General features: G+C 64.4%; 81 protein-coding genes and 3 pseudogenes. 26 read left to right on the top strand and 58 right to left on the bottom strand.

What is annotated here, in order from left to right; genetic code table 11:
- Positions 1–517: 517 nt before the first annotated feature.
- Together AWB78_RS27110 and AWB78_RS27105 are read left to right on the top strand one after the other, a co-directional pair.
- Positions 518–2,494 carry a zinc ribbon domain-containing protein gene (locus AWB78_RS27110; protein ID WP_062609047.1) on the top strand — a complete coding sequence of 659 codons (1,977 nt, stop codon included), beginning with the start codon at positions 518–520 and terminating at the stop codon, positions 2,492–2,494.
- 208 nt (positions 2,495–2,702) lie between these two features.
- Positions 2,703–3,845, top strand: a complete 1,143-nt coding sequence (locus tag AWB78_RS27105) for a TAXI family TRAP transporter solute-binding subunit (RefSeq protein WP_082883432.1) — start codon at positions 2,703–2,705, stop codon at positions 3,843–3,845.
- A gap of 10 nt (positions 3,846–3,855) precedes the next feature.
- On the opposite strand, the gene pdxR is transcribed toward AWB78_RS27105, so the two are convergent.
- The 3 genes from pdxR to AWB78_RS27090 form a co-directional block, all read right to left on the bottom strand.
- Positions 3,856–5,307: a MocR-like pyridoxine biosynthesis transcription factor PdxR gene (pdxR, locus tag AWB78_RS27100; RefSeq protein WP_062609046.1), complete on the bottom strand. Its 1,452-nt coding sequence runs from the start codon at positions 5,305–5,307 to the stop codon at positions 3,856–3,858.
- 161 nt (positions 5,308–5,468) lie between these two features.
- Positions 5,469–5,732 carry a helix-turn-helix domain-containing protein gene (locus AWB78_RS27095; RefSeq protein WP_062609045.1) on the bottom strand — a complete coding sequence of 88 codons (264 nt, stop codon included), beginning with the start codon at positions 5,730–5,732 and terminating at the stop codon, positions 5,469–5,471.
- On the bottom strand, positions 5,729–7,180 hold the full coding sequence (locus tag AWB78_RS27090) for an aminotransferase-like domain-containing protein (protein WP_062609059.1): 1,452 nt from the start codon (positions 7,178–7,180) through the stop codon (positions 5,729–5,731). Before AWB78_RS27090 ends, AWB78_RS27095 begins: the two co-directional genes overlap by 4 nt.
- Before the next feature lie 150 nt (positions 7,181–7,330).
- On the opposite strand from AWB78_RS27090, the gene AWB78_RS27085 reads away from it, so the two are divergent.
- Positions 7,331–9,640, top strand: coding sequence for an FdhF/YdeP family oxidoreductase (locus AWB78_RS27085; protein ID WP_096031851.1), 2,310 nt, complete (start codon positions 7,331–7,333; stop codon positions 9,638–9,640).
- On the opposite strand, the gene AWB78_RS27080 is transcribed toward AWB78_RS27085, so the two are convergent.
- From AWB78_RS27080 to AWB78_RS27065, 4 genes are all read right to left on the bottom strand, one after another.
- Positions 9,537–10,010, bottom strand: a complete 474-nt coding sequence (locus tag AWB78_RS27080; RefSeq protein WP_157697628.1) for a hypothetical protein — start codon at positions 10,008–10,010, stop codon at positions 9,537–9,539. The genes AWB78_RS27085 and AWB78_RS27080 overlap by 104 nt on opposite strands.
- Positions 10,011–10,094: 84 nt before the next feature.
- Positions 10,095–12,833 carry an MGH1-like glycoside hydrolase domain-containing protein gene (locus AWB78_RS27075; protein WP_062609042.1) on the bottom strand — a complete coding sequence of 913 codons (2,739 nt, stop codon included), beginning with the start codon at positions 12,831–12,833 and terminating at the stop codon, positions 10,095–10,097.
- 84 nt (positions 12,834–12,917) lie between these two features.
- Positions 12,918–14,849, bottom strand: coding sequence for an amylo-alpha-1,6-glucosidase (locus AWB78_RS27070; protein ID WP_062609041.1), 1,932 nt, complete (start codon positions 14,847–14,849; stop codon positions 12,918–12,920).
- Positions 14,846–15,322 (bottom strand): nuclear transport factor 2 family protein, encoded by a 477-nt coding sequence (locus tag AWB78_RS27065; RefSeq protein ID WP_062609040.1) that lies wholly within the window; start codon positions 15,320–15,322, stop codon positions 14,846–14,848. Before AWB78_RS27065 ends, AWB78_RS27070 begins: the two co-directional genes overlap by 4 nt.
- A 175-nt stretch (positions 15,323–15,497) precedes the next feature.
- Here AWB78_RS27065 and AWB78_RS27060 point away from each other — a divergent pair, with 175 nt between their 5' ends.
- Entirely contained in the window at positions 15,498–15,842 is a 345-nt protein-coding gene (locus AWB78_RS27060; RefSeq protein WP_062609039.1) for a zinc ribbon domain-containing protein YjdM, read from the top strand.
- A 1,215-nt stretch (positions 15,843–17,057) separates the two neighbouring features.
- Here AWB78_RS27060 and AWB78_RS27055 read toward each other — a convergent pair.
- From AWB78_RS27055 to AWB78_RS27040, 4 genes are all read right to left on the bottom strand, one after another.
- Positions 17,058–18,338: a DUF445 domain-containing protein gene (locus AWB78_RS27055; RefSeq protein WP_062609038.1), complete on the bottom strand. Its 1,281-nt coding sequence runs from the start codon at positions 18,336–18,338 to the stop codon at positions 17,058–17,060.
- A gap of 10 nt (positions 18,339–18,348) precedes the next feature.
- Positions 18,349–18,768 (bottom strand): ACT domain-containing protein, encoded by a 420-nt coding sequence (locus AWB78_RS27050; protein WP_062609037.1) that lies wholly within the window; start codon positions 18,766–18,768, stop codon positions 18,349–18,351.
- Positions 18,758–24,580, bottom strand: coding sequence for an excinuclease ABC subunit UvrA (gene uvrA / locus AWB78_RS27045; RefSeq protein WP_062609036.1), 5,823 nt, complete (start codon positions 24,578–24,580; stop codon positions 18,758–18,760). The genes AWB78_RS27050 and uvrA overlap by 11 nt, the downstream gene beginning before the upstream one ends.
- Positions 24,581–24,758: 178 nt before the next feature.
- The gene (locus tag AWB78_RS27040) at positions 24,759–25,649 is read right to left on the bottom strand and encodes an alpha/beta fold hydrolase (RefSeq protein ID WP_062609035.1); all 891 of its coding nucleotides are present in this window, start codon (positions 25,647–25,649) and stop codon (positions 24,759–24,761) included.
- A 136-nt stretch (positions 25,650–25,785) separates the two neighbouring features.
- Here AWB78_RS27040 and AWB78_RS27035 point away from each other — a divergent pair.
- A pseudogene (locus AWB78_RS27035) lies at positions 25,786–26,123 on the top strand (isocitrate/isopropylmalate family dehydrogenase); the annotation flags it as partial.
- A 14-nt stretch (positions 26,124–26,137) separates the two neighbouring features.
- Here the strand turns inward: AWB78_RS27035 and AWB78_RS27030 are convergent.
- A complete protein-coding gene (locus AWB78_RS27030; protein ID WP_062609033.1) occupies positions 26,138–27,265 on the bottom strand; it encodes a succinylglutamate desuccinylase/aspartoacylase family protein in 1,128 nt (375 codons plus the stop codon).
- A 10-nt stretch (positions 27,266–27,275) separates the two neighbouring features.
- Positions 27,276–28,046, bottom strand: a complete 771-nt coding sequence (locus AWB78_RS27025) for a transporter substrate-binding domain-containing protein (RefSeq protein WP_062609032.1) — start codon at positions 28,044–28,046, stop codon at positions 27,276–27,278.
- 114 nt (positions 28,047–28,160) lie between these two features.
- Here AWB78_RS27025 and AWB78_RS27020 point away from each other — a divergent pair, with 114 nt between their 5' ends.
- Positions 28,161–29,084: a LysR family transcriptional regulator gene (locus tag AWB78_RS27020; RefSeq protein ID WP_062609031.1), complete on the top strand. Its 924-nt coding sequence runs from the start codon at positions 28,161–28,163 to the stop codon at positions 29,082–29,084.
- Here the strand turns inward: AWB78_RS27020 and AWB78_RS27015 are convergent.
- The 15 genes from AWB78_RS27015 to AWB78_RS26945 all read right to left on the bottom strand — a co-directional run bounded on the left by AWB78_RS27015 (position 29,069) and on the right by AWB78_RS26945 (position 42,784).
- Positions 29,069–29,572: a DUF6496 domain-containing protein gene (locus tag AWB78_RS27015; RefSeq protein ID WP_062609030.1), complete on the bottom strand. Its 504-nt coding sequence runs from the start codon at positions 29,570–29,572 to the stop codon at positions 29,069–29,071. The two genes, AWB78_RS27020 and AWB78_RS27015, sit on opposite strands and share 16 nt — an antisense overlap.
- A gap of 73 nt (positions 29,573–29,645) precedes the next feature.
- Positions 29,646–31,490: a TadE/TadG family type IV pilus assembly protein gene (locus tag AWB78_RS27010; protein ID WP_062609029.1), complete on the bottom strand. Its 1,845-nt coding sequence runs from the start codon at positions 31,488–31,490 to the stop codon at positions 29,646–29,648.
- A complete protein-coding gene (locus AWB78_RS27005) occupies positions 31,466–32,173 on the bottom strand; it encodes a TadE/TadG family type IV pilus assembly protein (protein WP_062609028.1) in 708 nt (235 codons plus the stop codon). The genes AWB78_RS27010 and AWB78_RS27005 overlap by 25 nt, the downstream gene beginning before the upstream one ends.
- Complete coding sequence (locus AWB78_RS27000) at positions 32,170–32,664, bottom strand: TadE/TadG family type IV pilus assembly protein (protein ID WP_062609027.1); 495 nt, start codon at positions 32,662–32,664, stop codon at positions 32,170–32,172. Before AWB78_RS27000 ends, AWB78_RS27005 begins: the two co-directional genes overlap by 4 nt.
- Entirely contained in the window at positions 32,661–33,557 is an 897-nt protein-coding gene (locus tag AWB78_RS26995) for a tetratricopeptide repeat protein (RefSeq protein ID WP_062609026.1), read from the bottom strand. Before AWB78_RS26995 ends, AWB78_RS27000 begins: the two co-directional genes overlap by 4 nt.
- The gene (locus AWB78_RS26990; protein ID WP_062609025.1) at positions 33,554–34,522 is read right to left on the bottom strand and encodes a type II secretion system F family protein; all 969 of its coding nucleotides are present in this window, start codon (positions 34,520–34,522) and stop codon (positions 33,554–33,556) included. Before AWB78_RS26990 ends, AWB78_RS26995 begins: the two co-directional genes overlap by 4 nt.
- Complete coding sequence (locus AWB78_RS26985) at positions 34,519–35,493, bottom strand: type II secretion system F family protein (RefSeq protein ID WP_062609024.1); 975 nt, start codon at positions 35,491–35,493, stop codon at positions 34,519–34,521. The genes AWB78_RS26990 and AWB78_RS26985 overlap by 4 nt, the downstream gene beginning before the upstream one ends.
- On the bottom strand, positions 35,490–36,899 hold the full coding sequence (locus AWB78_RS26980) for a TadA family conjugal transfer-associated ATPase (RefSeq protein WP_062609023.1): 1,410 nt from the start codon (positions 36,897–36,899) through the stop codon (positions 35,490–35,492). The genes AWB78_RS26985 and AWB78_RS26980 overlap by 4 nt, the downstream gene beginning before the upstream one ends.
- Positions 36,899–38,119: a CpaE/TadZ family protein gene (locus AWB78_RS26975; protein ID WP_062609022.1), complete on the bottom strand. Its 1,221-nt coding sequence runs from the start codon at positions 38,117–38,119 to the stop codon at positions 36,899–36,901. The genes AWB78_RS26980 and AWB78_RS26975 overlap by 1 nt, the downstream gene beginning before the upstream one ends.
- A gap of 19 nt (positions 38,120–38,138) precedes the next feature.
- Positions 38,139–38,531: a CpaD family pilus assembly lipoprotein gene (locus AWB78_RS26970; RefSeq protein WP_062609021.1), complete on the bottom strand. Its 393-nt coding sequence runs from the start codon at positions 38,529–38,531 to the stop codon at positions 38,139–38,141.
- Positions 38,532–38,541: 10 nt separating this feature from the next.
- On the bottom strand, positions 38,542–40,005 hold the full coding sequence (locus tag AWB78_RS26965) for a type II and III secretion system protein family protein (protein WP_082883433.1): 1,464 nt from the start codon (positions 40,003–40,005) through the stop codon (positions 38,542–38,544).
- Between the two features lie 167 nt (positions 40,006–40,172).
- Positions 40,173–41,126: a Flp pilus assembly protein CpaB gene (cpaB, locus tag AWB78_RS26960; RefSeq protein WP_062609020.1), complete on the bottom strand. Its 954-nt coding sequence runs from the start codon at positions 41,124–41,126 to the stop codon at positions 40,173–40,175.
- 12 nt (positions 41,127–41,138) lie between these two features.
- Entirely contained in the window at positions 41,139–41,648 is a 510-nt protein-coding gene (locus AWB78_RS26955) for an A24 family peptidase (protein WP_062609019.1), read from the bottom strand.
- 36 nt (positions 41,649–41,684) lie between these two features.
- Positions 41,685–41,876: a Flp family type IVb pilin gene (locus tag AWB78_RS43865; protein WP_074173542.1), complete on the bottom strand. Its 192-nt coding sequence runs from the start codon at positions 41,874–41,876 to the stop codon at positions 41,685–41,687.
- A 476-nt stretch (positions 41,877–42,352) separates the two neighbouring features.
- A complete protein-coding gene (locus AWB78_RS26945; protein ID WP_062609017.1) occupies positions 42,353–42,784 on the bottom strand; it encodes a low affinity iron permease family protein in 432 nt (143 codons plus the stop codon).
- A 58-nt stretch (positions 42,785–42,842) separates the two neighbouring features.
- Between AWB78_RS26945 and AWB78_RS26940 the strand changes: the two genes are divergently transcribed.
- Entirely contained in the window at positions 42,843–43,415 is a 573-nt protein-coding gene (locus tag AWB78_RS26940; protein WP_096031850.1) for a DNA-3-methyladenine glycosylase, read from the top strand.
- Here AWB78_RS26940 and AWB78_RS26935 read toward each other — a convergent pair.
- From AWB78_RS26935 to AWB78_RS26920, 4 genes are read right to left on the bottom strand one after another with little or no spacing between them, the layout of a single operon-like run.
- Positions 43,412–44,617 (bottom strand): ABC transporter substrate-binding protein, encoded by a 1,206-nt coding sequence (locus AWB78_RS26935; protein ID WP_062609016.1) that lies wholly within the window; start codon positions 44,615–44,617, stop codon positions 43,412–43,414. The two genes, AWB78_RS26940 and AWB78_RS26935, sit on opposite strands and share 4 nt — an antisense overlap.
- A gap of 27 nt (positions 44,618–44,644) precedes the next feature.
- The gene (locus AWB78_RS26930; protein ID WP_062609015.1) at positions 44,645–45,352 is read right to left on the bottom strand and encodes an ABC transporter ATP-binding protein; all 708 of its coding nucleotides are present in this window, start codon (positions 45,350–45,352) and stop codon (positions 44,645–44,647) included.
- Positions 45,349–46,134: an ABC transporter ATP-binding protein gene (locus tag AWB78_RS26925; RefSeq protein ID WP_062609014.1), complete on the bottom strand. Its 786-nt coding sequence runs from the start codon at positions 46,132–46,134 to the stop codon at positions 45,349–45,351. The genes AWB78_RS26930 and AWB78_RS26925 overlap by 4 nt, the downstream gene beginning before the upstream one ends.
- Positions 46,131–48,011, bottom strand: a complete 1,881-nt coding sequence (locus AWB78_RS26920; protein ID WP_062609056.1) for an ABC transporter permease — start codon at positions 48,009–48,011, stop codon at positions 46,131–46,133. Before AWB78_RS26920 ends, AWB78_RS26925 begins: the two co-directional genes overlap by 4 nt.
- A gap of 325 nt (positions 48,012–48,336) precedes the next feature.
- Between AWB78_RS26920 and AWB78_RS26915 the strand changes: the two genes are divergently transcribed.
- From AWB78_RS26915 to AWB78_RS26900, 4 genes are all read left to right on the top strand, one after another.
- A complete protein-coding gene (locus AWB78_RS26915) occupies positions 48,337–48,525 on the top strand; it encodes a hypothetical protein (RefSeq protein ID WP_062609013.1) in 189 nt (62 codons plus the stop codon).
- A gap of 259 nt (positions 48,526–48,784) precedes the next feature.
- Positions 48,785–48,979, top strand: coding sequence for a hypothetical protein (locus tag AWB78_RS26910; protein ID WP_062609012.1), 195 nt, complete (start codon positions 48,785–48,787; stop codon positions 48,977–48,979).
- Between the two features lie 145 nt (positions 48,980–49,124).
- The gene (locus AWB78_RS26905) at positions 49,125–50,459 is read left to right on the top strand and encodes a glutamine synthetase family protein (protein ID WP_062609011.1); all 1,335 of its coding nucleotides are present in this window, start codon (positions 49,125–49,127) and stop codon (positions 50,457–50,459) included.
- A gap of 17 nt (positions 50,460–50,476) precedes the next feature.
- A complete protein-coding gene (locus tag AWB78_RS26900) occupies positions 50,477–51,853 on the top strand; it encodes an aspartate aminotransferase family protein (protein ID WP_062609055.1) in 1,377 nt (458 codons plus the stop codon).
- Here the strand turns inward: AWB78_RS26900 and AWB78_RS26895 are convergent.
- Both AWB78_RS26895 and AWB78_RS26890 read right to left on the bottom strand, forming a co-directional pair.
- On the bottom strand, positions 51,837–52,733 hold the full coding sequence (locus AWB78_RS26895; protein WP_062609010.1) for a LysR substrate-binding domain-containing protein: 897 nt from the start codon (positions 52,731–52,733) through the stop codon (positions 51,837–51,839). The genes AWB78_RS26900 and AWB78_RS26895 overlap by 17 nt on opposite strands.
- Before the next feature lie 67 nt (positions 52,734–52,800).
- The gene (locus AWB78_RS26890; protein WP_062609054.1) at positions 52,801–53,754 is read right to left on the bottom strand and encodes a 2-hydroxyacid dehydrogenase; all 954 of its coding nucleotides are present in this window, start codon (positions 53,752–53,754) and stop codon (positions 52,801–52,803) included.
- 329 nt (positions 53,755–54,083) lie between these two features.
- Here AWB78_RS26890 and AWB78_RS26885 point away from each other — a divergent pair, with 329 nt between their 5' ends.
- Positions 54,084–55,466, top strand: a complete 1,383-nt coding sequence (locus tag AWB78_RS26885; RefSeq protein WP_062609009.1) for an MFS transporter — start codon at positions 54,084–54,086, stop codon at positions 55,464–55,466.
- A gap of 49 nt (positions 55,467–55,515) precedes the next feature.
- Here AWB78_RS26885 and AWB78_RS26880 read toward each other — a convergent pair whose 3' ends face one another.
- Positions 55,516–56,151 carry a TetR/AcrR family transcriptional regulator gene (locus AWB78_RS26880; RefSeq protein WP_062609008.1) on the bottom strand — a complete coding sequence of 212 codons (636 nt, stop codon included), beginning with the start codon at positions 56,149–56,151 and terminating at the stop codon, positions 55,516–55,518.
- Positions 56,152–56,317: 166 nt separating this feature from the next.
- On the opposite strand from AWB78_RS26880, the gene AWB78_RS26875 reads away from it, so the two are divergent.
- The 4 genes from AWB78_RS26875 (at position 56,318) to folE (ending at position 58,215) form a co-directional block, all read left to right on the top strand.
- Entirely contained in the window at positions 56,318–56,749 is a 432-nt protein-coding gene (locus AWB78_RS26875) for a YybH family protein (protein ID WP_062609007.1), read from the top strand.
- A gap of 14 nt (positions 56,750–56,763) precedes the next feature.
- On the top strand, positions 56,764–57,207 hold the full coding sequence (locus AWB78_RS26870; RefSeq protein WP_062609006.1) for a VOC family protein: 444 nt from the start codon (positions 56,764–56,766) through the stop codon (positions 57,205–57,207).
- A gap of 71 nt (positions 57,208–57,278) precedes the next feature.
- A complete protein-coding gene (locus AWB78_RS26865; RefSeq protein WP_062609005.1) occupies positions 57,279–57,482 on the top strand; it encodes a hypothetical protein in 204 nt (67 codons plus the stop codon).
- A gap of 82 nt (positions 57,483–57,564) precedes the next feature.
- Entirely contained in the window at positions 57,565–58,215 is a 651-nt protein-coding gene (gene folE, locus AWB78_RS26860) for a GTP cyclohydrolase I FolE (RefSeq protein WP_062609004.1), read from the top strand.
- 62 nt (positions 58,216–58,277) lie between these two features.
- Here folE and epsC read toward each other — a convergent pair whose 3' ends face one another.
- Entirely contained in the window at positions 58,278–59,204 is a 927-nt protein-coding gene (epsC, locus tag AWB78_RS26855) for a serine O-acetyltransferase EpsC (protein ID WP_062609053.1), read from the bottom strand.
- Positions 59,205–59,405: 201 nt separating this feature from the next.
- On the bottom strand, positions 59,406–59,639 hold the full coding sequence (locus tag AWB78_RS26850) for a hypothetical protein (protein WP_062609003.1): 234 nt from the start codon (positions 59,637–59,639) through the stop codon (positions 59,406–59,408).
- Positions 59,640–59,917: 278 nt separating this feature from the next.
- On the opposite strand from AWB78_RS26850, the gene AWB78_RS26845 reads away from it, so the two are divergent.
- Positions 59,918–60,526, top strand: a complete 609-nt coding sequence (locus tag AWB78_RS26845; RefSeq protein ID WP_062609002.1) for a DUF3005 domain-containing protein — start codon at positions 59,918–59,920, stop codon at positions 60,524–60,526.
- Between the two features lie 93 nt (positions 60,527–60,619).
- On the opposite strand, the gene AWB78_RS47745 is transcribed toward AWB78_RS26845, so the two are convergent.
- Positions 60,620–60,772, bottom strand: coding sequence for a hypothetical protein (locus AWB78_RS47745; protein WP_198399356.1), 153 nt, complete (start codon positions 60,770–60,772; stop codon positions 60,620–60,622).
- Positions 60,773–60,953: 181 nt separating this feature from the next.
- On the opposite strand from AWB78_RS47745, the gene AWB78_RS26840 reads away from it, so the two are divergent.
- Complete coding sequence (locus AWB78_RS26840) at positions 60,954–61,409, top strand: hypothetical protein (RefSeq protein WP_062609052.1); 456 nt, start codon at positions 60,954–60,956, stop codon at positions 61,407–61,409.
- Positions 61,410–61,529: 120 nt separating this feature from the next.
- Positions 61,530–61,955, top strand: a complete 426-nt coding sequence (locus AWB78_RS26835) for a GNAT family N-acetyltransferase (RefSeq protein ID WP_062609001.1) — start codon at positions 61,530–61,532, stop codon at positions 61,953–61,955.
- Here AWB78_RS26835 and AWB78_RS26830 read toward each other — a convergent pair.
- The 3 genes from AWB78_RS26830 to AWB78_RS26820 all read right to left on the bottom strand — a co-directional run bounded on the left by AWB78_RS26830 (position 61,952) and on the right by AWB78_RS26820 (position 66,335).
- Positions 61,952–62,890, bottom strand: a complete 939-nt coding sequence (locus AWB78_RS26830; RefSeq protein ID WP_062609000.1) for an SMP-30/gluconolactonase/LRE family protein — start codon at positions 62,888–62,890, stop codon at positions 61,952–61,954. The genes AWB78_RS26835 and AWB78_RS26830 overlap by 4 nt on opposite strands.
- 111 nt (positions 62,891–63,001) lie before the next feature.
- Entirely contained in the window at positions 63,002–64,579 is a 1,578-nt protein-coding gene (locus tag AWB78_RS26825) for an aldehyde dehydrogenase (NADP(+)) (protein WP_062608999.1), read from the bottom strand.
- 226 nt (positions 64,580–64,805) lie between these two features.
- On the bottom strand, positions 64,806–66,335 hold the full coding sequence (locus tag AWB78_RS26820) for an MFS transporter (RefSeq protein ID WP_062608998.1): 1,530 nt from the start codon (positions 66,333–66,335) through the stop codon (positions 64,806–64,808).
- Between the two features lie 251 nt (positions 66,336–66,586).
- Here AWB78_RS26820 and AWB78_RS26815 point away from each other — a divergent pair, with 251 nt between their 5' ends.
- The 4 genes from AWB78_RS26815 (at position 66,587) to AWB78_RS26795 (ending at position 71,093) form a co-directional block, all read left to right on the top strand.
- A complete protein-coding gene (locus AWB78_RS26815) occupies positions 66,587–67,048 on the top strand; it encodes a universal stress protein (protein WP_062608997.1) in 462 nt (153 codons plus the stop codon).
- Positions 67,049–67,167: 119 nt separating this feature from the next.
- Positions 67,168–67,887, top strand: coding sequence for a helix-turn-helix domain-containing protein (locus tag AWB78_RS26810; RefSeq protein WP_074173540.1), 720 nt, complete (start codon positions 67,168–67,170; stop codon positions 67,885–67,887).
- 164 nt (positions 67,888–68,051) lie between these two features.
- Positions 68,052–69,359: an SUMF1/EgtB/PvdO family nonheme iron enzyme gene (locus AWB78_RS26805; protein WP_062608995.1), complete on the top strand. Its 1,308-nt coding sequence runs from the start codon at positions 68,052–68,054 to the stop codon at positions 69,357–69,359.
- 546 nt (positions 69,360–69,905) lie between these two features.
- A complete protein-coding gene (locus tag AWB78_RS26795; protein ID WP_062608993.1) occupies positions 69,906–71,093 on the top strand; it encodes a GGDEF domain-containing protein in 1,188 nt (395 codons plus the stop codon).
- Between the two features lie 166 nt (positions 71,094–71,259).
- Here the strand turns inward: AWB78_RS26795 and AWB78_RS26790 are convergent, their stop codons facing one another.
- The 14 genes from AWB78_RS26790 to AWB78_RS26725 form a co-directional block, all read right to left on the bottom strand.
- Positions 71,260–72,279 carry a 2-dehydropantoate 2-reductase gene (locus AWB78_RS26790; RefSeq protein WP_062608992.1) on the bottom strand — a complete coding sequence of 340 codons (1,020 nt, stop codon included), beginning with the start codon at positions 72,277–72,279 and terminating at the stop codon, positions 71,260–71,262.
- A gap of 112 nt (positions 72,280–72,391) precedes the next feature.
- Positions 72,392–73,789, bottom strand: a complete 1,398-nt coding sequence (locus AWB78_RS26785; RefSeq protein WP_062608991.1) for an NAD(P)(+) transhydrogenase (Re/Si-specific) subunit beta — start codon at positions 73,787–73,789, stop codon at positions 72,392–72,394.
- A gap of 10 nt (positions 73,790–73,799) precedes the next feature.
- Positions 73,800–75,359, bottom strand: coding sequence for a Re/Si-specific NAD(P)(+) transhydrogenase subunit alpha (locus tag AWB78_RS26780; protein WP_062608990.1), 1,560 nt, complete (start codon positions 75,357–75,359; stop codon positions 73,800–73,802).
- Positions 75,360–75,434: 75 nt separating this feature from the next.
- Positions 75,435–76,244 carry a fumarylacetoacetate hydrolase family protein gene (locus AWB78_RS26775; RefSeq protein ID WP_062609051.1) on the bottom strand — a complete coding sequence of 270 codons (810 nt, stop codon included), beginning with the start codon at positions 76,242–76,244 and terminating at the stop codon, positions 75,435–75,437.
- A gap of 279 nt (positions 76,245–76,523) precedes the next feature.
- Positions 76,524–76,955, bottom strand: a complete 432-nt coding sequence (locus AWB78_RS26770) for a PAS domain-containing protein (RefSeq protein WP_062608989.1) — start codon at positions 76,953–76,955, stop codon at positions 76,524–76,526.
- Between the two features lie 165 nt (positions 76,956–77,120).
- On the bottom strand, positions 77,121–78,374 hold the full coding sequence (gene frc / locus AWB78_RS26765) for a formyl-CoA transferase (RefSeq protein WP_062608988.1): 1,254 nt from the start codon (positions 78,372–78,374) through the stop codon (positions 77,121–77,123).
- A 28-nt stretch (positions 78,375–78,402) separates the two neighbouring features.
- Positions 78,403–80,145: an oxalyl-CoA decarboxylase gene (gene oxc, locus AWB78_RS26760; RefSeq protein WP_062608987.1), complete on the bottom strand. Its 1,743-nt coding sequence runs from the start codon at positions 80,143–80,145 to the stop codon at positions 78,403–78,405.
- Between the two features lie 251 nt (positions 80,146–80,396).
- Complete coding sequence (locus AWB78_RS26755; protein WP_062609050.1) at positions 80,397–81,128, bottom strand: GntR family transcriptional regulator; 732 nt, start codon at positions 81,126–81,128, stop codon at positions 80,397–80,399.
- A gap of 486 nt (positions 81,129–81,614) precedes the next feature.
- Positions 81,615–82,967 (bottom strand): oxalate/formate MFS antiporter, encoded by a 1,353-nt coding sequence (gene oxlT, locus AWB78_RS26750; RefSeq protein WP_062608986.1) that lies wholly within the window; start codon positions 82,965–82,967, stop codon positions 81,615–81,617.
- A 776-nt stretch (positions 82,968–83,743) separates the two neighbouring features.
- Positions 83,744–85,141: a GntP family permease gene (locus AWB78_RS26745; protein WP_062608985.1), complete on the bottom strand. Its 1,398-nt coding sequence runs from the start codon at positions 85,139–85,141 to the stop codon at positions 83,744–83,746.
- Positions 85,142–85,428: 287 nt separating this feature from the next.
- Complete coding sequence (locus tag AWB78_RS26740; protein ID WP_062608984.1) at positions 85,429–85,920, bottom strand: flavodoxin family protein; 492 nt, start codon at positions 85,918–85,920, stop codon at positions 85,429–85,431.
- Between the two features lie 22 nt (positions 85,921–85,942).
- Entirely contained in the window at positions 85,943–87,079 is a 1,137-nt protein-coding gene (locus AWB78_RS26735) for a branched-chain amino acid ABC transporter substrate-binding protein (RefSeq protein WP_062608983.1), read from the bottom strand.
- 250 nt (positions 87,080–87,329) lie between these two features.
- Positions 87,330–89,537, bottom strand: a complete 2,208-nt coding sequence (locus tag AWB78_RS26730) for a TonB-dependent receptor (protein ID WP_062608982.1) — start codon at positions 89,535–89,537, stop codon at positions 87,330–87,332.
- A 240-nt stretch (positions 89,538–89,777) separates the two neighbouring features.
- The gene (locus tag AWB78_RS26725) at positions 89,778–90,992 is read right to left on the bottom strand and encodes a PepSY-associated TM helix domain-containing protein (RefSeq protein ID WP_062608981.1); all 1,215 of its coding nucleotides are present in this window, start codon (positions 90,990–90,992) and stop codon (positions 89,778–89,780) included.
- Between the two features lie 318 nt (positions 90,993–91,310).
- On the opposite strand from AWB78_RS26725, the gene AWB78_RS26720 reads away from it, so the two are divergent.
- Complete coding sequence (locus tag AWB78_RS26720; protein WP_198399355.1) at positions 91,311–92,237, top strand: sterol desaturase family protein; 927 nt, start codon at positions 91,311–91,313, stop codon at positions 92,235–92,237.
- A gap of 62 nt (positions 92,238–92,299) precedes the next feature.
- Here the strand turns inward: AWB78_RS26720 and AWB78_RS26715 are convergent, their stop codons facing one another.
- Together AWB78_RS26715 and AWB78_RS26710 are read right to left on the bottom strand one after the other, a co-directional pair.
- The gene (locus tag AWB78_RS26715; RefSeq protein ID WP_096031849.1) at positions 92,300–93,907 is read right to left on the bottom strand and encodes an MFS transporter; all 1,608 of its coding nucleotides are present in this window, start codon (positions 93,905–93,907) and stop codon (positions 92,300–92,302) included.
- Between the two features lie 49 nt (positions 93,908–93,956).
- Positions 93,957–94,301 (bottom strand): annotated as a pseudogene (locus tag AWB78_RS26710) (diaminopropionate ammonia-lyase); the annotation flags it as partial.
- A 149-nt stretch (positions 94,302–94,450) separates the two neighbouring features.
- Between AWB78_RS26710 and AWB78_RS26705 the strand changes: the two are divergent.
- Both AWB78_RS26705 and AWB78_RS26700 read left to right on the top strand, forming a co-directional pair.
- Positions 94,451–94,930, top strand: coding sequence for an Lrp/AsnC family transcriptional regulator (locus tag AWB78_RS26705; RefSeq protein ID WP_062608978.1), 480 nt, complete (start codon positions 94,451–94,453; stop codon positions 94,928–94,930).
- Positions 94,931–94,944: 14 nt separating this feature from the next.
- On the top strand, positions 94,945–95,922 hold the full coding sequence (locus AWB78_RS26700) for a GlxA family transcriptional regulator (protein WP_062609048.1): 978 nt from the start codon (positions 94,945–94,947) through the stop codon (positions 95,920–95,922).
- Positions 95,923–95,950: 28 nt separating this feature from the next.
- On the opposite strand, the pseudogene AWB78_RS26695 reads toward AWB78_RS26700, so the two are convergent.
- Positions 95,951–96,199, bottom strand: a pseudogene (locus AWB78_RS26695) (S-(hydroxymethyl)glutathione dehydrogenase); the annotation flags it as partial.

Genomic DNA, 96,199 nt, shown 5'->3' with positions numbered 1-96,199 from the left:
AGCCCTGTAACCAGCCTGCATCGTCTATCCTCCGGATCCATTGCATCTTAACAGTGCCGCTTCCCACCACCCAGCACCGCCGGGAAGTTATTTCTCACTCGTTCCTAAGGATTGGCGGTTCAAAACCGCCGGCGCCATCCCAAAATGTCAGAAATAATCGTGAGCGAGAGAAGCGAGGCGCCCCGCGCGAGCCGGTCCGGCCCTGCATGCGCATCGATCCGACGCTTTCACATTCCACTTCAGGGCCATGCGCCGGACCTAGCCGTCCCGGCGCCTGCGAGGCACGGCGAAACGCACTGGTGCGGCCCCGGAGTAGGTGCGAAAGGCAGTTGACGTCCGATAACGGTTGAACCATAGTCGGAATGTCGTTTCCCGCCATGGCGCATGGCGCGCGGGAAACAATACGAAGGATTGCTGCCGCACGGCCGCGTCCCTGGATACAGGCGCGGCGACCGGCGCGCATTGGCGGCCACGCGAATCTGGCAACCTCACGCACATGTCCTTCGAGGGCTCCAGCATGACCACGCGTCTGACGTTTCCGGCATCCATGTTCTCCGTCGTCTGCCAGCGGTGCGGCAGCACGGTGCGCAAAAACGCCGATAGCTGCCCCAATTGCGGCGCCGACCGCAACGCGGCGTTCGGACAGAAGCGCGAAGCCGCCGCGGGCAAGCCGCGCGCGAACGTGTTCGAAGAGGCGGCTTCGGCGCCGCTCGCATCGGCTGCGGCGTCCGCCTCGGCCTCTACCTCCGGTGCGTCGATGGGCGCGCGCGCGAAGCCATCCGAGCGCGTCGAGCCGGACATGCGCTCGCGCTGGACCGAGCGCGCGAGCGAGCGCATCGCCCAGAAAGCCGCCGAATATCGCGCGCGCCGCGCCGAGGAAGCCGCGCGCAACGCCTACGCCGAATCCAGCAACGATTCCGACGCCCTGCCCGGCTCCGAGCGCTGGAACCAGAAGAAGACGATCATCGCGGGCGCGTGCGGGCTCGTGCTGCTGCTCGGCGCGGTGTTCTATTACCAGCTCGGCGATTCCGACGGCAGCGGCTCCCCGTCCGCCGATCACAGCGTCTCCGGCGTGATCGATTCGAAGGTCGGCGCGCTCGTGCGCGGCGCGATCGATACGCAGGGCACGCCCGCCGCGCCGGCCGTTGCCGAGCGGCGCGCTCCCGCCGACACGCGTGCGCTCGCTTCCGGCGATGCGCTGCAAGGCGTGCGCGTCGCGCTGGATCAGCACGACCTCGCCACCGCCCGCGCGCGTCTCAAGATGCTTCCCGCGCAGCAGCAGGCGCGCGCGGAGTATGAAGCCCTCAAGGACGAGCTCGTCAAGCGTGAAGCGCAGCGCGAGGCCGCGCTGCAGCTCGCGCGCGCCTGCGAGCGGACCTCCGCGTGGGCATGCGTGCAGCAGAACGCGGGCGAGGCGCTCGCGCTCGACGGCAGCAACCTCGAATCTCAGGCCATGCTCGAACGCGTGATCTCGCACGCGGGCTGGCTCGCGCCGACGGCATCGGCGGCGCTCGCTAAGAAAGTGCCGGGCACGGCGTCGCCTGCGGCAGACACGGCAAGCATTGCCCCGAGGCCGGGCGCCGCCGCGGCCGCGCCGCTTTCGGCCCAGGCAAACGTTGCAGCGCCTGCACCCGCCGCGATGCAGTCCAACGTCCTGGCGCAGAAGCCCGCCATCGAGCGGCGCCCGGCGCAGCGCAGCGCCACCGCCGCGCGTGAGACGGACGACGACGACTCTTACGCATCCCGCGCAGAGAAGATCGCGCGTGGCCAGGCCGCGACGAATGCGCTCACCGCGTCGATGATGCAGCCCGCCGCGCCTAACGTCGCCACGACGATGACCGCGCCCACCGCGCCCGCCGCGCGCGCGACCACGCAGGCCGCGGCGCCATCGTCGCCGCAGCCGGCGGCGAAAGCCAACGCGGCGCCGGTCACGCCGGCGGCTCGCGCGCCGTACTATCTCGGCGACGAAGCATCGCAGCCCGCAGCCACGCCGCGCGTCGCGAATCCGCGCGCGCCCTACTATCTCGGCGACGAGCAGCCGCAGCAGGCCGCTCGCCCCGCCAACCCGCGCGCTCCCGCTCCGTATTACCTCGGCGAAGACCCGCCGCAGCCGTCGGCACAGCCGGCGCCGGGGACGCGGGCCGCCGTGCCACGCCCGCCGCAGCCCGCGAACCAGAGCAGCTCGCTGCCGCCGTCCACCGCGACGATGCAGGCGGCCGTGCCGCGACCGCCCACGGCCAGCGCGCAACCGGTCGCGCAGACCGCCACCGCGCAGCGCCTCCCGCCGGTCGTCGGCCAGCCCGTCGCGCAGACGAACACCGTGCCGCGCCCGCCCGCGGCCAGCGCACAGGCCGCCGCCGCGACGGCGTCGCCTCAGTTCGGCACGATGCCGGCGGGCTCGCGTATGGACTCCGACAAATCCGAAGAGCTCGAGCGCGCCATCAAGCAATATGGCTGGAGCAGCGGCCAGCCGGCGCCGAAGCCGTCGCGCTGAAGAACACGCAAAAGAACGACGTAAAAAAGCAGCACGCAAATATCAGAACACGCAGAGACAACGACGACGAACGGCAAGCACACGCCACGCTTTCACGCGTAGCGCCGAATGTGAGTGACCGGCATGACCGAATTGCGCGCGCCGCGGACCGATAACCACGTCGCGCGAGTTTCAAAAGCACCCGTCCAACTCCGACTAAGGGTCAATCATGTTCACCACGAAACACATGCGCAACGCCGCACGGGGCGCGCTGGCACTTCTCGCCATCGCGGGGCTGATCGGCGCCGGATCGAGCTTCGCCGCCGATCCGATTCCCTACAAGATCACCACGGGCCAGGAACGCGGCACGTATATCCAGATCGGCCAGGATCTGTCGAAGTACGTGGCCGAGCCGGCTGGCATCGATCTGGAAGTGCTGCCGTCGAAGGGCTCGGCGGAGAACGTGCAACGCATGCGCTACGAGCCCGGCGTGAAGTTCGCGCTGGTGCAGTCGGACGTGTATCAGGCCTACATGGACATGGCGACCTCGGGCAACGCCGACGCCGGCAAGATCATCAAGCCGCTGCGGCTCATCATGCCGCTCTACGACGAGGAAATTTATTTCGTCACGCGCGCGGATTCGCCGATGAAGTTCATCCACGAGATCAAGGGCAAGAACATCAGCGTCGGGCCGATCGGCAGCGGCACGGCGCAGTCGGCGGAGACGCTGTATCGGCTGATGTTCGGCGAGCCGATCGCCGATGCCAGCGAGCAGCACCTCAACAACGAAGATTCGCTCGCGCGGCTGATCGTCGGGAAGATCGACGTGGCGGTGATCGTCGCGGGCCAGCCCGCCAAGCTCTTTCAGGACATGAATCCCGAGTTGCTGAAGCAGATCAAGCTGCTGCGCCTCGATTCGAGCGCGCCCGAAACCGCGCGCGCGAAACAGACCTACTTCCCCGCGACGATCCGCACGGCGAGCTATCCGAACTGGATTCAGGAAGATACGCCGACGCTCACCGTGAAGGCCTTCCTCGTGACCTACGACTACGGCTTGCGCGGCACGGTGGGCGCGCTGTCGAAATTCGCCGATTCGCTGTGCACGAACTTCGACACGCTGCAGGCGCAGGGCCATCCGAAGTGGAAGCAGGTGCATCTCGAACTGCCGCCGCTCACGAAGGGCTGGAAATACTATCCGCCGATGGAAAAGCACTTGCGCGCGTGCATCGCGCAGCGCACGGCGGCGGCCGAGCAGGCGCAGAATCCGGCCCGCAAGGTCGCGGTGCGCGGCGAGCAGGATGCGACCACGCAGAAGCCGAAGAAGGCGGCCTGCACGCCGCAGGAAAAGCTGCTGCTGCTGTGCGATCAGTGATGGCGCGAAGCTAGCGGACGAGCGTCGGCATGAGCGCGGCGAGACGCGTCATGCCGCGCTCGATCGCCGCGACGCCCGTGCCGCCGTAGCCGAACAGCATGCCCTGCTGCGCCGGCTCGCCCGCGTGGAACGGGCGAATTCCATACAGCCCGACCGATACCGCGCGCGCCGCCGCGACGACGTCATCCTCGCGCAAGGACGCGGCGAGCCGCGCGACCAGATGGATGCCCGCCGTCGCGGGCAGCGGCTCGAACCACGGCGCGAGCTCGCCTCTCAGGCGCTCGATCAAGACCGCGCGCCGTACGGCATACGCCTTGTGCATGCGGCGCAGATGCTTCGCGTATTCGCCGTCGAGCATGAACGCGCCGAGCGCCGCCTGCGTCAACAGGCAACTATGCCAGTCGCAGATTTGCTTCGCGTTCCAGAGCGGCTCCGATAGTGTCGCGGGCGGCACCACATAGCCGAGCCGCAGATCGGGAAAGAGCGTCTTCGAGAACGTGCCGACATAGGCGACGAGCCCCGCGCGGTCCAGACTCTTCAGCGATTCCACCGGACGGCCTTCGAAGCGGAATTCGCCGTCGTAGTCGTCCTCGACGACCACCGCGCCGCGCTTCGCCGCCCACTCGAGGAGTTCGACGCGGCGGTCGAGGCTCATCGGCATGCCGAGCGGAAACTGGTGCGACGGCGTCACATAGACGAGACGCGTGTTGCGCGGCAGCTTGCCGACGACGATGCCCTCGCCGTCCACCGGCACATGCGCGATGCGCGCGCCGAGCGCCGCGAACAGCGCGCGCGCGGGCGGATAGCCCGGCTCCTCGACCGCGACGACATCGCCCGGCTGGATCGTGATGCGCGCGAGCAGGTCGAGCGCCTGCTGCGCGCCTTGCGTCACGATGACGTCCTGCCAGTTGCACACGACCGCGCGGCTGAACGCGAGATAGCGCGCGATGCCGAGCCGTAGCTCCTGCTCGCCGCCCGGATCGCAATAGCCCGCGACGCCGCCGCTCGTGCGCGCCTGCGTCCGCAGCGCCTGGTTGAGGCAGCGTCGCCAGGCGTCGTAGGGAAAGAGCGTCTTGTCGGTCACGCCGCCCTTGAAGTCGCAGTCGAGCGTTTCGTGGGCGGGCGGCATCGGCATTGCCATGCGCTCGGGCATCTCGCGCCAGATGCCGATGGCGCGGGCGCGCGCGGACGTCGCCTCCGCGCGGGCGGACGGCAGCCGCGTGAGCCCTTCGGCGACGAAGGTGCCGTCGCCCGCACGCGTGCGCAGGAAGCCTTCCGCGATGAGGCGCTCGAAGACTTCGAGCGTCGTCTTGCGCGACACGCCGAGCTGCGCGGCGAGGTCGCGCGTGGAGGGAAGGCGCGCGTTCGCGGCAAGCCGCCCTTCGATGATGCCCGTGCGCAACTGGCCGTAGATCTGGCCGGTCAGGTCGCGTCGGCCGTGCAGGGTGATGTGGATATCCAAGGCGACTTCCGAAATTCAGTGGTCACCTATGATGCATCCGCATGGCGCACGTGACGATGCCAGCGGTCAAATCATCGATCGCGCGTCCGTGCCACGCGCCGAAGATTTTCATTTCGCGCGCCCACGTCTACAGGTCTGCATTGGGATGATCCGCGGCCCGTTCACGCATCCTCACCGAACACCGCCCGGCAAAGCTCCACCCCTTCCTCCGTCAACCACGCGCTTCCCGTCCCTTCCTCGCTCATCTGCATCTCGACCAGCCCGCCTTCCACGAGCCCCGTCAATTGCCGCCGCAGCGCGCTCATCGGCAAACCGGACTGTTTCGCCAGCTTCGAGAGCGACCACGCGCGCCCGGGCGTTTCCGTCCGCGCGCGCCAGAGTTGCGCCAGCACCGCGACGAGCGCGGGATCGATGTCATCGCTCATGCGCGATCTCCTCTCACATGCGTGGCCGGGCGCGCGCCGATCTCGCCGGCGAGTTCGCCGAGCCGCTGCAGCGCGGCCTCGCTCGCGGCCGTCCATGGATAACTGTAGTTGAGCCGGATGAAGTGGCTGAAGGCATTGCGGGTCGAGAACATATGGCCCGGCCCGACCGTGATGCCGCTTTCGAGCGCCGCGCGATAGAGCCGCATCGAATCGACGTTCTCCGGCAACTCCACCCACAACACATAACCGCCCTGCGGCACGGAAATCCGTGTGCCCGCAGGAAAGAAACGCTCGACCATCGCGCTCATGATGCGCGACTGCTGCCGGTACAGCTTGCGCACGCGCCGCAGATGCCGGTCGTAGCCGTCCTGGCGCAGATAATCCGCGATCGCGACCTGCGGCACGGACGGCGTCGTCAGCGTGTTGAGGAACTTGAGCTTCTCGACCTGCGCCCGATACCGCCCCGGCATCGCCCAGCCGATGCGGTACGACGCCGTCAGACTCTTCGAAAACGATGCGCAATGCAGCACGAGCCCTGTCGTGTCGAAGTTCTTGAGCGTCGACGGCCGCGCGTCGCCGTAATAAAGCTCGTGATAGACATCGTTCTCGATGACCGGAATCTCGTGCGTCGTGAGCAGTTCCATCAACTGGCGCTTGCGCTCGTCGGGCATCTGAAAACCCAGCGGATTCTGGAAATTCGGCATCACCATGCACGCCGCGATCTTTCTGCGCGCAATCACCTGCGCGAGCGCCTCGATGTCGATGCCTTCCGCCGGATGCGTCGGCACTTCGATCGCGCGCATACCGAGACGCTCGATGGCGTGCAGCATCGCGTAATAGGTCGGCGATTCGACGGCGACGGTGTCGCCCGGCTTCGCGACGGCCTGCAGGCTCAGATTGATCGCCTCGGTCGCGCCGACGGTAATGACGATCTCCTCCGGATCGACCGGCACGCCATTCTCCGCATAGCGCCGCGCGATCTGGCGGATGAGTTCGGCATTGCCGGGCGGCAGATCGTCGATGAGATTCCAGCTCGCATGCCGCCGCGCGATGGCGTTCGCGTACTGGTTGATGCGCCGCCACGGAAACGGCCCGGGATCGGGATACGGCGAGCCGAACGGCACGGCATCGTGCGCGCGGATGCTGCGCAAGGTCGACAGCACGAGCCCGCTCACATCGACCTCCGATGCCACCGCGATCGCGCGCCCCGTGCGTTTCGGCTCGGACTTCAGCGCCTCGCGCGTCGCGCGCACGAAGTAGCCGGACTGCGGCCGCGTCTCCAGCACGCCGCGGCTTTCCAGAATGGCGTAAGCGTGCAGCACCGTCTTGATGCTCACGCCGTGTTGCTGGCTGGCCTGACGCACGGACGCGATCTTCTCGCCCGGCGCGAACACGCCGCGGCGCACGGCTTCCTCGATTTCATCGGCGAGCTTTTCGTAGAGCTTCAACACGCGTGTTCCTTTCGATCGGACGTGAATCGCAGTCTATGTCAAAACGTCGCAACTGTATCCCTCCGATTTCGCATTTTCTGTGCGCCGCGCTCGATTCGGGACACAGTACGCTTCGTCTCATCGCATGTTCTATTGAAATCGAACGCCATGAAGACGCCGGAACCTCGCATCGAACCTTATACGCATCCTGCCGCGGGCTGGGGCGCGCTGAAGCAGGTCGCCATCAATCTCGTCAAGGAGAGAGTCGCGGGCGGGAACTACCGGACGCTCTTCAAGCAGAACCAGCCGAACGGCTTCGATTGCCCCGGCTGCGCGTGGCCCGACCGCGAGCACGCGTCGACGTTCGAGTTCTGCGAGAACGGCGTGAAGGCCGTCGCCGCCGAAGCGACGAGCAAGCGCGTGACGCCCGCGTTCTTCGAGGAGCACACGGTGTCGTCGCTGATGGCGCAATCGGATTACGAACTGGAGCAGCACGGCCGGCTGACCGATCCGCTCGTCTACGATGCGACGCGCGACCGCTATGTGCCGATCGAATGGGATGCGGCGTTCGAACTCATCGCGTCGCATCTGAAGAAGCTCGGCGATCCCAACCGCGCCGCGTTCTACACGTCGGGCCGCGCGAGCAACGAGGCCGCGTTTCTGTATCAGTTGTTCGTGCGCATGTACGGCACCAACAACTTCCCCGATTGCTCGAACATGTGCCACGAAGCGACGAGCCGCGGCTTGCCGCATACGGTCGGCATCGGCAAGGGCACGGTCACGCTCGATGACTTCGAGCACGCCGACACGCTGCTGCTCTTCGGCCAGAACCCGGCGACGAACCATCCGCGCATGCTCGGCGAACTGCGCGACTGCGCGAAGCGCGGCGCGACCATCGTGTCGATCAACCCGCTGAAGGAGCGCGGCCTCGAGCGCTTCGCGAGCCCGCAGCATACGCTCGACATGCTTTCGCCGAAGGGCGTGAAGATCAGCTCGGTGTTCATCCGCCCGAAGGTCGGCGGCGACTTCGCGCTCATCAAGGGCGTCGCGAAGCGCGTGATCGAGCTCGACGACGAAGCCCGCACGAACGGCGGCGCGCGCGTGATCGACGTCGATTTCATCGCGGAGCATACGGTCGGCTTCGACGCATTCGCCGACGACCTGCGCGCCGAAAGCTGGGACGCGATCATCGCGGAATCCGGCGTGGAAATGGACGACCTCCTCGAGCTCGCCGACATCTACGCACAGGGCCGCGCGGTCATCGCGACGTGGGGCATGGGTCTCACGCAGCACAAGAACTCCGTGCCGACCGTGCAACTGCTCTCGAACCTGATGATGATGCGCGGCAATATCGGCCGGCGCGGCGCGGGCCTATGCCCCGTCCGCGGCCATTCGAACGTGCAGGGCGACCGCACGGTGGGCATCGAGGAAAAGCCGACGCAGGCGTTTCTCGACAGGCTCGGGGCCGCCTACGACTTCGAGCCGCCGCGCGAGCATGGCTACGATGTCGTCGAAACCATCCACGCGATGCTCGAAGGCAAGGTGAAGGTGTTCATCGGACTGGGCGGCAATTTCTCGATCGCCACGCCCGACACGCCGCGCACCTGGGAAGCGATGCGCTCGTGCGACCTTACCGTGCACATCACGACGAAGCTCAACCGCAGCCATCTCGTTCACGGCCGCGACGCGCTCATTCTGCCGACGCTCGGCCGCACCGAGATCGACATGCAGAACGGCGTGGCGCAAGGCGTCTCCGTCGAGGATTCGATGAGCATGGTGCATATCTCGTACGGCATGAACAAGCCGGCGTCGACGAACCTGCTTTCCGAAGTGGCGATCGTGGCGCGCATGGCCCATGCGGCGCTCGGCTCCGCAAAGGTGAACTGGCTCGCGCACGCGAACGACTACGCGCTGATCCGCGACGGCATCGAGCAGGTGATCGACGGCTTCGAGCGCTACAACGAACGTCTGAAGCAACCCGGCGGCTTTCATCTGGGCGTGGCCTCGCGGGATCGCATCTGGATGACGGACAGCGGCAAGGCCCAGTTCATCGTGCACGAGATTGCATTCGATACTCCGATTCATCGCGCCCGCGCGCTGCACGGCGAACGCCTGATGACGCTGATGACGACGCGCTCGCACGATCAGTACAACACGACGATCTATGGTCTCGACGACCGTTATCGCGGCGTGTACGGGCAGCGGCACGTACTGTTCGCGAACCGCGAGGATATCGACATGCTCGGCTTCGAGCCGGGCGAGGCGGTGGACATCACGAGCGTATGGGACGACGGCGTGGAGCGCCGCGTGAACGGCTTCACGCTCGTGGAATACGACATTCCGCGCGGCTGCCTCGGCGCGTACTATCCGGAAACTAACCCGCTCGTGCCATTGTCATCGGTTGCGGATGGCGCCGGTACGCCGACGTCGAAGTCCATTCCCGTGTTGTTGAGCCGGTCCAGTCGCAGCGCCGGCTGAGCGGCATCGCGCGAAGGGTTTTGCGCCGTGCTTTCGCGCGCTGGCGAATGCGGCGTTCCAGCGCCTCCGTGCCGGTGAACCAGCGGTCGATGAGCGCGCCCAGCACAACCAGGATCGCGACGCCACCGATCCATCCGGCGGCGATGCTGTCGAATTCGCTCGTGAGGTATGCGCCGCCCAGCATGGCGGCGACGAACACGAGCATGACCAGCGCGAACGGCGGGCAATGCTCATGCTCGATGCGGGTGATGCCGCAGACGCCCCGTTGCATCTGGTAGCCGCTCAGGGAATACGTGCTGATGGAGTGACCCATTCTGTTCTCCAAACTGTTAACAATTTGCGTTTTGGCAAACTTACGCAGTTGGAGCAATCAATAACACCAGATAATTCCGAACAAATGGATTCAGCGTTTCAACGTTGACTTTTTTGAAACGCGGAATCCCGTGCCGCGCCGCTACTTCGCGCCGGCGAACTCCTGAATCTCGGCATCGGCTTCGCCCGCGAGCGGCACGACGCCGGACGGCCCCGTCGCATGCGGCTGCAGCAGCAGCGCAACCAGCCCGCTCCAGCCCGTCTGATGCGACGCGCCCACGCCGCGCCCGTTGTCGCCGTGGAAGTACTCGTGAAAGAGCACGAGGTCGCGCGAACGCGGATCGGCCTGCAGCAGCGGATACGCGGCCATCACGGGCCGCTCGCCGTTCCGGTCGAGCAGAAAGAGCGTGGTGACGCGGCGCGCGAGTTCGTCGGCGATCTGTGCGAGCGAGAACTTCTGCCCGGAGCCGGTCGGATATTCGACGCGAAAATCATCGCCGTAATAGCGATGGAATTCGTGGATCGATTCGATCAGCAGATAATTCACCGGCATCCACACCGGCCCGCGCCAGTTCGAATTGCCGCCGAAGACGCGCGAGTCCGATTCCCCCGGCAGATAACGGATGCTGAAGCTCTCGCTGTTGTGATAGAAGACGAACGGATTATCGAGATGCACCCGCGAGAGCGCGCGCACGCCGTGATCGGACAGGAACTCGGTTTCGTCGAGCATGCGCCTGAGGAGCGCCTTCATGCGATGCCCGCGCAACAGCGACAGCAGCACGCTATTGCCCTGCCCCGCGACGTTCCAGCGCGACACGAGCCGCGACAGATCGGTGCGATGTTCCAGGAACCAGTGCAGGCGCTCGCGCAGCTCCGGCAGCGAGCGATACACCTTCGGCTCCAGCACGTGCACCGCGAAAAGCGGAATCAGCCCGACGATCGAGCGGATGCGCATCGGGATGTTCGAGCCGTCCGGCAGACGCAGCTTGTCGTAGAAGAACTCGTCCTCGCTGTCCCACAGGCCGGTATCGCAGTTGTCCTCGCAGCTCACCGCTTCCGCGATATACAGGAAGTGCTCGAAGAACTTCACCGCGATATCGACGAACACCTTGTTCTCGTAAGCGAGCTCCAGCGCGATGCGCATCAGGTCGAGCGCATACGCGGCCATCCATGCGGTGCCGTCGGCCTGATCGATGTGGCCGCCCGTCGGCAGCGGCGACGAGCGATCGAAGATGCCCACGTTGTCCAGCCCGAGAAAGCCGCCCTGGAAGATGTTCTTGCCGTCGGCGTCCTTGCGGTTGACCCACCACGAGAAGTTCAGCAGCAGCTTGTGGAACACGAGCTCCAGGAAGTCGCGGTCGCCCTTGCCGGTGATCGCGCGATCGATCTTGTAGACGCGCCACGTCGCCCATGCGTGCACGGGCGGGTTGGCATCGCCGAAGGCCCATTCGTAGGCGGGCAACTGGCCGTTCGGATGCTGATAGCGGTCCTTCACGAGCAGGAGCAGCTGACGCTTCGCGAACGCCGGATCGACCAGCGCGAACGCGGCCGCATGGAACGCGAGATCCCACGACGCGTACCACGGATATTCCCACTTGTCCGGCATCGACACGATGTCGGCGTTGCAGAGGTGCCGCCAGTCCGCGTTGCGCCCGGAGCGCCGCTGCTTCGGCGGCTTCGGCTGCAGCGGATCGCCGTCGAGCCAGCGCGTCACGTCGAATTGATAGTACTGCTTCGACCACAGCATGCCCGCGAGCGCCTGACGCTGCACGAGCCGCTGATCCGCATCGGCGATGTCGTGTTGCAGCGCGCCGTAAAACTCGTCCGCTTCCGCGATGCGGCGCGCGAACAGGCCATCGGCATCGAGCGGCACGCTGTCGGGCGCGGATTCCGGCCGCCAGCGCAGATACACCACGGCCTTGCCGTGCGGCTCGACTTCGAGATGCGCGTGCGCCGCGGCGCGCGTGCCCTTGTCGCGGCGGATCGCGTCTTCGTCGCCATGCAGGATGTAATCGTTGAAGCCGTCCTTGAACGGTCCCTCGCCTTGCATGCGAAAAAGCCGCTCGACGTTGGTCTCGTTCTCGCAGAAGAGCCAGTCGACGTTGTCGGCATCGGGCGACCATGCGGTGACGACCATCGGCTCGTGGCCCGCCTGCTCCGCGAGCACGTACGTGCCTTCGCCCTCCACCGTCTCCACCTTCAGCGACGGCCTGACCGGCGTCGGCTTCCACGACCACGTGTTGCGCGCCCAGATCTGCGGCAGCACGTCGAGCGCGGCCCGCACGGCGCTGCGATTCTCGACCGTCACGCGCATGAGGATGTCGTCGGCGGTGTGCTTCGCGTATTCGACGTGCACGTCGAAGTAGCGCTCGTCGTCGAAAACGCCGGTGTCGAGCACTTCGTACTCGGGCATGTCGGCGCCGCGCCGCGCGTTTTCATCGACGAGATCGGCGTACGGAAATGCCGCATGCGGGTATTTGTAGAGCATGCGCATGTAAGAATGCGTCGGCGTGCCGTCGACGTAGAAGTACAGCTCCTTCACGTCCTCGCCGTGATTGCCTTCCTGGTTCGTCAGGCCGAAGAGCCGCTCCTTGATGATCGGATCGCAGCCGTTCCACAGCGCGAGCGAGATGCACCAGTTGAGCTTGTCGTCGCCGAAGCCGGCGAGGCCGTCCTCGCCCCAGCGGTATGCGCGGCTGCGCGCATGATCGTGCGGAAAGTATTCCCACGCGGTGCCGAACTCGCTGTAATCCTCGCGCACCGTGCCCCATTGCCGCTCGCTCAGATACGGCCCCCAGCGCTGCCAGCGCGGGCAGTCCTTCGAATGGAGCCGTGAGCCCTCGACGGTGTCGAGCTGATTGACGGGGCGCGGTTTCGGCATGGGCGTCTCCTCGTTTGCGCCTGCGAATCGGCGGGCAAGACTCATAATTTAGCGCGTTTTGATGGCAACCCGCGCACATGACGCTCACGCCGCCGCGAGCAGCTTTTCGACGCGCATCAGCTCAGCGAGCGACCACGCCTGAAACGGTGTGCCGCCGGGCGTGCAAGGCGCATCGCCATCGGCGACTTCGCTGATGTGATCGAGACCGTATCGATCGAGATGCGCGTAGAGCGGCGTCAGAAAGCGCTCGCGCGCGCCCGCCGCGCCGTGCACGCGCACCCACGCCTCGACGAACGGGCCGATCAGCCACGGCCACACGGTGCCCTGGTGATACGCGCCGTCGCGGTCAGACAGGCCGCCCGCATAGTGCGCCTTGTAGGCGGGATCGGAGGGCGCGAGCGTGCGCAGGCCGAGCGGCGTCAGCAGATGCGCCTCGACCTCCCCGACGACGCCGCGCGCGATATCGCCATCGACGAGCGGAAACGGCAGCCCGCCGACCGCGAAGATCTGGTTCGGGCGAATCGAGCGATCGATCTTGCCGGGCTCGTGATCCATGTCGACGACATCGAAGAGCGCGTGCGTATCGGGATCGACGAAGCGCGCGGCGAACGACGCCCGCGCCTGATCGCGCAAGGCATGCCAGCGCGCATCCCACGCACTCGCGATGGACAGCGCGTTGATCCACAGCGCCTGCACCTCGACCGGCTTGCCGATGCGCGGCGTGACGACCCAGTCGCCCGCCTTCGCGTCCATCCACGTGAGCTGCACGCCGGGCACGCCCGCCCGCAGCAGGCCGTCCGTATCCGCGGCGATGCCAAAGCGCGTGCCGCGCGAATAGCCGTCGAGGATCGCGTCGGCGGCGCGTTGCAGGCGGCTCGTGGTCGCGGCGTGTGCGTGGCCCGTCGCCAGATAATCGTGCACCGCGACGACGAACCACAGCGATGCATCGACCGAGTTGTATTCGGGCAGGCCGCCGCTGTCCGGGAAGCGGTTCGGCACCATGCCTTCCGAGATCGTGTCGGCCCATTCGAGCAGGATCGATTCCGCTTCCTGATTCCGTCCTGCCGCGAGCAGGAGGCCGCGCATCGAGATGAAGGTATCGCGGCCCCAGTCGGTGAACCACGGAAAGCCCGCGATGATCGTGCGTCCGACGTTGCGGTTCACGACATACGCGTCCGCCGAGCGCGCGAGCCGCGAGCCGAACGACGCGCGGCGCTCTGCCTCGCGCGTCGCCAGATGCGATGCATGCGTGAGCGCGCTGTCTTCGAACGGCTTGTCGCGGCCGGTGTGCGCGTGCAGGACCATGACGGCTTCGGCGCGTGCGAGATCGAAGATGAACACGCCGGGCGTCGCGAGGTCTTCGGTGAAATCGAGCCCGCGCTCGCGTTCGCGTGCGTAGGCGAAGTTGCGATACCAGTCGGGCGCGTGCTGGTAGGCGCCGTTCGACGTCGCGCAGATCGCGGGCAGATCGCCGTAAGGCTGCCATTGCACGCGCTCGCCTTCGAGCGTCGCATCGAAGGACAAGGCAGGATTCTCGTGATGCAGCGCGTGATAGTCGCGGCCGGAGAGGAGCGGACGTACGCGGAGTTTCGCCGGGTTCGATGCGCCTTCGATACGCCAGCGCAGCACCGTTTCGCGGCTCTGCTTCGCGACGAACACTTCCGCGACGACGACCGCACCGTCGCCGATCCGATACCGCCATGTCGGCCACGGTTCGGTGTCGAACGAAAGCAGGCTCGCCGACGAATCCGGATAGAGCACATCGGGCGCGTAGCGCTGCATCGTCAGGGGGAAATGCTCGCCGTTCACGTCGAGCCATGCTTCAATGCCGTTGACGAGCACGACGCGCCCGGCGGGCGGCTGTGTCGCGGCGAGCAGGAGGGCGTGATAGCGGCGCGTGCGCATCGTGCCGACGGTGCCGGATGCGAAGCCGCCGTACGCATCGGCTTCGAGCCATTCGTCTTCGAGGCGTGTGGCGTCGATCGGTGAATGATCGTTGTGTTCGATGCGCGTCATGGCGCCGCCTTCTCGCGGTATGCCTTGAGCGTTCTGCGCGCTTTCGTGCGGATTGCGCGTTGCATCTGCGGCGTCCAGCCGAAGAGCCAGCCGCTTGCGCCGAGCGCCTGACGGCTCCAGCGCCAGAGATCGAAGACATCGGTTTGTTCGGCGATGAAGCCATCGCGGATCGCGAAGCGCGACTCGATCCGGTTAACGACGACGTGGCCTGTTGCAGAGTACGTGTAGCGCGCGACGGCCTTCGCGCTCGCCATCTGGCCGATGGATTCGATATCGTCGTAGGTCAGCGTGAAATCGGTGGCGCGGCCGAGGAGCATGCGCCACATGTCGCCGGCTTCCCTGCCGTGCAGCACGCCGAAGGCGGGGTCCTGGAACTGGATATCGGGGGCGTAGCAGGCGGCCATTGCTTCAGCGTCGCGGTTCTGAAACGCTGTGTAGAAGCGTTCTATCAGGGCGGTGTTGGCGTTGGGCATGGATTGTGTCCGCTTCGGCGAATCGGAGGGCTGATTTTCGTGCTGCTGTCCTTACGCGCTGGATCAGCAATCATACATCCGGCCCTCCGCTCCGCCGACCCGCTGAATTGTCAGGTTCCGGACAAGGCTATACTTGATGGCTTTTACTTCCGCCGCGAGGCATCAAGGAATACGTATGAACGCACTACCTCCCTGTCCGAAATGCCAGTCGGCATTCACTTACATGGACGCAGATTTGTATATTTGCCCCGAATGCGCGCATGAATGGTCGGCGCAGTCGAGCGCCGCCGCGTCGGAACCTGCTGCGAAGGTTTTTCGCGATTCCGCCGGGAACATTCTTCAGGATGGTGACACGGTCACGGTCATCAAGGATCTCAAGCTCAAGGGCGGCGGCGGGGTTGTCAAGATGGGCACCAAGGTCAAGAATATTCGTCTGGTCGACGCCGATCATGATATCGATTGCAAGATCGATGGCTTCGGAGCGATGAGCCTTAAAACGGAATTTGTTAAGAAAGCCTGAGGTGTTGGGTTGCTCGCGCGCTGGTATTCGCCGGATCCCGTTTTCGCGTCGGTCTACTAGCACTGCCCCTGTGCGGGGCGGCAGTCACTTTCTTTGCTGCTGCTAACTTTGCGTTCGGCTTCTATGGACTTCCCGTTTTCGTGTCGGTCTATTGGCACTGCCCCTGTGCGGGGCGGCAGTCACTTTCTTTGCTGCTGCTAACTTTGCGTTCGGCTTCTATGGACTTCCCGTTTTCGTGTCGGTCTATTGGCACTGCCCCTGTGCGGGGCGGCAGTCACTTTCTTTGCTGCTGCTAACTTTGCGTTCGGCTTCTATGGACTTCCCGTTTTCGTGTCGGTCTATTGGCACTGCCCCTGTGCGGGGCGGCAGTCACTTTCTTTGCTGCTGCTAACTTTGCGTTCGGCTTCTATGGACTTCCCGTTTTCGTGTCGGTCTATTGGCACTGCCCCTGTGCGGGGCGGCAGTCACTTTCTTTGCTGCTGCTAACTTTGCGTTCGGCTTCTATGGACTTCCCGTTTTCGTGTCGGTCTATTAGCTCTGCCCCTGTGCGGGGCGGCAGTCACTTTCTTTGCTGCTGCAAAGAAAGTAACCAAAGAAACAGCTATCCTCATCCAAAGTACTTCACACCGGCCCCGGCACAGAAGCACTCTCGTGGTCCGGCAGTAGCGAGTGCCCTCACAAAACTCTCCGGGCTTGGATCGCGCACGGTCTGCCATATCGCACCGCTTAACTGACTGGTAAGGCGCCAAATAGCTCCGGCCCGCTTCGCGGCCGACCGGTCAATCAGGTCCGCGCGCGCTTCTTTGCTGATGCTTCCATCTCACGGCATCGGTGGTTCGTTGGTTTCCCTTGCATACCCAACGGCAGCGCGTAGCGCTGTGCCGGAGCTATTTGGTGCTGAACCAGCGCCCTCAAGGTTCTAGCTTGTCAGACCGTGCGCGATCCAAGCCCCGTGAGTTTTGTGAGGGCACTCGCTACTGCCGGACCACGTGCGAAGTTCTGTGCCGCGGCCGGCATGAAGTGCTTAGGCTGGGGATAGCTGTTTCTTTGGTTACTTTCTTTGCAGCAGCAAAGAAAGTGACTGCCGCCCCGCACAGGGGCAACGCTAATAGACCGACGCGAAAACGGGATCCGGCGGCAAGACCGGACGCGAAATCGGGATCCGGCGGAAAGACCGACACGAAATCGGGATCCGGCGAAAACCCCAAAATCCAATCACCCGACCGCCACACTCACCGCGTGAATCAAAATCCCCACCGCCCCACCGACCAAGGTGCCATTCACGCGAATGAACTGCAAATCCCGCCCGATATTGAGCTCGACGTCACGCACGAGCGTCGCATCGTCCCACTGCTTGACGGTAGCGGCAATATGCTTCGCGATCCCATCCCGCAACTCGGGCGCAAGCGCCTTCAACGCATCCCGCATATGCTCGTTGATCGACTCGCGTAAGTCGGGATCGCTGCCGAGGGCTTCGGCAAAGCTCCCCGCCATCCCCACGACCTTCGCGTGCAGCGCCGAATCAGCGCGCTTGATATCCGCATCGAGCCACCCGATGAACTCGTCCCACAACCCGTTCACGTAGCCGCGCAACTCCGGCCGCTCGAGCCACTCATGCTTGTGCTCGTCGATGCGCGCCTTGAACGCCGGATCGGTCTTCAGCCGCTCGACGAAGCGCTCCACCGCCGCATCGAAGGCCTTGCGGCGTTCGTGCTCCGGATCGCTGCTCACGTCGTGCAGCCACTGATTCGCGCCGCGCACGAGGCCGGCGGCGAACTTGTTGCCGAGGTCCTCGGCATTCAGTCCGACGAAACCCAGCATGCCGATGAGCTTCGGATACTCCTCGCCCGCCACCGCGACGATGCGTCCCGCAAGCATCTCCTGCACCTCGGGCTTGTCGAGCCACGCGGCCATCTGCTTCAGACCTTCGTCGAGCAGCAGTTGATGACGCCGGTCCGACGTCAGCGTCGACAGCACGCTGCCCGCCGCGCTCGCGAGATCGAACTTGTCCGCGCGACGGCGCAGCGTGTCGTAGAGCATCGACTTGACGCGCTCGTCGTCGACGAAGGACAACAACTGGCCGACCGCCGACACCGCCTTCTTGCCGAGCAGCTCGGCGTTCGCGGGCTCCGAGAGCCACATCGACAGACGGCTCGCCGGATCGAACGCGTTCACGCGCGCGACGAGCGCATCGGTGCCGAGAAAACGGTCGCGCACGAACACGGCGAGATTGTCCGCGACGCGCGCCTTGTTCGCCGGAAGGATCGCCGTGTGCGGAATCGGCACGCCGAGCGGATGGCGAAACAGCGCGACGACCGCGAACCAGTCAGCGAGCGCGCCGACCATCGCGGCTTCCGCGAACGACGACACCCACGCCCACGCGCCCGCGTCGTGCTGGCTCTTCGCGAGCGCGAACAAACCGCCCGCCGCGACGAGCAGCGCGGCGGCGAACCATTTCATTCTGTTGAGCGCTACGGCTTTGTCCTGCGTTTCCATCTTGTCGGATTCATGGTTTCGATGAGGCCGCCAGCATACCAGCACGCCTTTGCAAATCGAACAATGCGTCCATCGCGCGCCCGGCATCGTCGACGGGCACGAAGATGTGATCGTGATACGCCGCCGCGATCACATTGCAACTGATGTTCACGTCGCCGAGCGCTCGCGCGAACGCGGCCGTCAAGCCGACCGCGTTCAGATCCGAATGCACGGTCAAGGTGATCCACGCCGCGCGAAACAGCGGTTCGATGCCCGCCGCCCGCGCCGCGCCCTCTTCCATCACGACCGTCAGGCCCTCGCGCTCGCGAAACGTCGCGACGATGCCCGCGCCGCTCACCGCCGCATCGTGCGGCAGCGACGCGAACACGTAGACGCCCGGCTGCAACTCGGGCTGCATCGATGCGATCAGCGTATCGAGATCACGCAGCATTCTCGGCCTCACGCGTGCGCCCGAGCACCGGCCGCAACGCCGCGCCCGTGTGGCTGCGCGGATGCGTCGCGAGCGTATCGGGGTCCGCCGCCGCGACGATCGTGCCGCCGTTCACGCCGCCTTCCGGGCCGAGATCGAGCACCCAGTCGGCTTCGGCGATCACATCGAGATCGTGCTCGATGACGATCACGCTATGCCCGCCATCCACCAGCCGATGCAGCACGCGGATCAGCTTCGCCACATCGGCCATGTGCAGGCCGACGGTCGGCTCGTCGAGCACGTACAGCGTATGCGGCGGCTTCTGGCCGCGCCGCGTGATGTCGTCGCGCACCTTCGACAACTCCGTCACGAGCTTGATGCGCTGCGCTTCGCCGCCCGACAGCGTCGGCGATGGCTGGCCGAGCGTCAGATAACCGAGGCCGACATCGCGCAGCAGCTGCAGCGGATGCGCGATGCTCTGCATCGACGAGAAGAATTCGACGGCCTCGTCGATCTCCATCGTCAGCACTTCGCCGATGTTCTTGCCGCGCCACGTCACCGCGAGCGTCTCCGGATTGAAGCGCTGGCCGTGGCACACGTCGCACGGCACCTTCACGTCGGGCAGGAAGCTCATCGCGATGGTGCGCACGCCTTGCCCTTCGCACGCCGGACAACGTCCTTCGCCCGTGTTGAACGAGAAGCGCGACGGCGTGTAGCCGCGCGCGCGTGCTTCGAGCGTATCGGCGAAGAGCTTGCGGATGGTGTCCCACATGCCGATGTACGTCGCCGGGCACGAACGCGGCGTCTTGCCGATCGGCGTCTGATCGACTTCGAGCACGCGGTCGATGGCCTCGAAACCGGTCACGCCCGAACAGCCCTGCCATGCATGCACGACATCGAACTTCGGACGCGGCGCTTCGCGCGCGAGCACGCTGGCGCGCGATCTCGTCGCGGGCTTGCTCGTGTCGGCGGCTTGCGCGGACTTGCGCGCGCGTCGCACCGCGGGCGACGACAGCACCGAACGGCCCACGGCATCGAGCAGATTGGTCATCAGCACGTCGCGCGCGAGCGTCGACTTGCCGGAACCGGATACGCCCGTGATCGCGACGAGGCGATTCAGCGGCATCGTCGCCGTCACGTTGCGCAGGTTGTGCAGCGTCGCGCCTTCGACGGTCAGCCATTGTTCCGGCACGGCGGGCCGCTTCGCGGTCGCCGCACGCACTTCACGGCGCGGCTGCAACGGATGCACGATCGGATTCGCGAGGAACTGACCGGTCAGCGACGCCTTGTGCGCCGCGAGATCCGTCACGTTGCCCTGCGCGACCACCGTGCCGCCGCGCTTGCCCGCGCCCGGCCCGATATCGATGATGTGATCCGCGCGGCGGATCGTGTCCTCATCATGCTCGACGACGACGAGCGTGTTGCCCTTGTCGTTCAGCTTCTTCAATGCGCTCAGCAGAATGAGGTTGTCGCGCGGATGCAAACCGATGGTCGGTTCATCCAGCACGTAGCACACGCCTTGCAGATTGCTGCCGAGCTGCGCCGCCAGGCGAATGCGCTGCGCTTCGCCGCCGGAGAGCGTCGGCGCGGCGCGATCGAGACTCAGATAACCGAGCCCGACTTCTTCGAGAAACTGCAGGCGCCCTTCGATTTCGCTGACCACGTCGCGCGCGATATCGGCATCGCGTCCCGTGAGTTTCAGCGTCGAGATCCACTCGCGCGTATCGCTGACGGTCCAGCGTCCGACTTCAGTGATCGGGTAATTGCCGAACGTGACCGCGCGCGCGACATCGTTGAGACGCGTGCCTTCGCAATCCGGGCACGGCTGATCGACGATATCGTCCGGCTCCTGATCCACCGAGCCGATGCTCTGCTCGCGTCCGCGATCGTCCTGCGCGAAGAGCGTGTCGTCGAACGCGGCGCGCTGCTCGCGCGTCAGCTTCACGCCCGTGCCGACGCACGTGTTGCACCAGCCGTGCTTGCTGTTGTACGAGAACATGCGCGGATCGAGCTCGGGATAACTCGTGCCGCAGACCGGACATGCGCGCTTCGTCGAGAACACGCGCGTTTCCTCCACGCCGCGTCGATGCCCGTTGGAGAGCGCGCCATGCAGTTCGTCGAGCGGCGCGCAAAGATGCATCACGCCCTTGCCGATTTCGAGCGTTTCATCGAGCAGGCGGCGCAGCTCGGCTTCGTTGTCCGCCGATACGACGAGATCCGCGACGGGCAATTCGATCGTATGCTCGCGGAAGCGATCGAGCTTCGGCCACGGGCTGACCGGCAAGAACTCGCCGTCGACGCGCAGATGCGTATTGCCGCGCGCCTTCGCCCATTTCGCGAGATCGGTATAGACGCCCTTGCGATTCACGACGAGCGGCGCGAGCAAACCGACGTGCTGCCCCTTGAAGTCCCGCATGATCTGTGCGGCGATGGATTCGGAGCTTTGCGCCTGAACCGGCGTGCCGTCGTGGATGCAATGCTGGATGCCGAGCTTCACGTACAAGAGGCGCAGGAAGTGCCAGACTTCCGAGGTCGTCGCGACCGTGGACTTGCGCCCGCCGCGCGACAGACGCTGCTCGATCGCGACGGTCGGCGGAATGCCGTAGACGGCATCGACTTCGGGACGGCCCGCCGGCTGCACGATGGAACGCGCATACGCGTTCAGCGATTCGAGGTAACGGCGCTGGCCTTCGTGGAAGAGAATGTCGAACGCGAGCGTCGACTTGCCCGAGCCCGACACGCCTGTCACCACGTTGAACTTGTTGTGCGGGATATCGACATCGAGCGACTTGAGATTGTGCTCGCGCGCATTGACGATACGCACCACATCCTCGCCCTGCAGTGCGCGGCGCGCGCTCGCCACTTCCGCCGCGAGCTGCAAGGGCACGCCCGCGCGCTTCTCAGCCGCGCCCGGCGCCATCGCTTCTTCATACTCGATCAGCGCGCGGCCCGTATGCGACTGCTCGCACGCGGCCACATCGTCGGGCGTGCCGACGCAGACCACTTGCCCGCCGCCATCGCCGCCTTCGGGACCGAGATCGATGATCCAGTCCGCCGCGCGAATCACATCGAGATTGTGTTCGATGACGATCAGCGAATGCCCGCGCTCCAGCAACCGGCGCAATGCCTGCATCAGCTTGGCGATGTCGTCGAAGTGCAGGCCCGTGGTCGGCTCGTCGAACATGAAGAGGCGGCTTTCGCTCTTGCTCGTCTGCGACGTTTCAGCGAGGAAACCCGCGAGCTTGAGACGCTGCGCTTCGCCGCCGGACAGCGTCGGCACGGGCTGGCCGAGCTTCACGTATTCGAGGCCCACATCGACGATCGGCTGCAGCACGCGCAGCACTTCCCTGTCTTCGGCGAACAACGCGACCGCTTCGCTGACGGTCAGCTCGAGCACATCGGCGACGCTCAGCTGACGCCCGCCGCGCTCGATCTTCACCTCGAGAACTTCCGCGCGATAACGGCGTCCGTCGCAGTCCGGGCAGCGCAGATAGACATCGCTCAGGAACTGCATCTCGACGTGCTCGAAGCCCGAGCCGCCGCACGTCGGGCAGCGTCCGTCGCCCGAGTTGAAGCTGAACATGCTCGCGCTGTAACCGCGCTGCAACGCGAGCGGCGCCTTCGCATAGAGCTTGCGGATTTCATCGAATGCGCCGACATAGCTCGCCGGATTCGAGCGCGCGGTGCGGCCGATCGGCGACTGATCGACGAACACGACATCGCTCAACTGCTCCGCGCCCTTCAAATCGCGGAACGCACCGGGCGCTTCGGTCGCCTTGCCGAAGTGGCGCATCAGCGCGGGCGCGAGCACGTCCTGAATCAGCGTCGATTTGCCCGAGCCCGATACGCCCGTCACGCAGACGAGACGCTGCAACGGGATATCGACGGTGACGTCCTGAAGATTGTGATCGCTCGCGCCTTCGAGCGTGAGACGCGGCGTGTTCGCATCGACGACGCGCCGGTTCCAGTTCGACGCATGCGCGACATGCTTGCGGCCGCCGAGATAGGCGCCGGTCAGCGTGTCGGTGGTCTGGATGTCGTCGGGCGCGCCGTCGTAGACGATCTGCCCACCGCGTTCGCCCGGCCCCGGCCCCATGTCGATGAGACGATCCGCCGCGAGCATCACCGAAGGATCGTGCTCCACGACGACGAGCGTATTGCCCGCATCGCGCAGCCGATGCATCGCTTCGACGATGCGGTTGAGGTCGCGCGGATGCAAGCCGATGCTCGGCTCATCGAGCACGAAAAGCGTATTTACGAGCGACGTGCCGAGCGCGGTCGTCAGGTTGATGCGCTGCACTTCGCCGCCCGACAGCGTGCGCGATTGGCGATCGAGCGTCAGATAACCGAGGCCGACATCGCAGAGATATTTCAAACGCGTGCGCACTTCCGCGTGCAGCAGCTTGAGCGCTTCGTCGAGCAGGGTGGATGGCAGCGTCAGCGAATCGAAGAAGCGGCGGATGCGCTCGATCGGCATCAGCATCAGATCGTGCACGGTCAAGCCCGGCAGCGCTTCGAGCTGATCGCGCGTCCAGTCGACGCCTCGCGGCATGAAGCGATCTTGCGGCGACAGCACCGCATCGGCCTGTTCCTTCGTGCCGAGACGCCACAGCAGCGATTCGGTCTTGAGACGCGCGCCGTCGCAGACCGGGCACGTCGTATAGCTGCGATATTTCGACAGCAGCACGCGGATGTGCATCTTGTACGCCTTCGACTCCAGATAATCGAAGAAGCGCTGCACGCCGTACCACTGGTTCTGCCACTTGCCGGTCCAGTCGGGCGAGCCCTTGATGACCCAGTCGCGCTCCTGCTGCGTCAGATCCTTCCAGGGCACGCCGAGACGAATGCCCGCCTTCGCGCCGTAGCGTACGAGGTCGTCCTGGTTTTCTTTCCACGCGGGCGTCTGCAGCGTCTTGACCGCGCCTTCACGCAGCGTCTTTTTATCGTCGGGAATGACGAGGCCGTAATCGACGCCGATCACGCGGCCGAAGCCGCGGCATGTTTCGCACGCGCCGTAAGCGGAGTTGAAGGAAAAGAGCGCCGGCTGCGGGTCTGCGTAGCGCAAGTCGCTTTCCGGGCTATGCAGGCCCGTCGAGAAGCGCCAGATTTCCGGCTCGGCTTCTTCCGTCAGCACGTAGACGTCCACGCGCCCGGTGCCGCGCAGCAGCGCGCCTTCGATCGCCTCCAGCGCGCGCGAGCGCTCCGTGTTCTGCAAGCGGAAACGGTCCGCGACGACATCGAGCATCTGCCGTGCGCCGGATTCCGTCTGCACGTGGCGCTTCGCCTGCACGCGCGTGTAGCCGCTCGCGGATAGCCATTGCTCGACTTCCTCGTCGCTGGCGGTATCGGGCAATTCGACCGGGAACGTGATCGCGAGGTGCGGATCGTCGGCGCGCGTGCGTTCGAGCAGCTCGGCGTAGATCGTCTCGGGCGTGTCGTGGCGCACGCGGTGCGAGGTCTTCTTGTCGAAGAGTTCGGCGGCGCGCGCGTAGAACAGTTTCAGGTGATCGTTCAGTTCGGTCATCGTGCCGACGGTCGAGCGCGAGCTGCGCACCGGATTCGTCTGATCGATGGCGATGGCGGGCGGCACGCCGTCCACGCGATCGACCTGCGGGCGGTCCATCCGGTCGAGAAACTGGCGCGCGTAGGCGCTGAAGGTTTCGACATAGCGCCGCTGGCCTTCCGCGTAGAGCGTGTCGAACACGAGGCTCGACTTGCCGGAACCGGACGGCCCGGTCACGACCGTCATCTGGCCGGTGTGCAGGTCGAGGTCGAGGTTCTTCAGATTGTGCTGACGGGCGCCGCGAATGCGGATTGCGTTGTTCGATGCCAATTTTTCAACCGGTTCAATAAGTTGGACGGCTTTCTCCAAGCCGTAGGCGAGGTCGCGCGAATGTTCGGACGTACCAGCGCGACATAGCGAACAGTACTGTACACGCATACAGTGTTTGTCGCCAAACGGGTCAGGACTGTCCGCTCCGGGTGCGCAAGAGGCTCGCCTGATCCACCTGTCACTTCAAATGAGCGATGACGGCATCGGCGACGGCTTGCGGCGCCTCGCGCAGCGGAAAATGCCCCGCGCCATCGATGACGACGCGCCGATAGCCCGCCGTGAAACAGCTTTCCTGCCCTTCCGAGCTGGCCGGTTCGTCGCAGGAATCCGCGCCGCCCTGGATCATCAGCGCGGGCACGCCGATGCGTTCGATCGTCCCGAGCCGCGCATACAGTTCCGCGAGCGCCGGATCGGACGGCTGATCGCGCCTCCAGCGCCGTCGGTACGCGTTCAGCGTGATCGGCACCCAGTCGCGGTTCTCGAAGGCGCGCGCCGTCTCGGCGAATTCGGCTTCGTCGAACCAGCCGGGCGGCGACCACGTGTCCCACTGGATGCGCGCGAAGCCTTTCGGATCGGCGGCGACGGCATCCGGTCCGCCGTCGAGCGACATGAACCACTGATACCAGAAGCGCCGCGCCTGCAAGAAATCCGGCAGCTCGAATACGCCGCGCGGCTGATACGCGAGCGCAAGCGCGGCCATGCGGCGCACGCGCTCCGGAAACAGCGCCGAAATCGTGTACGCGGCGCGCGCGCCCCAGTCGTGGCCGACGACATCGAACTGCGCGATGTCGAGCGTATCGGCGAGATCGACGGCATCTTTCGCGAGCGCGACGCCCGAGCCGTCGCGCACGGTGTCATCGTGCAAGAAGCGCGTGCCGCCCGCGCCGCGCAACTCCGGCACGATGGTGCGATAGCCCGCGTCGTTGAGCCGCTGCGCGACCGGATTCCACGCGCGCGCCGCATCGGGCCAGCCGTGCAGCAGCATCACGATGGGAGCGTCGGTGGAACCGGAATCGGCGTAGGCGATATCGAGCGTCGGCGTGCGGGCGTGGCGTCCGAAGTCCAGCATGGCGAGACTCCTCGAAGGGGAACGCGGGAGGGAGGAGTCATTCTAGCGAGCAAGGGAAACGCGCGCTCGACACGGCGATCGTTGCATTATCGTTCGATCGAACCGCAGGAGGCCTGCATGAGCCGCAACGCATACCGTATCGAGGCAGCAAATCGATATTCTGTGCGCGCGCTTCGTGTTGAGCCCCGACCGCTTCGATGTGGTCGTCGCGACCCATCTCTTCGGCGATATTCTTTCGGACCTCGGTCCGGCGTGTACGGGCTCCCGGATATCGCGGGCAAGAGCATCGCCAATCCGGTCGCGATGATCTGGCCCGCCGCGATGATGCTCGACTTCCTCAGCGAGCGCGACGCGCACGATGCGATGCTCGATGCGATCGAAGCGGTGTTGAAGGACGGCCCGCGCACGGGCGATCTCGATGGGAAGGCGAGCACACAGGAAGTGGGCGAGGCTATCGCGCGAAGGCTGGAGTGATGTGTTCAGGCTTTCTAGGCCCCGATCAACACCCCACTTCTGATCGCCACCACCCCCGTCACCCGCCCCATCGGCGCCCCCGCGTGCACGAAGCGAATCGCCCGGCGCATGTAAAACACGCCGTCGTTGCTCGTCGTGACCGTCGTGACCGAATCGGTGAGCGGATCGACGATATCGAACACCGCATCGCCCGCTTTCAGCACCGCGCCCACTTTCGCCCGATACACGACGATCCCGCTCGACGGCGCCGTCAACTGCTGGCTGCCCGCGAGCGGCGTCGCGGCCTGCGCGAGCGGCGGCGCGTCTTTCATCCCGCCCTCGATCACGCCGCGCGCGATCAGATAATCGACGATGGCATCGGCATCGTGCGCGGCCGTGTCGTAATCGACATCGCGCTGTCCGCGATGCTCGATCGTCGCCGCGATGTTCGGCGCACCGAGCGGCACCTTGTCGCCGAGGCGGTCGCGGACGTCGTTCCACAAGAGCGCGTGAACTTCATCGAAGGACTGCCCGCCCGAATCCGTCGCGAGCAGCACGCCGTTCGCGCCGAGATATCGCGCGAGCGGTTCGATCGCGGGCCAACTCGCGGGACTCGTGTAGATATGCATCGTCGCTTCGAGCGAGCAATGCAGATCGAGCACGACATCGGCCTGTGAAGCCAGCGTGAGCAGCGCGAGCCGCAGCGATGCGAACTCGTTCTTCGCGCGCATTTCGCCGAGCATCTCGACCAGCGCTGCGCGCACGAGACGCGCGTTGTACGCGGCATCGTCCGGCGAAAAGCGCGCGCCCACACGCCCGATCAGCGCATCGGCAGGCGGCATCGGAAAGGCGCGGTTGAAGTTCTGGCCGCTGTTCGCCTCGAAGCGTCCGAGGAATTGCCCGAGCACGTGCTGCGAAAGTCCGATCGGATTCGCCACCGGCACGACCACGACTTCGCCGCGCAGGCGACCTTCGGTTTCGAGCGCGGCGAGGCGTTGCTTCAGGCTCCACGCGGTGAGCATCGCGGGCGTTTCGTCGGCGTGCAGCGAGGACTGGATGTAGACCTTCTCGCCGTCGCGGCCGGCGTCGCCGAAATGAAAGCTGACGAGCTCGCGCGATGTGCCGAGCGTCGTCGAAACGAGCGGTGTGCGTCGTGTTTGCATCGATGAATCCTCAGTCGCCGTACACGTCGAAATCGAAATACTTGCGCGCGATCTTCTGATACGTGCCGTCGGCGCGCATGTCGGTCACGGCCTTGTCGACCTTCGCCTTCAGCGCCGTATCGTCCCGGCGCAGGCCCATGCCGACGCCGTGATCGCCCATCGAAAGCGGTTCGCCAGCGAACGAGAAGCCCGCGCCGCGCGGCGTCTTCAGAAAGCCGTGCTCCGCTTCGACCGAGCCGAGCAGCGCGGCATCGATGCGGCCCGCGGCGAGATCGTTGAACACACCTTCCTGGCTCTGATACGCGACCACCTCGACGCCGCCCGGCTGCCAGTTCTTCATCGCATAGGTTTCGAACTGACTGCCGCTCTGCACGCCGACGCGCTTGCCGCGCAAGCCCTGCGCGCTCGCGGCGAGCGGCGCGCCCTGCTTCGCGATCAGGCGCGAGCGGAACTGAAAGAGCTTGGTGGAAAACGCGATCTGCTTCATGCGATTGTCGGTGATCGCCATCGACGACATGATTCCGTCGATCTTGCGTGCCTGCAGCGCGGGGATCATGCCCGAGAACTCGAGTTCGACCCATTGGCAGCGCATCGCGATGCGGCGGCAGATTTCATCGCCGAGATCGACGTCGAAGCCCGCGACGTGGCCATCGGGCGTCTTCACATCCATCGGCGGATAGCCTGGGTCGATGCCGAGGCGCAGGGCATCGGCGTCTTTCGCGTGAACCGGCGCGGCGGCGGCGAGCGCGGCCGCGAACAGGAAGGCGCTGAGTTTGAGCATGAACGCGGTGTCTCCGAAGTTTGGGCACCGATGGTACGGGCGCAAAACGCTCGCAAAAAGAGGCGTTTTGCTTATCATGATCACTTTTCGAGATCACCCGACTGGACGCCGATCGTGGACCTGACGCTCACGCAGCTGCGCATGTTCGTCGCCGTCGCCGATGCGGGCAGCGTGCGCGCCGCCGCGCGGCGGCTCGATGTCGCGCAAAGCGGCATCACGCAGCAGCTTCACAAGCTCGAAGCGCTGGCCGGCGGACCGCTTTTCGAGCGCGATGTGCGCGGCGCGCGCCTCACGCCCATCGGCGAGCGGCTGCGCACACGTGCCGACCTGATTCTCGGCGAATGCAGAAAGACCGAAGAGGAAATGCGCCAGCTGCGCGGCGAACTGACGGGGCGCGTCGCGCTCGGACTCGCCGCCGAAGCGACGATGCGGCTCTTTCCGGCGCTGCTCGCGAGCTATCGGGAACGCTGTGGGCGCATCGACGTGCATCTGACGAGCGCGACCTCGCGGATGCTGACATCGTGGGTGCGCGACGGCAGCCTCGATTTCGCGCTCGCGCTGATCGCGCCCGACGCCGATATCCACGACATGGACGCGACCCCGCTCTTCGATTCCGAAGTCGCGGTGATCGCGCGACGCGGTCATCCGCTCGGACGCTCGCGCGCGCTCGCCGAACTGGCGGGCGCGGAATGGGTCAGCACGCGGCAGCGCGGCGGCGGCGCAGTGAGCAACAAGCTATCGGCCCTGTTCGAACAGACGAAGCTCGCGCCGCCACGGATCGCCGCGACGACCGAAGCCGTCTTCGACACGCTGCACTGCATCGCATCGAGCGACTATCTCGGGCTGGAGCCCGCGAGTCTCGCGGATCATCCGTTCTTCCGCGATCACGTGAGCATCGTGCCGATCGCCGAGCGCGCCGCGAAAACGCCGGTCTGCCTCGTGCGCCGCGCGGGGGTGCCGCTCACGCCCGCGGCACAGGAGCTGGCGACGATGGCCGTCTCCTACGCGCGGATGCTGCCGCTTCAGCGCGACGCGTGACGCGCGTGCGAGCCCTTCGACTTGGCGGCCGCGTTCCTCCGCCGGGTTGCCCAGCCTTTCTTCGCCGCAGCGGAGCGATCCGCCGCCGAACGCCGGCTCGCGGCGGCATGCGACTGCCGCGAGAGCGACTTGTGCGAAGCGGCCTTCGTGCTTTCGCGCTTGAGCACACGGGTGGACGCGGCCGAGCGCTTCGCCTTCGACTCGGTACTCGGGCTCTTCTTCGTGCGATGCGCGGCCTTGGTGTCCTGCGCGGCCTTCTTGCGCGTCGCCTCGGACGCCGTGCCCTTCTTCGGCGCCTTCATCTTCACGCCCGAGCGCCGTGCCTCGGACAGCCCGATCGCGATAGCCTGCTTCGCCGACTTCGCTCCGTGCTTGCCCTCGCGGATGTGATCCATCTGCTCCTTCACAAACGCACCCGCCTGCGTGCTCGGGGACTTGCCTTCGCGCCTGGCCTTCGCGGCGCGATCGAGGGTTTTCTTTTCGGGCATGTCAGACCTCCTGATGAAGTGGACTTGCCTCGACGAAGCGAGCAACGTGCGTGCCCGCCGCATCCCCCAAGCCTTATTGCGTGAGGCGCAGCACGCCGAGATTGCCCGCGATCTGCTGGAATATCTGGTTGAGCGTCGAGTTGTTCGGCGCGTGATAGTAGTTGCCCGGGCTCGCGCAGGCCTGCATCGTCTCCTGCGCGTTGCCGGGGTCCGTGCCGTAGTCGCCGAAGGTGATCGAATACACGGTGATGCCCTCCTGCTTCATCGCCGAGCACACCGCGAGCTGGAACGCGTTCAGATCGCCGACGGAGCCCATCGAGCCGGGATTGTCCGCGGACGTGAGCAGGGAGCCGTCCGGGCGGCGCACGTCGAACGCTTTGAGATCCGCACGGCCGACGCCCGACAGGCCGTTGAATGCCTGCGGCGGCATGATCCCGGTCGCGCCGCCCGGATCGTTCTGACCATCCGACAGCACGATGACGACGCGCTGCAGCGCCTGCGACGTTTCGAGGCGCGGCAGGCTCGTATCGGTCGAAATCCAGCCGTTGCCCTTGCCCGCCGCGTTATCCGACCAGGGCGACTTCAGCATGCGCCAGCCCCACAGGAGACCGGTCGGGATGAGCGTCGAGCCGGCCGCCTGCATGTTCGAGATCGCATTGGTCAGCGCGGTCTTGTCCTTCGAGAGAAAGAGCGCCGGCGCGATGTTGCACGGCCCGTTGGTGCCGTAATTCGTGTTGCCGTTCTGGTCGTAGGTGGTGGTTGTCGTCGAGGACGTACCCTGTTTGACATACCACTGATCGTAGATCGCGGGCGGCGGATTGCCGGAGTACGTCGTGTTGCATGACGTCGTCACGGTGCCGCTCTTGAGGTACGTGAGCGGTGCACCCTGCGTGACGGTCGGACTGCCGGCGATCTTGCAGCTCGTCTTGCCGTTCGAGGTCGACGTCGAATACGTATAGACCGAAAAGCCGTTCTTCGGCACGTTGTAGAAGAACGGCGTGAAGCCCGGCGTCGAGGCCGGCTCGTAAGGCGCCGCGCGCAGATTGCCGCCCGCGTCGCGCGGCTCGACCGCGCAGCCGCCCCAGCCCGAGCCCTTCCAGCGCTTGTCGGTGGTCATCGACATCTGGGAATCGTTGTACTTCGTGAAGGTCGGCGTGAGCCACTGGCCGGTGGGCTGCAACGCATTCTTCAGATTGACCATCGTCGTGAACGGCACGAGGCCGATGTACGAGTCGTTGCCCGTCACCGAGAAGAGGCTGTTGACGAGGTTCTGCGCGGCCTGGCGCAGACCGTAGATCTTCGTGCCCTGCGTGTGATCCTTGCTGTTCGCGTAGTCGCTCATCGAGCCGGTGTTGTCGAGCACCATCACGAGCTCGAGCGTGCTCTTCGGCAGGCGCAGCGCCTGGTTGCTCGCGCTGACGGTCGCGGTGTCGGGCGTCGCCTGGCCGCCGCCACCGCTACCGGTGTTGCCCGTGCCGCCATCCGCCGTGTTCCTGCCGAAGATGACCGGCGCGATGAGCGGCATCGTGCCCGATGCCGCGAGCTTGATGGTCTGCCCCGTCGCGGGCGCGCCCGACACCTGCGCCGAGAAGTTCGCGTTCGGCAGGTTCAGCTGCATGTAGCCCGAGGGCATGTTCACGTCGTAATAGGCGCGTGCATCGGCCTGCCACTTCGCGAGATCGGTGGACTTCGTGGTGTCGAAGTGCGCGAGGTTGGCGCCAGCCGACAGCGTCGCGACGTCGAGCGCCATCTGCATGCGCGCCTGCGTCATCTCATAGTGAATCGCGTCGATGGCGGTGCACATCGAGCCGACCATGAGGCTCGCGCAGACCGCGAACACCATCGTGACGGCGCCCTCGTCGCCGCACAGCAGACTGCGCGCGGTGCGCGCGTTCAGACGGCCGGCGTCGTTTCGCATGGCGATCCCGATGGGTTCGTGAGAGGAAGCACCTGCCCGCTGCGCGGCCGCACGTAGACGCGCTCGTAGATGCGCGTCGCGAGCGGCGCCGCGTTCCAGAACGGCGCGGTCATCGAAAACGGCGTGTAGTTGTAGAAGACCTCGATGGCCACGGCCGAATCGCCGGCGCGGAACGGCCAGTTCGCGGGCACCACGTTCGCCGTCGTGATGGCCGAGGTCATGCCCTTCGGCTGCCACGACGGCTTCGCGGACCACAGCACCGCCGCCGTGCCCGGCGCCTGCGTCAGCAGCGTCGACGAGTTCACGAGCTTGCAATCGCAGTTCGAGGTCTTGTCGCAGATCGACGTGACGATCACGCCGCCGTGCGCCGCGAGCTGGTTCGGCGACGCAAGCTGGATCGACGCGGCCCAGATCGAGGCGAGGCTGTTCGCGTTGGTGGGCTTCGTGCCGTCGTCGATGACGTTGCTCATCTGCCCAACGGAATCGGCGAGCGTGAACGCCGTGTGCTCGACGAGACTCACGGCGCGCATGTACAGATACAGCTCGGTGAAGCCGAGCAGCACGAGCAGCATGAGCGGCACGACGATCACGAACTCGATCGTCACGGTGCCGCGCTCCGAGCGCATCAGGCGCGTGACGGCGCGCCCGAGCGCGAATCGCTTCGTTGCGTTCGCGGGCGTCATTTTTCGTTCTGCACGAGGTAGCTGCGTTGGAAGGTCATCGTCTCGATGCCGAAGAGCTTCGGAATGCCCGAAAAGGTCGGCATCGTCACGCTGATGTTGTAGAGCACGACGTCGCCGAAGCCGCCCATCGTTTCCTGGTAGTTGCCGGCGGCGATGTCGTTGTAGGTGGAGTAGGCGCGCGTCCCGATGTCGACGGTGCCGCCGATATTCCGCCAGCCGCCGAGGATGGTGTAGACGATGCGCCGCGCCTCGGCGTCGCGCGTGCCGCTCGACGGCACCACGGTGGTGAGCCCCGCGCGCGACGCCTGCTGCGCCGCGAACTGCACGGAGGCATCGACGATCATGTCGAGCGCGACCTCCACCGTGCCGAGGATCAGGATGAACACCAGCGGCGCGACGAGCGCGAACTCGATCGCCGACACGCCGCGTTCGTCGCGCGCGAGGCGCCGGAACAGGCGCTGCCGTCGCGGCGATGTCGCGCGCAGCGTCACTTCACGCTCGCCGTCTGAACCTTCGGCATCGCGACCGTCGACACGTCGACGCCCTTCGCCGGCTGCGCGCGCGTCACCGGCGCCGGCTGCCCCGCCTGCCCTTCGCGCGCGCGCTGCAGCTCGTAGTAGCGCAGGTTGTCCTGCACCGACGCCTTCGGCAGATCGCGCGAGAGAATCGCCGCGGCCGCATCCTCGTTGCCGAGCAGGCCGTAGGCGAGCGCGAGATTCTGGCGCGCCTGCGGCGGCGCGGCGGGAAAGCGCGTCACGTCGAGCAGCACGTTCGCGCCCTGACGCGGATCGCCCGCGAGCGTGAGCGACAGCCCCAGATTCACCGAAAGCATCGGATCGCCGGGATTGGCGTTCAGTGCTTCGCGCAGCAACGCCTGCGCGTGCGCGTGATCGCCCGACAGATCGAGCGCCGCGCCGAGGCCCGCGCAGGCGAGCGGATCGTTCGGCTTGAGCGTCAGCACGCGGCGATAGATGGCGATGGCGTCGGCGAAGCGGCGCTGATGAATCGCCACGCGCGCGAGGCCGATGAGCGGCGGTGTCGCCTTCGCATCGAGCTCGCTCGCGCGCCGATAGTAGACACCCGCGCGCGTGTAGTCGCCGACGCTGTACAGCGTGTTGCCGAGGCCCGTCATGCCGGGCACGGACTTCGGATCGGCCTGCACGGCCTTTTCGTACAGCGAGGTCGCGAGATCGAAGTTGCCGGATTCGAGCGCCGTGTCCGCGATGCGCAGCTCGCTCATCGTGCTCGGCGCGGAGTTGCGCAGCACGGGGCGCGTTTCGGTGACCTGACGCACGGTCGTCGTGCAGCCCGCCGCGGCGAGCACGAGCGCGATCGTGGAGACAAGGCCCGCAAAGCGTGCGGCACGTTGAATGGATGACTTCATTTCGAACTTCCCGCGATGAACGCAAGCAACTGGATAACGGCAGGCCCCGCCGCGATGGCGATGATCGCGGGGAGAATGAACAGCATCATCGGCACGACCATCTTCGGCGCGAGCTTCGCGGCCTTCTCCTCGAGCGACACGATATGCGCGACGCGCTCGGTGCGCGAAAGCGTGCGCAACGCCTGCGTGATGGGCGTGCCGTAGCGCATCGACTGCGTGAGCGTGGAGATGAGCGCGCGAATCGACGGCAGGTCGATGCGCTCGGCGAGATTGTTGAGCGCGCGCGTGCTGTCGCCGGAGAGCTTCAGCTCGTCGGCGGCGAGCGAGAACTCGTCGGAAAGCGGCGGACAGATCGTCTCGAGCTCGTTGGCCACGCGCCGGATCGACACGCCGAGACTGTTGCCCGCATTCGTGCAGATGACGAGCAGATCGAGCGCATCGGGCAGGCAGGCGGCCATCGCCTTGCGGCGGCGCGACGCCTTCAACGCGACCACGTACTCCGGCACGATCATGCCGACGATGAACACCATCAGCATCGCGATGCCGCGCCCCGCCGGATACGCGCCGATCATCGGAATGCGCGAGCCGAGCATCACGGTCGCGGCGGCGCACGCGAGCCCGCAGAAGAACTTCACCGCGAGCAGGATCGACACCGCGAGATGGCTGCGGTAGCCGCTCTTGACCATTTCCTTTTGCAGCTTGAGGCGGTACTTCGCGTCGAAGAGCGGAATCTTGTCGCCGATGCGCGCGAGACGCCGCAGCAGGCGCTCGGAGAACGGCGTGTTCTCGCCGTCGTCGGACGCCGCCGCGCTCTCGAAGCGATGCGTGGCCGCGGCCATGCGCGCGCGCTCCGCGATGCGTCCGCGCTTGCCGCCGTGCTTGTGCGCCCACCACACCGCGAGCGCGGCGAGCAGGCCGAGGAGCATCAGCAGGTTGACGAGGGTTTCGACGTTGTTCGGGTTCATCGCGAGGTATCGAGCTTCGACATCTTGCCGATCACGAACAGCCCCATGCCGATCGACACTGCGCCGAACGTGAGCAGGTTGTGCCCGGATTCGGTGGTGAACAGCACCATCAGATAGGACCGGTTGAGCGCGTACATCGACAGCATGATGAACACGGGAATGGCGGCGAGGATCTTCGTCGTGATGCGCGCCTCGCCGGTCAGCGCCCGGGTCTTCTGGCGAATCTCACGGCGCGTGCGCACGATGCCCGACAGGTTTTCCAGCGTCTCGCCGAGCTGCCCGCCGGTTTCGCGCTGCAGCAGCAGACACACGCAGAAGAACGAGAAGTCGGCGATCTCGATGCGGCGCATCGCCACCGTGAGCACTTCTTCCAGATCGAGGCCCACTTGCAGCGAGTCCGCCATCAACTGAAACTCGCTTTTCAGCGGCTCGCGGCACTCGCCTGCCGCCGAGCCGATCACCTGCGTGACCGGCACGCCCGCGCGCACGGCGCGCACGATCATGTCGATGACATCGGGAAAGCCGTCGAGGAAGCGCTTGCGAAAACGCTCGATCAGAAAGCGGTACGACTGCACGAGCGCGAAGACCGGCAGGCCGATGATCACGAGCGGCCGCGCGAAATCGGGCATCGGCATGAAGCGGTTCATCAGCACGGCGACCAGTTCGCCCGCGAGCGCCGCGATGACCACGATGCGCACGCCGTTCGCGCCCGCGACCGTGCGCAGGCGCGCGAGACGCGGCCCGGTCCAGCGCGTGAGCGCGTTGTTCTTGCGGTTGACCTGGAAGATGTCGAGATCGAGCTTGTTCGCCTGCGCCGCGTGCGCGCCCTGCGCCGCGAACGACTGCTCCATGCGCTGGCGGATGCGCGCGGGCGGACGGTCGTTGCGCATGTCCTGCACGATCACGATCATCACGCCGGCGAGCAGCACGCATGCGAACGCGGCGAAGGTGACGAGGTTGATGAGGTTCATGGCTTCATCGCGTCCAGCAGCGCATCCTCGAGACCGTAGTACGCGGCGCGCTGCGCGAACGCGGGGCGCACGGCCGCAGTCTCGAACACGCCCTTCACTTCCTCGCTGTAGGCGCTCGCGTCGTAGCGGAACGCGAAGAGATCCTGCGTGATGATGACGTCGCCTTCCATGCCGACGAGCTCGGTGATGCGCGTGACGCGCCGCATGCCGTCGCGCATCCGCTCGATCTGCACGATCAGATGCACCGCGCTCGCGATCTGGCGGCGGATCGACAGGAGCGGCAGATTGCCGTTCGCCATCATCACCATGCTTTCGAGACGCGTGATGCCGTCGCGCGGCGTGTTCGCGTGGATCGTGGTCATCGAGCCGTCGTGGCCGGTGTTCATCGCCTGCAGCACGTCGAAGGCTTCCGCGCCGCGCGTCTCGCCCAGAATGATGCGGTCCGGGCGCATCCGCAGCGCGTTGCGCACGAGATCGCGCTGCGTCACCGCGCCGAGCCCTTCCGCGTTTTCCGGCCGCGTTTCGAGACTCACGACATGCGGCTGCACGAGCTGCAGCTCGGCCGCATCCTCGATCGTCACCGTGCGCTCGCCGTGGCCGATGAAGTGCGACAGCGCGTTGAGCAGCGTCGTCTTGCCCGAGCCCGTGCCGCCCGACACGATGACGTTGAGCCGGCACGTGCTCGCGAGCTTGAGGACGGTCGCCATCGCCGCCGACATGTTGCCCTGCTGCGACATGCGGTGCAGCGTGATGTTGCGCTTCGAAAACTTGCGGATCGATATCGATGCGCCGTGGATCGCGAGCGGCGGCAGCACGACGTTCACGCGGCTGCCGTCGGCGAGACGCGCATCGACCATCGGGCTGCTTTCGTCGACGCGCCGCCCGACGCCCGCCGCGATGCGCTGCGCGACGTTGATCACATGCGCGTTGTCGCGGAACTTGCAGTTGGTCAGCTCGAGCCGCCCGTGCCGCTCGACCCAGACCTGATCGGGGCCGTTGACGAGCACGTCGGTGATGGTTTCATCGGCGAGCAGGGGCTCGATCGGGCCGAGGCCGAACATGTCGTTCAACAGCTCGCCGACGATCTGCACCTGCTCCGCGATCGTCACGTTGAGGCGCTCGCGCTCCGCGACATCGACGACGAGCGTCTCGACGGCGGGCTTCATCTGCTCGCGCGTCTTGCCGACCGCCGCCGACGGATTCATCGCGGCGAACACGCCTGCGCGAATCGTCCTGAAGAGATCGGAGCGCACGAGCGATTCGTGGCCGTCGGCGGGTTGCGAACGCGCGGGCGCGGGCGCGGAAGGCTTCTCGACGAGCGCAAGCGGCGCCGCCTCGCCCTGCGGCGGCGCGCCGTCCGCGAGTTCGGACGGCGGCGTGGCGCGCACCTGCTTTTGCCCGAACATCACGCCCTCCTCAGTTTGAACTTGCTCAGGAACGTGCGCTCGACGGCGGCATGCTGGCCCGTCAGGTCGTTGGCGATGCGCGCGATGGTCTGCATGAAGGCATTCGGATTGCGCTCGCGCGGCGCTTCGCCCAGGTTCTCCGCGGTCGCGAGCGCCTTCGGCTCGAACTGCACTTCGTGCAGCACGGTGCGGCCCACGGCGGTCATGAAATCGGCCGGCTGCACCTTGCCCGCGGTCGCGGCGTTCGGGTTGTTGAGCAGGACGGAAGTCGGCGGGTTGTTGTCGCGGTCCTCGACATAGCGCAGGAGGCGAATGGTCTCGCGCGTCGCATGCACCGAGCGGTCCGCGACGAGATACACGCGCGACGCGTGATCCAGCGCTTCGGCGGCGAGCGCGTCGCTCGGATCGCCGATATCGAGAATCACGTAATGGAAGCTGTCGCACAGCAGTTCGACCACGCGGCGCAGCGCGCCCGGCTCGAACGCCTTGGTCGAGCCGTAGTCGATATCCGCCGACAGCACGAAGAGGCGGCTGCCGTTCGCGACCAGCGTGCGCTCCACATATTGCGGATCGAGGCGATGCACGTTCTGCAGCACGTCGACGAGACCGTTGTTGCTCTGCGTGCCGAGCATGCTGTTGGCGGCGCCGCCGCACAGCTTCAGGTCGACATACGCGACGCGGCGATGCGTGTCTTCCGCGAGATAGCGCGCGAGATTGAGCGCGAGCGTCGTCACGCCGACGCCCCCGCGCGCACCCGCGAACGCGATGGTCTTGCCCGCGCGCGCCAGCGTGACCGGGCTCACCTTGCCCTCGGACACGTTGACGGTGCGCTTGAGCAGCTCGACGGTCAGCGGCTTGACGAGATAATCGCGCACGCCGATCTTGAGCAGGCTGCGAAAGAGGCCGACGTCGTTGCGCTCGCCGATCGCGACGACCTGCACCGACGGCTCGCACACTTCTGCGAGGCGGCCGAGTTCCGAGAGCGGCATCACCGACCCTTCGAGGTCCACGAGCAGAAAGAGCGGCGAACGCTCGATCTTCGACAGATGCGCGATGGCGTCGTCCATGCCGCCCATGGCGATATGCACGTGGGGCATCGCCTGCTCGAGCACGAAGCTCTTCAACACCTGCTCGGTCTTGCGGTCCGCCACGAACGCGATGAAGTCCGCGACCCGGACGCCCTGCTTGCCCTTGAAGAAACTGATCTCTGTGGTGCTCATGATGTCGGTCTGTTGGGCGCTACTTCGATTCGCGCGACGAGCTCGTGTCGAGCGGGATCACGCGGCCGGTCTCGTAGCGGCGCATCGCGCTCGCCGCCGTGGCGCCGTTGGCCGGGCCGAGCGTCTGCGGCGCGACGATGTCGGCCGGATGCGCGAGCTGCGCCGCGAGGTTCGTATAGGTTGCACAGCCCCATTGCATCGCGGGGCGGCGCCGGCCGGCGTCGGTCAGAAGCGATGCGCGGGTGAGCGCGTCGCAATCGGGCGGCACGGCGTTATGGCCGTCGTAGTCGATCACCGTGTCGTTGGGCATATTGCGCGGCGGCTGGAAGCATCCGGAAAGCCCGCACGCGAGCGCGAGCGCGAGCAGCACGGCGAGTGCCGGATAACGAGTCGAACGATGTGCGTGTTTCATGGCGTGGTGCTCAATAGACGTAGCCCGCCGCGCCCACGAGACGCGGTTCGGAAGCGGACGGCTGCGTTGTACCCGACTTGCGCTGGAAGCTGTATTCGACGTCGCTCGAAGGCGAGATCAGCGAATCGAGCGGCGAGCGCAGCTTCGAAGAATCGGTCGGCTCGACGAGATACGGCGTCACCATGATGACGAGCTCGGTCTTGTTGTTCTGATAGTTCGACGACGAGAACAGCTTGCCGAGCACCGGTATCGAGCCGATGCCGGGCACCTGCGAAACGATGTCCGTCGTGTTGCTTTGCAGGAGGCCGCCGATCGCGAAGCTCTGGCCGCTCGCGAGCTCGACCGTCGTGTCGGCGCGGCGCACGGAAAGGCCCGGCACGGTCACGCCGCCCGTCGTCACGCTCGCGGTCGTGTCGATCTGGCTCACTTCCGGGCGCACCTTCAGGCTGATGCGGCGCTCGTTCAGCACGGTCGGCGTGAAGTCGAGCTTGATGCCGAACTGCTTGAACTCCACCGAGATCGCGCCGTTGGTCTGCGACACCGGAATCGGGAACTCGCCGCCCGCGAGGAAGCTCGCCGTCTGGCCCGACATCGCCACGAGATTCGGCTCCGCGAGCACGGTGAGCAGCCCTTCCTGGTTCAGGGCGTCGATGAGCGCGCGGATGTCGGTGTTGGCCGTCTTGAAGCCGGCAAGGAACGAGAACGCGTTGTTGGCCGCGAGGTTGACCGGATAGGTCACGCCGCCGCTGCCGTTCGCGATCGGCTGATTCAGGTTCTGGATCGGACGGCCGCTGAAGAGGCCGCCGAGCCAGTTGCCGGAGGTTCCAAGCGCCTGCCAGTTGATGCCGAGCTGCTGCGTGACGTTGCGGTCCACTTCGGTGATGCGCACGCGCAATTGCACCTGCAACGGACGATCCACCGTCAGACGGTTGATCAGCGCTTCCTTGTCGGCGAGAAAGGGCGTGACGGCCTGCACGACCGCGTCGGCATCGGCGGAGCTCGGCACCTGGCCCGACACGAGCAGCGAGCCCTGAGCCGTCGTCACCTGCACGTTCAGGTTCGGAAAGCGCGCCGAGAGCATGTTGCGCACGGCCATCATGTCGCGCGCGACGATCACCGTGCGCTGCAACAGCGTCCTGTTGTTCGGCCCGAGCACATAGAGCGAGGTCGTGCCGGTCTTCTTGCCGAGCACGAATACCGTCTTCGGCGACGGCACATGCACGTCCGCGATCGACGGATCGGCGACGAACACCGAGGTGGCATCTTCCGGCAGGCGCAGCATCGTGCCCTTGCCCGCGTCGAGCGTGAGCGCGCCCTGTCCGATCTCGACGCCGGGCGCGGCGAGCGCGGTCCTGACGAGCGCCGGATTGCGCGTGCGCGCCTGCGCGATGCGAGCCGCCGACGCGACCGGGTCGTTCGACGGATTCACCGGCGCGGCCGGCTGCGCCGCCTGCACGGACCCTGCCAGCAGCATGCCCGCCCACGCGAGCGCGATCCGCGCGCTCCGTCTTTCGATGCTGCCGAAGTCCAACTGCGTTCTCATGAGATTCGATCCTGGCACTGTGCTGCCGTGACTTGATGCTGCTGTGTTCGCCGTGCTCGCCGCGTTCGTCGCTGCCCGGAGTGCCGCACGCTGCTGGTTCATCGCGCGGGCACGCTCGGCAGGGGCGGCGCGTCCGACGATGCGCCCACTTGCGCGACCGTCGAGCCGGCTTCGCTCTTGTCCGAGCCGCGATAGATCGTGACCGGGCGTGCGGGCGCCGGCGCGCGCGGCGCCGCGCCGGCCTGTGCGGGCCGCGAGCGCGGCAGATCGCGCACGGCGCGCGAAATGTCGCCGGCCCAGATCGGCGCGCGCGGCGTCGACGATGCCGCGATCGCCGCCGATGCCAGCGGGTCGCGCGTATCGGTTGCGAAGCTGCGCAGCGCGAGCGACAGCGAGCCGAGACGCGCCGCCACCGCGACGACCTCGCCCATGCGCGGCGTCACTTCGAGCGTCACCGTGCGGGCGCGCGTGACGATTTCGGTGGTGTCGCCGGTGTTCTTCGGCCGCTTGATCTCGGAGCCGACCGCGAGCACGCGCACATGCTCGACCACGGTCTCGCTCGATACGGCGAGGTCCGGCGAATCGGTGCGACGCTCCATTTGCTGCGTCAGAAGCAGGTCGACGTAATCGCCCGGCTGGATGAGGCCGGCGTTGCCGGAGACGTCGTCCACCGCGACCGACACGGCGCGCATGTCGGGCTTGAGCGTCGCGGCGAGAAAGCCCGGCGCGCTCGGCAGGATGACGTCGGCGGAGGTGAGCACCGCGCCGCTCTCGACCGGATGACGCAGCAGCGCGCCCTTGATGTCGACCGCGTTCTGCGCGCCCGAGACGATCGCATTGGGCGGCAGCTGCGAGACCGGAACCGACTTCCACGTGAGGTCTTCATCGCGCAGCAGCAGGCCTTGCGGCAATTCGGCCGCGCTCACCTGCACCTTCTCGGTGGTGACGACATGTTCCGCCGGGCGCGACGCGTTCGCCACGACGACGCGCACGATGAGCGCGATGAGCAAAGCGCCGACGAGCAGCACGGCGAACTTGATGATGTTGGACATGAGCGCGCCGTCCTATCGGGTCGCAAAGAAAGGCAGGAGCGCCGGCAGCACGATCACGAGACCGCCGCCGAGCGCGAGAGCCACGCCGTAGGGCACCCCGCGCGTGCCGGAGAACAGGGCGAGCGCCTGCATCGGCATGAATCGTTGCACCGGATTCATGTGGCGCGTCGCGAGACTGATCAGCGACACGACGGTCCCGATCACGGAAATCAGGGTTAAGGCGGGCAAGGACAACGCGAGGCCGGCCCAGAGAAAAATCACGGAGGCGAGTTTTGCATCGCCTCCGCCCAGCATCTTCGCCGCGAACAACACGGCGCAGAACACGAACACGCCAAGCGCGAGCAGCAGATGAACGATGACATCGTCGATCGGCATGCGGCGAGCCAGGGCATCGACAAAGAAAAGCGCTCCGACGGACAGCACGATTTTGGTCGGCAGGCGTCGGGAGCGCACGTCGATGACCGCGAGCCAGAGCAGCACGCAGAGCACGATCAGGCGAATGGCAAGGGACAGGAGCTGCACGATGGTCTTGTTTTTTGTGCGCGGGAAAGACCGCTATCAGCTGCCGCTGCTGCTGCTGGCCGTAGAAGTGACCTTGTTGAACATGTTCGTGAACAGGGTCGAGAAGCCGGTGCTGAACTGGCTTGCCATTGCAGCCAGCGCAACCACGACGATCCCGGCGAGGACCGCGTATTCCATCGCGCTGACACCGCGCTCATCGCGCACGAAAGCCTTCATCAGTTTGCGCATTTTTCTTTCCTTCAAGGGGTTTAGGTAGGTGTGGACCCGGCAAAAAGGATTACCGGGCACGACACATCCTAGCCAGTTCGGAAAGAAATAACTTCGCCAATTAAAGGCCGGAAATGGCCTCTTACCGGGCTTTCGAAAAGCCTGCGACGCGCCCTTTTCGGCAACGATTCGAATAACTTTAGGGAGCGGAATTTTTCTTTTTCGCGTTTGCTTGCCCGATCGCAGCGGGCGCAAAATCGGTTTGGATTTCTTTAGCGATTTTTGCGAAAAATTTTGCGGAGGTTCGCGGAACGACATCCGCAAGGATGCGGCCCGAGGGCCGGGCTGACCGCGCGAGGCCGGCTGCGCGGCGCGCAGCCGGAGCGCTGCGGCGAAGAACCCGAGCTTACCTTCCTTTGCCCGGTTTTGTCACCTAGTTTGCGCGGCCCGCAAGCAAAGTGTCCGGAGTTTCATCGCCAGATCTTTCCATGCAAGCTTTAGTCATCGCGTTTGCCGTCTTGCGGGAAAGCGGGCATTTCAATATCGCGGCTTGCCGAACGAAAGTTATCGCGCGCCTCCTGCGCGAGCTTCTCATAGCGCTTGCGAAAAACGACGAGCTCCTTCTCATCGAGCTCTTCCAGATCGAGCAGCGCGTTATGCGCCTTGTCGACCGCGCGAATGAGTTCGTCGAGCTTGATCTGCATCGCGGCGGTATCGCGGTTTTGCGTGTTCTGGATCAAAAAGACCATCAGAAACGTCACGATGGTCGTCGACGTGTTGATGACGAGCTGCCATGTATCGCTGAAGTGAAAGAGCGGCCCGGACAGGCCCCAGACGATCACGAGCAGCACCGCGATCACGAAGGTCGATGCGCGGCCCGCCATTTGCGCGAGCGCATTCGAGAACTTGAGGAACCACGAAGTTTTCATTCGGCGTCTCCTGATCGTCGGGGGTCTGTTGCCGGACGGCGCGGCTAGAATAACGCTTGTGAACAAGAAGCCCAAACCCATCGATTTCCGCGCGCCGTCCGACGAAGTCGCACAACGCCTGATCGGCGCGATCGTGACCGTCGACGGAGTCGGCGGCCGCATCGTCGAAACGGAAGCGTATGACCGCGAGGATCCCGCCTCGCACAGCTTTTCCGGTCCGACACCGCGCAACGCAGCAATGTTCGGGCCGCCCGCCCATGCCTACGTCTACCGCTCCTACGGCATTCACTGGTGCCTGAACTTCGTGTGCCGCGAAGCGGGCCACGGCGCCGGGGTGCTGATCCGCGCGATCGAGCCGCTCGTCGGCATCGACGCAATGCGCGAGCGGCGCGGGCTGGAGCCGATCAGGCTTCTATGCTCGGGGCCGGGCCGCGTCGCGCAGGCGCTCGGCGTCACGCACAGGAACAACGGCATGTCGCTGCTCGAAGCGCCGTTTCATATCGAGCCGCCGGAGGAAGATTTCGCCATCGTCCACGGACCGCGCATCGGCATCAGCAAGGCGATGGACGTGCCGTGGCGCTTCGGGCTTGCCGGCTCCAGATTCTTCAGCAAGCCCTTCCCTAAGAGTTAGTCCGCCGGGCGCAGCTTCTTCACTTCTTCGTCCGACGGCTGCACGCTCGCGCCGTCGACGTAGCGGAACGACGTCATCACGCCCTTGCCGTCCTTCAGGCCCGTCACCCCGACATACGCGCCCATCGTCGATTGATTGTCCTGCTTGCGGTACGTGATCGGGCCGAACGGCGTATCGACGGGCAGGCCCTTGAACGCGGCGGCGAGCTTGTCGGCATCGGGCGAGCCGGACTTCTTGAGGCCATTGGCGATCGACATCATCGCCGTATAGCCGACGACCGAGCCCAGGCGCGGATAGTCGTGATACTTCGCCTGATACGCGGCGACGAATTTCCTGTTCGCGGGCGTATCGATCGAATACCACGGATAGCCCGTCACGATCCAGCCGACCGGCGCTTCCTTGCCGAGCGGATCGAGATAGTCCGGCTCGCCCGTCAGCAGCGACACGACCGCGCGATCCTTGAAGAGCCCGCGCGTGTTGCCCTCGCGCACGAACTTGCCGAGGTCCGCGCTGAAGAGCACGTTGAAGATGGCGTCTGGTTTCGCGTCGGCGAGTGCCTGCGTCACGGCGCCCGCATCGATGTTGCCGAGCGGCGTCGCCTGCTCCGCGACGAATTCGACATCCGGCTGCGCGGCCTTCAGCAAGCGCTTGAACGTGGCCACCGCCGACTGCCCGTATTCATAGTTCGGATACACGAGCGCCCAGCGCTTCTTCCTGAGCTTCGCGGCTTCGGGCACGAGCATCGCGACCTGCATATACGTCGACGGGCGCAGGCGATACGTGTACTTGTTGCCGTCCTGCCAGACGATCTTGTCGGTGAGCGGCTCGGCCGCGAGAAAGAAGATGCGCCGCTGCTTCGCATAATCCGCGAGCGCGAGACCCGTGTTCGACAGATAGCCGCCGAACAAGAGCTTCACCTGCTCGCGCGTGACGAGCTCCTGCGCGACGCGAACGGTGTCGCCGGGATTGCCGTTGTCGTCGCGCGAGACGACTTCGAGCTTGTTGCCGTTGATGCCGCCCGCCGCGTTGATCTCGTCGAGCGCGAGATTCCAGCCGTTCTTGTACGGCAGGAGAAACGCAGGCTGCGCCTTGTAGCTGTTGATCTCGCCGATCTTGATGGTGTCGGCGTGCGCGGCAAACGTCAGGCTCGCCGCCGTTGCCAGAATGGTGAGGCGCATCGTCGTGCCTGCGCGGATCGTCATGTAGTCATCTCCTCTTTCGAATTCGTTTCAAACACCCAGAAACGCGCGGCGCGCGACATCGTCGCGGGCGAATGCGCTCATCGCGCCTTCATGGCGCACCTGTCCTTTCTCCAGCACATAGACGCGGTCGCTGACGAGTTCCGCGAAGTGCAGGTTCTGCTCGGACAAAAGAATCGCGAGTCCTTCGCGCTTCAGCTCGAGAATCATATCGGCCATCTGCTCGACGATCACGGGCGCGACGCCTTCCGATGGCTCGTCGAGCAATACCAGGCGCGGATTGCCCATCAGCGTGCGGGAGACCGTCAGCATTTGCTGCTCGCCGCCGCTCATGCGGCTCGCGCGGCGATTGCGCATCGCGCCGAGATTCGGGAACACGCGAAAGAGCTTGTCCGGCGTCCAGAGCGGCGCGTGCTCGCGCGGCGGCTGGCGGCCCGTGTCGAGATTCTCCATCACGGTCAGATCGCCGAACACGCGGCGATCCTCGGGAACGTAGCCCAAACCCTTTCGCGCGATGCGGTGCGGCGCCAAGCCGGCGATGTTCTCGCCCAGGAACGACACCGCGCCCGAAATGCGCGGCAAGAGGCCCATCACGGCCTTCATCGTCGTGGATTTGCCCGCGCCGTTGCGGCCCATCAGCGCGACGACTTCGCCATGCCCGACTTCGAAGCCGACATCGAAGAGGATCTGCGCGCGGCCATAAAACGCATTCAGCGCGTCGACTTTCAGCAGCGTCATGACGATGCTCCCGTGCCCAGCACCGCGCGCGGCGCAAACGATGCGCCCGTGCCGAGATACACCTCGCGCACGCGCGGATCGTTGCGGATCGTTTCGGCATCGCCTTGTGCGATGAGGCGGCCGCGTGCCAGCACGATCAGCCTGTCCGCATGAGAGAACACCACGTCCATGCTGTGCTCGGTGAACAGCACGCCGATGTTGCGCTCCTTCGCGAGACGCGCGGTGAGCGCCATCAGCGCGTTGCGTTCCTGCGGCGCCATGCCCGCGGTCGGCTCGTCCATCAACAAAAGCTTCGGACGGTTCGCAAGCGCGATCGCCAGCTCGACGCGCTTCACGTCCCCATAGGCGAGCACCGCGCAACTGCGCTGCGCGTGCCCGGCCATGCCGACGAGATCGAGCAGGGCCATCGCTTCATCTTCCTTCCATGACACAACGCGGCCGAACAGACTGTAGACGCGCCGTTCCTGCGAAAGCAACGCCATCTGGACGTTTTCGAGCACGGTCATCGAATTGAAGGTCGCGGCGATCTGAAACGTGCGGCCCACGCCGCGACGCCAGATATCGCGCGGACGCATGCCGACGATATCGTGGCCGTCTAAACGGATCGCGCCCGATGTCGGCCTCAGTTGTCCGTTGATCATGTTGAAGCACGTCGACTTGCCCGCGCCGTTCGGGCCGATGAGCGCGAGCAACTGCCCTGCTTCGAGATCGAACGTGACATCGTCGACGGCCTGCACGCCGTCGAAAGACTTCGAGAGATGCGCAATGGAAAGCAGTGTCATTGCGCCTCCCTGAAGAAGCGCTCGCGCACGAAGCCCGCGAGGCCTTGCGGAAACGCGATGACGAGTATCAGGATCGCGCCGCCGAGCAGCGCCTGCCAGTAATCGGTCTGCCGCGCGACCGTGTCCTGCAGCCACGTGAACACGCTCGCGCCGACGATCGGACCGGCGAGCGTCTGTATGCCGCCGAGCAGGACCATCACGAGGCCATCGACGGAGCGGCCCACGCTGATCGCTTCGGGCGAGATATTGCCCTTCGAGAACGCATAGAGCGAGCCCGCGAGGCCGCATACGAGCGCGGCGACGACGAACGCGGCCCACTGCACGCGCGCGACGTTCACGCCGATCGCTTCGGCGCGCAACGGGGAGTCGCGGCCCGCGCGCATCGCGAGGCCGAGCGGGGAGAACACCATGCGGCGCAACAGCCAGACGCCGAGCACGGCGAACACGAGCGTGAGGTAATAGAACGCGACGGGCGACGATAGCCACGGCGCGGGCCAGATGCCCAGTATGCCGTTGCTGCCGCCCGTGACCGCATCCCATTGAAAGACGACCGACCAGACGATCTGCGCGAACGCAAGCGTGAGCATCGCGAGATAAACGCCCGACAGGCGCACGCAGAACCAGCCGAACACGAGCGCGCCGATGCCCGCGATGAGCGGGCCGAGTACGAGCGCGGCTTCCATCGGCATCGCGAAGACCTTGAGGAACAACGCCGCGCCGTATGCGCCGAGGCCGAAGTACGCCGCATGCCCGAACGAGTGCATGCCGCCCGGTCCCATGATGAAGTGCAGGCTCGCGGCGAACAGCACCGCGATCATGATCTCGACGAAGAGCACGGGCATGTACGGAAACGCATCGGCGGCGAGCGGCGCGAGCGCAAGCGCGATCACGACGATGAGCGCGGCGAGCTTCATCTTGCGTGTCGCGGGGCGAAGGGGCTGATCGGCGGGCGCGGCGGAACGCGCGATCGCCTGCGCGCGGCCGAAGAGCCCCCACGGACGCAGCACGAGCACGACGGCCATCACGACGAACTCCGCGACGAGCGTGAACTTCGACAAGGAGAAGTCGATGCCCGCGATCGACACGTGCCCGATGCCGATGCACATCGCCTTGATTTCGGCGATCAGCAATGCCGCGACGAATGCGCCCGGAATCGAGCCCATGCCGCCGACCACGACGACGACGAACGCATTGCCGATGGTCTCCAGATCGAGCGACAGATTCGCGGACATACGCGGCACCTGCAGCGCGCCGCCCAGTCCCGCGAGCAACGCGCCGACGAAGAACACGCCGGTGAAGAGCCACGCCTGATTGACGCCGAGTGCGCCGAGCATCTCCCGGTCCGCGCTCGCCGCCCGCACGAGCGTGCCCCAGCGCGTGCGCGTGAGCGCATACCAGAGCGCGAGCAGCACGAGCGGCCCGATGACGATCAGCGCGAGATCGTACGCGGGCAGCGGATGGCCGAGCATCTGCACGGCGCCTTCGAGATGCGGCGCGCGCGGGCCGAACAGGTCTTCCGGCCCCCACAGCCAGAGCGCGGCATCGCGAATGATCAGCACGAGCGCGAACGTGGCGAGCAGATGAAAGAGTTCGGGCGCACGATAGATGCGCCTCAGCACGCTCACTTCGATCGCCGCGCCGATCGCGCCGACGAACAGCGCCGCCCCGGCAACCGACGCCCAGAAGCCCGCGACGCTTTCGCCGAAACGGCTCGTCAGGCTATACGCGACATACACGCCGAGCATGTACAGCGAGCCATGCGCGAAGTTGACGATGCGCGTGACGCCGAAGATGAGCGACAGGCCCGAGGCGACGAGAAAGAGCGCGCAGGCGTCGGCTAAGCCGTTGACGAGTTGGACGAGCAGGTTGGAGAGCATCGGGTGAAAGGGCGGCACGGGTGCGTGAGATCCGACATTATCGGTGATCCGCACGGCGCCCTTGCCGATATGCAAAAACCCCTTGCAACGCGTACGCGAGTGATGACCCATTGCAACCGTTCATCGTCGTTTCTTGATATCCGCATTTGCAATCGAATGATCGGATGCACGAAGTCAACTGGATAACTAAGACTGGCAATCAAAGATCGGATTTTACGGCTCACGTTCCTTTTAAATTGAATGCTAGACTGATTTCGATTCGTTCAGATTGCTAATTAATTGGCCGAATCAGATTCTTATTTCTTGCTTTCCAAGAGGAACAATCATGTACAAGATCAAACGCTCGGAACTCGTGAAGTCGGCTCATCCGCTGGCTGGCGGCGCGGCCAAGGTGGAGAACAGCGGCAACGTCGGAATGGGCAACATCACGATCGGCGACGTCAGCACGCAGCCGCCGAGTCAAACGAACAACACGAACACGGTCGACATCACGATCGGGATCGGTCAACTTTAAACAGAGGTAGTCCGGCACCGGTACTCTGATTCGGTGTCTTCGAGCATTTCCTGCTCCGCATGAGCGTTTTCAGGCTCTGACGCAGACTTCAGGTCACGGGGTCGCGCTCCATTAGCGCGCCCTTTCCCGTATCTCCGCTCACACCGTCTGCTCCGCGAAATCCCGTCTTGACGGCATCCGTCACTCGTATATCCTCGTCGAAGGGCAATTGTCGGCATCGGCATTGCTCTGCCAATCAACTCGCCAAACGAGTGTTATCGTGAAAGCCCAAAGCCCTCTGGCACGTCGGAGCACGCAACGCTCCTGCGCCGATCGCTGCGGCATGATTCCCGATTGCCGCTTCCTGTCGGATTCCACCATTCTGTCCTGCCGCAGCGTGCGGCGTCGTAATGCCGTTTCCGCGCGCGCGTTCATCGCCGTGCATTGCGTCGGCGCGGCTTCGCTGCTGCCGTAGCGCCTCTTCTCTCTTTTCAACGCCTGCTGACCGGTTCGCGCGCGTGCGCCTGCACGCGTGATTGCGCGCGCGTTCTTTCTTCGCGCCTTTGCGATGCGTCGCAAAGGCCGGGAAACGTGCGCCTGTTCAAAACGAGAGAACGAAAATGGAACGCATCGACGAATTCCTGCGAAAGCATCACATCACCGAGATTGAAGCAATCATTCCCGACATGGCAGGCACCGCGCGCGGCAAGATCATTCCGCGCAGCAAGTTCGAATCCGGCGAATCGATGCGCCTGCCGCAAGCCGTGATGATCCAGACCGTCACCGGCGACTATCCCGACGATGGCAGCTTCACCGGTCTCACCGATCCCGACATGGTCTGCGTGCCCGATCCCGCGACGATCCGTCTGATTCCATGGGCCGTCGATCCGACCGCGCAGGTCATCCACGATTGCGTGCATTTCGACGGCACGCCCGTCGCGATTTCGCCGCGCGGCGTGCTGCGGCAAGTGCTGCAGAAGTTCGCGGCGAAGGGCTGGCGTCCGGTCGTCGCGCCCGAGCTCGAGTTCTTTCTCGTCGATATGAACCGCGATCCGGACTTGCCGTTGCAACCGCCCGTCGGCAGAACGGGGCGCGCGGAAACGGGACGCCAGGCGTATTCGATCGATGCCGTGAACGAGTTCGATCCGCTCTTCGAAGACATCTACGCGTACTGCGAGGTGCAGGAACTCGAAGTCGACACGCTGATTCATGAAGTCGGCGCGGCGCAGATGGAGATCAATTTCATGCACGGCGATGCGCTCAATCTCGCCGACGCCGTGTTTCTCTTCAAGCGCACGGTGCGCGAAGCGGCGCTGCGTCACAAGATGTACGCGACCTTCATGGCCAAGCCGATGGAAAGCGAGCCCGGCTCGGCCATGCACGTGCATCAGAGCATCGTCGATGAAGAGACGGGGCGCAATCTCTTCACCAGCCGCGAAGGCGAACCGACCGGCCTGTTCTATAGCTATATCGCGGGCCTGCAGAAATACACGCCCGCGCTCATGCCGATCTTCGCGCCGTATATCAATTCGTATCGCAGGCTCTCGCGCTTCATGGCCGCGCCGATCAACGTGCAATGGGGCTACGACAACCGCACCGTGGGCTTTCGCGTGCCGCATTCGTCGCCGCAGGCACGGCGCATCGAGAACCGCATTCCGGGCGTGGACTGCAATCCGTATCTCGCGCTCGCGGCGACGCTGGCCGCGGGCTATCTCGGCATGACGCAGCATCTCGAACCGACCGAGCCGCTCGCGAGCGACGGCTATCGCCAGCCCTATCAGTTGCCGCGCAATCTCGATGAAGGCCTCGCGCTGATGGGCGCTTGCGAGCCGCTCGCCGACATGTTCGGCGAGAAGTTCGTGCGCGCGTATCTCGCGCTGAAGGAAACCGAATACGAAGCGTTCTTCCGCGTGATCAGTTCGTGGGAACGCAAGCATCTGCTGCTCCACGTTTGATATCGGGAGACGACGACATGAACGATCGAATCGATTCGACGGCACATTACCGCGCGCTCGATGCCGCGCATCATCTGCATCCGTTCTCCGACATGGGCGCGCTCAATCGCGCGGGCAGCCGCGTGATCGTGAGGGCCGAGGGCGTGTATCTGTGGGACTCGGAGGGCAATCGCATCATCGACGGCATGGCCGGGCTATGGTGCGTCAATGTGGGCTATGGCCGCCGTGAACTCGCCGATGCCGCGCTGAAGCAGATGCAGGAACTGCCCTACTACAACACCTTCTTCAAGACGACGCATCCGCCGGTGATCGAGCTTTCCGCGTTGCTCGCGGAACTCGCGCCCGCGAAATTCAACCGCTTTCTCTATTGCAACAGCGGCTCGGAAGCGAACGATACGGCGCTGCGCGCGGTGCATCGCTATTGGGCCGTGCAAGGCAAGCCGCAGAAGCGTCATGTGATCGCGCGCGTGAATGCGTATCACGGCTCGACCATCGCGGGCGCCACGCTCGGCGGCATGAGTTATATGCACGAGCAGATGCCGTCGAAGATGGAGCACGTCGCGCATATCGATCAGCCGTACTGGTTCGGCGAAGGCGGCGCGCTGGACGCCGACGCATTCGGTCTCGCGCGTGCGCGTCAGCTCGAAGCGAAGATTCTGGAGCTCGGCGCGGAGAACGTCGCGGCATTCATCGGTGAGCCGTTTCAGGGCGCGGGCGGCGTGATCTTTCCGCCATCGAGCTACTGGCCCGAGATCGAGCGCATCTGCCGCAAGCACGATGTGCTGCTCATTGCCGATGAAGTCATCGGCGGATTCGGGCGCACGGGCGAATGGTTCGCGCATGAGCACTTCGGCTTCGAGCCGGATGTCATCACGATGGCCAAGGGCCTCACGAGCGGCTATGTGCCGATGGGCGCGGTCGCGCTATCGGATGCCATCGCGGATGCGATCGTGAACCACGGCGAGTTCAATCACGGCTTCACGTATTCGGGGCATCCGGTCGCGGCGGCGGTCGCTGTGGCCAATCTGAAGCTGCTGCGAGACGAAGGCATCGTCGCGCGCGCGAAGGACGATGCAGGGCCCTATTTTCAGCGGCGATTGCGCGAAGCGTTGGGCAATCATGCGATGGTCGGCGAGATCGCGGGCACGGGGCTGGTCGCGGGCATTCAGCTTGCCGAAGATCGTGCGGCACGCACGCGCTTCGCCAATGGCGACGACATCGGCACGATATGCCGCGACTTCTCGTTCGCGGGCAATCTCGTGATGCGCGCGAGCCACGATCGCATGTTGCTGTCGCCGCCGCTCGTCGTCACGCATGATGAGATCGATGAAATCGTCGATAAAGCGAGCGCCGCGATCGACGCCACGGCACGCGCAATCACGCGCGCCGCTTAGCGAAGTATTCCGCCGCCATGTGCCGGAAGGCCGTGACGGCGGGATTGTCCTGATCGGTGCGCCACGCCATGCTCATTTCCGCCTGAACGGCATGGCCGGCGATGTCCCTGAACTCGACATTGTCGTAGTGAAACCGTTGCGACGATGCCGGAAGAATGGACACGCCCAATCCCGCGCGAACGAGCGACAGAATGGTCGGCGTCTGATCGATGTATTGCGTGAAATGCGGCTTCACTTCATCCGCGACGAGCATGCTCATGATGCGGTCGTAGAAGTACTTGCCGTGCGTGGGCGAATGCATGATGAACGCCTGCTCATGCAAGTGCTTCAGTTCCAGTCGATCGAAGCGGCATAGCGCATGTCCCGCAGGCAGCGCGACGATCAGCGGCTCGCGATCGACGAGAAGAAACTCCACTTTCTGCCGCGACGGCAACGGCCGCATGAAACCGAGGTCGATGGCATTCGCCTCGAATGCTTCGATCTGCGCGACGGAGATCATTTCGAGCAGGACGACATCGATATCCGGCAGATCATGCTTCGCCGCGACGAGCAACTCCGGAATCAGCTCGTATCCCGCCGCTCCCGTGAAGCCGATGCGCACGCGTCCCGTCTTGCCCTTGCTCGCGCGCCGCACGGTGCTTTCGGCCTGCTCCGAGAGATTCAGCAGGCGCGTCGCGTCCGCGAGAAACACGCGCCCTTCCGTGGTCAGCTTGACCGTGCGGCCGACGCGCTCGAACAGCTTCACGCCCAGGTTCTCTTCGAGCAGATGAATCTGCCTGGAAAGCGGCGGCTGCGTCATGTTGAGCAATGAGGCCGCGCGCCTGAAGTTCAGCTCCGTCGCGGCGGCGACGAAGCAACGCACTTGTCCGAGATCGAGCATTCGTAATCGACGTTGAAGTGATAGCCGATCATTATATGTTCGTCCCGCACAGGCTCATACGCGTGCGTCAGGTCGTCAGGCTGCCTTCGGGACGCTGTCCCGCGAGACCCTGTGCAAGGCTCGCGAGCACCATCTCGCCCATCGCCGTGCGCGATTCGACCGTGGCGCTCGCGCGATGCGCCTGCAGCACGACGTTATCCATCTCGAACAATTCGACGGGCACATTGGGTTCATCGACGAACACGTCGAGGCCCGCGCCCGCGATCGCGCCGCGCGACAGCGCTTCGACGAGGTCGCTTTCCACCACGAGCTTGCCGCGCGCGATGTTGATGAGATAACCGTCCTTGCCCAATGCATCGAGCACGGCGGCGTTCACGATGCCCTTCGCTTTATCGGCGGCGGCGGCGAGCACGAGGATATCGCTCTCACGCGCGAGCGACAGCAGATCCGGCACGAAGCGATAGTCGACATCGTCCATCGCGCGCACGTCGGTGTAGGCGATCGGGCAGCCGAACGCGGCGGCACGCTGCGCGATCGCGCGGCCCACCTTGCCGAGGCCCACGATGCCCACGCGCTTGCCGCTGAAGCGGCGCGACAACGGAATCGCGCTCGGGCTCGGGTTCGTCACCCACTTGCCGTTCTTCACGAACGCGTTGCCGGGGCAGATCTCGCGCAGCGTCGTGAGGATCAAACCGATCGCGAGATCGGCCACGTCCTCGGTCAATGCGCCGAACGTGCCCGTCACCGGCATGCCGCGCGAACGCGCGAATTCGAGGTCGACGGCATCGGTGCCCACGCCGTTCACCGCGATCACCTGCAATGCCGGCAGGCGCTCGATCAGCTCATTCGAAATGCCCGTATGCCCGCCGGTGATCACGCCGCGAATCGACGCGCCGTGCTCGCGGATATACGCTTCCTTGTCGTCCTGCTCGAACAGGCGATGCATCGTGTAGAGCGTATCCAGCTTGTCGTTGATGGCCGGTACGAGGATGGGGTTCAGTTGCAGAATGCTCGGCTTCAATTCGCGTGCTCCGTGGTGTTCGTTTCCGATGTGGAGCGGATGATGTCTGCTTTTGCCGATGACGTCCAATCCCAAAAGGCTATCAATTGATCCACGAATCGAACCGACATTCACCGCGCTCCGATCGATTCAATCCGGGAATCAGGTAATAGCAATAAAAGATTGGACGCTCTTGCGGGCCGTCCCCACAATTCGAAGCATCGGAAGGCATATCGACAATAAAGCCTTGAAAATTAAATCGGAGACAACAGCGTGAGCCTGCGCCCTACCCGCAATCCATCGATTCGCCTCCTTCAAGCTGCCACGCACGCAGGAATGGAGGCATCGCGATGAGCAACGCTGACGGCATCATCGCTTCCTCACAAGCCGAACCCATCGCGGAGAAGCGCACGAAGCATCGCTGGGTCGTGATGGGACTGATCTTCTGCATCTGGGCGATCGCATGTGCGGATCGCGCGAACTTCGGCATCGCGCTGCCTTATCTGAAGAAGGAATATCACATCACCAATACCGAGGCCGGCCTGATCGTGAGCCTGTTCTCGTTCGCTTATGGCTTCGTGCAGATTCCCGTCGGCCTGCTTTACAAGCGGCTCAGCGAAAAGACCACGGGCTTGCTGTTCTCCGTCTTCATGATCCTGACTTCGGTCTTCACCGGATTGATGGGCACCACGTCATCGGTATTCTTGCTGATGGCATATCGCGTCGGGCTCGGCTTGTCGGAAGGGCCGCTCGGCATCGGCTGCACGAACGTCATCAATCGCTGGTTTCCCGCGAAGGAAAAAGGCACCGCGACCGGCCTGTGGATCGCCGCATCGAAGCTCGGGCCGCTCATCGTGCCTTCGGTGTGCATCATCGTGATCCAGCTGTGGGGATGGCGCGAGATCTTCTACGTGTTCGCGGTGCCGGGCATCGTGCTCGCACTCGTGTGGCTCGTGTTCGTGACGAACTCGCCGGGCGAGAACCGTTTCTGCTCGCCCGCCGAGCGCCGCTACATCGCCGATGAAACGACCGTCGACGGCAACGGCGGCAAGCCGCTCTCCCGCGCACGGATGACGCCGATGCCCCGGCTCGATGCGTTCAATCGCACGAAGCGCGTGCCGCAACTCGAGACGGTTCGCCAGGTATTCGGCTCGTGGAATATCTTCGGCATCGCGCTGGGCTATGGCTGCATGATCGGCATCAGCAATATCTTCATCTCCTGGATTCCCACTTATCTCGTCACGGTGAAGGGCTTCGCTTCGGTGAAGATGGGCTTTCTCGCTTCGGCGCCCTTCATCGGCGCGGTGACGGGCAACATGCTGGGCGGCATCATCTCGGATCGCCTGCTCGGCGGCCGCCGCAAGCCGATGATGATGCTCGGCGCGCTCGGCACGATGATCATGACCTTCCTCCTGATCGATGCGCCCGACAGCGTCGCGTATCTCGGCGGTGCGCTGATGCTGGCCGGTCTGATGCTCGGCATCGGCTTCGCGGGCTACTCCGCGTATCCGATGGGGCTTGCAACAAAGGCCACCTATCCGACGGCGTTCGGCATCGTGAACTCGGTCGGGCAGATCGGCGGCGCATGCGCCCCGCTCGCGGTCGGTCTTCTGCTCGACAGCTATAGCTGGACCGCGGTGTTCCTGTACATGGTCGGAACGGCGACGCTGTGTCTGCTGTTGCTCATCAGCGTCGTGGAGCCGATAGCCGAAGAGAAGCGGCCGGCGAAGTAATCGAATGGATCAGACGAATCGCGCCGCCTCGTGCGGCGCGATTTGCATTTCAAAGACCGTTCTCGACCATGTCGAGCAGACGGGCGGCGAGCGGCTCGATCTGCGCGGGCTTCAGACCCTGCAACGGACCTTCGATCAGCAGCAGCGCGAAGCCATGCACCGCGCTCCACGCGAGATATTCCGCATCGGACCGGCGCTTCGCATCGAGCGCGCCCGTCTCCGTCATTTCATCCAGCGCGCGGCTCAGCAGTTGAAATGGATCGAGGCCGCCTGGTCCCGCGCCATAGGGCGCATCGTGCTCGCCCCACTCGGCTTGAGGCGCGGCAAACGCCGTGCGAAACAGTCCCGTCTCCGTTTGCGCGAAGCGCAGATAACCCGCGCCGATGGCCCGCAAACCCGCGCGCGCCGCGTCCGCCCGCCGACGCTTTTTCGGGCGCGCGGCCAGCTCGTTTTCCATCGCCTGCGCGACGAACGACAGCGCCGCCGATCGCACCGCCGACAGCAATTCCTGACGGCTCTCGAAGTGCCGATAGGCCGCGTTCGGCACGACGCCCGCGCGGCGCGTCGCCTCGCGCAGCACGATCGCATCCGGACCGCCCTCGCGCGCCAGTTCAATGCCCGCGTCGATCAGCGCGCGGCGCAAATCGCCATGTCGGTATGTGCTGCGCGGCTTGCCATTTGTCATTTTGATTCGTCGGGCTTTCCCTTATGTGGACACTGTCCATTATCTCTGCTACTTTTTGTGGACGGTGTACACAACACGAAAAATAGTTCTGCATCGGTGCTTGCCGTTGCTTTGTCACGACGCGGCGGCATCGTGTGCAATGCAGGCCAACTCACTGGAGGCAGCCATGACCCATCCGAACGTTCGTGCGCAAGAGAGTGAAGATGCCGCCCGCATTCGCGAACTGATCGAAGCGTGGCGGCAGGCCGTGCTCGCGAAGGATGTCGACGCGCTCGTCAGTCATTACGCGCCGGATGTCGTCGTGTTCGATGTCGTGCCGCCCGCATCGCTCACGGGCGTCGAGCCCTATCGCGAGAACTGGCGGCGCTGGTTCGACAGCATGAAAGGCCCGCTCACGTTCGAGATGCGGGACGTGCAAGTCGCCGCGAGCGGCGATCTGGCTTATGCGCACTCCGTCAACCACGTCGCCGTAGGCGAGCAGGAGGACATCGTGCGCGCCACCGTGTGTTTCAGGAAGATCGGCGGCGACTGGCGTGTCGTGCACGAGCACGCATCGGTGCCGCTCATGATGGATATGGACCCCGACGAAAAGTCATAACGCAAGGAGCAGACATGCAAGTGCAACCCTATCTGTTTTTCGAAGGCCGCTGCGAAGAGGCGATCACGTTCTACCGCGAGAATCTGGGCGCGCAAGTCGTCATGATGATGCGCTACAGCGAAAATCCCGAAGCCGGCAAGGCAGAGACGGCGAGCGGCTGCGGCATTCCGCCGGGGTCCGAGAACAAGATCATGCATTCGGCTTTCACCATCGGCGACTCCATGCTGATGGGCTCGGACGGCATGTGCAGCGGCAAGCCCGACTTCAAGGGCGTTTCGCTCTCGCTCACGGCCAACGACGAACAGCAGGCGGAAAAATACTTCAACGCGCTGTCCAACGGCGGCCAGGTCCAGATGCCGATGACGCAGACCTTCTTCGCGAAGCGCTTCGGCATGGTGGCCGACAAGTTCGGCGTGTCGTGGATGGTGCTCGGCGGCGTCGAGGGCAAGCCCGCTTAACGCGCGTCCAAACGCCCGGCTGGTACGCCGCTTGCGCGCCTTTCATCGCACCATTCGAAAGGAGACGCGACATGAGCAACTACGCCGGACGTTCCCAGGAAGACCGTATCGCACAGCGCAAGGGCATCACGCAAACGTCGCAGGAACAGCCGGGCGGCTCCATGGCCGAGCCCGGCACGGAACCCGACAAGGATCACAGCAGCGGCGTGCTGACGGAGGAAGGCAAGCAGGTCTGGCGCACCGGTTCGGGCATCGATGGAGGCGGAAAAACCTGACACTCATATCGACCATCGGAAACGTGGAACAATGGCGGGGTGCCGAATGCACCAATTGCACCTTGACTGACAGGAGCTTTCAATGAGCGCCCCGCGCAAAAACCATTTTTCAGGCTCGGACATGCCTGCTGACCAAGCCGATCGTCCGACCCGCGAGGAAGCCGAAGCCGCCGTGCGTGTTCTTTTGCGCTGGGCGGGCGACGACCCGCGCCGCGAAGGCCTGCGCGATACGCCGGGGCGCGTCGTGCGCGCCTACGAGGAATTCTTCGCGGGCTATGCGCAGAACCCGCACGACATCCTCGCGCGCACGTTTTCCGAAGTGCAGGGCTATGACGAAATGATCGTCCTGAAGGACATTCGTTTCGAAAGTTATTGCGAGCATCACATGGTGCCGATCATCGGCCGCGCGCATGTGGCTTATCTGCCGAACAAGCGCGTAGTCGGCATTTCCAAGCTCGCGCGTCTCGTCGATGCATTCGCGAAGCGTCTGCAGATTCAGGAGAAGATGACCGCGCAGATCGCCGATACGCTGAACGAAGTGCTGCAGCCGCTCGGCGTGGGCGTGATTCTCGAAGCCGCGCATCAATGCATGTCGACACGCGGCGTCCATAAGGCGGGCGTTGCGATGGTCACGTCGCGCATGCTCGGCTCGTTCCGGGACGATCCATCGACGCGCCGCGAGTTTCTTGCCATCGTCGGCGATCAGAGCGCGTTCAGCGTGTCGAATACCTGACGCCGCACGAACGCGGCAGCGCACGCAACAGAAAGAAAGGGCCTCGCGGCCCTTTCGTCATTTCATGCGCCGAAACCATTGCCCGGCCCGTCGGGGCCGGAGCCTTCGCGAACCTTGCCCTGCGACACGTTGCTCCCCGGCGGCACGCTATGCGTGAGCCACACATTGCCGCCGATGACCGAGCCCTTGCCGATGGTCACGCGCCCGAGAATCGTCGCGCCCGCGTAGATGACGACATCGTCCTCGACGATCGGATGCCGCGCGTTGCCCTTGACGAGCGTGCCGTCGCTGGTCGAAGGAAAGCTCTTCGCGCCGAGCGTCACGGCCTGATACACGCGCACATGCTGCCCGATCACCGCCGTCTCGCCGATCACGACGCCCGTGCCGTGATCGATGAAGAAGCTCGGCCCGATCGTCGCGCCCGGATGGATGTCGATACCCGTCAGCGAATGCGCGATCTCGTTGATGAAGCGTGCGAGCAGCGGCACGCCGAGCCTGTGCAACGCATGCGCGAGGCGATGATGCGTCATCGCCCAGACGCCCGGATAGCACAGCAGAATTTCGGTAATGTGCTGCGCGGCCGGGTCGCCCGTGAAAGCGGCCTGGATATCGCTGACCAGCAGCGCGCGGATCTGCGGCAACTGCATGCCGAACTCGCGCGCGATGGCGAATGCCCGTGCCGAAAGATCGGCTTCGTTCGTCTCGCGATGCTCGGGCAGGAAGCGCAGCGCGCGGCGAATCTGCTCGTGCAGCAGACGCAAGGTGCTTTCGAGCGTCTGCCCGACGTAATAGTCGACGCTCTCGGCGGTCAGATCGGGCGCGCCGTAATGCGTGGGAAAAAGCGCGGAGCGCAGGCCGTTGACGATCCTGACGATCGCCTCGCGCGAAGGCAGTTCGCGTATGCCGAGCGGATGCCGCGTGCGATGCAGTTCCTCGCGCGATTCGCGCAAGTCCGCGACGATGCGTGCGAGGCCCCATTCCTGCGGCATGTCGCGCGTGGTGTCGTTGGAAGATTCGAGCGGCGGTATGAAGCCAGGCGTGGGCGTGTTCTGCATGTCGGCCATGATGCGAGAGAAGCGGCCGCCGCACTCGCGCACGACGGATGAAACGTCAAGCGTAACCGGTTTTGGAGAAGCGTGCCGCCCGGCGGCTCGCGCGCCGGCGTGCCCGATGCGTCATGCGGGTATCGCTCACACGGTGACGTTGCTTGCGTCGATCCATCGCACGGCCCAGTCGCGCGCGTGCGCGATGGCATCGCCCTCGTTGCGGAATCGCAGGTCGGACGGAAAGAAACGGTTCGCGACGAGTTCGCCATCGCTCGATCGCGAGATCACCACATACGGCTGGTAGCTGCCATCTCCGGCCCGGGCGGGCGCGCAGTTCAGAAGGTAGCCTCGATGTGAAAAGGCTGCATCGTGTTGCATGAGTCACCTGTGTGAAAGTGCCCTGCTCGTTCGAATCGCATTGCTCTTGTTCGACGGCAACAGACACGTTCTCCTGATTGCTCGCGTCTCGCCTGTTGCACTTTGCCGCCGACAGGTTCCAAATAATACTTGCAGGAAATCGGCTTGGGGTTGAAAAAAGGTCCGAAATATTAGGTATCCGTTAAGGCGCCCTCAGGCAAGGCTCGCGGTTCCGTCGCCATAAAGCCGGAACGAGTCTTGCGGGAGGGTTTGGTCAGTTCAGGTCAACGGAGCATGCGATGAACAACGCTGAAGCAAACGAGCCGCAAGGCAAGCAGACCCAGCGCACCGCCGAAAGCCCGATCAAGACACCGGCGGCGGAAACAGCTCATGTGAAGATGAGCGACGCGATGAAGGCCGCATCGGGCGGCGAGGCCCATGCGGGCGCGGGCGCGAAAACGGAGACATCGAAGGGCGGCATGCATGTCGGTCCGCAAGGTCTCTATGAAAAGCCGCCGCGCGGCGTGGACGTCGCCAACGACGACGGCCTCGACGACACCGTCGATGCCGACGCAAAGAGCATTCATGCGCGGCGTGAAGCGGAGATGCGCGCGCGCGAGCCGGACTCCGTCATCAATTCGAATGCGACGCCGGTGAACTATGTGCCCGAACCGGGCGACGGCCTCGGCGGCTTCGACAGCCGTCCCGGCCGCAATGGCGTGCTCCTCGCGCTCGAGCGCGGCTATCGCCTGATCGATCGCGGCATGGTTGCGCCGACGGTGCCGGAGGTCGAAGACAAGGTGCGCTTCGAAGGGCGCGATCCGCACGGCCACACGTTGCGAGGGCGCAAGCACTACGCGCTCAATCATCTGCGACCGTCGCGGCTGTTCGAACTCGAGCGCAGTTGAAAGAGGCGCATGCCGGGCATTCATGCCGGTTATGCATAAGCAAAGAGCCGCATGGAATATGCGGCTCTTCTCACTTCATTGCGCCTCTCCGTTTTACTTCGTTTCTTTTTTATCCTCATCCGTTTCGATACGCGTCACGCCACCTGTCGCCGGCGGATCGCTGGCGGGAAACGTATCTTCGACGGCCTTGTCGAGATCTTCTTCATCACGCTCCGGATGCGGGTTCTGCTCCTTGACGTTGCTCATCGTGGCTCCTTGGGTCGTTGCTCATCGATCCGATGTGAAGCAACGCGCGTTCCTCGAAGCGGGCACGGCGTATGCGTATCCCCACGGCGATGATGCGCCGCAGCGCAGCAAACGCCCTATGCGAGAAGCGGCCGACAAGACCACCGGGCAGCGCCCGGCATCGATAAAGGGGAAAGGCCAGATGACGACCCTCCACAGCTACGACGCGTACCCGCACGAGCCCGATGAAGCGCCCGAACTTCAGACGACGGAACGTCACGCGGTCACGCCCGAGCAGCGCTTCACCTCCGCGATTGCGTGTCTCGGCGCTGCATGGGCGCTGTCGTGGGCCGAGTTCGCGCTGACGCTCGCGATCGGCCTGCCCGGCGATACGTCGAGCCATCCGATCGCTGCGTCCATTGCTTCGCGCGTGCTCGTCGGTTTGCTGTACATCTGCGTTGCTTCGCGGCTGCAATGGGCACGCTGGCTCACCATCGTGCTGGGGCTGGTATCGGTTGCGCTCGTCGCGCCGACGCTCGCGTTGCAATGGCACGTCTTCCCCGCCGGCGCGTTCGTGTGCGGCGTGGGCCTCGTCTGCAAGTTCGCGGCGGCGCTCTATCTGCTGTCGCCGATGCCTCCGCGCATCGTCCGCCAATAGCGTTCGACACCGCCGGTTTTTGCAATCCGCGCACTGACACTGACAGGCGCGAAGTGTGCATGGAGCACGGCGCATGGATCGCTTATGCTCGGCGCTTCATGAACGTCATGGAGCGGCGCGATGCAATGGACGCGCAACGACTATCGGCTGAGCACGGACATCGATGAATTCGACTTCGATGTCGTGCATCGTTACCTGAGCGAAGTGGCGCACTGGTCGCCGGGCATCGCGCGCGAAAAGGTCGAGCGCGCCGCGCGGCATTCGCTCGCGTTCGGGCTCTTTCTGCGCGACGCGCAGATCGGCTATGCGCGCATGATCACCGACACCGCGACCTTCGCCTATCTCGCCGATGTATTCGTGCTGCCCGAGCATCAGGGCGCGGGCCTCGGCAAATGGATGATGGAATGCGTGATGGCGCATCCCGACCTGCAAGGGCTGCGCCGCATGATGCTCGTCACGTCCGATGCGCACGGGCTTTATGCGCGCCACGGCTTCGCGGCGAGCAGGCATCCCGAGCGCATCATGGAGAGGATCGGAAAGGCTTAGCCGCCTTTTACGCCCTGCGTGTTGACGTAAATCGAATAGAGCCCGTGGCTCGCCGCCATGAACAGGCGATTGCGATGCCGTCCGCCGAAGCACACGTTCGCGCAGCGCTCCGGCAAGTCGATGTGACCGATCGCTTCGCCTTGCGGCGTGAACACGCGCACGCCGTCGAGCTCGGCGTCGCCCATGCCCCAGCCGCACCACAGATTGCCGTGGATATCGACGCGAAAGCCGTCGGGCGTGCCCGCGCCGGCATCGATCAGGGGACGCGGCTCGCCGAGCCTGCGGCCGCCGTCGAGCACGTCGAACGCATAGATCTTGCGCGGCGTCGAGCGCGACTCGACCACATACAGCACCGATTCATCCGGCGAGAACGCGAGGCCATTCGGGCCGATGAAGTCATCGATCATCATCGTGATCTCGCCGCTCTGGCCATCGACGCGATACACGCATGGCTTCAGTTGCGCCTCGTTCTTCTCGCCCTCGTAGAAGCCGTCGATGCCGAAGGTCGGATCGGTGAACCAGATCGATCCGTCCGACTTCACGACGACATCGTTCGGCGAATTGAGCGGCTTGCCGTCGTAGCCGTCCGCGAGCACGGTGATGGAGCCGTCGTACTCGGTGCGCGTCACGCGCCGTGTCAGATGCTCGCAGGTCACGAGCCGCCCTTCGCGGTCGCGCGTGTTGCCGTTCGCATGGTTCGACGGCTTGCGAAATACGCCGACCTGGCCGCTCTCCTCGTCCCAGCGCAGGATGCGGTTGTTCGGGATGTCGCTCCACAGCAGATAGCGGCCGTCGCCGAACCAGACCGGCCCTTCGGACCAGCGCGCGCCCTGGAACAGACATTCCACCGAAGCCGATGCGATGCGCAGCGCGTTGAAGCGCGGGTCCAGCACGCGCACGGCGGGGTCGGGATAGCGGCGCGAGTCGCTTGTCATTTTTTCTTGTCTCCGGGTTGTGAGTGAGCGCATGGCCTTGCGTGACGGACATCGGCCTGGCGAACGAACGCACGATATTCGTCACACCGATATCCGTCAATGCCGGCCATGTCAGTTCGGCCCCAGTTCCCCATCCCTCAGACGCCAGAGCGAGAGCGGATTGTCCTCCGCGAGCGCCTCCGGCAGCAGCGCCGCCGGCAAGTCCTGATAGCACACGGGCCGCAGGAAGCGTTCGATCGCCATCGCGCCGACCGATGTCGAGCGGCTGTCGGATGTCGCCGGGAAAGGTCCGCCGTGCACCATCGCGTAGGACACTTCGACGCCCGTCGGAAAGCCGTTCGCCAGAATCCGCCCGGCCTTGCGCTCGAGCACCGGCAGCAGGCGCCGCGCGAGCTCGACATCGTCCTTTTCCATGAGCAGCGTCGCGGTCAGCTGGCCTTCGAGATGGCGCGCGACGGCGATCATCTCGTCCTCGTCGCGGCACACGACGATCACCGAGGTCGGCCCGAAAATCTCGCCCGAGAGCGCGGGCGTCGCGAGAAACTCGTCCGCGTTCACGCGATACAGCGCCGGCAGCGCGCCGCTCCCGGCCGTCCCCTTCACGCCCGTCGCGATGCAGTGTGCGGGCGTAGTGTTGCGCTCGTCGATGCCGCTGCCATACGCCGCCGCGATCTGCGCGGTGAGCATCGTCTGCGTCTCCTTCTTCATGATCGCGGTGGCGGCGAGATCGATGAAGTCGTCGAGATCCGGGCCTTCCAGCGCGATCACGAGGCCCGGGTTCGTGCAGAACTGGCCGACGCCGAGCGTCACCGAATCGATGTAGGCGACCGCCAGCTTGTCGCCCTTCGCGGCCAGCGCCTGCGGCAGCGCGAATACCGGGTTCACGCTGCTCATCTCGGCGTAGACGGGAATCGGCACCGGGCGCTTCGACGCGATATCGACGAGCGCGAGGCCGCCGCGCCGCGAGCCGGTGAAGCCCACCGACTGGATGGCCGGATGCGCGACGAGCGCCTCGCCGATCGCATTGCCCTCGCCGACGACGAGCGAGAACACGCCCTCGGGCAAGCCGCTGTCCGCGACCGCCTTCTGCACCGCGCGCCCGACGAGCTCGGACGTGCCCAGATGCGCCGGATGCGACTTCACGACGACCGGACACCCCGCCGCGAACGCGGACGCGGTATCGCCGCCCGCCACCGAAAACGCCAGCGGGAAGTTGCTCGCGCCGAACACGGCGACCGGCCCGACCGGAATCTTTTGCAAACGCAGGTCGGAACGCGGCAGCGGTTTTCTGTCCGGCTGCGCCGAATCGAGCGTGGCGGCGAGCCAGCGGCCCTCGCGCACGAGCGATGCGAACAGGCGCAACTGTCCGACCGTGCGGGCGCGTTCGCCCTCGAGACGCGCCTTCGGCAGCGCCGATTCGGCCATCGCGCGCTCGATCAGCGCGTCGCCGAGCGCGATGATGTTGTCCGCGATCGCCTCCAGAAACTGCGCGCGCGTTTCGAGCGGCGCGTGGCGGTAGTCGTCGAAAGCGGCCTCCGCGAGCTCGCACGCGCGCGCGACGTCCGCCGCGCCGCCGCCGCCGAACGCGGGCTCGAGATCGGCATTGCGCGCGGGGTCGAACGCGCGGAGCGTGGCGTCGGTGCCCCGCACGGCCGATGCGCCGATCAGCATGTCTCCGGTGATCTTCATGTCAGCTCCTCATCTCTGTTGGCGATGAACGGCGCTCACGTCGCGCGGCCGTCCTCAATGCGAGTGACTCGCTGCCCGCGCAAGCGTTCCGCGCGAGCCGCCGTCGAGGGCGGTGAAGCAAATGCGGTGCGCGGTCGGTCCGGACGCGAGCCCGCGGCGCGAAAGCGGTCCGCGCCGCGACGCAAAAACTATAGGCCGGACGAACCGCTTGTCAAAGGCGCGGCCTTCAGGACTTCGGCACGGGCGTCGCGTGCTTCCTGAACGTGATATGCGCGATGCGCCGCACCAGCAGCACCGCCACGAGCGCCGCGACGGCCGTCAGCATCACGCCGATGTGGATCGATTGCACGAGCGCGTCGCGCGCGGCGTCGAAAAGCGCGGGCGCATCGAGGCCGGCGGCTTTCAATTCGCCGAGAATGCGCTCGCGCAAGGCTTCGTCGACGAGTATGCGCGGGTCCGACAGGCGCGGCAGCCATTGCGTCGAGACCGGCTCGCCGAGCACGCTGACCGTGCGCCCGACGACGTTCGCATAGTGATGCGCGACGATCGTCCCGACGATGCTCGTGCCCATCATCCCGCCGACCATGCGCGTGGATTGCAGAAGCGCCGTCGTGATGCCGAAGCGCTCGCGCCCCGCGATCTCCTGCCCGAAGATGTTCATGTTGTTCAGGATGAAGCCCAGGCCGATGCCGGTCGCGGCCATCGGCAGCTCGATCCACACGTGCGGCGTCGAGGCGCGCGCGAACGCCAGCGCGATCGACGCGAAGAGAAGCAGCGTGAAGCCGATCGACAGAATGTTCACCGGCTTCTTCATGTGAATGACGATGCGCGTGTTGATGAAGCTGCCGAGCGCGATGCACGCGGCGATCGGCGTCGCGAGCAGACCCGCTTCCTGCGGCGACAGACCGAAGCCGCCCTGCAGCATGAGCGGCGCGAAGAAGATCAGCGAGAACATCACGAAGCCCGCCATGAAAGACAGCGTGAACAGCGTGTTGAGCTGCGCGTCGCGGAAGATATCGAGCGGGATGATCGGATGCGTCGCGCGGCGCTCGCAGATCAGCAGCGCGACGGCGCACACCGCCACGCCGATGCCGAGCGCGATATTGCCGGTCGTGAGGCCGTCCTGCGGCAGCGCTTCGATCAGCGCCTGAAAGCCGCCGAGCACGAGCGCGACGAGCACGGCGCCCGTCCAGTCGATCTTCACGCCGCCCTCGCGCGCTCTGTGGAGGTTCGGCAGATGCGACCAGATGAAGTAGAGCGCCGCCGCGCCGACCGGCAGATTGACGAGGAAGGTCGAACGCCAGCCCCAGTGCTGGCTCATCCAGCCGCCGAGCGACGGCCCCGCCGCCGTGCCGATTCCATACGCCGCCGCCAGCACGACCTGCCAGCGCACGCGCGTGCGCGGATCGGGGAACAGATCGGGAATCGATGCGAACGCGGTGCCCACCATCATCCCGCCGCCGACGCCCTGCAACCCGCGCGCGAGCACGAGAAACAGCATGCTGGGGGCGAGCCCGCAGAGCACCGACGCGACCGTGAACGTGATCACCGCCGCGATCACGAAGCGCTTGCGCCCGAAGTAATCGCCGAGCCGCCCGAACACCGGCACCGTGACGACCGACGCGAGCAGATAGGCGCTTGCGATCCACGCGTAGAACTCGAAGCCGTGCAGCTCCGCGACGATCGACGGCAGCGCGGTGCTGACCACCGTCTGGTCGAGCGCGACCAGCATGTTGACGAGGCCGATGCCGAGCATCGCGTAGAGAGCGGTTCTGAACGGTAAAGCAGGCGGCGTTTGGGTCACGATCGGCGGGAAGGCTGGAGAAGTGCTAAAAAGAGCGCGCGCCGCCGGAGTTTTAAGCGGGCGCTGACGTCGAAGAACCACGAATTGTACGGCCTGGCTTGCGCTGGATCGACTTATCGCAAAAAAGCGATGCTGCGCTGCAACGCATCGCCCTATGATGCGGGGCATGCTTCGCAGGTCGCCCGCACTTTGAGGAAATCGCCATGTTCAAACGCATTCTCGTCGCCATCGACGGCAGCCGGACTTCCGAGCGCGCCTTCGAGGCCGCCCTCGATCTCGCCGTCACGCACCAGGCGATCGTGCAGCCGTATTACGTCGTCGAGGCCGGACCGATGTATCTCGACGTGCCCGGCTACGATCCCTCGTCGCTGCACACGAGCCTGATGGAGCAAGGCGCGGCGCTCGCGCACGACGCCACCGACCGGATGAAGGCGCGCGGCGTCGCCGGGGGAGTCGTGACCGTGGAAGCGACCGCGAGCGACGACGTCGCCACGCTCGTCATCAAGGCGGCGAACGCCTTCAATGCCGATCTGCTGATCATGGGCACGCACGGGCGCAAGGGCTTTCAGCGGTTGATTCTCGGCAGCGTGGCCGAGCGGTGTCTGCGTCAGGCGACCGTGCCCGTGCTGCTCATCCCATCGGCCGCGGGCGGGGCATCCGAATAAGCAACTGCCCACGGCAAGAAACTTTGACGGATTGCCTGTCTGCGTCATTTTTCCACGCGGCCGGGCGAATGGCCTATGGGACAATCGTTTTGTCATTCATCAACAAAATGAAGCCCAAAATGACCGCCTTGTCCGACTCTTCCCACGCGCGGCGCAACGCGGCGCACTGCTCGACCTGTGCAATGCGTCATCTCTGCATGCCCGAGGGCCTCTGTGCCAATGACATCGCGAAACTGGAGAACATCATCTCCGTTTCGCGCAAGATCAAGCGCGGCGATGCGCTCTTTCGCACCGGCGACCGCTTCGAGTCGCTGTTCGCGGTGCGCTCCGGGTCGATCAAGACGGTCGTCACGCACGACGGCGGCCGGGAGCAGGTCACGGGTCTTTTGCTCGCGGGCGATGCCCTCGGCTTCGAAGGCATCGAGGAAGGCGAGCATACGTGCGATGCCATTGCGCTGGAAGACAGTTCAGTCTGCGTCGTGCCCTATACGCTCTTCGAGCGCATGTGCCGCGAAACCGACGCGCTCCAGCGCCGTCTGCATCGCATGATGAGCCACGCGGTGAATCGCGAGGCGAGTCACGTCACGAGGCTCGGCATGCTGCGCGCCGATGAGCGCGTCGCGCGGCTGCTGCTCGATCTGTCCTCGCGGCTTTCCAAGCGCGGCTATGCGTCGTCCGAGTTCACGCTGCGCATGACGCGCGACGACATGGGCAGCTATCTCGGCATGACGCTCGAAACCGTGAGCCGCACGCTGTCGCGTTTCGACAAGGCGGGACTCATCGAGACGCAGGGCAAGTTCATCCGCATCCGCGACTTCGACGCCCTGCGCGCCGTCTGACGCTGCATTACCCGCGATTATTGCGCTTTCGCGAATAATAGCCGCCCATATTTCGGTTGGCACGCCGTTCGCTACGGTTTAGTCTCTTTTGTTCGGCCAAAGCGAGCGCCCGGCGTTTGCCTTGGCCGATGCGAGCCATTGGCCAGCCACGGAGATTGGGCGACATGAACCGCGAACCTTCCCTGCGTCATCCGCTGCTCGAGCGCCTCGCCGAGGCGCGCCGGGTCACCGACGAGCTCTTCGACGTCGTCAGGCGCGAGCACCTTTACGACAGGCCGATCGCCGAGCGGCATCGCATCGTGTTCTATATCGGGCATCTCGAAGCATTCGACCGCAATCTGTTCGACAAGCGGCTCTTCGATCTGCCGAGCCCGAATCCCCGCTACGACGAGCTATTCGCGTTCGGCATCGATCCGGTGGACGGCGGCCTGCCGACCGATCAGCCGTCCGACTGGCCGACCCTCGACGAAGTGCACGCGTACCGGGACACGCTTCGCGCCGACATCGACGCGCACTTCGATCCGATCAAGATCGCCGTCGAGCCGCTTTGCACCGACGAATCGCCCGCGAAGCTGCTCGAAGTCGCGATCGAGCATCGGCTGATGCATGCCGAAACGCTGGCGTACATGCTGCATCAATTGCCGATCGATGAAAAAAATGCACCATCGGACGCGCGTTCGGAGCGCGAGTCGGATCGCGCGCTCGTGCACGAATCGGTGCGCGTGCCGGCCGGCAGCGCGACGCTCGGCCTGACGCGCGAAAGCGGTCTGTTCGGATGGGACAACGAGTTCGGCGAGGAACGCATCGACGTGCCCGCGTTCGAAATCGACCGCTATATGGTCACGAACGCCGAGTATCTGCGCTTCATCGACGCGGGCGGCTACTGGAACCGCGCGCATTGGGACGACGCCGACTGGGACTGGAAAGAGGAACAGCGCATTGCGCATCCGGCCTTCTGGATTCCGTTCGACGGCGACGACGGAGAAGGCGCGTGGAAGCTGCGCACCATGTTCGACGAAATTCCCCTGCCGCCCGACTGGCCCGTGTATGTGAGCCACGCGGAAGCGAAAGCGTACGCGCGCTGGGCCGGCAAATCGTTGCCGACCGAGGCGCAGTGGCAGCGCGCGGCGATGGGCGCGCCGCACGTCACCGAAGGCAACTTCGATTTCCGCCGATGGGACCCGTCGCCGGTGCAGGCGCATCCGGAGAATCGCAGCGAGTTCGGCGTCGAGGGACAGTTCGGCAATGGCTGGGAATGGACGTCGACGGAATTCGGCCCGCTGAACGGATTCGAGCCGTTTCCGTTTTACCTCGGCTATTCGGCGAATTTCTTCGACGGCAAGCACTTCGTCATCAAGGGCGGCTCGCCGCGCACGGCGGCATGCATGCTGCGGCCGAGTTTTCGCAACTGGTTCCAGGCGCATTATCAGTATGTGTATGCCGGGTTCCGGTGCGTGAAGGGTGACAGGTGAAAGTGTCCTGATCGAATGTGCGTCCGACATCATCGAGATAGCGCGACGCTTCTCGCATGATGCGGCCGTTCGCCGGTAAGCGACGCGATGCGCGTCGCTTTCGACGCATCCTGCTTCATTCACGTGACTCGGCCGCCGCGAGCGGATAATGCGGGCGAAACCACGTCGTGCAAACGCCCGCCTTAGCCGTCAATGCAGGCAACGTTGAAGATACTGGACGAATGGCGCAAGCGCACGCAACGCCGGTAGCGCATGGCCCCGCGCACCCTCCCGGCTCTACTGAATGATTGAAGTCGACAACAAGTCGGTGCCGTTATTTGTTGGAATCGGCCCGCAATTCTCTAAAGTTTTGCAATCGCGCGCCGTTATTCGATGTTGATCGACAGTGGGTCTATCGACTCGATTAGCAGCTTAGCGACCAAATTCAACCGTCGGTTGCCGCTCACTCGGCAGCCACCGCCCGCGCTGTCGCGACGCAGGGCTTTCGACGCGGCAACGTCACTACGCTTTGAAAACTGCGGTACATCGCGCTCCAACAAGCCAATCATGCCCACGTTTGACCTGCGTACCGTCCTGCTGATGGCATCCGTGATGCCCGGACTGATGGCGCTAGTGATGTTTTCGATAGGCAGAACATTTCCCAGAAGCATTCGCGGTGTAGCGCAATGGGCGCAGGGCTCACTTGTCTTTTCGGCTGCCACATTCCTCATGGCGCTGCGCGATACGCTTCCGGACTGGCTCTCGGTCATCTGCGGCAATATATGTATCGTCGGCGGTATAGGACTTTGGCTCATTGGCAGTCAGCGCTACTTCGGCCGAGTACCTTTTGTCCGGTTCGTCTCAGCGTTGACTGTGATCGATGCGGTCTGCCTTAGCTGGATGACATGGATCGACTTCGCCCCTTACGGGCGCTCCCTGTGCACGAATGTCATTCTTGCACTGCTTTTCGCCCTTTTAGCTTATGAACTACTGAGGTTCGGGCAAAGGGATAATGGCGCGAAGGTCGTAGGCTCCATGTTTGCAGTCGAGACGCTCATAACTTTAACGAGAATCGTGACGTCGCTAAAACCGGGATCCGCGCACGAAGGCTTATACGCGCAGGATCTGGTGCAACTGATTTACCTGAGCAGCGGCGCATTCATGTCCCTCAGCATAACGGTGGGATTCATGCTGACAGCAGTGAATAGACTTCGAATTCATCTCGAACAACTTTCTCTCATCGATCCGCTCACTGGCCTCCTCAATCGCCGCGCTCTTCTGGAGGCCCACAAGATTGCGAGGGAAGCGCCTCGCCGGACGGGACCCTACCTGTCACTGCTGCTGATCGACCTCGACCATTTCAAAAGAATCAACGACACCTACGGTCACTCGATGGGTGACGACATCCTGGTGGATTTCGCGCGACGCGCTGCTCTCGCGCTCCCCCAGCACGCTCACTTCGCGCGCTGGGGCGGAGAGGAGTTCGCGGTGCTTCTCCCTTGCAAGATCGTCGATGAACCGCTCGGCCTCGCCCGTGCACTGCAGGCACGTATCGCATGGACGGACGGCTCAGCCTTGCCTTCATATACCTGTAGCATCGGAATTGCATGTCTCAATGCGCGCGAAGCGACCATCGAACAATTATTGAAGCATGCAGACCACGCGCTGTATCGTGCGAAGGGCAATGGTCGTAATCGGGTGGAGGTGGAGGCGGAGATGGAGGTCGCGCTCGAATCGCTCGCCGTCGCAAGTTAGCAATGCCGATAGGGTCATTGCGGATTCAGCTCCTCCATCGCCGGCCCTTTCGACGGCTCGAATGGGAAGACGAGAGATCGGCCGCTCGTGCTTGTTCGGCAATGACCCGATTCAGACGAATAGCATAGCTCGAGTGTCCTCGCCCGAGCGTCTCGCCATAGCACGTCTATGAAGTCGTTTCGACGACAGGCGCCGATTTTGCCGTTGATCGGGGCGATTGCTCCGCAATCTGTCCTCGCAGCTTGATGAGCGCGAGCACCGTATCGATCGTCGGTGTCGCTTGCCCGACAAGACGCCCCATTTCCTGCACGACGGTGAGGAGCGGATCGATCTCCATCGGCCTGTTTGCCTCGAGATCCTGGAGCATCGACGTCTTATGCGCGCCGACTGCCCCCGCGCCGTCGATACGCCTTTCGACGTCCACACGGAAATGCACGTCGAAGCGATCGGCAATCGCTTTCGCCTCCAGCATCATGGCCTTCGACACGGCTCGCGTAGCCGGATTACTCGTAATGACATCGAGCGTGGCATGGGTCAATGCGCTGATCGGGTTGAAACAGAGATTACCCCAGAGCTTCAGCCAGATTTCATCACGGATAGACTCGCGGATGGGCGCATCCAGATCCGCCGCGCTCATGATTTCATGCAGCTTTTGAATGCGGCCGCTGCGCTCTCCATTGGGTTCGCCGATCGGAAACTTCTTGCCATATACATGGCGGATCACACCTGGTGCCACGACTTCCGCCGCCGGGTACACCACGCAACCGATCGCACGCTCCGGTCCGAGCGCGTTCCATTGCTTTCCCCCGGGATCGACGCTATCGAGCGTGGACCCTTCCAGCTCGCCTCCGTGCTTGTAGAAGTACCAATAGGGAATCCCGTTGACCGCCGTGACGATGGCCGTCTCCGGCCCGAGCAAAGTCTGAATCTGATCGACGACACCGGGCACTGAATGCGCTTTCAACGCGACGATCACGTAATCCTGCGGACCGAGCTCGCGCGGATCCGACGCGCACCGGACCCTGACGACACGTTCCCCGCCATCGATTTGCAACCGCACGCCGTTCTCCTGCATCGCTGCGAGGTGCGGACCACGCGCAACGAAGCTCACGTCAGCGCCGGCAGATGCCAGCTGCGCGCCAAGGTATGCACCGATTGCACCGGCGCCATAGACACAGATCTTCATCGTTACTCCCGTTACACGTCAAGAATGCCGGGCGCTGAAACACGTTTTCGTTTCAGCCGCCAAGGCCAGGCCTTTCCCATATGCAGTGCTTTGTCTTCGCCGTCGATCCGTCTCAGGCGGCAAGATGACTGAGCAGCGCATCGACACTGCCCTTCGCATCGCCGAAGAGCATCCGCGTGTTTTCTTTATAGAAAAGCGGGTTGTCGACACCGGCGTAGCCTGCTGCCATGCTTCGTTTGGACACGACCACGGTGCGCGCCTTCCACACTTCGAGCACAGGCATGCCGGCGATCGGGCTGCCCGGGTCCTCGAGCGCGCCAGGATTCACGATGTCGTTTGCGCCGATCACGAGCACGACATCCGTGTTGGAGAAGTCGTCGTTGATCTCATCCATCTCGAGGACGATGTCGTAGGGCACCTTCGCCTCTGCCAGCAGTACGTTCATGTGCCCCGGCAAGCGGCCCGCCACCGGGTGAATGCCGAATCGCACGTTCACGCCTTTGCTGCGCAGCTTCTTCGTGATCTCGCTGATCGTCGCCTGAGCCTGCGCGACCGCCATGCCGTAGCCGGGCACGATGACGACTTCCGACGCATCGCGCAGCAGCGAGCCGACTTCGTCGACAGTGACCGGCGCGACTTCCCCTTCGATCGCCTTCGCTGCGGTCGACGTCGCCGTGCCGAACCCGCCCAGAATCACGGCGAGGAATTTGCGGTTCATCGCGCGGCACATGATGTAGCTCAGAATCGCCCCGCTCGATCCGACCAGCGCTCCGGTCACGATCAACAGATCATTGCTGAGCATGAAGCCGGTCGCAGCGGCGGCCCACCCCGAGTAGCTGTTCAGCATCGACACGACCACCGGCATGTCCGCGCCGCCGATCGCCATCACCAGATGCACGCCGATCAGCGCGGCGATCGCGGTCATCGTAAGCAGCGAGCTGATGCCCACCTCCGCGTCGGGCGCTGTGAGGAACACATAGCCGAGCGCAATGCACGCAAACACGCCCACGAGATTCAGCGTGTGCCGCATCGGCAGCAACAGCGGCTTGCCGCCCACCACACCCTGCAACTTCAGGAACGCAGCGATAGACCCCGTGAACGTTATCGCGCCGATGAACACGCCGAGATAAATCTCGACATTGTGGACCGATTGCGCCACGCCACCCGACTCCGCGTCGACTGCCGGCGACAGGTAGCTCGCAATGGCGACCAGCACGGCCGCCAGACCCACGAAACTGTGCAACGCCGCGACGAGCTGCGGCATCTGTGTCATCTCGACGCGCCGCGCAAGTATCGCGCCGCCCGCTATGCCGATCGTCATCAGCACGACGACGACCGGCAACGCGGCCCCGCCGTTGAGCCATAGCGTGGTGACGATGGCGATGGCCATGCCGACGACGCCATAGAGGTTGCCGCGCCGCGCCGTCGATGGATGGCTGAGCCCGCGCAGGCTCAGGATGAACAGCACGCTCGCCGCCAGATAGGCGATGCTTCCGATTCCGTTTTGCATGTCGATCTCCTTAGCGCTGGAACATGTTCAACATGCGTTGAGTGACGAGAAATCCACCAGCGATGTTGATCGTCGCGACCAATATCGCGAGGCCGGCGAGAATCGCGACCAGATGATGCGGCGTGCCGACCTGCAGCAGCGCGCCCGTCACGATGATTCCACTGACCGCATTCGTCACGCTCATCAGCGGCGTGTGCAAGGCGGGCGTCACGTTCCACACGACCTGGAAGCCGATGAAGATGGCCAGCACGAACACGGTGAAGTGCGCGACGAACGCAGGCGGAGCAACGGCGCCCAGCGCCGCAAGCAATGCCGCTGAAATAACGAGCCCGGCCACGCCGATCCATCCTGCGCGGCGCTTCTGTTCGACGGTCACGACAATCGGCGCTGCGGGCTTTGCGGCAGCGGGCGGGGCAACCGCGGGCTCGGGTCTCTTGGGCGGCGGCCACTTCACTTCGCCGCGCAGCACCACCGTTACGCCGCCGATCACCTCGTCAGCGGTATCGAGCACGATCTCGCCGTTCTTCTGCGGCGTCAGATCGGTCAGCAGATGCCGCAGATTCGTGCCGTACAGCTGGCTCGATTGCGTTGCCATGCGCGACGGGAGATCCGTATAGCCGACGATCGTGACGCCTTCCACGGATGCCGCCTCGCCCGGCTGCGTCAGTTCGCAGTTGCCGCCCTGCTCCGCCGCCATGTCGACGATCACGCTGCCCTGGCGCATGCTGCGCACCATGTCGGCGGTGATCAGTTTCGGCGCGGGCTTACCGGGGATCAGCGCGGTCGTCACGATGATGTCGACTTCCTTCGCTTGCGCGGCAAAGAGCGCCATTTCAGCAGCGATGAATTCGGGGCTCATCTCTTTGGCGTAGCCGCCGTTGCCGCTGCCGTCCTCGACATAGTCGAGCTCGAGAAACTCGGCGCCCATGCTCTCGACCTGCTGCCGCACTTCGGGCCTCGTATCGAACGCACGGACGATCGCGCCAAGACTGCGCGCCGCGCCGATCGCCGCCAGTCCCGCCACGCCGGCGCCGATCACCATCACTTTCGCCGGCGCGATCTTGCCTGCCGCCGTGATCTGTCCCATGAAACCGCGGCCGAACCCGTGCGCAGCTTCGATGACCGCGCGATAGCCCGCCATATTGGCCATCGAACTCAATGCATCGAGCTTTTGCGCGCGCGAAATGCGCGGCACGCAGTCCATCGCGAGCACGGTGACGTTGCGCGCGCTCAGGCGCGTCAATAGCGCCGCGTTCTGCGCCGGCCAGACAAAGCTGATCAGCGTCGACCCTGCGCGCAGCCACTCGACTTCATCGGATTCAGGCGCGATGGAAGGCGCACGCACTTTCACGACGATATCCGCGCCTGCATAGAGCGATGGCGCATCCTTGGCGATGTGCGCACCCGCGGCGCGATAGGCATCGTCGGCGAATGCGGCAAGCTCACCCGCGCCGGCCTCGACGGTAACCTCGAAACCGAGCTTCAGCAGGTGCCCGACTACTTCTGGCGTCAACGCGACGCGACGCTCCCCGGGATAGCGCTCCCGTGGCACAGCAATCATCATTGGCATGACTGTGTTCCCAATCGACGGTTTGTATTCTTGAGTGGCGCACGCCTGGATGCGCCTGATTGCGCCTGAGAAGGCTTATCGTGCTTCAGCCGTCGCGAGGACTTCGGACACGTGGTTCGTCAATGTGCCGATGCCTTCGATCGAGACCTCGACCGTCGCGCCGTCGCGCATCGAACCCACGCCCAGCGAAGTGCCGCATGCGATGACGTCGCCTGGCAGCAAGGTCATATCGCGGGAAATGCGGCTCACCTGTTCCAGTGGCGAAAACGCCATGTCGGCAAGCGGATAGTTCTGTCGCTCGACGCCGTCCAGCGTCGTCACGACGTGCGTGTTTTGCCAGTCGAGCCCGGTTGCGATCGCAGGACCGATGCAGCCGAAGGTGTCGTAGCCTTTCGCGCGGCACCATTGCGGAAAGTTGGCATCCTCGAACAGCAGCTCGGCGGCTGTGACGTCGTTCACGCACGTATAGCCGAACACGTAATCGGCCGCTTCTTCGATACTCACATTGCTGCACCGCTTTCCGATCACGATGCCGAGTTCGCCTTCATAGACGATCTTGCCGTCGTATCCCACGGGGCGCCGGATCGTGTCGCCGGGTCCTGCGAGGGATGTCGAAGGCTTGATGAGAAACAGCGGGTGTGCGGGCAGCGCCTTGCCCAGCTTCGCGGAGAGCGCATGAAAGTTGTTCCATAACGCGACGATCCGGCTCGGCACGCACGGACTCGTCAGCGAAATCTCTTCGAGGTCGAACGTCCGTCCTGTCCGACGCGGCGAAGCGAACATGTCTCCTTCGTATTCGATCACGCGCCCGTCCTCGAGCAAGCCGAAACCAGTGCGGCCGTCATCCTTGGCCGTCGCGCGCGTATAGCGGATCCACAAGCTCATAATCGTTTTTTCCCGATGTCGCAAAACCTTTTCGCGCTGATGCGGCGATGTCATATGCACGCACGCAGCCGCTTGCGCCTCGCATCAGCACGAAGCTGGCGCGAGGTACGAATGATGGTCAGTTTCCTGGTCGGTCAGCCGCGAATACGGGCATCGAGTGAAGCGGCCGGTGGGATGAGTGGCCGCTTCCTTACTCAGCTACGCCCGTGCGCATTTTTTGGTGCGCGGGCGCAGCTGTATTCTCCTGGTTGCTTTTTCGTTCTCTGAATCAGTGAATGCTCAGGCGTTGGCGTTTGCCTCCAGCTCGGCGATACGCTTGCGCAGTGCGCGATCTTCCTGAAACCGCGCCGTTTCATCGCGGACGATCGCGACGATGCCGTTCAATTCGCCTTGCGGCGAATGCAACAGCGCGACGGTGAACGCAATCGACATCGCGCGTCCGGCTTTATCGACGGCGGGCACCTTGAGCAGATCGTGTCCATAACGCGTCTCGCCAGTCGCCATCGTCTTGTGATAGCCGTCCCAATGACGACCGCGCAGGCGTTCCGGAATGATCAGATCCAGCGACTGACCCAATGCTTCGCTTTGGGTGAAGCCGAACATGCGTTCCGCCGCCGGATTCCATAGTGTGATCGCGCCGCTCGCATCCGAAATGATGACGGCGTCGCCGATCGCATTGACGAGTTGTTCGTAGTCGATGGTGTGGGTCATGATGTCATCCGGATCGTGGGGTATCGATTGAAGCTCGGGCTCGAATCGATCCAGTCTATTCGAAGGGGCGCTGCCGTTCTTTCACCTTGGCTTTTTCGCACCACTGCCGCGAAAAAGAAAGACCGTAGAAGGCAGCGCTCACCTTTACCTGCCAGGACGACTACGTCAAACGGCGCCCGCTTTCTGCATGAGCGCAACCTGCTCCGTGCTATAGCCAAGCTCGCGCAGCACTTCCTCGGTGTGCTCGCCCAGCAGCGGCGAGCTCGTGATTTCCGGCTTCAGCTCCGAGAACTTGATCGGGCTGCCGACCGTGAGGTACTTGCCGCGGACCTTGTGATCCACTTCGACGATGGAACCGCTCTTGCGCAACGACTCGTCGTTCGCGAGTTCCTTCATCGTCAGCACCGGCGCGCACGGAATATCGAACTTGCGCAGGATATCGACGGCTTCGAACTTGGTCTTGTCGGCGAGCCAGTCTTCGATCTTGCCGAAGATATCGAAGATGTGCGACTGGCGCGCTTCGGCCGTGTTGTAGTCCGGGTCTTCGATCCATTGCTCCTTGCCGATTGCACGGCAGATCGGCGCCCACGCGTGGCCCTGAATCGTGAAGTAGATGTAGGCGTTCGGATCGGTTTCCCAGCCCTTGCACTTGAGCACCCAGCCCGGCTGCCCGCCGCCGCCCGCATTGCCGCCACGCGGCACGACGTCGCTGAACGTGCCGTGCGGATACTGCGGATATTCCTCGAGATAGCCGACGCGATCCAGGCGTTGCTGGTCGCGCAGCTTCACGCGGCACAGATTGAGCACGCTGTCCTGCATCGACACGGCAACCTTCTGCCCCTTGCCCGTTTGCTGACGGCCGATGATCGCCGTCAGGATGCCGATCGCGAGGTGCATGCCGGTGTTGCTGTCGCCGAGCGCCGCCGCGCTGATGGTCGGCGGGCCGTCCCAGAAGCCCGTGGTCGATGCCGCGCCACCCGCGCATTGCGCGACGTTTTCGTAGACTTTCAGGTCGTCGTAGTGGTGGCCGTCGCTGAAGCCCTTGACGGACGCCACGATCATCTTCGGATTCAGCGCCTTGATGTTTTCCCAGGAGAAACCCATCCGGTCCAGCGCGCCCGGCCCGAAATTCTCGACCAGCACGTCCGATTCCTTGATCAGCTTGGTCAGCACTTCCTTGCCTTCGGGCTTCTTCGTATCGAGCGTCAACGAGCGCTTGTTGCTGTTGAGCATCGTGAAGTACAGCGCATCCGCGTCCGGAATGTCGCGCAACTGGTTACGCGTGACGTCGCCCGAACCGGGACGCTCGACCTTGATCACGTCCGCGCCGAACCATGCCAGCATCTGGGTGCATGCGGGACCGGCCTGCACGTGCGTGAAGTCGATGATCTTGATGCCTTCGAGTGGTTTGTTGCTCAAGGGGATTCTCCTGGGTGGCTCGTCTTGGTTACTTTTTCGATGCCGCGCTTTGCGGGTTCAGATTCGTCAGGCGACCGCTCTCCGTGCCGGCCGTCTCGTCGATGACAGCGTTGATCAGCGTCGGCTTGCCGGACTTGATCGCCTCTTCGAGTGCATGCGTGAGCTCTTCCGGCGTCGTCGCGTTGAAGCCGATGCCGCCGAATGCCTCGATCATCTTGTCGTAGCGTGCGTTCTTCACGAACACGGTCGGCGCGACATCCTTGCCGCCGGTGGGATTCACATCGGTGCCGCGATACACGCCGTTGTTGTTGAAGACGATGGTGCAGACCGGCAAGTCGTATCGGCAGATGGTTTCGAGTTCCATGCCGCTGAAGCCGAACGCGCTGTCGCCTTCGATCGCGACGACCTGCTTGCCGCTCGTCACCGCCGCGCCGATCGAGAAGCCCATGCCGATGCCCATGATCCCCCACGTGCCCGAATCGAAACGCTTGCGCGGCTCGTACATGTCGATGATGCTGCGCGCATAGTCGAGCGTGTTCGCGCCTTCGTTGACGACGTTGATGTCCGGGCGCGTCTTCAACACGTCGCGGATGGCGCGCAGCGCGCTGTGGAAGTTCATCGGCGACGGATTCTTCGCGAGCGTCGCCGCCATCTTTTCGAGGTTCTTGTTCTTGCGCTCGTTGATCGCGCCCGTCCATTCGCTCGACGGCTTCGGAAAGCCCGCGCCGATGCCTTCGACGAGCGCCGACACGCATGAGCCGATGTCACCGATCACCGGTGCGGCGATCGCGACGTTGCTGTCGATTTCGGTCGGCGAGATGTCGATCTGCACGAACTGCTTGGGCGCTGCGCCCCAGGTCTTGCCCTTGCCGTGCGCGAGCAGCCAGTTCAGACGCGCGCCGATCAGCACGACACAATCCGCTTCCTGCAGCACGAACGAACGCGCCGCCGACGCCGATTGCGCATGCGTGTCCGGCAACAGGCCCTTGGCCATCGACATCGGCAGATACGGAATGCCGCTCTTCTCCACCAGCTCGCGAATCTGCGCGTCGGCTTGCGCGTAGGCTGCGCCCTTGCCCAGCAGGATCAGCGGACGCTTCGCGTTTTTGATCACGTCGAGGGCGCGCTTCACCGAATCCGGCGACGGCAACTGACGCGGCGCGGCATCGACGACCTTGATGAGCGATTGCTGGCCCTTGAGCGCGTCCATCGTCTGCGACAGCAGCTTGGCCGGCAGATCGAGATACACGCCGCCCGGACGGCCCGATACAGCCGCGCGGATCGCACGCGCGATGCCGATGCCGATGTCCTCCGCATGCAGCACGCGGTAGGCAGCCTTCGCATACGGCTTTGCCGCGTTCAGCTGGTCCATCTCTTCGTAATCGCCCTGCTGCAGATCGACGATCTCCCGCTCGCTCGAGCCGCTGATCAGGATCATCGGGAAGCAGTTGGTGGTCGCATTGGCAAGCGCGGTCAGGCCGTTCAGGAAGCCCGGCGCCGACACGGTCAGGCAGATGCCCGGCTTCTGCGTCATGTAGCCGGCGATCGCGGCCGCGTTGCCTGCATGCTGCTCATGGCGAAAACCGATGAAGCGCATGCCTTCAGCCTGAGCGAGTCGCGCAAGGTCGGTGATAGGAATCCCGACGAGGCCGAAGATCGTGTCGATGTCGTTCAGCTTCAGGGCATCGATGACGAGATGGAAACCGTCGGTCAACTGCGGCGCCTTCACTTCAGCGGCTTCCTGTGTTCTTGCCTCGAGTACGTCTGCCATTTGTCTCCCCCAGAGGGCCGGTTGTGTTGGTGATATACTAGATACCAGATACGGTATTTGTCAAAGCTTTATTGTCAGTCCGGCATAGGGATGAACCATTAGAGGGTTGCACGGGAGGTGGCGTCATCAACGAGCCGGAGCGCCATGGAACGGCTGCGTACGTGTCCTTGCCAGCGATGGATCGCGCGAGGCGTGACAAGGCCGCGGACACCCGTCACGCGGCCTTTCCTATCGGGTGGCGAACCCGCAGTTCAATCAAGAAAATCGCAATTGGCTTCGACGAAGGCGGCAAGGTCGAGCGAGTGATGCTTCACGAGGCGCTCGGCCAGTTCCGTGTCTCTAGATTCGAGCGCCTCGATGATCCGCATGTGATCGACGATCGAACGCGACGCGCGGTCGCTCTGAGGGAGCGTCATCTTACGAATGGCGCGCACGTGCGCGAAGATATTCTCGATCGTGTCGAAGATGACTTTCGACTTCGACAGCCTCACGACGGCCGAATGGAACGCGATGTTCGCTGCCGAATACTCGTCGATATGCTCGGCGGGTGTCGAATCGCGGAAGTCGTCGAACATCCGGCGAAGCTGAGCGATTTCCTCGTCGGTCGCACGCTGGATGGCGAGTTGCGCCGCAGCGCTCTCGAGTGCGGCCCACATGTGAATCATCTCGACGATCTCGCGCTTGGTTTTGCGCAGGATGTAGACACCGCGACGGGATCCGGCGCGCAGAAACCCTTCCTGCAGGAGCCGCGCCATGGCTTCGCGGATCGGTGTACGCGACACGCCGAGCGCTTCCGTCAGCTCTCTTTCGTCAAGGCGAATTTCACTTCGCGAATGGTAGATATCGGCTTCGTCGATCACCTGGCGTAATTTCATGTAAGCCTGATCGCGAAGCGACGCGGTCGCGCCGATGGGTTCCAGCGACAGCGTCAGTCCGCCGGAGCCAGTCTCGGCCCCTTGCGGGGTTTGAGTTTCAGATGGCATGGATTGCTTGATTCCCCACTGCGGACATGCCTTGGTTGATGTGCGTGCATCGACCGCTTGCCGGATCGCCATGGCGACTGTAGCGCCCCGCGCGGCGGAGCCTGTCCTGCGGCTCCTCCGACTGCCAGCGAAGGCTCCTTAACAGCTTCTGGTCAGGGCTTTCATGCACATGCGGCCGACACTCCCCTTTTATCCATTCAGTACAAGGCTGACCCCGTGCGCCAGGCTCCCTATGACGGTGAAATTGACGGTGAAATTGACGGTGAAATTGACGGTGAAGTTATGCGGAATGACAGCCGAACCGCACCGTTGCCAGACGACGCGCGGGCCGATCGCACGGTGTTTGCGAAGTCGACGCTTCGACGAACGCCGGCCGTGCGATGACCCGGGTCATCGTCCGCTCGCATGAAGCCGCGATGCTGCGCGGACGTGACAAGCAGCGTCAACGGGTGCAACGACAAAGCACACGCGTGCTGGCGTTCTTCTTCATCGAGTTGACGACTTGCTCGGCGCATCCGTCCAGTCAGTCTGAAACGGCAAGTCGATATAGGGCTGCGACGAAGTCTGCGTGACCGTGTTCTCTATCCAGCGGCGGCGCATTGGCGCGAGTACGAACTTCGCGCACACGCCCGCCGCGATCGACGTGATCGCAGTCGCGATGAACACGGCATTCCACGAGCCGAGCGACGCCAGCACCGACGCGAGCGGCACCAGCATCGAAGCCGTCCCCTTGGCCGTGTACAGCGTGCCTGCGTTGGCGGCGGCGTACTTGCTGCCGAACGTGTCCGCGCAGGTCGCCGGGAAGATCGAGAAAATCTCGCCCCAGCACAGGAACGTCAGCGCCGCGAACAGCATGAACAGGTAGGGATTCTGTCCGAACTGCATCAACCCGAGCAGCGCGACGCCTTCGCCCAGAAAGATGATGAACATGGTGTTCTCGCGGCCGATCTTGTCGGAGATGAAGCCGCACAGCGGACGCGTGAAGCCGTTGCACAGGTTATCGATGGACAGCGTCATCGCGAGCAGCGGCAAAGTCGCACCGAAGAGGCTAACCGGCAAGCTCGCGAAGCCGTATTCCTTGGCGATCGGCCCGAACTGCGCAGTGGCGATCACACCGCCCGCCGCCACCGCGACGAACATCATGTACAGCACCCAGAAGATAGGCGCTCGCACCATCTGTCCGGTCGTATAGTCGATCTTGGTCGCCACGATGCGCTTGGTCGGCACGATGTCCTTCGGCGGATTCGGCCGCACGAGCAACAGCGCCAGCACGAAAATGACGGCGCCTTGCAGAATGCCGAAGAACATGAACGCGCTTTCGTAGCCGGAGTTCTGGATCATGTTGGAGATCGGGATCACGGTCACGGCTGCGCCCGCGCCGAAGCCCGCCGCCGTCAGACCGGCCGCGAGACCACGCTTGTCCGGAAACCACTTCAGCGCCGTGCCGACGCAGGTGCCATACACGCAACCCGCGCCGATGCCCGCGACCACTGCGGCGATGTATAAATGCATGAGCGTGGTCGCATGGGCGTCGATGATCCAGCCGATCGCAGCGAAGATCGCGCCGCCCATCACCACCGGGCGCGGTCCGAATTTATCGACGAGCCAGCCCTCGACGGGCACGAGCCACGTCTCTGTAACGATGAAGATCGTGAAGGCGGTTTGAATCGCCGCCTGTCCCCAATGGTGCTTTGCGTCCATCGGCATGACGAACAACGTCCACGCGTACTGGAAATTGGCGACAAGCCCCATGCAGACGATGCCGATCACCAACTGCACCCACCTGTTTTGACGACGCCCGTGCGACTGCCCGGCTACCGTCGGATCTACGCTCACCATGTCTGTCTCCGTTATGTGTCATTGCGCTCGTTCGGCGCTTGATGTAGTGCTGAAAAACCGATGCGTTACGTCGCTCGCGAGAGCGTCTTGCACGGGAACGCCCAGTCGTCGCGCACGCGAGTACTGAGCCAACGAGGCAACGATTGCTCTCGATGGGCGATTCGCGATGAAGGCCGGACAGTACATGCAGCCTCATGCAAAACCGCGATTACCAGCGTCTTCGAACTGGGACGCGCCGTCGTGCGTTGAACCTTGCCGCCCACTCCTCCTGGCATTTGCCGATAAAGATGGGAGCATCGTGCGGGAGAAAAGATATAAGGGAAAGTTATAAAAAATTACGGTTTTGATTCACTATCGTGAATGGATGAACGCCTAGGGGACCGGTCGAGCGACGTTTCGCGACAGGTCTCAGGGTTGGGTATACCCGGCGCGGCTTGAACAATAAGCTTGCGAACAACGTCGCAGCAGACGTCGTTATCGCGTCTCGGCGTCGATGCGGTCGCAGGGTCACGTTCAGCGCGCCGCTGTTATTCACAAACGGTTCACTGTCGGAACTTACCTGGAGATTTTGTTGACCGGTGCTATCGACGGACATACCGCGACCGACGACGACCTTGACGGCGAAGATACGTTCGAACGCGCCTCGGCAGTCTCTCGCACAGGGCATGCGAGAGATCTGCGACGGTCTTATTGCCGCGACCTGTCCGCGTCTTGCCGAGCCTCGAATCTCAAGGCCGAAGCCATTTGGCGGAGCCGTTCACCGAGTGAATCCCGATTCAGTGAACAGGAATGGCCGCGTTGAAAATCAACACCATGATCAAGCCCACTACCGCCACGATGGATTGAACCACCGAGATCGTCTTGGTAGCTTCACCCATAGCTTCACCCATGGTCATGCCAAAGGATTCCTTCACCATCCAGAAACCGGCGTGGTTGGCGTAATTGAAAAACAGCGAGCCGCAGCCAATGGACAAGGCCAGCAAAGGCAGATTCAGGCTGGGATCGGCGCCGGCCAGCGGCGCGAGCAGGCCGGCTGCGCCCACGATACCCACGGTGGCCGAACCGGTGGAGACGGAGAGCAGCATGGCGATCAGCCAGCCCAGAATCAGCGGGGGAAAGGCAAACTGCTGCGTCAGATGAACGATTGCATCGCCCACCTTGGCACTGGTCAGCATTTGCTGAAAGGCGCCGCCTCCCGCGATGATCATGATGATCGACGCGATGGGCTTGAGACTCTTGCCCAGCGCGTCGCGCAGCTTTTCGGCATCGCCTCCGCGCGCGACGACCAGCGCGACGATGGCGAACAGCACACCCAGCAGCATGGCGACCAAGGGGTTGCCCAGGAAGCTGGCCACATGCAGGATCGGACTACCTTTCGGCAGCGCCATTTCGGCGACGGCATGAACCAGCATGAGGATGGCCGGTAGCAAGGCTGCCAGCACGCCGACCCCGACGCCGGGCCGCTGGCCGCTGCCGGCCTTCTCGGCGACCGTGAACTGGTCCAGCAAGGCCTGATCGGGTCTGGTGCTCATGCGCGGCGAAATGAATGCGCCATAGAGCGAACCGCCCAGAATCATGGCCGGAATGGCCGCCAGAAAGCCATACAACATGGTCGGGCCGACCGAGGTCTTGAGGGTGGCGATGGCTGTCAGAGGGCCTGGGTGGGGCGGCACCATGCCATGCATCGCGGCGAGAGCCGAGATCACGGGAACGCCGACGTACACGTAAGCGGAGCCTTTGAAGCGGGCGTGGCTTTCCAGCTTGCGCGCCACGCTGAATATGAGCGGCAGCATGACCACCAGACCCACTTCGAAAAACATAGGAATACCAACGATAAACGCAACCAGCGTCATGGCCCAAGGGATCATCCGATCCGAGGCGTGCCTCAGGATGGCTTCGGCGATTTGCTCGGTGATGCCGGCATCGGCAAGAATCTTGCCGAGCATGGCGCCCAGCGCGATCACGATGCCCACCGCGCCCAATGTTTTTCCCGCGCCATTGATCAAGTGTTTGACGATGCTCTCCGGCTCCATGCCGGTTGCAAAGCCCACGCCAAGGGAAACGACGAGCAAGGCAAGCAGCGGGTGCATCTTGATGCGCGACACGATGAGTGCGACCAGCACCAACACGCTGACCAGCGCGGTCAGCAACAGCTGTATATCCAGATAGGTCATGAATGGGTCTTGGTTTGACTGGCTTTCCCGACGCGTGCACTTCGCATCCGGCCTGCGCGTGGCCCACGTTCCGGCAGCAGGCTGCCGCCGTCAGCGCGATGTAAGGTCGATGGGAGAAGCGCCGCTTTCAGGATGGCGCCAGCTCTGTATTGACGTGACCGATCTTCCGGCCCGGGCGTTTATGAAAGAGACGAAGTGTATTGCATTGTGCTTGCGTGGTGTTGCTGCCGAAGTCGACGCATCGGGACATGCCTGTTGCCGACACTGCGTTCGGTTCAGCCGCTGCGCTAAAACACGCCGAGCGATAAGCCAGCCGCCAACCCCGCGCCAAGCTCCGCGCAGCGCGCGAGGTCGGCGCTACCGATGACCTTGGGCGCCAGAATGCGCTCGGGCGTCTGTGCATGCGTGCAGACGATGATGGCTGGCGCCACCGCGTTGAGACGCCATCCTGTGGCGATGCGTTCGATCTGGCGCAATGCGCCTTGTCCGTCGCTGCCTGCGCAGATCATCGCCGCATAGGGGCGGCCGTTCACACGATCGAGTGCCGGGTAATAGCAGCGATCGAAGAAGTCTTTCATCAGGCCCGACATCGTCGCGAGGTTTTCCGGCGTTGCGAATAGATACGCACTTGCCGAGAGGACGTCGTCCGGTCCGGTTTCGACGGCCGGCTTCAATTCGACCGAAACATCAGGCTCGCCGCGCGCGCCGCTCGCGGCGGCTTCGGCCATTTGCCGCGTGCCGCCGGTCATCGTGTGATAGACGATCAACAACGTCTTCATAAGCGCTCAGGTGCGATCCTCTTCACTTCTCCGCGCCGATGGTCGTCACCGGTTGCCATTTCATCGACTTGACCTGATACAGCGTCGATGTCGGATTATTCAGGTCCCCGTATTTATCGAACGAGATATGCCCGGTGATGCCGTTGTATTGCATCGTGCGCATTGTTTGCATGAAGACAGCGGGCTTCACGGAATTCGCCTGTTTCATGGCGGTGATGGCGAGCCACGCGCAGTCATACGCGAACGGCGCATAGGTCAGCGTATCCGCGCCGAAGCGCTTCTTGAACTTCTCCGCAAACGCGCGGCCTTCGGGCAATGAATCGACGGGCCGGCCGTATTCCCACGCCATCGCGCCTTCGGCCGCGGGTCCCGCCGAACTGATGAAGACGCTATCGGCGATCCCGCCGCTTCCGACGAACTGCGCGCGAATGCCGAGCTGCTTCATGCGCTTGACGATGAGGCCCGCCTGGCCATCGAGCCCGCCGAAATAGAGAAGATCGGCGTTGGCGGCCTTGATGTTCGTCAGTTGGGCATTGAACTCGACGGCCTTGTCGTTGGTGTATTCCTCGGACACGACCTGGCCGCCGGCCGCCTTCACGGCCTTCTTGAACTCTTCGACCGCGCCTTGTCCGAAGGCCGTCCGGTCGTCCATGACCGCGATCCGCTTCGCCTTCGTGACCTTCACGGCGTAGGTGCCGGCGTTGCCGGAATTCTGCGTATCGGTCGCGATGATGCGGAACACGTTGTTCAAGCCCTGGCGCGTGATCGCCGGATTCGTCGCCGCCGGATCGATCAGCGGAATGCCCGCTTTCGCGAAGATGGGCGAGGATGGCAGCGCGACGCCGGAGTTGTAATAGCCGACGACGGCAACGACGCCATCGTCGACGAGCTTCTGCGCCACCTGAACGCCTATGCGCGGATCGCCCTGATCGTCGACGGATACGAGCTCGAACTTGACCGGCTGCCCGTCGATCTTGATGTTCTGGCCGTTCGCCTCTTCCACGGCCAGACGCACGCCGTTTTCTATGTCCTTGCCATTGGCCGCGCCCAAACCGGTGAGCGGCGCGGAAACGCCGATGCGAACGCTTTGCTGTGCGCCGGCGACGAGCGGCGCGAGACAGAGCGCCGATGCCGCGATGAGGGAAAGAAGCGTTTTCATGACCGAGCACTCCGTTCAGAGGAAGTCATACGTTCGAGCCGACATCACGATGCCTGGACCGGATTAAGCATCGGATGAACCTTTCGTTCATAACGCTTGCGATTCGGCTCACTATAGCGTCATTGCAAAGCTATCTCGATAGCGATAAGCCCGAATCGCCGGACCTGAACGATCGGGCGCGCCAAAAGCAAACGCCGCGCGTTCCTGCGAACGCGCGGCGTTTTTGCCGCTCTGAATAAGATAAGACCGGTCAGAAATCCGTCGTCATCGAGAGAAGCACGGTGCGCGGCGCGCCCTGCGTCAGATAACCGCCGATCGTCGACGACCAGTACGACTTGTTCGCCACGTTCAGCACGCTCGCGCGGAAGGTCGTCGGCTTGCCGAACAGCACGGTCGCATAACGCGCGCCGAGATCGAAGCGATCCCACGCGGGAATCGACAGCGTGTTCGTCACGTTCAGATATTGCGGGCCCGTGTGGATCCAGCGCGCCGTCAACGTGAGACCGTTCAGCACCGGCACGTCGTATTCCGCGTTGACGTTGAACATCATCGTCGGAACGCCGATCGGCTTGTTGCCGTCCGTCGTGCCCGCGTTGGTGTCGTATTGCGTCGCGTGGATATACGTCGCGCCCGCGATCAGGCGCACGCCGTGCACCGGCTCGCCGTAGATCGACGCTTCCAGCCCGCGATGCCGTTGCGTGCCGTCCGCGACGAAGATGTTCGCGCTGTTCACGAAGGTCAGCGGCTTGTCGATCTGGAACGCCGCAAACGACGCGCCATACTGGCCGTTGTCGTACTTCGCGCCTACTTCCCATTGCTTCGACTTTGCGGGCGGCAACTGCTCGCCGAAGTTCAACGCGGTGTTGGGCGCGGTATCGCCGATCGTCAGCGCCTCGCTGTGATTCGCGAACAGCGCGACATCCTTCATCGGCTTGACGACGAGACCGAAGACCGGCGTCGTGATCGAGTCGTTGTAGTTCTTCGTCTGCACGCCCGTGTAGTCGTAGTTGTTCGTCAGCAGCTCCTGATAGCGCGCGCCGATCGTGAACAACACGCGATCGTTGAGGAAGCCGAGCGTGTCCGACACCGCGACGCTGCGCATCAGATTGAGCGACGTCGTCTGCGGGTCCGAGAGATTGCCGCCCGTCAGGATGGTCGGCGGAAGCGGCACTTGCGGCGTGTCGTAGATGCTCGTCGGGAACGCGCTGCTGAAGGTGAACGCCGACTTCGACTCCACGCGCACGATCGACGCGCCCGCCGTCACGAAGTGCGACACCGGCCCGGTGTTGAAGTGGCCGCGCACGCCCGCTTCGGCGGACGTGCCGTCTTCCTTGTGCGGCACGCCGAGCGCCGTGGCGTCGGTGCTGCCGTCCGCCTGAATGTTCGGCGACGAGTACTGGCCGTGCTCGTCGGTGTGACGCGCGCCGCCCGTGATATACGCGGTCCAGCCGGGCAGGAAATCGTACTCGGCGCGCAGGATGCCGACCGTGTCCTCGATCGAGCTGAAGCTCCAGGTTTGCGCGTAGTTATACGTGGCCGACGGCGGCTCCGGAATGAAGTTCGCGAAGTCGTTGACGGTCGGCCGCCCGCCGTTGATGCGCTGGCGCTGATACAGGAAATCGCCGTAGAGACGCAGCTTGTCGCCGCGCCAGTCGAGCGACACGGCCGTCGTGTTGTCGCGGCGATGTTCGCCGTCGATGCTCGTTTCGCCGTCGTGATTCGCCTGATTCACGCGGATGCCGAACTGCCCTTCGCTGCCGAAGCGCCGGCCGATGTCGACATGCGCGCCGATCTCGCCCGACGCCGAGCCGTCGAACGTCACGCGCGTGAGCGGCTTGTCGTCCGCGCGCTTCAGTTGCAGGTTCAGCCCGCCGCCCACCGAGGAACCGGTCGGCGATGCGCCATTCAGAAACGCATTCGCGCCCTTGAACACGTCGACGCGTTCGAGCGCGTCGGTCGCGACGAGCTGGCGCGGCGTGATGCCGTAGAGACCGTTCAGCGATACGTCGTCGCCCTGAAGCTGGAAGCCGCGAATGACGTATGTTTCCGCGAAATTGCCGAAGCCATAGGCAGTGCGAACGGACGGATCGTTCGCGAGGACGTCGCCGATCGTGCGCGCCTGCTGGTCCTCGATCAGCTTCGACGTATACGTCGTCATGCTGAACGGGACATCGATCATCCTCTGCTGGCCGAGCACGCCGAAGTCGGCGCCGCGCGCGACCTGGCCGCCAGCGAAGGTCGGCGCGAGATCGCCGGGCAGTTGTTCTTTCGACGCCTGGACCTTGACGGCCGGCAGCGCGCTCTCCTGCAGCGCGGTGGCGTCGTTGTTGCCGGTGTCGGCGGATTGCGCGTGGGCAGAAAGCGAAAAGACCGTCGCGACGGCGGCGGCGATGGCGGCGCGACGAGCGAGCGCCTTCACAGGCGCGGCCTGCGAGGTGTGACGACGGGAAACGGACATGGATGCGGAAACTACGATGTTGGTCGGTCTTCCGTCCCGGGGCGCGTATGGAATCCGGGCGGCATTGTGGTGAGTCGCAAGACCGGTCGCGAGAGCGCGTGACGGCGGGACTTCGTTATGCGCGCATTATAGGGTAAATAAGAGTCGTTATCATTCAAGAATGAAACGATTTGTCTGCGCGCAACATCCCACCCGATTCGGGGGTGCTCGTCGAGCTTTATTCGATGACGGCTCGCTTACTTAGCGAGCGCCTGCGGCAGTCCGCGCATTCGCTACCGCCGCCGAATGACGGCGCGCTGACCGCTTCCTGAACCAGATGATGAGGCCCGTCGCGCTGAGCACCGCGACCGCGATGCCCATCGCGCTCACGAGGATGCGTCCGCCGATACCCGCGATGCGCCCGGAGTGCAGCGGAAACTGCGCCTGCATGAAGATGTCGCCGGCGGAGCCGCGGCCCGGAATCGACGATCCCGCGAGCGTGCCCGTCCGGCCGTTGTAGTAGAGCCAGGCGTTGCCGAGTCCCACGTCGCCGTGATCGCGGCCGGGCGCGAAGAAGCCCACGCCGTAGGCCTTGAACATCGGTGCGAAGTAAAGCGCGCCCATCGGTTCGGTCAGGTGTTCGCGCTGCGCGTCGCGGGCGGCTGCGGCGAGAATCTGCTCGCGCGTGGCGAGCGGCTGGCCGGGCGGCCCGGCGCGCAACAGATCGGCGTTTTCCGTGAACGACGGCTGGAGCTTCGAGAACATCGACACGACGGGGCGCATCACCGGTTCGGCGAGATTCATCGAAATGGACGTCAGCGCCATGACCAGCAGCAGGCCCCAGATCCACACGCCGCCCGAGCGATGCAGGTCGAACGTGAGCGCGTAACCGCCGCGCTTCACGCGAAACGCGAACGACTTGCGCCATGCCTTCACGCTCGGAAACGACAGAATCAGCGCGATGCCGCTGTCGAAGAACCACAGGATGCCGACGATGCCGATCAGCCACGTGCCGATATCGAAGCCGCCGACGATCGGCAGATGCAGCGTGTAATGCAGCTTGTAGAGGAACGGCATCAGGTCGATGCGCGCGAGCGACACCGCGCCCCACATGCGCTGCGCCTGTACCTGGCCGGTCGCGGGATCGACGGCGATCTGGTTATACGCGACATCGAACGGCGCGTTCGTCGCGGGATTCGTGCGCGGCATCACCATCATCTGCGCGGTGTGCCCCGGCTCGACGCCGAGCGGCATATACGTCACTTCGACGCGCGGATCGGCGGCCTCGACGCGCCGCGCCAGTTCGAGCGGCGGCAGCGCGGGACCATCGGTACGGGCGTGGAAGAACGTCGGATTGAGGAGCGCGTCGATTTCGTGATCCCACGCGATCAACGCGCCCGTGAGACCCGACACGAACAGAAAGAGCGCGGTCGCGACGCCGAGCCAGCGATGCAGGCGAACCAGAACCGGTCTCATGCCCGCGAGTCCTCGGAGCGATAGTCGTGCGCGACGGCGATCATCTTGACAATGCGATGTAAATAGGAATTGTTCGCAATTATAACGAGCACCGACCGGCCGCACAAGCTTCTCGTAAGCTGCTTACCCATGTTTTGCGCGACGGGTCGAATCGCCGCGCGACATACATCGACATAACTCGCCCGACACGCCCGCTCCTTGTGCGACAAGGCTCTGCGGGCGGGCCGTGACATTCCGTGAAATAGTTTGTGCGTGGTTTTTAACCGGGCCGATCGCCAGAATGGGTTCATTCGCAACCACCCACCAAGGCGAACCACCATGGATCTGGAACTGCTCGGAAAAATCTCGCTGTACGCGATGGGCATCGTCCTCGCGGCGTCGATGATCGAAGCCGTCGTCCTGCACTTCAAGCAAAAGGGCACCGACAAGCCCTTCGACTGGCACGAGACCTGGCTTTCGCTCGTCGATCTCGTCGGCCACAAGCTGCTCAGCCTGATTCCGTTCACGCTCGCGACGCCGGTGCTCAACTTCGCCTGGGAGCATCGCATCCACACCGTCACGACGAGCACGGCGCTCACGGTCTTCCTGCTCTTCATCGGACAGGAGTTCTGCTACTACTGGTATCACCGCTTCTCGCACACGATCCGCTTCTTCTGGGCGAATCACGCGGTCCATCACTCGCCGAACCAGTTGACGCTGTCGTCCGCATATCGTCTCGGCTGGTTCACCAAGTTCATGGGCTCGTCAGTCTTCTTCACCCCGCTCGTGTGGTTCGGTGTGAAGCCGGAGGTGGTGCTCGCGGTCGTGTCGATCAACCTGCTCTATCAGTTCTGGCTGCATGCGACGTGGATTCCGAAGCTCGGCTGGCTCGAATATGTGTTGAACACGCCGTCGGCACATCGTGTGCACCATGCATCGAACGCGACGTATCTCGATGCGAACTTCGGCGGCGTGCTGATCGTCTTCGACCGCCTGTTCGGCACCTATGTGGAAGAGCGCGCGGACGAACCCTGCGTCTACGGTCTCACGACACCGGTGACTTCGCATAACCCGCTCGTCGTCGAGTTCCAGCACTGGGTCAGCCTCGCGAAGGACATGTTCAACGCGAAGAGCGTGTCGGATGCGCTCGGCTTCCTGCTGCGTCCTCCGGGCTGGCTGCCGAACGGCGAAGGTCAGACGACGGAAGAGTTGCAGAAGCGCGCATCCAGTGCGATCGAACAACAACCGGCCCACGCTGGCCACTAAGAACGGCATCGAAGCTGTACTTCCGAATCCCGATGACCGGCTCACAACCGGCATCGGGATTTTTATTGTTTGCGGCGGATGGTCGCCGCCGCCGCGCCCGCGGCCCCGAACGCGCACGCGGCGGACAAGAGCGCGACCGCGCGCAATGCATCGGCGATGGCATCGGACCGTGCGCGGGCGAGCGGTGTCGATGGCGCCGTGGGTGTCGTGGGTGTCACGTCCGCATCGGCGATACGCATGTCCTGATGCGGCAGATGCAGCCGATCGAGCCGCGCCGCCAGCGCCGCGTCGTGCGACCGCACGAACACGATGCCCAGCACGGCGATCGCCAGCAGGCCCGCCACGCGCGCCACCGCATTGTTGATGCCGGACGCGACGCCCGCGCGCCCGCTGCCCACCGATGCCATCACGGTCGTGGTCAGCGGCGCGACGGTGATCGTCATGCCGAGCCCGAGCACGACCAGCGCGGGAAGAAAACGGGCCCAGTAACCGCCGGCGAACGGCAGCGCGAGCATCGCGAAGCCGAGGCCCGCGACGCACGGCCCGGCGATCAGCAGCAGCCGCGCGCCGAAGCGGCTCGTCATCCCGCCGGTGAAGCGCGACAGCAAGCCGATGATGAGCGGCATCGGCAGCACGGCGGCGCCGGCTTGCGTCGCGGTGTAGCCATACGCGCGAATCAGCGTGAACGGCAGGAAGAACAGCACGCCGCCGAGGCCGAAGTACAGCAGCAGCGTGACGAGATTGGCGCCGCTGAAATCGCGCGAGCGGAAGATGTCGAGCGGGACCATCGGATCGCGGGATTTCGCTTCGATCGCGACGAACGCGGCGAGCAGCAGCGCGCCCGCGACGATCATCGCGAGGACGAGCGGATCGGCGAAACCGCGCGACGGCGCTTCCGTGAGGCCGTAGGTCAGCGCCGCGAGGCCCGCCGCCGTGCTCGCGGCGCCGGGCCAGTCGAGCGTCTGCGGCGCATCGGCGTCATGGCTGTCGGGCACGGACGCCATTGCCAGCGCGATCGTCGCGGCGGCGAGCGGCAGATTCAGGAAGAAGATCGCACGCCAGGAGAATGCGTCGACGAGCCAGCCGCCCGCCGCCGGCCCGACCGACGACGTGATCGCGCCGACGCCCGCCCACGTGCCGATCGCGCGTCCACGGGCTTCGCCGTCGAACACCGCGCCGATGATCGCGAGGCTGCCCGGCACGAGCAGCGCCGCGCCGATACCCTGCAACGCGCGCGCCGCGATGAGCCAGCCCATGCCGGGCGCCGCGCCGCACGCCGCCGATGCCGCCGTGAAAATCGCGATGCCCGCGATGAACACCTTGCGCCGTCCGAGCTTGTCGCCCATCGACCCGCCAACGAGCACGAGCGCGCCGAGAAACAGCAGATACGCGTTGACGACCCACTGCATCGCCGCGATGCCCGCGCCGAGCTCGCTCTGTATCGAAGGCAATGCGACGTTGACGACCGAGCCGTCGATGAAGGCCATGCTGGAGCCGAGGATCGTCGCGGACAAGGCGAGGCGCTTGCGCGGGCATGGCTCGCCCGCCGCGACGGGCTGTGCGCGAATGACGAGCGCATCGCAAGGGCTCGCCTGCGACGCCACGGCGTGTGCGCGTTTCCGGCTGTCGAGAGGCGGGCTGGCCAAGGTCGGTTCCTTCTGTGGCTCCATGGCGGGGACATCGTCGGGAAGTCCAGATGATAATGCCGGATCTCCTCGCTCATCCGGCCGCGCGTTTCAGCCACTCGCGCTGACGTGCCGATACCTCCTCGGCCGATGCTCCGACGAGTCGCGCGTACACGCCAGGCGCCGTCGCGCCCTCCGTGTTGATGACGAGCACGCGCGCCTTCGCATCGAGCCCGATCGAACGCGCCAGTTCGCGATCGCGCATCGACACGACGAGCCCCGCGAATCCCGCCGCGCCCGATTCCCCCGCGACGATCGGCACATCGTGACCGACGCCTTGCGCGAGCGTTTTCATCGCGTCGATTGCATCGCTGTCGTCGATGAGCATGAAGCGATCGATGCAGCGTTCGAGCACGCGCCACGCAAGCCGACCACGCTCGCGCAGCCGAAACTTTGCGCGGCTGCGGCGAGCGCCTTGCCGTGATTGCCGTCCGTCGCGCTGATGACGGTCAGGCTCGCGAGCATCGCCGCGTATTGGCCGTCGACGAGTCACTTATGCAAAAATCTCTCGATCTTCGAGAGCACGACATGACCTCCAACCTCGACAGCTTTGATCGCAAACTTCTCGACGAAGTCCAGCGCAATGCGCAGACGCCGCAACACGAACTCGGCGCGCGCGTCGATCTTTCGACCGCGGCCGTCAACCGGCGCTTGCGGCGTCTTCTCGACGAAGGCGTGATCGATCGCTATGCAGCCATCGTCGCGCCCGAGAAAGTGGATCATCCGCTAACCATCATCGTGATGATCGAAGTCGAAAGCGAGCAGATCGATCTTCTCGATTCGATGAAGCACACGTTCGCGCAATGCCCGCAGGTTCAACAGTGCCATTACGTCGCGGGCGAATCGGACTTCGTTCTGGTGCTGACCGTGCGCGACATGGACCAATACAACACGCTCACGCGCCAGCTCTTCTTTTCCAGCAACAACGTGAAACGCTTCAGCACGCTCGTGAGCATGAACCGCGTGAAGGTGGGGCTGAGCGTGCCTGTGGATGCGGTGGACGAATGACGAAGGGAACACGCATGCCTTTGACGGTCGATATCGTCATCTACGACGGCTTCAAGGCGCTCGAAGCCATCGGCTCGCTCAGCGTCTTTACCTACGCGAACATTCATCTGGAACGCCGCGGCCTTCCCGGTCGATACGATGTCAAGCTCGCATCGATCCGGCGCGGCGAAGTCGCGTCCGACACGGGCGTGTCGCTGACGGCGGAAAAGCGCATCGATACGCTCGCGCTGCCGCATACGGCGATCATCGTCGGCGCGTGGCAGATTGAGGAAGCGGTAGGCCATGCGCCGGAAATCGTGCAATGGGTCGAAGTCGCCGCGAACCGCATGGAGCGCACGGCCGCGCTCTGCTCCGGCGCGTTCTTTCTCGCCGCCGCGGGCCTGCTCGACGGCAAGCGCGCGACAACCCACTGGGCCGTCGCCGATGCATTGAAGGCCAGGTATCCGGCCATTCGCGTCGATGCCGACTGCATCTTCATCCGCGAAGGCCATCTGTGGACATCGGCGGGCGTGACGGCCGGCATCGACCTGGCACTCGCGCTCGTCGAAGAGGACTTCGGGCTGGACGTCGCGCTCGATGTCGCGCGAGACCTCGTTGTCTATCTCAAGCGGCCCGGCGGACAGTCGCAGTTCAGCTCGCATCTCGTCAGCCAGGCGACGCATAATCCCGGCATCCGCGACGTGCAGGACTGGGTCCTCGCCAATCTCCAGCGTGAGCTATCGCCGGCCGAGATGGCGGAGCGACTGTCGATGAGCGTGCGCAGCTTCAATCGCTCGTTCAAGCGCGAAACCGGCACGACGCCCTCGACATTCGTGACGCGCGCGCGCATCGAGGCGGCGCGCAGGCTGCTGGAGGAAGGCGATCTGCCCGCCAAGACCATCGCCGCGAACAGCGGCTTCAAGACGTATGAGGCAATGCGGAAGGCGTTTCAGCAAGCGCTCGGGATTACGCCGTTGACGTATCGGGAACGCTTCGGCGTGGGCCGCGAATGAACGTCCGGCACGCCTTCCCCACGGTGCATCAATAGATCACGACGGAGCGGATCGACTCGCCCTTCTTCATCAGATCGAAGCCGTCGTTGATGCGATCGAGCGGCAGATGATGCGTGATCAGATCGTCGATGTTGATCTTGCCTTCCATGTACCAGTCGACGATCTTCGGCACATCCGTCCGGCCACGCGCGCCGCCGAATGCCGAGCCTTTCCATTCGCGGCCCGTGACGAGCTGGAACGGACGTGTGCTGATCTCTTCGCCCGCCGCCGCCACGCC

Origin of the sequence: Caballeronia calidae (assembly GCF_900044055.2) — a bacterium.
GTDB lineage: Bacteria > Pseudomonadota > Gammaproteobacteria > Burkholderiales > Burkholderiaceae > Caballeronia > Caballeronia calidae.
The sequence above is the reverse complement of the archived record's forward strand: the minus strand, read 5'-3'. Positions and strand labels throughout refer to the sequence as shown.

Excerpts from the sequence above, each read along its gene's own strand:
- AWB78_RS27075 (WP_062609042.1), bottom strand. The coding sequence starts at position 12,833 with ATGCCGAAACCGCGCCCCGTCAATCAGCTCGACACCGTCGAGGGCTCA.
- AWB78_RS26840 (WP_062609052.1), top strand. The coding sequence starts at position 60,954 with ATGACGACCCTCCACAGCTACGACGCGTACCCGCACGAGCCCGATGAA.
- AWB78_RS26925 (WP_062609014.1), bottom strand. The coding sequence starts at position 46,134 with ATGACACTGCTTTCCATTGCGCATCTCTCGAAGTCTTTCGACGGCGTG.
- AWB78_RS26715 (WP_096031849.1), bottom strand. The coding sequence starts at position 93,907 with ATGGAGCCACAGAAGGAACCGACCTTGGCCAGCCCGCCTCTCGACAGC.
- AWB78_RS27015 (WP_062609030.1), bottom strand. The coding sequence starts at position 29,572 with ATGCCCGAAAAGAAAACCCTCGATCGCGCCGCGAAGGCCAGGCGCGAA.
- AWB78_RS26835 (WP_062609001.1), top strand. The coding sequence starts at position 61,530 with ATGCAATGGACGCGCAACGACTATCGGCTGAGCACGGACATCGATGAA.
- AWB78_RS27005 (WP_062609028.1), bottom strand. The coding sequence starts at position 32,173 with ATGACGCCCGCGAACGCAACGAAGCGATTCGCGCTCGGGCGCGCCGTC.
- oxc (WP_062608987.1), bottom strand. The coding sequence starts at position 80,145 with ATGGCAGACGTACTCGAGGCAAGAACACAGGAAGCCGCTGAAGTGAAG.
- AWB78_RS26775 (WP_062609051.1), bottom strand. The coding sequence starts at position 76,244 with ATGAGCTTGTGGATCCGCTATACGCGCGCGACGGCCAAGGATGACGGC.
- AWB78_RS26735 (WP_062608983.1), bottom strand. The coding sequence starts at position 87,079 with ATGAAAACGCTTCTTTCCCTCATCGCGGCATCGGCGCTCTGTCTCGCG.
- AWB78_RS26770 (WP_062608989.1), bottom strand. The coding sequence starts at position 76,955 with ATGACCCACACCATCGACTACGAACAACTCGTCAATGCGATCGGCGAC.
- AWB78_RS26725 (WP_062608981.1), bottom strand. The coding sequence starts at position 90,992 with ATGAGACCGGTTCTGGTTCGCCTGCATCGCTGGCTCGGCGTCGCGACC.
- AWB78_RS27050 (WP_062609037.1), bottom strand. The coding sequence starts at position 18,768 with ATGCTGCGTGATCTCGATACGCTGATCGCATCGATGCAGCCCGAGTTG.
- AWB78_RS26810 (WP_074173540.1), top strand. The coding sequence starts at position 67,168 with ATGACCGCCTTGTCCGACTCTTCCCACGCGCGGCGCAACGCGGCGCAC.
- AWB78_RS26795 (WP_062608993.1), top strand. The coding sequence starts at position 69,906 with ATGCCCACGTTTGACCTGCGTACCGTCCTGCTGATGGCATCCGTGATG.
- AWB78_RS26880 (WP_062609008.1), bottom strand. The coding sequence starts at position 56,151 with ATGACAAATGGCAAGCCGCGCAGCACATACCGACATGGCGATTTGCGC.
- folE (WP_062609004.1), top strand. The coding sequence starts at position 57,565 with ATGAGCGCCCCGCGCAAAAACCATTTTTCAGGCTCGGACATGCCTGCT.
- AWB78_RS26995 (WP_062609026.1), bottom strand. The coding sequence starts at position 33,557 with ATGAAGTCATCCATTCAACGTGCCGCACGCTTTGCGGGCCTTGTCTCC.
- AWB78_RS26850 (WP_062609003.1), bottom strand. The coding sequence starts at position 59,639 with ATGCAACACGATGCAGCCTTTTCACATCGAGGCTACCTTCTGAACTGC.
- AWB78_RS26745 (WP_062608985.1), bottom strand. The coding sequence starts at position 85,141 with ATGACCTATCTGGATATACAGCTGTTGCTGACCGCGCTGGTCAGCGTG.
- AWB78_RS27040 (WP_062609035.1), bottom strand. The coding sequence starts at position 25,649 with ATGCTGGACTTCGGACGCCACGCCCGCACGCCGACGCTCGATATCGCC.
- AWB78_RS27110 (WP_062609047.1), top strand. The coding sequence starts at position 518 with ATGACCACGCGTCTGACGTTTCCGGCATCCATGTTCTCCGTCGTCTGC.
- AWB78_RS26870 (WP_062609006.1), top strand. The coding sequence starts at position 56,764 with ATGCAAGTGCAACCCTATCTGTTTTTCGAAGGCCGCTGCGAAGAGGCG.
- AWB78_RS26815 (WP_062608997.1), top strand. The coding sequence starts at position 66,587 with ATGTTCAAACGCATTCTCGTCGCCATCGACGGCAGCCGGACTTCCGAG.
- AWB78_RS27025 (WP_062609032.1), bottom strand. The coding sequence starts at position 28,046 with ATGCTCAAACTCAGCGCCTTCCTGTTCGCGGCCGCGCTCGCCGCCGCC.
- AWB78_RS26830 (WP_062609000.1), bottom strand. The coding sequence starts at position 62,890 with ATGACAAGCGACTCGCGCCGCTATCCCGACCCCGCCGTGCGCGTGCTG.
- AWB78_RS26915 (WP_062609013.1), top strand. The coding sequence starts at position 48,337 with ATGTACAAGATCAAACGCTCGGAACTCGTGAAGTCGGCTCATCCGCTG.
- AWB78_RS27065 (WP_062609040.1), bottom strand. The coding sequence starts at position 15,322 with ATGCCCAACGCCAACACCGCCCTGATAGAACGCTTCTACACAGCGTTT.
- AWB78_RS26825 (WP_062608999.1), bottom strand. The coding sequence starts at position 64,579 with ATGAAGATCACCGGAGACATGCTGATCGGCGCATCGGCCGTGCGGGGC.
- AWB78_RS27010 (WP_062609029.1), bottom strand. The coding sequence starts at position 31,490 with ATGCGAAACGACGCCGGCCGTCTGAACGCGCGCACCGCGCGCAGTCTG.
- AWB78_RS27060 (WP_062609039.1), top strand. The coding sequence starts at position 15,498 with ATGAACGCACTACCTCCCTGTCCGAAATGCCAGTCGGCATTCACTTAC.
- AWB78_RS26785 (WP_062608991.1), bottom strand. The coding sequence starts at position 73,789 with ATGCAAAACGGAATCGGAAGCATCGCCTATCTGGCGGCGAGCGTGCTG.
- AWB78_RS26845 (WP_062609002.1), top strand. The coding sequence starts at position 59,918 with ATGAACAACGCTGAAGCAAACGAGCCGCAAGGCAAGCAGACCCAGCGC.
- AWB78_RS26865 (WP_062609005.1), top strand. The coding sequence starts at position 57,279 with ATGAGCAACTACGCCGGACGTTCCCAGGAAGACCGTATCGCACAGCGC.
- AWB78_RS26905 (WP_062609011.1), top strand. The coding sequence starts at position 49,125 with ATGGAACGCATCGACGAATTCCTGCGAAAGCATCACATCACCGAGATT.
- AWB78_RS26990 (WP_062609025.1), bottom strand. The coding sequence starts at position 34,522 with ATGAACCCGAACAACGTCGAAACCCTCGTCAACCTGCTGATGCTCCTC.
- AWB78_RS26930 (WP_062609015.1), bottom strand. The coding sequence starts at position 45,352 with ATGACGCTGCTGAAAGTCGACGCGCTGAATGCGTTTTATGGCCGCGCG.
- AWB78_RS26730 (WP_062608982.1), bottom strand. The coding sequence starts at position 89,537 with ATGTCCGTTTCCCGTCGTCACACCTCGCAGGCCGCGCCTGTGAAGGCG.
- AWB78_RS26780 (WP_062608990.1), bottom strand. The coding sequence starts at position 75,359 with ATGCCAATGATGATTGCTGTGCCACGGGAGCGCTATCCCGGGGAGCGT.
- AWB78_RS26875 (WP_062609007.1), top strand. The coding sequence starts at position 56,318 with ATGACCCATCCGAACGTTCGTGCGCAAGAGAGTGAAGATGCCGCCCGC.
- AWB78_RS26895 (WP_062609010.1), bottom strand. The coding sequence starts at position 52,733 with ATGCTCGATCTCGGACAAGTGCGTTGCTTCGTCGCCGCCGCGACGGAG.
- AWB78_RS27095 (WP_062609045.1), bottom strand. The coding sequence starts at position 5,732 with ATGAGCGATGACATCGATCCCGCGCTCGTCGCGGTGCTGGCGCAACTC.
- AWB78_RS26705 (WP_062608978.1), top strand. The coding sequence starts at position 94,451 with ATGACCTCCAACCTCGACAGCTTTGATCGCAAACTTCTCGACGAAGTC.
- AWB78_RS27070 (WP_062609041.1), bottom strand. The coding sequence starts at position 14,849 with ATGACGCGCATCGAACACAACGATCATTCACCGATCGACGCCACACGC.
- AWB78_RS26935 (WP_062609016.1), bottom strand. The coding sequence starts at position 44,617 with ATGACGATCCGCGCAGGCACGACGATGCGCCTCACCATTCTGGCAACG.
- AWB78_RS43865 (WP_074173542.1), bottom strand. The coding sequence starts at position 41,876 with ATGCGCAAACTGATGAAGGCTTTCGTGCGCGATGAGCGCGGTGTCAGC.
- AWB78_RS26980 (WP_062609023.1), bottom strand. The coding sequence starts at position 36,899 with ATGTTCGGGCAAAAGCAGGTGCGCGCCACGCCGCCGTCCGAACTCGCG.
- AWB78_RS26740 (WP_062608984.1), bottom strand. The coding sequence starts at position 85,920 with ATGAAGACGTTGTTGATCGTCTATCACACGATGACCGGCGGCACGCGG.
- AWB78_RS26700 (WP_062609048.1), top strand. The coding sequence starts at position 94,945 with ATGCCTTTGACGGTCGATATCGTCATCTACGACGGCTTCAAGGCGCTC.
- AWB78_RS26790 (WP_062608992.1), bottom strand. The coding sequence starts at position 72,279 with ATGAAGATCTGTGTCTATGGCGCCGGTGCAATCGGTGCATACCTTGGC.
- AWB78_RS26755 (WP_062609050.1), bottom strand. The coding sequence starts at position 81,128 with ATGCCATCTGAAACTCAAACCCCGCAAGGGGCCGAGACTGGCTCCGGC.
- AWB78_RS26885 (WP_062609009.1), top strand. The coding sequence starts at position 54,084 with ATGAGCAACGCTGACGGCATCATCGCTTCCTCACAAGCCGAACCCATC.
- AWB78_RS47745 (WP_198399356.1), bottom strand. The coding sequence starts at position 60,772 with ATGAGCAACGTCAAGGAGCAGAACCCGCATCCGGAGCGTGATGAAGAA.
- AWB78_RS26965 (WP_082883433.1), bottom strand. The coding sequence starts at position 40,005 with ATGCTGCTGGCAGGGTCCGTGCAGGCGGCGCAGCCGGCCGCGCCGGTG.
- oxlT (WP_062608986.1), bottom strand. The coding sequence starts at position 82,967 with ATGGTGAGCGTAGATCCGACGGTAGCCGGGCAGTCGCACGGGCGTCGT.
- cpaB (WP_062609020.1), bottom strand. The coding sequence starts at position 41,126 with ATGTCCAACATCATCAAGTTCGCCGTGCTGCTCGTCGGCGCTTTGCTC.
- AWB78_RS27105 (WP_082883432.1), top strand. The coding sequence starts at position 2,703 with ATGTTCACCACGAAACACATGCGCAACGCCGCACGGGGCGCGCTGGCA.
- AWB78_RS27085 (WP_096031851.1), top strand. The coding sequence starts at position 7,331 with ATGAAGACGCCGGAACCTCGCATCGAACCTTATACGCATCCTGCCGCG.
- AWB78_RS26985 (WP_062609024.1), bottom strand. The coding sequence starts at position 35,493 with ATGAACCTCATCAACCTCGTCACCTTCGCCGCGTTCGCATGCGTGCTG.
- epsC (WP_062609053.1), bottom strand. The coding sequence starts at position 59,204 with ATGCCGCAGGAATGGGGCCTCGCACGCATCGTCGCGGACTTGCGCGAA.
- AWB78_RS26945 (WP_062609017.1), bottom strand. The coding sequence starts at position 42,784 with ATGAAAACTTCGTGGTTCCTCAAGTTCTCGAATGCGCTCGCGCAAATG.
- AWB78_RS26805 (WP_062608995.1), top strand. The coding sequence starts at position 68,052 with ATGAACCGCGAACCTTCCCTGCGTCATCCGCTGCTCGAGCGCCTCGCC.
- AWB78_RS27030 (WP_062609033.1), bottom strand. The coding sequence starts at position 27,265 with ATGCAAACACGACGCACACCGCTCGTTTCGACGACGCTCGGCACATCG.
- AWB78_RS26900 (WP_062609055.1), top strand. The coding sequence starts at position 50,477 with ATGAACGATCGAATCGATTCGACGGCACATTACCGCGCGCTCGATGCC.
- AWB78_RS26920 (WP_062609056.1), bottom strand. The coding sequence starts at position 48,011 with ATGCTCTCCAACCTGCTCGTCCAACTCGTCAACGGCTTAGCCGACGCC.
- AWB78_RS26720 (WP_198399355.1), top strand. The coding sequence starts at position 91,311 with ATGGATCTGGAACTGCTCGGAAAAATCTCGCTGTACGCGATGGGCATC.
- AWB78_RS26970 (WP_062609021.1), bottom strand. The coding sequence starts at position 38,531 with ATGAAACACGCACATCGTTCGACTCGTTATCCGGCACTCGCCGTGCTG.
- AWB78_RS27055 (WP_062609038.1), bottom strand. The coding sequence starts at position 18,338 with ATGGAAACGCAGGACAAAGCCGTAGCGCTCAACAGAATGAAATGGTTC.
- AWB78_RS26820 (WP_062608998.1), bottom strand. The coding sequence starts at position 66,335 with ATGCTCGGCATCGGCCTCGTCAACATGCTGGTCGCGCTCGACCAGACG.
- AWB78_RS26975 (WP_062609022.1), bottom strand. The coding sequence starts at position 38,119 with ATGAGCACCACAGAGATCAGTTTCTTCAAGGGCAAGCAGGGCGTCCGG.